Here is a 111542-nt window from a genome sequence, read left to right as displayed (position 1 = left end):
GATCTTCACCGCCCGCCTCGACTGCCGGACGTGATCGGGGGCACGTCTGCCCCCTGCCGCCTGTGCCATCATGAGGCAAACGGGTACAAGGGAGAGCGAGATGGAGTTCAGCGATACCCCCCTCTACGGCGCCCTGGTGTCACTGGCCATCGGCCTCATCATAGGGCTGGAACGTGGCTGGCAGACCCGCCGGCTGGAGGATAACCAGCGCATCGCCGGCATGCGTACCTATGGCCTCATCGGCCTGCTCGGCGGCGCCTGCGGCCTGCTGCTCCCCTCACTGGGCAGCAGCCTCCCCCTGCTCGGTCTGCTGGCCATACTGGGCGGCGTGGCCCTCTCGGTGTGGCTCTCCCTGCGCTGGCAGGGGGAGTTCGGCCTCACCAGCTCGGTGGCCATGGTGCTCACCTACCTGCTCGGCCTGATGGCGGTGTTGCTCGGCCCCACCGAGGCGGTCGCCTGCGCCGTGCTGGCAGCCCTGCTGATGGGGCTCAAGGGAGAGATACATCAGGGGATGCTGTTCCTGAGCGAGACCGAGTTTCACGCCACCCTGCGCTTCCTGCTCATCTCGCTGGTGTTGCTGCCTGTGCTGCCCAACGAGGAGATAGGCCCCTTGCAGGCCTTCAACCCCTTCAAGATCTGGCTGATGGTGGTGATGATCGCCGCCATCTCGTTTTGCGGCCACTTCGCGGTGCGCCTGGTGGGCACCCGCAAGGGGCTGGTGCTCACCAGCATATTGGCGGGGTTTGCCTCCTCGACCGCCCTCACCCTGCAGTTCTCCCGCCTCAATCGGGAGCAAAATGGCCTGGAACGGCTGCTGGCCAACGGCATCCTGCTCGCCAGCGCCACCATGTGGCTGCGGGTCTGGGCCCTCACCCTGGTGGTCTACCCGCCGCTGGCCCGCCAGCTCACCTGGCCCCTGATTACCCTGGCCCTGGTCATCTACGGCTGCGCCTTCTGGTTCTGGTATCGCCGGGAGGAGGCCCCCGAGCCGGTCCAACCCGAGACCCGCAACCCCCTCGAGCTGGCCACGGCCCTCAAGTTTGGCCTCCTGCTCGCCATCATCGGCTTTCTCGCCACCCTGTTGCAGCAGACGGTGGGGAGCTCGGGGGTCTATTTGCTGGCCGCGGCATCTGGGCTGGCCGACGTGGACGCCATCACCCTCTCTCTGGCCCACCTGGCCAGCCGGGAGCTGAACCTGGAGGTGGCGACGCGCGCCATCCTGCTGGCCGGTTTTATCAACTCTCTCATCAAGGGAGGGCTGGCGCTGGTCATTGGTGGGCGTGGGCTCGGCTGGCGGGTATTGCTCCCCTATCTGCTCTCTGCCCTCGTCTGCATACCTCTGCTGGGGTGGTGACGCCGCACCGCTTTGGTCATAATGCGGAGCCATCACCAAGCAGCAGGAGAATGTGATGGCAAGCGACTGGGACAAGATATTGGCCGGGGGACTGCTCGACAGCAGCAGCGAGGAAGTGGCAAACGACCGGATCCGCGGCCAGGCGCTGCTGAGCCGACTCAACGCCACCCCTGCCGGCGAGGAGACCGAACGCCAGGCACTGTGCCGCGAGCTGTTCGGCCACTGCCCCGACTCATGCTGGATAAGCACCCCCTTCACCTGCGAATTCGGTCGTAACATCCACATCGGCGAGAAGACCTTCTTCAACTTCAACGTCACCATTCTCGACGTCTGCGAGGTGCACATCGGCAGCCATGTGTTGCTCGCCCCCAACGTGCAGATCTACACCGCCACCCACTCCATGGACTACCGGGATCGGCGCCGCTGGGAGGCGTTTGGCAAGCCGGTGCACATAGGCGACGACTGCTGGATCGGCGGTGGGGCCATCCTCTGCCCCGGCGTCACCATAGGGCCACGCTCCGTCATTGGCGCCGGCGCCGTGGTCACCCGGGACATTCCCGCCGACAGCGTGGCGGTGGGCAACCCGGCCCGAGTGATCCGAACCCTCACCCAGGGGGAACCGAGGGACGAGCGGGCTCTGGACGCCGGCCAGGGCGCTTGACCCCAACGACACCCACTCCAAACGGAGTGGTGACTCGGCCTCGCACCTGTGTCACAACAGGGGAGTAACCTTAGCTTCGTCAGGAGACGTTATGACCATGTGGACAGGGATTGTGCTGATCGTGCTGATCAGCCTGGGTTTTGACTATCTGCGCACCCGCGCCAAGCAGCAGGGGCTCAATGGCCGTCAGCGGGTCGAGGTGGACGCCTTGCGAGAGGAGTTGCTCAAGCTGCAGGAGCGGGTCATCAATCTGGAGGCGATCGTCATCGAAGAGGAGAAGAAGCGCCCCTTCCGCTCCCTGTGATCAGAGTGAGGGCTTTTAGCCCTCATTATTTTGCCAGCAATACAAACGTTTCACACAAGCTGTTGATTGTGTTGATAAAACCTCCAAAACTGCCACTTTACCAACATTCAATCCCCGACCAACTCGCCTAAAAACAGCCACTTATGAGAACTATGGTTTAAAATTCAAACCGTTAGCGAAAACGTTTTTCCTGTACTATTCCCTTGACCCTGCAAACAGCTCACTTAGAGTAAACCGCGCAAGCAGGTATGCCTGCCCAGGCAGGTAGCGGACCCCATAACAATCAAGGATAAGATCGTGACTAAAGTACTCAAGCTGGCCACCGTAGCCGCCCTCACCCTCTCTGCTCTCTCCGCCCAGGCCGCCTCCGAGCCGGCCGTCATCTACGACACCGCAGGCAAGTTCGACAAGTCGTTCAACGAAGCCGTGTTCCGTAACGGCGTCGAGGTCTACAACAAGGACAAGGGAGTCAAGGTCAAAGAGTTCGAACCCCAGAACGAAGCTCAGCGCGAGCAGGGTCTGCGCCGTCTGGCCAGCCGTGGCAACGGCCCCATCGTCGCGGTCGGGTTCAACATGGGTTCCGCCGTTGAGAAGGCCGCTACCGAATTCCCCAACACCCAGTTCACCATCATCGACATGGTGGTCGACAAGCCCAACGTGCAGTCCATCGTCTTCAAGGAGCACGAAGGCTCCTTCCTGGTTGGCGCCCTGGCGGCCATGGCCTCCAAGACCGGCAAGGTCGGCTTCGTCGGCGGCATGGATATCCCGCTGATCCGCAAATTCCAGTGCGGCTACGAGCAGGGTGCCAAGTACGTCAATCCCAAGATGGAAGTGTTCCAGAACATGACCGGCTCCACCCCGGCCGCATTTGCTGACCCGGCCAAGGGTGCCGAACTGGCCAAGTCTCAGTTCGCCAAGGGTGCTGACGTCGTCTATGCCGCCGCTGGCGGTACCGGCATCGGTGTCTATCAGGCCGCCAAGGACGAAGGCAAGCTGGCCATCGGCGTCGACTCCAACCAGAACCACCTGCAACCGGGCACCATGCTGACCTCCATGGTCAAGTCCGTGGGCCTGGCCGCCTACAAGACTTGGGATGACGCCGCCAAGGGTACCTGGAAACCCGGTATCCAGGCCCTGGGCCTGGCCGAGGGCGGTGTAGACTGGGCTCTGGACCAGTACAACGAGAAGCTGATCACCCCGGAGATGAAGGCCAAAGCTGACGCCATCAAGGCTGACATCATCGCCGGCAAGATCCAGGTCCACGACTACATGTCCGACAACTCCTGCAAGTACTAATCTCACCTGAACAGGCCGGCCAATTGGCCGGCCTCTCCAACTCTTTTTCATGACTCGCAAGGATTGCATCATGGACCAGACAGATCGCTATGCCATCGAATTGAGCGGTATCGATAAGCGGTTCGGCGATGTTCACGCCAACAAGCATATCGACCTGCAGGTTCGCCGTGGCTCGATCCACGGCATAGTAGGTGAAAACGGGGCCGGTAAATCGACCCTGATGAGCATCATCTACGGCTTCTACCACGCCGACAACGGCGAAATGCGTATCTTCGGCCAACCCTTCAAGCCGCACGGCTCGCAGGAGGCCATCCAGGCCGGTATCGGCATGGTGCACCAGCACTTCATGCTGGTGAATAACTTCACCGTATTGGAAAACGTCATCCTGGGCGCAGAGCAGGGGTGGCATCTGGGGCAGAGCCAGGCCACCGCCGAGAAGCTGCTCGGCGAGCTGGCCCGGGACTATGGTCTCGAAGTGCCGCTGCACGAGAAGATTGAGAACCTGCCGGTAGGGCTGCAACAACGGGTTGAGATCCTCAAGGCGCTCTATCGCGGTGCCCGCATCCTGATCCTCGACGAGCCGACCGGCGTGCTCACCCCGCAAGAGGCCGATCACCTCTTCGAAGTACTGAAAAAACTGCGCGACCAGGGTACCACCGTCATCCTCATCACCCACAAGCTGCGCGAAATCATGGCCATCACAGACCAGGTCTCCATCATGCGCCGCGGCGAAATGGTGCATCACGTGGCGACCTGCGATACCGACAAGGAGCAGCTGGCCGAGCTGATGGTGGGGCGCAAGGTACGCCTCAAGGTCGACAAGCAGCCCGCCAACCCGGGCGAGCCCCTGCTGCTGGTCGACAACCTCAGCTATGTGGATGGCAGCGGGGTGGAGCGGGTCAAGTCGGTCAACTTCCAGGTTCGTGCCGGGGAAGTAGTCGGCATCGCCGGCGTCTCCGGCAATGGCCAGTCCGAACTGCTCAGCCTGCTCGGTGGCATCCTCAAGCCCAGCAAGGGCGGCTTTACCATAGCCCAGCACAGGGTCGATCAGGCCCATCCGGCCAGTGCCCGCGCCGTGCGTGCCATGGGGCTCGGCCACGTGCCGGAGGATCGCCACAAGATGGGGCTGATCAACCGCTTCGAGGCCCAGGAGGCCTACATCCTCGGCTACCATCACCTGCCCGACTACAACAAGGGTCTGCTGCAGGATAAGGACGCCATCCTGCGAGAGTGTCAGGAGAAGATGGAGAAGTGGGACGTGCGCCCCCCCATCCCGACCCTCAAGACCGCCAACTTCTCCGGTGGTAACCAGCAGAAGCTGGTGATCGCCCGCGAAGTGGAGCAGGACCCGCAAGTACTGCTGGTGGGCCAGCCCACCCGCGGGGTCGATATCGGGGCCATCGAGTATATCCACCAGCAGGTCATCGCCATGCGCGACAAGGGCAAGGCCGTGCTGCTGGTCTCGGTGGAGCTCGACGAGATCATGAGCCTCTCCGACCGCATCCTGGTCATCGCCGATGGCCGCATCGTGGGCGAGCTCGATGCCGCCCGGGCCGATGAGAAGACCCTGGGCCTGATGATGGCCAACATAGTCCCCGACGAGATCGCCCAGGAGGCACAATCATGAGCAAAGCACGCATTCCGGGGTGGGTCTCGGTTGGCCTGCTTCCGGCCCTCAACGTCCTGTTGGCCTTCCTGGTGTCGGCCATCCTCTTCAGCTATCTGGAGATTAACCCCCTCGACGCGGCCAAGATCATGTGGACCGGCGCCTTTGGCAGCGAAGAGGGGATAGGTTTTACCCTCTACTACGCCACCGGCTTCATCTTCACCGGTCTGGCGGTGGCGGTGGCCTTCCACGCCGGTCTGTTCAACATCGGCGGTGAGGGACAGGCTTACATGGGTGGCCTCGGGGTTGGCCTGGTCTGTCTGCTGCTTGGCGACGTGCTGCCGTTTGCCCTGCTGCTGCCGCTCGCCATCATAGCCGGCGGCCTGTTTGGTGCGGCCTGGGCCTTCATCCCGGCCTGGCTGCAGGCCAAGCGCGGTAGCCATATCGTCATCACCACCATCATGTTCAACTTCATCGCCTCGGCCATCATGGCCTACCTGCTGGTGGAGGTGTTCAAGCCGGCGGGCTCCATGGCGACCGAGAGCCGGGTCTTCGCCGAGGCGAGCTGGCTGCCCAAGATGAACGATCTGGCCGCCATGGTGGGCATAGAGATGGTGCGCAGCCCTCTCAACATCAGCTTCTTCTGGGCGCTGATCTGTGCCCTGCTGGTCTGGCTCTTCATCTGGCACACCCGCTGGGGCTACGAGATCCGCTCGGTCGGGGCCAGCCAGAGCGCGTCGGCCTACGCCGGCATCCCCTACCCGCGCGTGGTGATCATCACCATGCTCATCTCCGGCATGCTGGCGGGCTTCTTCGCCCTCAACGTGCTGCAAGGGGAGCTGCACCAGATCAAGCTCAACTTCGTAGAGGGGTTCGGCTTCACCGGTATCGCAGTGGCCCTGATGGGACGTAACCACCCGGTCGGGGTGATCCTGGCGAGCCTGTTGTTTGGCTTCCTCTATCAGGGGGGCGCCGAACTCAGCTTCGAGTTTGGGGTCGACCGTAACATAGTGGTGGTGCTGCAGGGTCTGGTGATCCTGTTCTGTGGCGCGCTGGAGCACATGCTGCGTCCGCGGGTCGAGCAGATCTATCTGGCGCTGGCCGCGCGCAAGGAGGCATAAATCATGTTCGAGATTCTGATCCTGATGCTGGATGCCACCGTCCGCACCGCACCGCCCCTCATACTGGCGGCCATGGCCGGCATGTTCTGCGAGCGATCCGGCGTGGTCAACATCGCCCTCGAGGGCAAACTGCTGGCGTCCGCCTTTGCCGGCGCCGCAGCGGCGGCCGTCAGCGGCTCGGCCTGGGTTGGCCTGCTGGCGGGGGTGGGCATCTCCATCCTGCTCGCCCTGCTGCACGGCTTCGCCACCATCACCCACAGGGGTGACCAGGTAGTGAGCGGCATGGCCATCAACATTCTGGCAGCCGGCCTGACCGTCACCCTGGGGCGCTTCTGGTTCGATCAGGGCGGGCAGACCCCGGCGCTCTCCGGCGATGCCCGCTTCGCCCCGATCGATCTGCCCTACGCCAAGGAGCTCTACGACGTGCCTGTCGTTGGTCAGCTCTACAGCGAGTTGCTCAGTGGCCACTCCCTGCTCGAGTACGCCGCCTTCGCCGTGGTACCGCTCGCCTGGTGGGTGCTGTTTCGCACCCGCTTCGGCCTGCGTCTGCGGGCGGTGGGCGAGGCGCCGGCAGCGGTCGACACCGCCGGCATCTCAGTGGTGCGTCTGCGCTACAGCGCTCTGTTTATCGGCGGCCTGCTGGCGGGGCTTGGCGGCGTCTACCTCTCGGTAGCCCAGACCGCCCAGTTCATCCCCAACATGAGCGCGGGCAAGGGCTTTATGGCTCTGGCGGCCCTGGTGTTCGGCAAGTGGCGCCCGTGGAATGCCATGGCGGCCTGTCTGCTGTTCGGCTTCCTCGACGCCGTGGCCATCCGGCTACAGGGTGTCTCTATCGGTGACTTTGCCATCCCGGTGCAGTTCATCGAGTCACTGCCCTATGTGCTGACCGTGTTCCTGCTGGCCGGCTTTATCGGCAAGGCGGTGGCACCCAAGGCGCTCGGTACGCCTTATGTGAAAGAACGGGAATAGACGTCGTAGCGGATAATAAAAAAGGCGGTGGAGTGTTCCACCGCCTTTTTTTATGAGGTCCGATTAGGGCTGTGCAACCCCTTCCAGACTGACTTCAACGCGGCGATCCGCCGCTAGGCAAGCGATCAGCGACGGCTTGGCGCTCTGCTGGCAGGTGCCTGCGGTGACAGGCTCCTGCGCGCCATGCCCTTCGACAATCACCTTGCTGGCCACCAGCCCCTTGCCAATCAGGTAATTGGCAACAGCCTGAGCCCGTTGCTCGGAGAGGCGCTGGTTATACTTATCGCTGCCCAAGCGATCCGTAAATCCCATGATTCGCGCTGCCCCATCCTGCGGATTGGCCGCCACCAGTTGCTCGAAGAGACGGTTCAACTCACCGCTGGCTGCGGGCTTGAGGCGAGCACTGTCAAACTCAAACAGTACATCCGAGCTGAGGGTGAAACGCTTGGGGATAACGACAGTAGCCGGTGCCGGTGCAACCGGCGGTGCCACTTCAACCGGCACCGCCTGGCTCCTGTCCTGGGGACCAAAGCGATAAAGCATGCCGAATGCGAGCAGGCCATTATCCATCTCGATGCCACTCTTGTTCAGATCAGTATTACCAAGCGGGGTTGTGTATTGATATTCGAGTCGAGCGGCCCAATTGGCATCAATGGTGTATTCAACCCCCAGTGCGCCGACAAATGCGGGGCTGTGTTCGCTGGCTTGAGCGTTGGCGCTGCCAAGAGACGATACTGCCGAGATGTCGCTATCGGTCCAGGCATAGGCGCCGCCCAGGCGACCATAGATATCGAGTCGATCGCTGGCCGCACCGGAAATTCGCATGGTGGCTTGCAGCATCTGAGCCTGACCCTCGCCATGCAGCGAATAGCCGACCCCCTCGTTATGACGCTGATACGTGCCCAACCAGTCATAACCCAGTTCAAACCCCAGATTGGCATTGAGCTGATAGCCGATAAATCCACCAACGCCGAGATCATCTGAGTTGGTATTGCTCTTGCCGGACCGCTCAAACAACTGCTCAATACCCGGATCCAGCTCCACCCCGTAGTAGTTGGACCAACCCATCTTGCCACCCGCATACCAGGTGTTTTCTACCGCGGCCTGGGCCATACCGTGAACCAGCAAGGCGGGCACCACCACAGCCAGAAATCGCTTCTGCATGTTTCTCTTCCATGTAATAGACAAGGCCCCTCACTAAGCCGGAGCCTGAAAGCGCGGCCAGCTTACCAGAACCCAACAAAGCCTCAAATGAGGCAGCTCAACATGGTGTGGCCCACGCCACAAAAACGACAAGGGGGCCATAGGCCCCCTTGGTTTATCTCGATGGATCCCCTTACTCGGCGATCACCTCGGTCGGCAGATCCTCGGCCTGCTCGCCCAGGTACCAGTCGGTCAGCACCTCGGCCAAAGTCTCGACGCCGATGTTGTTGAGCGACGAGAAGGCCTCGACCCGGATGTGATCCCCCAGCGCCGCCACGTCCTTGCGCACCTTGAGCAGCTGGGTCTTGCGCGGGCCCGGGTTGAGCTTGTCCGCCTTGGTCAGCAATAACAACACGGGGAGTTTGCGGTGGGCACTCCACTCCAGCATGTTCTGGTCTGTCTCCTTGAGGGGGTGGCGGATATCCATCAGGATCACCAACCCCTTGAGGGACTCACGGCGCTGCAGGTACTCGGCCAGGTTCTTCTGCCACTTGATCTTCATCTCGAGCGGCACTTGGGCATAGCCATAACCCGGCAGGTCCACCAGCCGCTTGCCCGGCTCCAGCTCGAACAGGTTGATGAGCTGGGTACGTCCCGGCGTCTTACTGGTGCGGGCCAGGTTCTTCTGCTGGGTAAGCGTGTTGAGCGCCGAGGATTTACCCGCATTGGAGCGCCCCGCGAACGCGATCTCGACACCACCATCATTCGGCAGATGGCGGATGTCAGGAGCACTGGTCACGAAGTGCACCTTGCGAAAATTCAAAACTTGTTTATCCAAGGTAAATTCCCCATTGAAAGAGCGGGTTATGGAGTTACTTTTTTGTGAAATGGTGTAAAATAGCGTCGCTTAAACACACATTTTAACATGCCTTCAGCGGCATGGGATCTGGAAGCCTTATAACGAGAAGTTGGAACGCCATGAAGAACCTAGCCATTACCCTTGCCTTGCTGGCAGGCGTGACCGGCGCGGCACAGGCTGCGGGAGATGCCGCTGCAGGCCAGACCAAGTCCGCCATCTGTGTTGCCTGCCACGGTGCTGACGGAAACAGCCCCGCCGACATCTATCCCAAGATCGCCGGTCAACACCCCTCCTACATCAAGAAACAGCTGGTGGAGCTGAAGGCGGCTGCCTCCGGTGCAGCCGGTCGTGCCTCTCCCATCATGGGCCCCATGGCCATGCCGCTCTCCGAGCAGGACATGGACGACTTGGCCGCCTACTTCGGCAGCCAGGAGCGCACGCCGGTTCCTGTGCCCGACGAGGTGGTGGTTAAGGGTCGCGCCCTCTACATGGGCGGTGACATGTCTCGCGGCCTGGCCGCCTGTATCGCCTGCCACGGTCCCCGTGGTGAGGGTCTCGAGCAGGCCAAGTACCCGAACCTGACCGGCCAGCACCCGGCCTACATCAAGGCCCAGCTGGAAGCCTTCCGCGCCGGCACCCGCGACAATGACCCTAACGGCATGATGCGCGACGTGGCCAAGAAGCTGACCGACGACGACATCAAGGTGCTCTCCCAATACGTGGCGGGTCTGCACTGATCCCCACCGCAGGGAACAAAACGGGAGGCTCATGCCTCCCGCTTTTTTATGACTTTGCGCCTTTTTTATGCCACCCGCGTCGACTGACGGATAATGGTCTGATAGTCGCCAAAGGGAGACTCACCGGCCAGATGGCGACGCAACATGTCGAGGGCGCAGAAGGCGATGAGGCGCTCCCGGCTCGCCCGATCCGGATGCTGGATCCTCAGCACCTGCTCGAAACGGCGTTCCCCCTCTTGCAGACAGAGGGCCACCCCCTGCTCATTCTCACCACCGACCAGCAGCGACAGAGCATCGGACAGAGTGGGCAACCCGGCCGGATCGGCCGATAGCCCCGCCTCAAAGCGGGCATGCAGCTGCGGGTAGTCGCGACAGAGCCGTTGCAGAGCCCCCCCACTGGCCCCCTCCAGCAGATGCAGGCGCCTTCCCGTCAGTGCCGCCAGGATCTGCTCCCAGGGTTGCTCGTCTCCCTCTCCCACCAGCCAGGGAGAGATCACCGCCAGCAGCTGGGCTTCGGCCTGAGCCATCGCCACCTCATCGACCCCGCGTCCGATGAGCTTGAGCTCTATGATGGGCATGCTGGAGCGATACCCCAGCGTCACCCCTTGGGGCCAGACCAGCGTATCGAGCCGATCCCCCAGGGCCGACTCGGCCACCCCGAAGGTATAGAAGCGGCGCAGTGTCATCTCCCGTGCCGCCGCCAGCTCGGGCAGGATCTGGGTCTGCACCATCTGCTTGAATTCGAACGGCACACCCGGCGTGAAATAGAGACGACAGCGCCCCATCTGCAGCATAAAGCCACAAGCCGTTCCCACCGGATTGGGTATGAGGTGGCTCCCCCCCGGCAGCCAGGCCTGCTTGGCATTGCTCTCGGGCATGGCCCTGCCCCGGCTGGCATAACGCTCGCGAATCGTCTCGAGCCAGGCATCGCTCAGCGCCAGAGGGGCGTTGAAGGCCATGGCCGCCGCTTCGGCGGTGAGGTCATCCGATGTCGGTCCCAGTCCACCACAGACGATCACCAGATCGCTGCGCGCCGCCGCCTCGGCCAATACACAACCTATCTCGGCCAGATCGTCCCCCACCGTATGACGGCGACGCACCTGCCACCCCTGCTCCAGCAAGAGGGCCGACAGCCAGGACGCATTGGTGTCGACCACCAGGCCGGTGACGATCTCATCACCGGTACTCACCAGTTCAATGTGCATAGGGACCTCAGTTCGAGCTGTGCTCGAAGTAATAGCTGATGCGGGTGCGCGGGTTGAGGTATTCGAAGATGGCCGGTGGCAGCCGCCGGGGCGAGATCACCTTGGCGATGGAGAGCCCGACGTGCTCCAGATCGATGATGGCCGCCTCGTGACGGGGCACGGCCGCATCATAGATGAGCACGGAAGGATAGAGCAGGCGCGAGGCATTGATAGACATCACCAGCCCCACCCGACCGTCGGAGAGCTGCACCACGCTGCCGGGTGGATAGAGGCCGAGCAGGCGCACCATGCGGGTCAGATAATGCTCGTTATACTGAACCGCCTTCTGCTTGTAGAGCCCGCTCAGCGCCGAATAGGGGACCTTGCCCCTGTGGTGGCAGAGGTCGTCGTACTCATTGACCAGCCCCACCAGTTGAGAGAGCGGGTCGATCTGATCCCCCTTGAGCCCCTCCGGGTAACCGGAGCCATCGAGCCGCTCGTGGTGACGCAGCACTATCCCCTTGGCCGCATCGGGGAAATCCTTGGCCAGGGAGAGCAGATCCAGCCCATAGCGCGGATGCTGGGCCATCAGATTGATCTCCGGCTGGGTCAGGGGCTCGGTCTTGCGCAGTATGTGGCTCGGGATCTTCAGCTTGCCGATGTCGTGGAACAGGGCGCCGAGGCCGACGAGATTGATCTCGTTCGCCTCCATGCCGCACTCCTTGGCCAGCAACATGCTAAGCACACAGACGTTGAGCGAGTGGAAGTAGAGGTTGTTCTCGTCCTCCCCGCCCGAGACCAGGTGCAGCACCATCTCGTCCACCGACATCAGCTGCTTGGTCATGGCCCCCACCAGCTCGTGGGCGTCGGCGATGGCGTTGAGGGGGCGACTCTGGATCTTGTTCATCACCCCGCGCACCTGCGCCAGGGATTGCTGAAAATGCTTCTCGCACTGCTGCAGCTCGCGGCGATACTTCTGCAACTGGGCAATGCGCCGCTCTTTCTCTTCCTGCATCGCCTTCTGCTGGGCCTCGAGCACAGAGGCATCACACGGCGGGGCGCTCTGAGACTCTTGCAAGGGCTTGGGGGGCGCCTCGCTCTTGTCGGGCATGATCACGACCTGCTTGAGACCAAGCCGACGGATAAGCTCTATCTGCTCCGGCTCCTTGATAAGGAAGCTGGAGAAAAGAAAAGGGTGCTCGCGCCACCCTAGGGGCAGCGAGACGTAGTTACCCACTTGCAACCTGTCCACCGAGATCTTGATTCCTGCCATGGTCAGAAACGCCCTCCCTTATGGCGGTTATGCTAGACAAACCCGATCCCGAACTCAAAGGATTGATGACAGCTCAGGCACTTTATTATAGATTTCTAGCCATCTAGACACTTTTACCGATGCTGTACAGGGAGTGAGCATGCCCATCAAGATTCCGGACCAGTTGCCCGCCGCCGCCGTCCTTGGGGAAGAGAACATCTTTGTGATGACAGAGTCGCGGGCCGTCACCCAGAACATCCGGCCGCTGAAAGTCCTGATCCTCAATCTGATGCCCAAGAAGATAGAGACCGAGATCCAGCTGCTGCGCATGCTCTCCAATACCCCGCTCCAGGTGGATGTGGATCTGCTGCGCATCGATGACCGGGAGTCCCGCAACACACCGAGCACCCATCTGGAGAACTTCTATCACGACTTCGAGCAGGTGCGTGGCCATAACTACGACGGCATGATCATCACAGGAGCCCCCCTTGGCCTGGTGGAGTTTGAGGATGTGGCCTACTGGGAGCGTATCGGCGAGATCATTCGCTGGTCCCATGAGCACGTCACCTCGACCCTGTTCCTGTGCTGGGCGGTGCAGGCCGCCCTCAAGGTGCTCTACGGCATGGATAAACAGACCCGTGGTGAGAAACTCTCCGGGGTTTACCGCCACCAGCGCCTGGTGGATCACGAGCCCTTGCTGCGCGGCTTCGACGACGAGTTCCTCGCGCCTCACTCCCGCTACGCCGCCTTCGACGGGGATCTCATCCGCACCCAGACCGACCTGCAGATCCTCGCCGAGTCCGACGAGGCCGGCGTCTATCTCGCTGCCACCCAGGATTGTCGTCAGGTGTTTGTCACCGGTCACCCCGAGTATGACGCCCTGACCCTGGATCAGGAGTACCACCGCGACCTCGACGCTGGCCTCCAGCCCACCATCCCGGTCAACTACTACCCGGACAACGATCCCGCACAGACCCCGCGCGCCACCTGGCGCAGCCACGGCCATCTGCTGTTCACCAACTGGCTCAACTACTACGTCTATCAGTTGACCAGCTACCGCCTCGAGGACATCGGCAAGGTCTTCACCTACGACCACAAGAACTGACCACACTGCGCCGGGCTGGTATGCTCGGCACTTTGCACCGTCAGGAGAGAAGTCGTGATCGCATTGATTCAGCGGGTGAGCGAAGCCAGCGTCACCGTCGATGGAGAGGTGGTGGGCGCCATTGGAAGAGGGCTACTGGTGCTGCTCGGGGTCGAGCAGGGCGATACCCAGGCCCATGCCGACCGTCTGCTGCACAAGGTGTGCGGCTATCGCATCTTCTCCGATGCCGAGGGGAAGATGAACCTCAATGTCACACAGGCGGACGGCAGCCTGCTGCTGGTCTCCCAGTTCACCCTGGCCGCCGACACCAAGAAGGGGATGCGCCCCAGCTTCTCGGGAGGCGCTCATCCCACCGAGGCGGAACGTCTCTATGACTACTTCGTCGAGCAGGCGCGCGCCACCGGCCTCACCACGCAAACCGGGCGCTTCGCCGCCGACATGCAGGTGGCCCTTAACAACGACGGCCCGGTCACCTTCTGGCTGCAGGTCTAGTCGCGCGTCAGGCTGAGGATGATGTTGCGATAACCCGGGACCGGCCACACATTGGCCTGCCCCAGATGCTCGGCGCACAGGACCAACACCCGCTCCAGCTCGAGGCGGGTGCGCGGCAGCAAGTTGATGAGGATACGCCCAGCGAGTCGACGGGCCAGCGTTTGGTAGAGGGGGGGCTGAAACATCAGGGGAGGATTGCCATCCTGCCCGAACAGATCGAGCAGGATCAGGTCAAACGTCCCCGCCTCTCGCTCCAGATAGGCCAGCGCATCGGCGTGATGAAGGGTCGGCTGTTCGACTCCCTGAAAGAAGCTCCGATAGAGGCGCAGCACCTCCCGATCGAGCTCGACACAGTGGTGTTCGGCCCCGGGCCAGCGCGCCGCCAGGTGGCGGGTCATGTCGCCCCCCCCCAGCCCCAGCTCCAATATCCGCTGTGCCCGCTCGGGCAGGCAAGATTGCAGCGCCTGCTGGTGGGGCAGGCAGAGTGCCCCGGGAGTCGTCCGGCAGAGGACTGACTGCACCACATCATCGATCTCCAACCAGCGGAAGGCCTCATTCTCCAACACGGCAAGACGCCGTCCACCATGGTGGTCGAGATGCAGCAGGGTGTCGGCGTGACGCGCTTCCAGATTGAAGTTCATGGGGCTTATGGGCAAGATGGTTTGACACCATTTTAACCCAAGGAGGGGTTCATGTACCGGGTGATTACCCCCCACACCGACACCGAACTCGACGCTTACTACCGCCTGCGCTGGGAACTGCTGCGCAAACCCTTCAATCTGCCCCTCGGCTCGGAGCGCGACGAATACGACAGCGTCGCCATTCATCGCATGATGCTCGACGAGGCGGACAACCCCATCGCCGTCGGCCGCCTCTTCGTGGGAGGGGACGAGGCGCAGATCCGCTTCATGGGCATGTTGCCCGAATTCCGAGGCCGGGGCCTGGGCGCCCGCATGGTGGAAGACCTCGAGCAGCGGGCCCGCGAGGAGAAGGTGAAACGCCTGGTGATGAACGCCCGCCAGGAGGCGGTGGAGTTCTACCGCAAATGTGGCTTCATCGAGGTGGGGGAAGGGCCGGTCACCTTTGGCCGCATCCCCCATCGTCAGATGATCAAGTCCCTCGCCCCCTTGCAGACCATCGCCTATCGTCCCGAGTGGTGCCAGGATCTGGCCACCCGCTGGTCGCGCGGCATCCCCATCAGCGAGAAGATGGGGGTACAGATCCATCACTATGACGGGCAAACCCTGCATCTGGGCGCCAACCTGGCGGCCAACCTCAACGTCCACGACACCATGTTTGCCGGCAGCATCTATAGCCTCTGTGTGTTGGCCGGATGGGGCCTCATATGGTTACAGCTCAAGGAGCTGGGAGTGGTTGGGGATACGGTGCTCGCCGAGGGCAACATCCGTTACTACCGGCCGGTGAAGGCGAGCCCCGAGGCCAGGGTCGCCCGCGAGGGGATGCCAGCCGCCCTGCTGCCCCTGCGTCACGGCGAGGCCGCCCGCTTTCAGCTCTCGGTACAGCTCTACAGCGGCGGCAAGCTAGCTGCCGAGTTTGTCGGTCAGTACGTGGTGCAGCCCGCCAAGAAGGGCTGAGATTCACCCAGATGCAACGAGGCGCCCGAAGGCGCCTCGCATGTTTCTGGGCTTACTGGGGGGCCGGCTCGGCGACCTGGCGCAACCGGTTGGTACGCCCCTGCGCCGGATAGGCCACCCCCGCCGCCGGCCAGCCACATTCGCTCTCGAGCGCCGGAAAGCGCCAGGCGAGGGTCGGCGCCGTCAGGGGGCCGCGCCACTCGGTCAGCAGCTCGGCACACCCCTGGCTGTTGAGGGCGCCGAGATCGAGCGCCCACTCGCCCTTGGCCAAGTCGAGATCGCCGCGCAGCGCCAGCAGGTGCGTGATGGTGCTGGCCCCTCCATTCAGGTTCACCCGCCCCTCTTTAACTTCTCCCTTGAGGGCGATGCGATAGAAGGGAGTGTCGCCCCCCTGCATCGCCTGCCACAGGGCGGTGGGCTCGAGGGCGGGGGCCTCGGCACCGCCAAACCACTCATCGAGCAGGGGATCGAGCCTAACCCCCTCCCAGAAGGGGTCACGCAAGGTGAGGCTCAAGCTCCCCGCCAGGGTCTCACGCCAGCGCCGGCTGTCGCTCATCATCACGTTGACCTCGACATCCGCCTTGCCGGAGAGGCTCAATGGATGACCCGCCAGCTTGGCCCACTGTTCGAGATCGACGCCGCTGCCGGCAAGGTTAAGCGCCCCGGGCTGACCCGCCTCCAACCCCCAGCTGCCGGCCAGCTTGAGGTGGCCGTCGTCCGGCAAGCGGCTCTCCAGGTTGCGCAGCTGCCACTGCTCCGGGGTGAGCTCGAGCAACAGCTCTCCCTTGCGGCTGGAGAGCCCCTTCCAGACCAGCTCTTCCCAGTGACTCTCGAGGCGCGCGCGACCGATGAGGGGCATCACCTCCTCTCCCTTGAGCCGCATGTCGTTGAGAAACAGCTGCCAGTTGATCAGCGACAGCGGGATGGCGTCGTCAAACGAGAGCACCCGCATCTTGTCGAGCGCCACCCGCCGCACGTCGAGCTGGGCAGGGCGCCAGGGCAGCCACTGCTGCCACCAGCCGGCCGGCAGGGAGAGCTCCATGCCGCTCAGGGTGAGATCCTTGATGGTCCACTCGGAGCGGGCCGGGGCGCCACTCAACTCCAGATTGAAGCTACCCTCATAGGCCTTGCCCCTCAACTCGGCATCGATACGCCCCGGGTACATGGCCAGATCCGCGTCGATCCCCTCGAGCTGAAACAGGCCGCGACCAATCTCGCCGAGGCGACCGTTGATGAATCCGGTCGTCCCCAGCCCCTCACGCCACTCAATGCCGCCCAGGCTGACATTGATGTCGTTGATCGCCAGCTCCTGGGTCAGGGCATTGAGGCTGACGCGCTCGAGCTGGCCGTGGCTGATGCTGACCTGGGTCAGGGGAAACTCTAGGCGTTCCAGATCGCCGAGCTCTATGTTCATGCCAGTGCCCTTGAAGCGATCGAGCTGCAGGCTGCGCGCCCCCCAATCCAGCACCATGTCGGTCTCGATGAGGCCATCGAAGGCATTGGCCACCAGCCGGTCCACCGACAGCTTCTGTCCCTCCAGCTTGCCGCTCAAGGTCAGGCGCGACAGGGCCAGCCAGGGGGTCTCGAGGGCGTTGATGTTGAGGGTCAGGTTGGCCTGCAGCGGACGCACCGGGTCGATGAGCTGCCAGTCGCGGATCCCCGCCGACAGGCCGGTCACCTTGCCAAGCGGTCCACTCAGCGAGAGGCGGTCGATGCGCCCGTCGGCCACGCTGAGGCGATTGATGGGCAGGCTCGGCAGCCCTTCTGGCAACGGCAACATGATGCGCGGGCGGATCAGATCGAGGTGGGCCAGGCGCACGTCACGCTCCAGCCAATCCACCGACTCCACCTCGACGTAGAGCTTGTCCAGGGTGAGTGCCTCCCCCATCTTCACCTGCTCGGCGAGCAGGGTGTAGGGGTGCAGGGGGTTGAAGACCAGCTTGCCGATCGAGACCGGCACTCCGCTCTGGGCCGACAACCAACGGGCCAGCGGCTCCTTGGCCCGCTCGGCATCGAACAGGCCGAGGACGACCCAGACCAGCAGCAGCAGGAAGGCGAGGGTATACAAGAGGGCGCGGAGCCATGTGTTCATCGATGCCTTCCTCCTCGAGTCAGACGGTGGAGTAGTGTTCCCGCAGCCCCAGCCAGCGGCGGATCAGCGGGTCGACGTGGGACGGATACTGGTCCATCAGGTAGCGCGCCAGCTTCTGCACCTGGGGGATGAGCGGCTGGTCACGCACCAGATCGGCGATCTTGAGATCGGCCAGCCCGGTCTGGCGGGTACCGAGCAGTTCGCCGGGGCCGCGCAGTTCGAGATCGCGCTGGGCGATGACGAAGCCATCGTTGGTCTCGCGCAGCACCCCGAGCCGGCTCTGGGCGGTCTTGGACAAGGGGGCATGGTAGAGCAGCACGCAGTGGGAGGCCACCGCCCCCCGGCCCACCCGGCCCCGCAGCTGATGCAGCTGCGCCAGACCCAGTCGCTCGGGGTTTTCGATGATCATCAGGCTGGCGTTGGGCACGTCCACCCCCACCTCGATGACGGTGGTGGCCACCAGCAGTTGCAGTATGCCGGCCTTGAACTCCTCCATCACCCTCTGCTTCTCGACCGGGCGCATCCGCCCGTGCACCAGGCCGATGTGCAGCCCGGGCAGCAGACGCTGCAGCTCGGCGGCCGTCTCTTCGGCGGCCTGGCACTCGAGCACCTCGGACTCCTCGATCAGGGTGCAGACCCAGTAGGCCTGCTTGCCTTCGGTGCAGGCCAGCCGCACCCGCTCGATCACGTCCTGACGGCGAGTGTCGGGCACTGCCACCGTGGTGATGGGGGTGCGCCCGGGGGGCAGCTCGTCGATGACCGACGTATCGAGATCGGCATAGGCGGTCATGGCCAGGGTGCGCGGGATCGGGGTGGCGGTCATGATGAGCTGGTGCGGGTGCACCCCGTCACGCTCCCCCTTCTCGCGCAGGGCCAGGCGCTGGTGCACCCCGAAGCGGTGCTGCTCGTCGATGATGACCAGCCCGAGGCGATGGAAGTTAACCTGCTCCTGAAAGATGGCGTGGGTGCCCACCACCATGGCGGCAGAGCCGTCGGCGATGGCATTGAGCGCCTCTTCCCGCGCCTTGCCCTTCTGCTTGCCGGCGAGCCAGCCCACCTTGATGCCAAGCGGCTCGAGCCAACGGCCGAAGTTGATGGCGTGCTGCTCGGCCAGCAACTCGGTGGGCGCCATCAACCCCACCTGATAGCCGTTGCCGATGGCCTGCAGGGCCGCCATGGCGGCCACCAGCGTCTTGCCCGAGCCCACGTCCCCCTGTACCAGTCGCATCATGGGGTGGCCGCGCTGCAGGTCGTGGCTTATCTCCTCCACCACCCGGCACTGGGCGCCGGTCGGCGCAAAGGGGAGCGAGGCGAGCAGCCGCCCCACCAGCTCGGGAGCCGGTGGCAGGGGCACCGAGGCCTGGGCCTGGGCCTGCTCGCGCACCTTGAGCACCGAGAGATTGTGGGCCAGCAGCTCCTCCATCACTAGCCGGGCCTGGGCCGGGTGGCGGCCGCTCTCGAGCTGGTCGAGGGCCACGTCCGGTGGCGGCCGGTGCAGCAGGCGCAGGGCCTCGGCCAGGGAGACCTGAGTCGGATAGAGGCCGGCGGGGAGCAACTCCTCCACCCCGTATTCGGCCAGCAGCAGCAGGGCCTGATCGGTGAGGCCGCGCAGGGTCAGCTGACGCAGCCCTTCGGTGGTGGGGTAGACGGGGGTGAGGGCCTCTTCGGTCTGGCCGGCCTGCTCCTCCCCGAGCAGCTTGTATTCGGGGTGGATGATCTCGAGACCATACTTGCCGGGGCGGATCTCGCCGAAGCAGCGGATCAGGCGCCCGGTGGAGAAGCTGTTCTTCTGGGCGGCGGTGAAGTTGAAAAAGCGCAGTGTGATGCTGCCGCTGCCGTCACTGATACGGCACACCAGCATGCGCTTGCGCCCCATCAACAGCTGGCTGTCCTGGATCTCCCCCTCGACCGCGCAGGTGGTGCCGGGCAGGAGATCGCCGATGGGCCACACCTTGGTGCGGTCCTCATAGCGATGCGGCAAGTGGAACAGCAGATCCTGGACCGTGACCAGCCCCAGCCGCTCCAGTTTTTCCTGCATCTTGCCGCCTACGCCCTTGAGGCTGTCCAGCGGGATTTTATCCAATTTCATCAACCAGATGCCCGACAGTACTGTAAATACGTCCAGATAATAACAAAGGCCTCCCGAAAACGGGAGGCCTTTGGAACGCTCACAAATGCAGCGACGGGATCAGATGATGCGCTTGAGCAGCAGGTGGGCCTTGACCCGATGGATACGGGCCAGCAGGCGGCGTACCTGCTCGGGGTAGTCGGCGATCTGCTCCACCTCATCGAAGCGGGTAACCCTCTGGGTATGCTGCAGAATGTTCTCACGCTCCCGGGCAAACTGCTCGGCCAGCAGGTGCTGGGCATCCTTCACCAGCAGGCCGTTCTCCAGATCCAGGGACCAGGCTCGCGGGTTGAGGTTGTTGCCGGTGAGCAGTGCCCACTCACCGCCGTCCACGAAGATCCCCTTAAGATGGTAGGAGTGACGGTCGTGACGCCACAACATCATGTTGAGGAGACCCCTGTCGATGTGGTGCTGGTTGCGCTGGGCAAACTTGCGCAGGTTAGCCTCGTAAAGGTATGGCAGGCCACCTATGGTGGAGAACTTCTCTTCGGGCGGGATATAGAAGTCGTTGGCGGTCTTGTCGCCGACCACGATAGTTACCTTGCGCCCGTGGCGCAGCAGCCCCTCGATGTCCTTGGCCAACTCCTTGGGCAAGTTGAAGTAGGGGGTGCAGATGAAGATCTCGCGCTCGCAGCTGCGCACCAGGTTACGGATCATCCGGTTGAGCTGGTTATTGCGCTTGCCGAGCCCTGCCAACGGCGTCACCGCCACCTCGCCTTCTACCGGCAGGCTGGAGTTGAAGCGGTAGTGGCTGCGTGTCAGCTGTCCCTTGAAGCGGCGAATGGCGCCCTTGAGCTGTTTGGCTGTCGGGATGGCCGGTTTATCGAGCCGCTGCACCGCATCGCTCGCGACGAAGTAGTCATCCACGTAGCGCACCATGGCATTGGCCAACTCGTGGCTCTCTATCTGGTGGTAGCGGTCGAAACGGTAGCGATCGTTCTGATGCAGGTAGACATCGTTGAGACTGGCCCCCGAGTAGAGCAGGGTGTCGTCGAACACGAAGCCCTTGAGGTGCAACACACCGAGCAACTCGCGCCCCTTGACCGGCACGCCGTAGATCTCGACGCGCTCCTTGTGCTCGGCCGCCATGGCCTGGTAGCGCAGGTGATTGCCCCCTTGGGCCCCCTTGCCGATCAGACCGCGCTGGGCCCGGTGAAAGTCGACGAAGATCTTGATGTCGAGGTCAGGGTTGCGCCCCTTGGCCGCATAGAGGGCATCCAGGATCTCGCGGCCGGCCTCGTCATCTTGCAGGTAGAGGGCCACCAGATAGATGCGCTGACGCGCGCTGGCGATGAGATCGAGGATGCGCTGCTTGAAATCCTTGGCGCTGTAGAGCACGTCAAACCGGTCGGCGCCCACGGCAATCTTGGGCAAACGCTCCAACAGCTGTCGATAATGTGCCGATAAATTCATAGAGAAACCTGAAATCACTGCGTTACGCGTTCCACTCGAAGCGGGGAATGGGCAATTCTAGCAACGCTCGGCGGTGTGCCCAAGCAAGAATCAGTAAAAAGTCGATACGGATGTCATAACCACGGCGCAGGAGTTAACCCGGTGGCCTTCGATGCAGTGGCAAATAGGCCGCTATGGGTGCACGCCGCCAGCCCGATGAGGCGCGCAACACCCCATATTGTGGCCACCCTCTCACCGAGGGCGGCCGGCCAGATTGAGGCGCGGTATCGGTTGCACCGAGGAAGAGATCAAGGCAGCCTGCATGCAGCCGCGCTTATCACGCGCCGCACTGTGCCATGCGCAGTGAAGGGCCCCTGGCACCAGCCCATTACAAGGAAATTCCCATGCACAATTGGAACATCTCTCCCACCGAGGTCTTCGCCGCCTCCCCCCTGATCCCGGTCATGGTCATCAGCGAGCTGACGCAGGCCGTGCCGATGGCCGAGGCCCTGTTGGCCGGCGGCATCTCGGTGTTCGAGATCACCCTGCGCACCCCGGTGGCCCTGGCCGCCATCGAGCGCATCGCCAAGGTGATGCCCGAGGCCATGGTTGGCGCCGGCACCGTCATCAACACAGCCCAGTATGACGCCGCCGTCGCCGCCGGAGCCCGCTTCGTCATCTCCCCGGGCATGACCCCGTCCCTGCTGGCCCATGCCGCCAAGGGCAGTGCGCCGCTGATCCCGGGTGTCGCCACCCCCTCCGAGGTGATGCAGGCGTTGGAGGCCGGCTACGATCACCTGAAGTTCTTCCCGGCCGAGGCCAACGGCGGCACCAAGGCGTTGGCCGCCATCGCAGCTCCCCTGCCCCAGGTGCGCTTCTGCCCGACCGGTGGCGTGGGCCCGAAGAACGTGGCCGATTACTTGGCGCTCAAGTGTGTCGCCACCGTCGGCGGCTCCTGGATGCTGCCGACCGACGTCATCCAGGCTGGCGACTGGGACGAGGTGACCCGCCTCTCCCGCGAGGCGGTGGCTCTGGTTCGGCGCTAGTCGCCCACGCCCGTGCGTCAGATGGGCGCCTTGTCCCGGTTGGTGGCGGCGATGTGATGGATGGCGAGATCGGCGCCGATGAACTCCTCCTCTTCGCTCAGGCGCAGGCCCACCAGACGCTTCATCAGCCCATAAATCAGGCCGCCACCGAGCAGAGCCACCAAAATGCCGAGGCCGGTCCCGATCAGCTGGCTGGTGAGGCTCACCCCGCCCATGCCACCGAAGTCGGCAGCACCGAACAGACCCGCCGCCACGCCGCCCCAGGCGCCGCACAGGCCGTGCAGGGGCCATACCCCGAGCACATCATCGAGCTGGGGGCGCTTGCGCTGTAGCCAGGTAAACATGCCAATGAAGATGGCACCGGCTACCCCCCCCACCAGCAGGGCGCTCAAGGGATGCATCAGATCCGATCCGGCGCACACCGCCACCAGACCGGCCAAGGGCCCGTTGTGGATGAAGCCAGGGTCGTTGCGCCCAAGCAGCATGGCCACCAGAGTGCCGCCCACCATGGCCATCAGGGAGTTGAGTGCCACCAGGCCGCTGATCCCCCCCAGCTTCTGGGCCGACATGACGTTGAAGCCAAACCAACCGACCGTGAGGATCCAGGCGCCGAGCGCCAGCATGGGAATGTTGGAAGGCGCAAACCCCACCGCCTGGCCGCCCCGGATGCGTCCCTTGCGCATGCCGAGCAGCGCCACGGCCACCAGACCAATCCAGCCCCCCACGGCGTGCACCACGACCGAGCCGGCAAAGTCGTGGAAGGGAGCGCCAAAGTGCTGCTCGAGCCAACCCTGCAGGCCAAAGTTGCCGTTCCAGGCGATCCCCTCGAACAGGGGATAGACCAGCCCCACCGTCAGCCCCGAGCAGATCAGCATGGGGTAGAAGCGGGCCCGCTCGGCGATGCCGCCGCTGATGATGGCCGGGATGGCGGCGGCGAAGGTGAGCAAAAAGAAGAATTTCACCAGCTCGTAGCCCTGACCGGTTGCCAGGGTCGGCGCGTCGGCGAAGAAGGTCTTGCCATAGGCGAGCCAGTAGCCGACGAAGAAGTAGGCCAGGGTCGAGATACCGAAGTCGGTGATGATCTTCACCAGGGCGTTGACCTGGTTCTTGCTGCGTACCGTGCCCAGTTCGAGAAAGGCAAAGCCGGAATGCATGGCGAGCACCATGATGGCGCCGCCGAGCACGAACAGGGTGTCCGCACTCTGGGTAAGGGTCGCAATTGCGTTGGAATCCTGCACTGTGTGTCTCCATCATCCTGATTTGTTGTCCTGCACCGCCCCGTCGAGGGGGCGGGCGAATCAAGAGCTCAGCAGGAGTCGTGCCAGCAAAACGGGCCCAAAAGAGGGCCCGCTGGAGATGCATTGACTCAGGATGGGGCACCAGTTGTGTGCCTGGCACCAAAATGGGGCGCTAACCGCGCCGGGAGAGCCACTTGGTGGGGTTGATCGCCTCCCCCTGATAACGAATTTCGAAGTAGAGTCCGGCCTGATCCTGGCCACCGCTATTGCCGACCAGGGCCACCGGCTCTCCCTGCTCCACCTTCTGCCCCACGTGGCGCAGCAGCGACTGATTGTGGCCATAGAGGCTCATGTACCCCTTGCCGTGATCGACCACCAGCAGCATGCCGTAACCATCGAGCCAGTCGGCATAGACCACCTGGCCGGGGGCGACCGCCTTGACCTGGGTGCCTTCCGGAGCCCCGATCAGGGTGCCTTTCCACTTGAGCTCCGCGGTACGCCGCGAGCCGTAGGAGATGATGATCGGCCCCTGCACCGGCCAACGCATGGCGCTGCTGGTACTCAAGCCCGAGCTGTAGCGGCGACTTTGAGCCTCGGCCTGCTCCAGCTCTTTCTGCTGGCGACGGGCGATCTGGCGATCCTCCTCCCGCTGGGCCTGTTCGGCCTGCTTGCGTAGCCGCTCCTGCTCCGCCTTCATCTTGGCGATGCGTTCGCGCTCGCGGCGCTCGGCCTCCTCCTGCTGGCGACGCAGCTCCTCGAGGCGCGCCTTGAGGCGTTTCTCCGCCTGAACCATCTTGGCCAGCTTGGCCTCGTCGCTCTGCACATCCTGCTGCAGCTGGCTGCGGGTCTGCTCCCGACTCTGCTGGCTGGCGAGCAGGCTCTGGTGCTGCTGTTTCCGATCGTCCAGCAGGGCTTGCTGGCGGGCCAGCGTCTGCTGGCTGGCCTGTTGATTGGCAGTCAGCCGGCGTTGGGTGGCACGCAAGGCATCGATTGCGTCGACACGGGCCTTGTTGAGGTAGTCATAGAAGTCGAGGGTGCGGCTGAGGCGGTTGGGATCCTGCTGGTTGAGCAGAAGTTTTAGGTAGTCGTGCTCACCGGCACGAAAGGCACTCTCGGCCTGTTTGGCCAGCAGCGCCTTCTGCTGGTTGGCCTGGCGCTCCAGGTCGGCCTTCTCGCGGGCGAGCTCCTGGATGCGGGCCTCGCTCTGCTTGAGCTGGGAGCGGGTATCGGCCAGCTTGGCCGCCGCCGCCGACACGGCGCGTTCGTCCTGTTCGAGCTGCTTGGCCAGCTTGGCCAGCTCCTGCTTGCCGAGTTTGACCGCCTTCTGCTGAACCTTGATATCGTTCTGAACCTTGCCCAGATCGTTGTTGAGCCCAGCTAGGGCGCCGAGACAATAAAACAGCGCGCCGGCCAGAAGGCCGACGCGTTGTAAGTGCTTTGAAATCAAGTCACGTCCCCGCATGGGGCGGAATTATTTCAAAATCATCAGGGGCTTGCCAGTCATTTCCGGTGGCACCGGCAGACCCATCAGAGTCAGCATGGTCGGCGCCAGATCGGACAGCTTGCCGCCTTCGACCACCTCAGCCTTGCGACCGAAGTAGATGAGAGGAACCGGCAGGTTGGTGTGCGCGGTGTGCGCCTGACCGGTCTCTTCGTCCATCATCTTCTCGGCGTTGCCGTGGTCGGCGGTGATGAGGCACTCGCCACCCACCTCGGCCAGGGCCTCGGTGACGCGGCCGATGCAGTGGTCGACGGCCTCACAGGCCTTGACCGCGGCGTCGAACACACCGGTGTGGCCGACCATGTCGCCGTTCGGGTAGTTACAGATGATGACGTCGTACTTGCCGCTCTTGATGGCCGCAACCAGCTTGTCGGTCAGCTCGCCGGAACTCATCTCGGGCTGCAGGTCATAGGTGGCCACTTTCGGGCTGGCGACGATCTCGCGATCTTCGCCAGTGAAGCAGGCCTCTTCACCACCGTTGAAGAAGAAGGTGACGTGGGCGTACTTCTCGGTCTCGGAGATACGCAGCTGGGTCTTGCCCTGCTTGGCCAGCCACTCACCCAGGGTGTTGACCAGCGCAGTCGGCGGGTAGGCGCAAGCGGTCTTGATGTCGGCGGCGTACTCGGTGAGCATCACGAAGTTCAGTTTCGGCAGGGCCTCGCGGGCAAAACCGGTGAAGTCACTGTCGACGAAGGCGCGGGTGATCTCACGAGCGCGGTCGGCACGGAAGTTCATGAAGATCAGGGCGTCGCCGTCCTGCATCGGAGCGGCTTCGCCGATGCGGGTGGCCTTGACGAACTCGTCGTTCTCGTCGCGGGCGTAGGCAGCAGCCAGGGCCTCGGTGGCGGAGGCGGCGGTGAATTCGCCCTTGCCCTGGGTCATCAGGTCATAGGCTTGCTGTACGCGATCCCAGCGGTTGTCGCGGTCCATGGCGTAGTAACGACCAATCATGGAGGCGAAGCGGCCCTTGCCGAGGGCGGCAAACTTGGCGTCAAACAGCTCGATGGAGGACTGGGCGGAGCGCGGCGGCACGTCGCGGCCATCCAGGAAGGCGTGGAAGTAGATCTGCTCGGCGCCACGCTTGGCGGCCATCTCGATCATCCCCAGGATGTGCTCTTCGTGGCTGTGAACGCCACCCGGAGACATCAGGCCCATGATGTGGACTGCCTTGCCGGCCTGAACGGCGGCATCGACGGCCTTGCCAATCTCGACGTTGTCGAAGAAGGGACCGTCCTGGATGTCTTTGGAGATGCGAGTCAGCTCCTGGTAGACGATGCGGCCGGCGCCAATGTTGACGTGACCCACCTCGGAGTTGCCCATCTGACCGTCGGGCAGGCCGACGTCGAGACCGGAGCCGGAGATGAGGGTGCTGGTGTAGTCACGAGCGAGGCGGTCCAGATTGGGGGTTTTGGCGGCGGCGACGGCGTTGTGCTCTGCCTTATCGCTATAGCCCCAACCGTCCATGATGACCAGAACCAGGGGTTTCTTGGCTGTTGACATAAGACTATGTCCTCTCGGATTGGAATGAATTGCAGAAAGCGAAACTAGCGTAATATTACTACATCCGCCGAAATAGTCACCTGATCCGCCAGGGCCCGCCAGCCCTGGCTGAGAGCCTGCTCCCGCTTTGCCCCTTTGATGGCTGATATTCTCACCTCCCCCATGTATACTCGGGCCCTTGTCCCGGATTTGGATTGTAGGAAAGATGCAAGAGTATCTGGATTTCGCGGCCCGTAACCCCCTGCTCACCGCAGCCTGGTTCGGCCTGGCCGGCACCCTGATCTATACCACGGTGCGTGCCCGATTTTCCCCCGTCAAGGCGGTCAATAACCACGCCGCCACCATGCTGATCAACCGCGAGAATGCCGTGGTGGTCGATATCCGTACTCTCGACGAGTTTGGTCGCGGCCATCTGGCCGGCGCACACCACCTTATCATGAGCGAGATCCAGGCCAACAACCTGGGCCAGCTTGAAAAGCACAAGGATGACCCCATTATCGTGGTGTGCGAAACCGGAATGAGTGCAGGCGCTGCTGCCGGAGCCCTCTACAAGCACGGTTTTAAGCGGGTGCATACCCTGGCAGGCGGCATGTCCCAGTGGCGTGCAGAGAACCTGCCGGTCACCAAGAAGCGCTGATTACCCCGGGGCCCACAAGCCCCGTTTTTGCTAAATAAAGGAATCAAACAACATGGCTGAAGCGATCAACAACCAGGAAGTACAGCAACCGGAATTCCACATCCAGCGCGTCTACGTGAAAGACGTCTCCTTCGAGGCGCCGAACACCCCGCACATCTTCCAGAAAGAGTGGCAGCCGGAAGTCAGCCTGGACATGGATACCAAGACCAACCTGCTGGCCGACAGTATCTATGAAGTGGTGCTGACCCTGACCGTCACCTGCAAGCTGGGCGAAGAGACCGCCTTCCTGTGCGAAGTGCATCAGGCCGGTATCTTCACCATCGGCAACCTGCCGGAGCAGCAGCTGGCTCACTGCCTGGCCGCCTTCTGCCCGAACATCCTGTTCCCGTACGCTCGCGAAGCCGTCGCCGCCATGGTTAACCGCGGCTCCTTCCCGCAGCTGAACCTGGCTCCGGTCAACTTCGATGCCCTGTTCGCCCAGCACGTGGCTCAACTGCAGGCAGAGCAGGCCACTGCGGAAGCTTGAGATGAGTGACAAGGCTGCCATTTCGGTCTTGGGGGCGGGGTCTTACGGCACCGCCCTTGCCATTTCTCTGGCTCGCAACGGTCATCCGACCCTGCTCTGGGGTCACGATCCGGCCCACGTCGCCGATCTGGCCAGAGAGCATTGCAACAAGGCATTCCTGCCTGATGTGCCGTTCCCCGACTCCCTGCTGCTGACCTCGGATCTCGAGGCTGCGGTGCAGGCGTCGCCAGTGCTGCTGCTGGTAGTACCGAGCCATGTCTTCGGCGACGTACTGGCCCGCGTCAAACCCTTCCTGCGCCCCGACAGCCGCATCGCCTGGGCCACCAAGGGGCTGGAGCCGGACAGCGGCCGCCTGCTGCAAGAGGTCGCCCGCGAGGTGCTGGGCGATGAGATGCCGCTCGCCGTCATCTCCGGCCCCACCTTCGCCAAGGAGCTGGCCGCCGGCATGCCGACCGCCATCTCGGTCGCCTCGACTCACGACGACTTCGCCGAGGACCTCTCCCATCTGCTGCACTGCGGCCGCTCGTTCCGGGTCTATACCAACCCGGACTTTATCGGCCTGCAGCTGGGCGGCGCGGTGAAGAACGTCATCGCCATCGGCGCCGGTCTCTCGGATGGTCTGGGCTTTGGCGCCAACGCACGCACCGCCCTCATTACCCGTGGTCTGGTCGAGATGCAGCGTCTCGGGCTCGCCCTCGGCGCCGACGCCAAGACCTTCATGGGGATGGCAGGACTCGGCGATCTGGTGCTCACCTGTACCGATAATCAGTCGCGTAACCGTCGCTTCGGTCTGGCACTCGGAGCCGGCAAGTCGGTCGAGAACGCCATGGCCGAGATAGGCCAGGTGGTCGAGGGTCACCGCAACACCAAGGAGGTGCACCTGCTGGCGGCGCGCTGTGGTGTCGAGATGCCCATCTGCGAGCAGATCTACAAGGTGCTCTACGAAGGAAAGAACCCGAAAGAGGCGGCCATCGCGCTGCTCTCCCGGGACAAGAAAGACGAGTAGTCCACCGGATGCAAGAAGGCCCCGTCAGTTGGCGGGGCCTTCTTTTATCTATAAGCAGTCGGAGATCAATAGTAGGAGTGATCGCCGCGCTGATGTTCGGTGGCGTCTTTCACGCCCTTGAGCTCGTTCGGGAACTTCTCCAGCAGTTGCTTCTCGATCCCCTCTTTGAGGGTGTAGTCGACCATGGAGCAGCCGTTGCAGCCGCCGCCAAATTGCAGGATGGCGAAACCGTCTTCGGTCAGCTCGGTCAGGGTCACCTTACCGCCGTGACCGGCCAGCATGGGGTTCACCTCGGAGAGCAGCACGTACTCGATCCGCTCGACCAGAGGAGCATCCTCACCCACCTTGCGCATCTTGGCGTTGGGGGCTTTGAGAGTCAGCTGAGAGCCCATCTGATCGGTGACAAAGTCGATGCTGGCCTCTTCCAGGAAGGGGGCACTCAGCGGATCGATCAGGGTCTCAAAACCGTCGAAAGGCAGATGTTGATCATCCGGATCCACGGCATCGGGCGGGCAGTAAGAGACACCGCATTCAGCATTCGGCGTACCGGGATTAACGACAAACACCCGGATGTTGGTGCCTTCCGGCTGTTTTTCCAGCAGCTTGCGAAAATGAGCCTGGGCGGCCTCGGAAATGGTGATCATCACTGTCCTCGTAAACCTGAGCAAATGGCTAGGGTATTGATGATACTCCTGTTGCCAGACGATGGGTAGCACACCCGTCACGCTTCAACCGAGATGCCGCTGGGTACGGCACAGTGCCCACACCTCGACCCGCTCCACTCCACTCTCTTGCAACAGGCGAACCAAACGCCCCGCCGTCGCCCCCGTGGTAACGACATCGTCGATGAGCGCGACATGGCGATAGGCGTGCCGACCCACCCGAAAGGCATGACGCAGGTTGCGCCGCCGAGCACCGGCCCCCAGCCGACTCTGCTGAGGGGTGGCACGAGCCCGTTTCAGCAGCCCGGTATCGACTGCAATCCCGGTATGGCGAGCCACCTCGATAGCCAGCAGTTCGGCCTGGTTAAATCCCCTGGTGATGCGTCTCCACCAATGCAGGGGCACGGGCAACAGCGCCTCGGGGGGATCGCTCAAGTCCAGATGATCGACCAGTAGCCGGCCCAGTACATCGGCCAGCATCACTTGCCTGGCATACTTGAAGCGGGGAATTAATACAGGCCAGGGCGCCAGATAGTCGCCGATCACTTGCAACCGTGCCCAAGGGGGCGGACGACGCTGACAACGACCACACCAGAGTTGATCGAGCGGCAGGGTTTCTGGCAAGGGGGCGGCGCAGCCGTGACAACGCCGGGTTTGCTGACGCAAGGCATCACGGCATATGTCACAGAGCAGCGGGTTCTCACTCTCCTGCAGGCAAAGCAGACAATGACCATTCCAGTCGGCCCGACCACCCAGCACTCCCCTTGCTTTCGTCATCCAGCCCTTTACCATGCCTGACCATCACCACGACAACAGGACCTGAGTGTAGATGAGCATCACGGTAGAGCGGATAGGGGCGGGACCTGACCTGGTACTGCTCCACGGCTGGGGCATGAATGGGGCTGTATGGCACGGAGTGACCCCTGAACTCTCTCGCCATTTTCGGCTACACATTGTCGATCTTCCCGGTTTCGGCGGCTCCCCTCTCCCTGACGATACCAAGTACAGTCTGGAGTGGCTGGCAGAAGAGGTGGTAAAGGTCATTCCCGAACACGCCAGCCTACTGGGCTGGTCTCTCGGTGGCCTGGTCGCCAGCCAGATTGCCTTGACTCACCCGCAGCGAGTACGGCAGCTCATAACGGTCGCCAGCTCGCCCTGCTTCCTGGCACAAGACGAGTGGCCCGGAATAGCCCCCAAGGTACTGGATAATTTCCAGCTGATGCTGAAGGGGGATTTCGGCCAGACCATAGAGCGATTCCTCGCGATCCAGGCTATGGGCAGTGAGCACGCCCGGGATGACATTCGTCAACTGCGCCACTGGTTGAGCGAGCGGCCACAACCTTCCCCCGTCGCCCTGGCCGAGGGGCTTCGCCTGCTGGCCGAGGTGGATCTTCGCGATGCCATGCACGGCTGGCAGGGTCCCTGGTTACGACTCTATGGGCGTCTCGACTCTCTGGTGCCCCGCTCGGTGGCCCCTCTGCTCAATGCGCGCTTCCCGCACAGCATCAGCTTCATCTTCGAGAAAGCCTCCCACGCCCCTTTCATTTCCCATCCACAAGAGTTTGTTTACCATCTACAAAAACTGACTGTCTAAAAAATCACCGCATCACTTCAAATTTTCCCCACCCTGATGGATAATTAAGCTAGCAACCGGTGGAGTGTCCATGATGCGTATCGATTCAGCCATGACGAGCGGCACGCTCGGCTTTCAGCGGGCCGAGCAGAAGGTGGCCGATGCCTCTGCCTCTCTCGCCAGCCTCAATACCCCTTCCGGTGACAAGGTCAACGTGACCGAAGAGCTGGTGAATCTAAAGGTGGGCGAGTTACAGGCCGGGGCTAATGCCAAGGTGATCCAGAGTGCCAGCGATATGATGGGGACGCTGATCGACATTCGAGTATGACATGAACGTCAATGTCAGCCTTCCCAACCTCATCCCCAATCATCTGTATCCACAGACTGAATCTGCTCGCGCCGACAATCGTAAGACCGAGTTTATCCCCCAACCCAAGGCATCCGTTGCATACCCTCAAGGGGACGAGGTGGGCAGCCGCCAGCAGAGAGAAAACTCCAGGCCGTCGGCTCAAAATCAGGAAGCGACGGCGCGGGATGTTCGCACCGCAGCTCAGCTACAACCGGGTCTTCAACAAGTCGACCCGGATGGACGCCAGGGAAACCAGCAGGGGGGGCAAGGCCAACAAGGCGAGCAGTCCCAACAGAAATTTACCCCGGATCAGCAGAGAGAAATAGAAAAGCTCCAAGAACGCGACCAAGAAGTCCGCGACCATGAGCAAGCTCATCAGCGAGTCGGGGGGCAATATGCTGGCGCCCCCAGTTACGAATACACCACTGGGCCGGATGCCCAGCGCTATGCGAAAGCGGGAGAGGTCTCTATCGATACGGCAGAGATCCCACGCGATCCTGCCGCCACCATTCGGAAGATGCAAACCGTCCAGAGTGCCGCATTGGCACCCGAGGAGCCTTCTGCACAAGACTTTTCCGTTGCACGCGCCGCGTCCCGCAAAGAAATGAAGGCGAGTCAGCAGCTCTATCAACGCACTATCTCCGGACGAGGAGGTCCCCTTGATGACTTCATGACCCATCGCAGCAATGTGATTGCCCAGCGTTACCAGAGTGCCGTCACACCTGCGCGCCTGGGCGGACTCGATCTCTCGGTCTGAACGGCAACGCTGGCTCTCCTGATCTATCTTTCTAGTTACGGATTGAATACAGAGCGAGATCATCATGACCTTCGATGAAGTTACCCCCGAACATTTCACCACATTCTCACGCGTCCCCCCTCCCCACCTTCAGATGGAACAGCTGCTGATGCAACTGGGTGGTGGTGGGACAGAAGGCACCGCATTCAAGAAGAAGGTCATGTTGGCCGCCGGATGGAGCCATACGGGCGTAGTGTCATTTGGTAAATACCCCCAAGAGGCCTGCAATGCTTTCAACCGCTTAAGGCAGGTACTTGCTGAGACTCAGCGACCGGATGAGATTCTTGAAAAACTTAGAATTTAGTTTTAGATCAGTAAGTTGCCATCTGGATAGGGTCTCAGCCTAAACGGAATCACACTTTTTTTTCGATGCAATTGAACTTATTCCAAAACCGGCGGACTAATCATATAGTTGAGGAAGTGCTAGTAAGTCACCTTTTGATACCGCCCCGATTTCAGTCGGGGCTTTTTTTATCTCAATGATCTACAAGGAATTTATTTCACCTGACCGAGCATGAAAGTAACTTACATAAATTACTTTCATTTTCTGCCCAGTTGTTGTACAGTTAGCGGCGTAGGGTACAGAGGTAAGATGTTCTATCTTTCAGACCTTTTATTTCACGTAATTGAATGTGGCTGAATAGCGGCCCCGCAGAGTCTCTGTGGGGCGTTTTTTTATCCATAATCTAGAGTAAATACTTTAAATACTGGTTTGACCTGTTATACTTCTCCTGCTTCTTGAAGAACATCCATCGTCTCGTTCTCAAGATTTAGCTTCTTCCTATTTTTTACGCTGATTCAGGCGGCCGGGGCGCGATATAGCGATTCCGGCCTTATTTTTATCCAGAGCAAAACGTAATAAAATTACAGAAATGTAGTAAATCACAGATGAAACTGAAAGTTCTCGACCACCGCGTGAAAACGTTATCTCATCGGAAGCAGTTAATTATCTCTAATAAATAAGATGCGCGCAGAGTGTTATTCTAAATCTCTCCCAAAATCCATCGCCTCTACCTGGGGAGCAATCCAGGCATTCCGAAAGTCAAACCAGCCCAGCGCCGTCATTCGAACCCCATTCACTCCGTACTGATTCTCCAGCTCAAGCCAGTGATGGAACAGAGGCATGAAGAGCGCTTCACGCTGTAGTTGTGCCATCTCCTCTCGAAGAGCCACACCTTGTTGCCCGCTGCGCCAGAGCGGCAATCCCTGCCAGAATGACAACGCCTCATGCCACACGGCTCGCAACAGGGGTAATTCCTGCAGCCAGGCATAGACGGCATAGTCACTCGCCTGCTCCAGATTGACCGCTCCCAACCAGAGATCGACACCTTCCAGATCACCACAGGCCCAAGAGTGGTAATCCACCTCTCTCACCTCCAGTTCAACTCCTTCCTCACGCAGGATGGAGCCCATGACGGCGGCCAGCGCCGCAAACTCCAGATGTTGCTTGAAGCAAGCCAGCACCAGGCGATGAGGAAGAGAAACCCCTTCTGGGGGCAGCGAGGCAGGAAGCTCGCGCCAATGGGGCAACAAACCCCGCGCCGGCGCCAGAACCTTCTGCAGCTCAGGATCCAGCGCCGCCAGCAGCCTTACCGGATCAAGGCGGTTGACCAGCCAGCTTCTCAGTGCAGCATTGCCCAAGCAAGCCGAACGCTGATCCGCCAGCATGAAGTAACAGCCCGCCTCCAGCTCGCAAACATCCCGTCCCCGCTCGGGGTGTCGGTGCTCAGCAGCCAGCTTGAGCTGACAAGTCAGTCGCTCGGCAAGCGGCGGCAACATCCAGATATCGATTTCATCGATCAAGGCGCGCAATCCAAAGTAGTCGTCAAAGGCAGCCAGACGCAGGCGCTGGCTGTCATTAGCGACGACCCGATAGGGACCACTCCCGACCGGATAGAGCGCCATATCGGGCAGCTCTTGCCAATCGGCAGGCAGAATTAATGCCGCAGGCTCGCACAGCAGATGAGGCAACCAGGGATCTGACGTCGAGAGGAGAATATCAACCACTCTGGGAGAGACCGCCTCTACTCGCTCAATATGGGCAAAGAGAGGGCGCGTTGTCAGACGAGCAAGCGAGAGGGCAACATCATCGGCTTGCAACACTTTGCCATGATGAAAGCGCACCATGGGCCGCAAATAGAAACGCCAATGCCGTGGGGAGAGCGCGACCCAGTGGTGGGCAAGATCAGGCTCAATTTCCCCATTTTCCTCATTTCTTCGCAGCAGCCCGTTGAATATCTGCCGCACCAAGTGGATTTCGGATCGACGCAGAGGAAGATGTGGTAACAAATTGGGCAGGGGCCGGTAGTAAGGAACCCTGAGGATCTGTTGACCCAAGGGGGTCAGGGTGCCAGAGCCACCGCCCAGATAGGGAAGCAGTCGCTCGACCTGCCCATCCACCAACAGCAGTGCCTGCTCCAGCCTTCCCTGTTTGACCAGGGCTTCGAGGCGCTGACTCTGGAGCATGGCCGGGGAGTCCAGTAGCGTCAGCCTAGCCCGCCGGCCACGTCCTGCCGACGATTGCCAACTCAGCCACCCCTGCTCCTGCATCCGTTGCAGTAGCAGGCGGGCATTGCGCGGAGTGCAGCAGAGCAACTCGGCGACCTCCCTCAGAGTCAGCTCGCTGCCGGTGGTGGGGAGCTGGCGAACCAGACGTTCAAACTGCTGATAGAGGCGTTCGCTGGGCATAAATAAGGAAACCTATCTCTTTAGATTTTCAGTTTTAGCTTCCTCATTTTACGCCAATACTGGGCTCAACCAAGAGGAGGCATCTGATGAACCTGACGAATCCCCTGCCATTCTGGCGTCGCTACTTCTCCCGTATCACCAAAAACCGCAAGGCCTGGACTCAGGAGCCGCTGCCCACACTGATCCAGTTGATGCAGTGGGATCTCTCCTATGTGGAGGACCGCGAGTACCGGCGCCGCCTATAGCTCGTATGACGCTCATCGGTGATTTACAGGGCGCGCCTGTTAGGCATAAAGTGGACGTCTATCCGTCTAATGAACATGGAGTGTACTATGCAAGACGCTACCCTGGCCCTGCATCATGGTTTTTCCAGCGATCCGGCGACCAAGGCGGTCGCCGTCCCTATCTACCAGACCGTTGCCTACGAATTTGAGAGTGCTCAACACGGGGCCGATCTCTTCAATCTGGCCGTCCCCGGCAATATCTATACCCGCATCATGAACCCGACCAACGATGTGCTGGAGCAGCGGATGGCCGCGCTGGAGGGGGGCGTGGCAGCCCTGGCCGTATCGGCAGGCTCGGCGGCCATCACCTATGCCATCCAGGCCTTGGCAAGGGTTGGGGAAAACATTGTCTCGACACCCCAGCTCTACGGCGGTACCTACACCCTGTTTGCCCACATGCTGCCCAGCCAGGGAATTGAGGTCCGCTTCGCCAGGGATGACAGTGCCGAGGCGATAGCCGAGCTCATCGATGCGCGAACCAAGGCGGTTTACTGCGAAAGCATCGGCAATCCGGCCGGGAATATTGTCGACATTGCCGCCCTGGCACGGGTTGCCCATGCCGCTGGCGTACCCCTGATCGTCGATAACACGGTCGCTTCGCCCGTCTTGTGCAAACCCATCGCTCACGGAGCAGACATAGTGGTGCACAGTCTGACCAAGTATGTGGGCGGGCATGGCAACTCGCTGGGAGGTATCATAGTGGACGGTGGCACCTTCCCCTGGCACCAGCATGCCACGCGCTTCCCGCAGCTGACCCAGCCTGAGCCCTCCTACCACGGGGTGGTCTATACCGACGCCTTTGGCGCCGCCGCCTTTATCGGCCGGGTGCGTACCGTCCCCCTGCGTAACACGGGGGCCGCCCTCTCCCCCTTCAATGCCTTCCTGCTCCTGCAGGGGCTCGAGACCCTGACGCTACGCATGGATCGCCACGTAGACAATGCCATGGCGGTCGCTCGCCACCTGCAACAACACCCGGCCGTGGAGTGGGTTAGTTATGCCGGTCTGCCGGAACACCCCCACCACGATCTGGCCCTGCGTTACATGGGGGGACGCCCCTCTGCACTGCTCTCGTTCGGGCTCAAAGAGGGGTATGAGGCGGGGGTGCGCTTCTATGATGCCCTGCGTATCTTCAAGCGACTGGTGAACATTGGCGATGCCAAGTCACTGGCCTGCCATCCCGCCTCGACGACACACCGTCAGTTGGGTGAGGCAGAGCAGATCAAGGCAGGAGTGAGACCCGAGATGATCCGCCTCTCGGTCGGCATAGAAGATATCGGTGACCTGCTGGCAGATCTGGATCAGGCGCTGCAGGCTTGAGCTACTTGAGCCACTGTTGACGCAGGCGCTCGAGCGAGCCATCGAGACGCATGGCATCGAGCGCCTGCTGCAATGCCGCCACCTTGGCCGGGTCAGTGCTCCGGCTGACCGCAAAGTAGTAGTCGTACTGGGCATCCTGCACAAACAGGCGAGTCAGCTCCGACAGAGTGCTGCCGAGTTGCCGCATATGAAAGGCGGCCCCCAACTCGAGCGCCGTCACCAGCTCGACCCGACCCCGCCGCAGCATGCGAAACTTGTCGGTCTCATCGGTCACGTTGACCAAAGATTCAAATCCGTCCAATGAGAGCTGCTGGGCAGACGCAGAGTTACGCACTGCGGCGATCCTCCAACGGGTCGCCTCAGCCAAATTTTGGGGGGATACATCGCTGCGACGAGCCAGCCGCCAGAACCAGATGGCCCGTGGGCCTATGGGCCCTACCCACTGGAACAACTTGTCGCGCTCAGAGGTACGCGCTGCGGTAAAGAGGACGGTGTCTGGTTGGTAGAGGGCCATCTGATAGGCTCGCGCCCAGGGTAAGAGCTGTATCCCCTTCTCATCGAGTCGCAGCCCACTGCGCACCAACAGGGCACGCAGCAACTGGACCGAGAAGCCGGTCATCTCCCCCTGCTCATCACGCCAGTTATAGGGGGGCATGTCTTCGGTAACCGCCTGCATGGCCTGCGCCAGATGCCACCAGCTGCACAAGAGCACAATAACCAGCATCCTTGCCATCACACACCTCCGCACATCATCAGGGATGAGTGTGGTCGAAAAGCCGGGGCCTTGCCCGAGCACACCAAGACAAACAAGTGAATGAGCCACGCGTGCCGGACCTGCTCGCCAATTCTGGCCAGCGTGTCACCACCCAGGCGACGCAGGGGCGAGATGGGGTGATGCTCCAGTTGTGACTCATGTTAGCCGGCGACTCAGTACCCCGCAGGGATGCTAGGTCTGTTCTGAGCCTCGACCAATCAGGCGCTCCAGGGCGCTCTTGAGCATGTCATCTCGCTTGCTCTGCAAGGGGGCAAGCTGCGTCTCTCGCTCCTGCTCGCTTAGCCCGCTCTGCTTTTGCAGCGTCTGGATCTGTGCCTCCAGTTCGTTGAACTGCTTGCGATCGAACCCCAGGGCATGGTCGACCAGCCGTTGAAGCGGATCCTGCCCCTGCGCACCGGCAGCCGGTCGGCTCTTCCCCAGATGCTCATAGGTCAATATATTCTGGGCCTTCCCGGTCAATACTTGGGTCGAGAGACTGATTTGCTCTTCCCATCCCCCTTGCCCGCGCTCAGACAATATGGCCGCCGCACGCTCATGGCTGGCGGCCTGGGCCAACTGCCGGTTGTATGCCTTTATCTCCATTCAGAACTCCGCCATTAAATCGACATGAGCCCATCCAGAGCAAGGTTCGGGCCAATCACCACGAGCCCGGCGCGATGGCCCTCACCCCTGCCCCAATTCGCGGCCGGTGAGGCGACGCCAGAGAAAAACCAGCAAATGGAGCAGCAAGATCCCCCATCCGGCTAAGGCAAAGAGTGCACCGGTCAAGGCATTGACCGAGGTGTCGGCGCCAAACCAGTACCATGCCAGAGTGCCCGCCCCTCCCACCAGTGCACACTGAATGGCACAGATCCGGCAGCGCCCCAGCTTGGCCTTGATGGCATCGCTCAGGCAAGCATCGCAACTCATAGGCTCAGCACCCTCCGCTGCCCGTGATGACGGGGCCCATAGTAGTCGCGTAGCAGGGACTCCTGACGAAAACCCAGGCCGTCGTACAGTGCGAGCCCCTCTTCGTTGCGCTCACTCACCTCGAGACGGATGCCACGCCACCCTCGGGTGCGAGCCCATTCGATAAGCTGCATCATCAGCCAGCGCCCCCATCCCTCCCGACGCTGGCGCCAATGCACCGCCAGGGTCTGCACTACCAATCGTCGCCATCCCCTGTGCTCAAGCACGCAAAGGTAGGCCATCAACTCCCCCTTGGCATCGTGCAACAGCCAAACGGTTCCCTTCGCGCGATTCAGCAGGTAGCGCCAACGCTCACGACCGAAGGCTATCTCGGGTGGGAACATGTAACGCTCGAGACGCACAATCGCCGCCAGATCGGAGCTCGTTGCCTCACGCAAGCAGAGACAGCCCGCTTCCCTCTCTCTCATTCTCTCCCCCCATGCTTCGCTGTCACTCTACCCCCTTTCCCTGCCACTGTCCCATCGACAAGCTGCGGGAGAACGGGGATAGTGGAGGCAGGCTCATGACAACAACCCCGGGAGAGCCCCCATGCCCGAACTACTGAACATCACCCCCTTCTCCTGGCTCCATATTCTGGCCTGTCTCGCCTGCGGCACTCTGGTCGGGCTGGAGCGACAACTGCGCGGCAAGCCGGTCGGCATCCGCACCTCTTCTCTCATCATCCTCGGCAGCTACTGCTTTCTGGCGCTGGCGACTCACCTCAGCCCCCACCCAGCCGATCAGGCTCGCGTCCTCGGACAACTCGTCACCGGCATCGGTTTTCTCGGAGCCGGTGTCATGATGACCCAAAATGGTCAGGTGATGGGGGTCACCTCAGCAGCCACCGTCTGGATGCTGGCGGCGCTGGGCGCCATGATAGGGCTCGATATGCTGACCCAGTCCATCGCCCTCACGCTGGTAACGCTGTCGATTCTGGTCGGGGTGGACTGGCTCGAGAGTAGTTTCAAACAGCTACAACGGGGCGTACATCGACGGCTGGAGAGTTGGCGCAATGGTGATCATCACACCATGGAGAAGTGAGCCAATAAAAAAGGAGCCTGGTCAGGCTCCTCTCGTTAGGCCGGCTTTAGATCACCCGTGAGAATTGCTGCTGACGGGCCCGATTGCGCAGATAAACATCGAAGCACATGCAGATGTTACGGATTAGCAGGTGGCCGGTCGGCGCCACCCGGATACCTTTCTCATCGATGAGGACCAGGCCATCGTCGACGAAGGTCTTGAGCAACTTGAGATCCTCGGCAAAGTAGTCGGCAAAGACCAGTTGGTGCGCCTTCTCAATGTCGGCGAAATCGAGGCGGAAGTTGCAGATCAGCCCCTTGATGACGTCGCGACGAATCAAATCATCCCGATTCAGGGCGCACCCCTTCCATTGGGCGTGGCCGAGTGCCTCTACCTGGGCATAGTACTCCTTGAGCTCCTTCTGATTCTGGGAATAGGCATCCCCCAGCATGCTGATGGAAGAGACCCCAAGCCCCAGCAGATCACACTCTCCCTGAGTGGTGTAGCCCTGGAAGTTGCGATGAAGCTTGCCCTCGCGCTGGGCCACCGCCAACTCGTCGTCCGGCTTGGCGAAGTGATCCATGCCGATAAACTGGTAACCCTGACCCGTCAGGAACTCGATCGTCTCCTGCAGCATGGCCAGCTTCTCGCGCGGCGCCGGCATCTCTTCCTCTTTCAGCTTGCGCTGGGCGGCGAAGCGGCTCGGCAGATGTGCATAGTTGAAGATGGAGAGGCGAGCCGGATCGGTCTTGAGTACCTCTTCCAGCGTGTGTCGGAAGCTCTCTCGGGTTTGCAGCGGCAGACCATAGATGAGATCCAGATTGGTAGAGCGAAAACCCAGCTCACGGGCACGCTCGAGCATGGCACGGATGAAGTCGTTGTCTTGCTCCCGATTGACCGCAACCTGCACCGCCTTGTTGAAGTCCTGCACCCCCAGGCTGATGCGGTTGAACCCCACCTCCCGCAACACGTCGAGCATCGAGAGTTCAATCTCGCGCGGGTCAACCTCGATGCTGATCTCTGCCTGCCCGGCAAAGGAGAAGTGATTTCGCAGCATGGCCATCAGGCGGCGAGTCTGGGCCTCGGTCAGATAGGTGGGCGTGCCGCCACCCCAGTGCAGCTGGGTCACGCTGCGCCCCTGGAAGCGGGGAGCCAGGAAACGGATCTCCCGCTCCAGATAGTCGAGATACTGATCGGCCTTGTGCTGGTGACGGGTGATCACCTTGTTACAGCCACAGTAGTAACAGAGCTTGTGGCAGAAGGGGATGTGCACATAGAGAGAGAGGGGGCGCTGCGGATACTCGGCGGCGGCCACCAGAAAATGCTCGAACCCGAACGCCTCGTCGAACTCGAGGGCCGTGGGATAAGAGGTATAACGGGGACCACTGTAGTTGTACTTCTCGATCAGGGCCTGATCCCAGATTATCTTCTCCGTTTGCACATCACGCTCCTCGTTGGGTGGCCATCACTGCGGCAGGGTGAGTATGGCCAGTCTTGCCACATCCTCTTGGATCTGGTCGTTATAGTCGGCCTCGTGCTTGACCCGCTCGAGATCCTGGCGCATCCGCTCACGCTTCTCGAGGGCGCTACGCTCCTCATGAGTCGCGAGATGGCGGATCTTTTCATAGAGGCCATAGAGACCCGGATACTGCTCGGGCAGCGGTTGGCTATGCTCCATCTGCAGCACATCGAGCAGGTTCGTCAGGCGGATGGCGCCCTCTGAGGGGACGCACTGCCCTTCTTGTACCGCCTTGGCAATGATCTGAACGCTCTCCAGAATACGCAGGTTACGCGCCCGGATCGCCTGTTGGCGAGCACGCTGCTGAGCCCTCAACTTGAGCAGGAGGCTGGCGGCATAAGCCGCCACCCCGGCCAGGATAAGGGCCCCGGCCACGGCCAGCCAAATCAGGTTCACGGCTTGGACTCAGGCTTGAAATCGGCGTCGAGGAAACGATCCCACAGCTCGTCATCGCTGGCAGGCTCTTCATCTTCATCGTCTTCTTCTACCAATCCCAACTCTTCCATCAGTTGCTGGTGGCGGGCGACCATCTGCTCTACCCACGCCAGATCCGCCGGGCTCAGCTTCTCGCCTTCGTCGAGACGATCGAGCAGATCGTTGAGGCGATCGTCATTCTCGATGGCGGCCAGCTCCTGCTCGGGGGTCGGCATCAGTTGCTTCTCTTCCTTCACCGGTGCTGCCTTGGGAGCCTGCGGCTTGGCCGCTTCGACCACCAATGCAACCGGCTTGCGGGATCCGATACGAGGATCCTTCAGATCCTTCTTGCCGGACTTGCCACCACTCTGGGTACCCGAATGGCGCGATCCCGCCTTCAAGCCCTTGCGTTTGGCCGCGCGCTTGCGCTCACGCCCCGCCAGGGCGCTATCTTGAGACTCTTTTTTACCGCCGCTCTTGGGCTTGCGAACAGGTTTGTTGACCGACATTACTCTACTCCGGAATACAGTGGTGGAACCCGCCTTAAGATGTCCCGGCAGGGCATCTTAAAGGGACGTGGAGAGGGGGTACAGGAGAGGAGCGCGGGAATGGGATCCGGCACCGATTCTGTCTCGCTTTTCACGACAGGGCGCAGCAGAAGCGCCTCTCGGGCATATTGCCGCTATTTTGACACAAAACCCGCATGCGGGTTAATCACGACAAAAGAAAAAAGGCAGCCAAAGGCTGCCTTTCGATGTTCTGATGCCCGATGCACCATCTCCGTGCCTCAACAAACTGCGTGAGGGCTATGGTCATCCTGACCTTATCGTGTCGTCATCCTGAATTGTTGTTTGCGTGTGCTTGCTTTCTTTTAGACTCCTGCCGACTCGCCTCCTGCGAATGGCACGAGAGATGGCCTCCTGCACACTCCCCTCATCCTGAGGGTCACCGCTCCCTGATACTTCATTCCCTTGCTACGCCCCGGTATGCCGGAGGCGATTCCATGACGCCTAATTTAACTCACTCAATCCAGGGCTCAACAGATAATTAGTGCCATTTAACAACTTAAACACCACAAAGACTGTTTAACTAAATGAAAAAAAAGAGATTATTTCAAATTTCAATGCAAAATTTCAGCCGTTAGCCAACCTGCTTGTAGGCGATCTCTTACAAAAAGACGGAACAATCCCCCTCATCAGTCACACCCCGCTGTGATGGCCATGGGCCCATTGACCTATGGTAATCGACCCATCCGGAGCGAAGGCCTGTTCCTCGATCGCCTGGGTGGCCAACTCCTCGATATCAAACCGTAAGGAGGAGAAGGCACGTAATACATCGTCTTCCGAACGCAGCACCAACCCCGCCATCCGCTCCAGCTGCCCCTTGCCGATATAACACTGGATCAGAGCGCCCATCATCTGGGCAGGAAAACTGACCCGTTGCAACGATGCCTGCCACTCTTGCAGTTCGGGAAACAAAATATCCTGGTTCATCGCGCTCTCCTTATCCCAGTTGGCGGCGCAGTTCGCGCAGTACCTGACGGGAACCGGGACGGATGCCACGCCATAGGCTGAAGGCTTCCGCCGCCTGCTCTACCAGCATCCCCAGACCGTCTATCACACGTCCAGCCCCCTCTGCCCTGGCCCAGGCGTTGAAGGGGGTATCCCCGGGACCATACATCATATCGTAGACCGTGAGCTGCCCATGGATGAGCAGGGGGGCCAGAGGTGGCACCTCTCCGGCCAGGCTGGCCGAGGTGGAGTTGATGATGAGATCGAAGGGCCCCTCAAGCGCCTCAAAAGAACTGGCCGATACGGCACCCAGCTCGCCAAACTCGGTGGCCAGCAGCTCGGCTTTACTCTGGGTACGATTGGCTATCACCAGGCTCCGGGGCCGCTCGGCCAGCAAGGGGGCCAGAGCACCACGCGCGGCCCCTCCGGCGCCCAGTAACAAGATACGGGCATCGGCGAGCTCAACTTGCTGCTGCTTGAGATCGGCCACCAGACCGGCGCCATCGGTATTGTCCCCCAGTACTTCCCCTCGCTCAGTCATGACCAGAGTGTTGACCGCACCGGCACGGCGCGCGCGCTCGGTGAGTTCGGTCGCCATGGCAAAGGCCTGCTCCTTGAAGGGCACTGTCACGTTACACCCCTTACCACCTCTGGCGAAGAAGAGGCGCAGGGCATCTGCAAAGCCGTCAAGGGGCGGTTCGCAGAGGCTGTATTCCATCTCCTGCTGGGTCTGGCGGGCAAAGAGGGTGTGAATGAAGGGGGATTTGCTGTGGCGAACCGGGTTGCCAACGACGAGATAGCGATCCATCGGAGAGTTCCTGTAACGGCGAATCATCCGATTTAACGGCTTTTTTCCGGCTGCCACAAGAAAAACGGCCCCGTTCAGGGGCCGTCTTGATCACCACTCGCGCGGAGCCAGAAACGCCTGCAGGCGTGCCTCGGCGCTGCCTGGCTCGGGGTGCCAGTCGTATTCCCAGCGTGCCAGCGGCGGCATCGACATGAGGATCGACTCGGTACGACCACCGGTCTGCAACCCAAACAGGGTGCCGCGGTCGTAGACCAGATTGAATTCCACATAGCGCCCACGCCGGTAAAGCTGGAACTGCCGCTCCGGCTCACCATAAGGCGTAGCCTTGCGTCGCGCCACTATGGGCAGGTAGGCCGCCAGATAGCCCTCTCCCACGGTACGCATAAAGGCAAAGCACTGCTCGAACGGCCAGCGATTGAGGTCGTCGAAGAAGAGCCCGCCGACACCGCGAGTCTCGCCCCTGTGCTTGAGGAAGAAGTAACGATCACACCAGGCCTTGTACTCGGGGTAGACCTCCTCCCCGAACGGCGCACAGAGATCCCGCGCCACTTGGTGCCAGTGGCGACAATCCTCCTCCTCCGGGTAGAAGGGGGTGAGGTCGAAGCCGCCACCAAACCACCAGATGGGGGCCTCCCCTTCCTTCTCGGCGATGAAAAAGCGCACGTTGGCGTGGCTGGTCGGCACATGGGGGTTATGTGGGTGGATAACCAGAGAGACCCCCATGGCCTCGAAGCGGCGCCCCGCCAGTTCGGGCCTGTGGGCCGTCGCCGAGGCGGGCATGGCATCCCCATAGACATGGGAGAAATTCACCCCCCCCTGCTCGATGACACTTCCACCGCGCAGCACCCGGGTGCGACCACCGCCACCGCCCTCGCGCTGCCAGGCATCCTCCACGAAATGTCCATGACCATCCGCCAGCTCTAGCGCAGCGCAGATTCGGTCCTGCAACTCGAGCAGGAAGCCCTTCACCGCCTCAACATCGGGTCTGTTCATCATCTTCTCCTAAGCGGGGCGCAGCAGTGCACCGGTACGGGCATCGCGGATCTCGGAGGGGTTATCACGCCCACCGACCTCACCGGGCAACACATAGTCGAGCCGCCCCCCCAGCGCCGCGCACACCTCGGCGGTGGTGCGGCCCGGCGCCTCGCCAGTCAGGTTAGCGCTGGTGGAGACCAGGGGCTTGCCGAAGGCACGGCACAGGGCCTTGACCTGGGGATGGTCTGTCACCCGGACCGCCAGGGTGTCGAACCGACCGGTCAACCACGTGGGCGTGGTGGTGCGTGCCGGCATCACCCAGGTGAAGGGGCCTGGCCAACTGGCTGTCACCACGGCGCGCTGCTCGGCCGTCAACGCCTCGATGTCGATATAGGGGAGCAGTTGCTCCAGGCTGTCGGCGATCAGGATCAATCCCTTCTCGACCGGGCGCTGCTTGATGGCAAGCAGCTTGCTCACCGCGGCCTCGGAGACGGGGTCGCAGCCGACCCCAAACACAGCTTCGGTGGCATAGGCGATCACGCCGCCACGCTCGAGGGCAGCGACCGCGCATTCCAGTTCGTTCATGTTCACTCTGCTATCCGTCTTGGGTCGGCGTTCACCGCCGCTTTCTTGTCTGGGTCTGCGACGCAATGTCGTCAGCCCCGCTCAACCTGTTTACCGCACTCCTTGCGCGGGCAGACCCAGCGCAGGCTGCCACGAACCCGCTTCTCAACCATGATCCCCCAACCGCAGTCGGGACAGGGCATGGCCACCGGCTTGTCATTGACCACGTACTTGCATTCGGGGTAGCGATTGCAGGAGTAAAACTGCTTGCCGTAGCGCGAAGTGCGGCTCACCAGATGCCCCTCACCACAAGCAGGACAGGGGATCTGAGTTTCATCACTCTCCTGCAAAGAGGCCATGTGATGACAGACGGGGAACTGGGTGCAGCCGACGAACAGGCCATAACGCCCCTTCTTGATGGCCAGAAGGTGTCCGCAGTCAGGACATTCCGATCCCTCGAGCACCTTTTCAATATCACGCCCGTTGGGGGTCAGGGAACGGATGTAATCGCAACCGGGATAGGCGCTACAGCCGAGGAAGGGGCCGTGCTTGCCCTGGCGAATCACCAGCTCGGCACCACACTGTGGGCATGGCTCACGCTCGAGCGCATGCTCGTGCGCCGAGAAGAGGTTAGGATCGATCTTGGACATGAATCACCGCGCAGCCAGAGTCCGGATGGGGCGGATTCTAGCAGCGCGGTCTGCTTCTGTCAGTGGAGGACGCCGTCCGACTCGTCGAACACCAGTTCTTCCATCTGCTGATAGGCGTTTTCGCTGCCGGGCACGTTGAACAGCACCATCATGACCACCCACTTAAGGTCGTCGAGCTCGATCTCGGGAGTGTCCAGTTCGAGCAGGCGCTCGATCACTATCTCCCGAGTCTCGGCATTGAGTACCTTGGCCTGCTCGAGGAACAGCAGGAAGCCACGGCACTCGGCACTGAGGCGATCCAACTCCTGAGGCGCATAGATACGCATGGAGCTAGGAGCACTACAGGTGATGTAGGTTTCACGTTCACTGTCGTGAAGGTTGGCCAGCCGCTCGAGCCAGCCCAGGGCCTTGTAAATTTCGTCCTGATGAAAACCGGCACGGCTCAACTCGGCGGTGAGTTCATCCTGGTCGATCATGACCTCTGCATCGCTGTGGATGTAGGTCTCGAAAAGGTACATCAATACGTCAAACATGATTCACCCTCCTCTTCTGACATATCCACCTGCCACCGCCATCACCTTACCCTCCAATTCCAACTCGATCAGCTGTCCAAGGACGGCCTCGACAGGAAGACGGGCTCTGGCTGCAACAACATCCACGCTGGTGACCTCGTAATCTACGTTATCCAACAAGCCGGCTTCTGGCAATCGACTCTTTGGCTCCACCCTCAAGACCGTAGACAGCGGGGTGCCCTCGCTCATCCATCCAAGCTCCTCCACTATATCGGCCGCGCTCGTCACAAGTTTTGCCCCTTGTTGGATGAGGCGATTGCAGCCGGCAGCTTGCGGATTCATCGGAGTTCCGGGAACAGCGAAAACCTCTCTTCCCTGCTCCAGTGCAAAGCGCGCCGTGATGAGTGAACCGCTCTGCTCGGCCGCCTCGACCACCAGCGTTCCCAGAGAGAGCCCGCTGATGATGCGATTGCGGCGAGGAAAATGCTCGGCCAGGGGCCCCTGTGTAGGCTCGAATTCCGACACCAGCGCGCCGCCCTCGGCCAGGATCTGTTCGAAGAGGGCCTGATGGCGCCGAGGATAAACACGCTCCAGCCCCGACCCCAGCACGGCGACGGTCGAGCCACCGGCAGCCAGGGCGGCCTGATGGCTGGCACCATCGATTCCCAGTGCCAGGCCCGAGGTAATGGTCATGCCGGCAGCGACCAACTCACCGGACAACCGGCGCGCCATCTCCAGCCCAACATGGGTAGGATGACGTGACCCTACCATGGCCAGCTGGGGCTGCATCAGACGCTCCGGCTCCCCGATGCACCAGAGCAGCAACGGGGCGGCGGGGATCGCTCTGAGGCGAAGGGGGTAACAGGGATGATCGGGGGTTAGCAGGTGGTGGTGTGGCGCTTCACACCAGGCGAGCAACGCGGAGGGATCGGTTGAAGGGTGATGCAGAGCCTGAATCTGGGTTCGAGTCAGGCCCCATCGGCTTAAGGTCTCTGCTGGAGAGGCCCTCAAGGTCGCTACATTGCCACCAACCTCTTCCAGCAACTTCCATGCGGTAACCGGGCCAATCCCGGGCAGCGCCCACAGGGTCAGCCAGTGGGTCAGCCGATCGTCATGGGGCATCAACCGAATAGCCTACCCGAACCATGTCCCGGCTCTGCAAGATCAGACCATAGCTCATACGGTCATACACCCTGAACAGCATCACACGGGCAACCGACTCCGGGGGTAATTGCAAGGTCGGGTCCGAATGGAAGGCCCTGTCGAAGCCTGTCGTCGTATCACGATAAACAGGTTGCTCGCCATAGGTCTTCACCATGGCCAAGCCCGGTCTCTTCACATCCAGCACGCTTCCTGGCGCCATGTGGTCCAACGCCCCCTTGTTGATGAGCACGACATCCAGTTTGCCAGCCACACTCATCCGATTGGGCATGTCGACGATGATCCCATCGAGGATTGGAGCGGCCCCCCGCGGAATAAAGAGAGCCTGCTCTATTTCCGGTCCTGGCAGCGGCATCAGCCTGTCGCCCTGACGTACCTCCTGACGGTTGGCAATCAGGGTGGCCTGGGTCTGCCCGTTAGACCACTGCATGTCGGCGCGCACTATGCCAGTAAGCGTCGCTTCCTGCCCCAGCCAGTCACCGCTCTTGGGATCTCGGTACTCGCGGCCGGGTCGATACGCTCCGTACTGCCTGCCTGGCTCCAACAGCCCCTGCACGAAGAGGGGATGATGGTCGAGGATCGCCTGCTGTCCTTCGTTATTTCCCAGCACATACGGGAGGGTTTCCCCTTGCTTGGGGCTCGAGAAGAGCAACTCCTGACTCAGGAAGGGGGCCAAAGATGAGAGGGGTAACGCAGGCACTGGGTTGAGTTTGCTGTCGCTGCGAACATGCGGGGATAAGGTCACCACTCGCTTCGCCCCCGCCATGCCACGGCTCAACTGAGGCTGACCATCGACCCACGTCAGGTGCAACACATCGCCGGGATAGATCCAGTGAGGATCGGCTATCTGGGGATTTCCCTTCCACAGCGTTGGCCATTGCCAGGGTTTCTGTAGATAATGTCCGGCTATATCCCACAGGGTGTCCCCACGCTGGACCGTATAGGTCTGCGGATACCCCTTGCGCAGGGCGAGCGTCTCAGCCGCAACCCCGAGCGTGGAACCAAACAACAGGAAAATCAGGGTAATTCGCGTCAGGTTCATAACACTCCTTGTGTCCTCTGCGGCGGCCTATGACTGTTTTTTGCCAGCGTAAATGACTAGAATTACGCCAGCACCAATCTTTTATATATAAGGCTCAAGAACCCATTTATGGCCATTCTAGATGTACTGCGCTTCCCCGATGAGCGTCTGCGCACCGTCGCGGCACCCGTCGAGGCCTTCACTCCGGAACTGCAAGTAATTGTAGATGATATGTTTGAGACCATGTATGCCGAAGAGGGCATTGGTCTGGCTGCGACCCAGGTCGACATCCATCAACGCATCATCGTCATCGATGTCTCCGAAGAGCGAGACGAGCGCCTGGTGCTGATCAACCCGGAAGTACTCGAGCAATCCGGCAGCACCGGGATCGAAGAGGGTTGCCTCTCGGTGCCTGGCAGCCGTGCCCTGGTGCCGCGCGCCGAGTGGATCAAGATCCGCGCTCAGGACGCCAAGGGCGAGCACTTCGAGCTGGAAGCCGACGATCTGCTGGCCATCTGCATCCAGCACGAGATGGATCACCTGATCGGCAAGCTGTTTGTCGACTACCTCTCTCCGCTGAAGCGTCAGCGCATTCGTCAGAAGCTGGAAAAAATGGCCCGTGAAGACCGTAAGAGCGCCTGAGGATGACCGTTTGAGCAAGCTGAAACTGATTTTTGCCGGTACTCCCGACTTCGCCGCCCGTCATCTGGCGGCGTTGTTGTCTTCCGAGCACGAGGTGGTGGCCGTCTACACCCAGCCGGACAAGCCGGCCGGTCGCGGTCAGAAGCTGACAGCCAGCCCGGTCAAGGAGCTGGCGCTGGCCCACGATCTACCGGTCTATCAGCCCGCTACCCTGCGCAATGAAGCCGCTCAGGCCGAGTTGGCCGCTCTGGGGGCCGATCTTATGGTGGTAGTGGCCTACGGCCTGATCCTGCCCAAGGTGGTACTCGACACTCCGCGTCTGGGCTGCATCAACGTGCACGGATCCCTGCTACCACGTTGGCGCGGCGCCGCCCCGATCCAGCGTGCCATCTGGGCCGGCGATGCCGAGACCGGCGTCACCATCATGCAGATGGACGTGGGGCTCGACACCGGGGCCATGATCCGCAAGGTCACCTGCCCTATCGCCGCCGACGAAACCTCAGCCAGCCTCTATGACAAGCTGGCCGAACTGGGCCCACAGGCTCTGGTGCAAACCGTCGATGCCATGGCCGCCGGCGATACCCATGCCGAACCCCAGGACGATACTCTGGCCAACTACGCCGAGAAGCTCTCCAAGGAGGAGGCGCGTATTGACTGGGATCAGGAGGCCGTCGCCATCGAGCGTTGCACCCGGGCCTTCAATCCTTGGCCCATCAGCTGGTTCGAGGTGGCAGAGCAAACCGTCAAGGTGTGGTCCGCCTGCGCGCTGGAGCACGATCACGGCCAGACGCCGGGGACCCTGCTCAAGGCTGATCGGGAAGGCATCGACATCGCCACCGGCCGGGGTGTGCTGCGTCTGCTGACCCTGCAACCGCCGGGCAAAAAGCCGATGACGGTACAAGATTTGCTCAATTCCCGTCGTGACTGGTTCACCGTCGGGACCACGCTAGCTTGACGAGGCGGGGTTCGGCCCCGCCCTCCTCTCTTCCGCGAGCGCTCAATCAAGGTAATCCGATGAAAACACGTGCTCAGGCCGCTCTGGTCATGCAACAGGTGCTGGACCACGGCAACTCCCTCTCCGCCGTGCTCCCCGCCGCCCAGGAGCAGGTCGCCCCGCGCGATCGCGCCCTGCTGCAGGAACTCTGCTATGGCACCCTGCGCTGGCTACCCCGTCTCGACGCCGCCGTCGGCGAGATGATGGACAAGCCTCTCAAGAACAAGAGCCGCATCTTCCACTATCTGTTGTTGGTGGGCCTCTATCAGCTCATCTACACCCGCATTCCGCCCCACGCCGCGGTGGCCGAGACGGTCAACGCAACCAAACTGCTCAAGGGCCAGGCCCTGCGCGGCCTGATCAACGGTGTGCTGCGCAACTTCCAGCGCAGTGCCGAGGTGATCCTGATGCGGGTCGACCGTATCCCGAGCGTACGCCTCGGCCATCCTGAATGGCTGGTCAAGCGCCTTCGCCACGCCTATCCCGACGACTGGGAGGCGATCCTCGAGGCCAACAACCAGCGCCCCCCCATGTGGATTCGCAATAACGCCAGCCGCCAGAGCCGCGACACCCTGCTGGCACGCCTCGCCGAGGCCGGCATCGCCGCCAGTGCCGGTGCGGAAGGCGCCGATACCATACTGCTCGAGCGCCCCTGCGACGTGACCAAACTGCCCGGCTTCGAGGTCGGCGACTGTTCGGTACAAGATGGCGCCGCCCAGCAAGCGGCAGCCCTGCTCGACCCGCAGCCGGGTGAGTGGGTTCTCGATGCCTGCGCCGCCCCCGGTGGCAAGACCGCCCACCTGCTGGAGCGTCAACCGGCCCTTGCGGGTGTCGTTGCCGTCGATGCCGACGCAGACCGCCTCAAGCGGGTACAGCAGAATCTGGATCGCATTGGCCTCCAGGCCCAACTCATCCACGGTGATGCCAGCGCGCCGGAACAGTGGTGGCAGGGCCCCCAATTCGATCGCATCCTGCTCGATGCCCCCTGCTCGGCCACCGGCGTCATACGACGCCACCCTGACATCAAGTGGCTACGGCGGGATCAGGACATCCGCGATCTCTCCCAGCTGCAGCGCCAAATCCTGGATGCCCTCTGGTTGAAACTCAAAAGCGGCGGTACCCTGCTCTATGCGACCTGTTCGGTGCTACCCGAGGAGAACCGGGATCAGATCCGCGCCTTCCTCGCTGCTACACCGGAGGCCGTGCTGATCCCCCTGACCCCGGACGATACTCCGGAGCAGCCGGGGCGCCAGTTCCTCCCCGGAGAGCAGGGGATGGACGGCTTCTACTACGCCAAGCTGATGAAGCGGTGAGCAGACGATGAAGATCATCATACTGGGGGCCGGCCAGGTGGGCGGCACCCTGGCCGAGAACCTGGCCGGCGAGAACAACGACATCACGCTGGTGGACACCGATGTCGAGCGTCTGCGCGAGTTGCAGGACAAGTTCGATCTGCGGGTGGTCAACGGCCATGGCGCCCATCCCAGAGTGCTGCGTGAAGCAGGCGCCCAGGATGCCGACATGCTGGTGGCGGTCACCAACAGTGACGAGACCAACATGATCGCCTGTCAGGTGGCCTACTCCCTGTTCAACACCCCGAACAAGGTGGCGCGGATCCGCTCACCGGCCTATCTGGCCGAGCGGGATCGCCTGTTCCTGCCCGAGTCGGTGCCGGTTGATCACCTGATCGCCCCGGAGCAGCTGGTGACCGACTACATTCGTCGGCTGATCGAGTATCCGGGCGCCCTGCAAGTGGTGGACTTCGCCGGTGGCCGGGTCGGCCTGGTGGCGGTCAAGGCTTACTACGGTGGTCCCCTGGTGGGCAATGCCCTCTCCACCCTGCGCGAGCACATGCCCAACATCGAAACCCGGGTGGCGGCCATCTTCCGCCAGGGTCGGCCGATCCGCCCTCAGGGCACCACCATCATAGAGGCCGATGACGAGGTCTTCTTCGTGGCGGCCGCAGGCCACATCCGCGCCGTCATGTCCGAGCTACAGCGCCTTGAGAGCCCCTACCGACGCATCATGATCGTCGGCGGCGGCAATATCGGCGCAGGCCTCGCCCGACAGCTCGAGAAGCGCTACAGCGTCAAGTTGATCGAACGCAGCCCCAAGCGTGCCGAACTGCTCTCCGAGCAGCTCGAGAACACCATCGTCTTCTGCGGTGATGCAGCGGATCAGGAGCTGCTGGCGGAAGAGCACATCGACCAGATCGATGTCTTCATCTCGGTCACCAATGAAGACGAGGCCAACATCATGTCGGCCCTGCTTGCCAAGAAGATGGGTGCCAAGAAGACGCTGGTGTTGATCCAGCGCGGCGCCTATGTGGACCTGGTACAGGGTGGCCCCATCGACATCGCCATCTCTCCTCAACAGGCCACCATCTCGGCCCTGCTGACCCATGTGCGCCGGGCCGACATCGCCAACGTCTACAGCCTGCGCCGCGGCGCCGCCGAGGCCATCGAGGCGATCGCCCACGGGGACGAGCAGACCTCCAAGGTGGTGGGCCGCACCGTCGGTGAGCTCAAGCTGCCACCAGGTACCACCATTGGCGCTATAGTTCGTGGAGAAGAGGTATTGATTGCCCACGATCGCACCAAGATCCAGCAAAATGACCATGTGGTGATGTTCCTGGTGGACAAGAAATACATCCCGGAAGTGGAGCGGATGTTCCAACCTAGCCCCTTCTTCCTCTAGGGACCCCATGGCGAGCCTCTGCATCCACTCGGCCCAGCTCAACCTCCCGCGGGAATGGACTGGGCCTTTTGTTAATCAACGACCAGACATGCTCTCATGATCAAACTGCGTCCCATCCTCTTCACCCTCGGCCTGGTGCTATCCAAACTGGCGCTGTTTATGTGGCTGCCCACCCTGTTGGCGCTGGTTACCGGCACCGAGGGGTTCGTCGAGTTTCTCAAATCGGTGTTGATCACCCATGGCGCAGCCTTCCTCTGCCTGCACTATGGTCGCAAGGCGGAGTTTCGCCTCGGGGTGCGCGAGATGTTTCTGCTCACTACCTCGGTGTGGGCCGTGGTCTGCATCTTTGGCGCCCTGCCGTTCGTCTTCATCACCCATATCGCCTTCACCGACGCCTATTTCGAGACCATGTCCGGGGTGACCACCACAGGCTCTACCGTGCTCTCGGGCCTCGACAACATGGCCCACAGCATCCTGCTGTGGCGCTCCATCTTGCAATGGCTCGGCGGGGTTGGCTTTATCGTGATGGCGGTGGCGGTGCTGCCCTACCTCAACGTCGGCGGCATGAAGCTGTTCCAGACCGAAAGCTCGGATTGGTCGGACAAGAGCGCCCCGCGCGCCAAGACGGTGGCCAACCACATAGTGCAGGTCTATCTGGTGCTCTCCATGCTCTGCTTCCTCGCCTACTGGGCGAGCGGCATGAGCACCTTCGAGGCGGTCAACCATGCCATGACGACGCTCAGCACGGGGGGATACTCCACCTCGGATCAATCCATGTCCCACTTCTCCAACGCGGCGCACTGGATCGGTTCCCTCTTCATGTTTCTGGGAGGGCTGCCCTTCCTGCTCTACGTGCAGAGCCTCTCACGACGCGATAGCAGCCTGCTGCGCGACGCCCAGGTCCGTGGCTTCTTCTGGCTGGTAGTCTGGGTCACTCTGATCATGACCCTCTACCTGTGGCATCGTGATACCTTCGGGTTCTGGGATGCCCTGCGCATCAGCTGCTTCAACATCGTCTCTGTGCTGACCACCACAGGCTACGGCCTCGGCGACTTCGGCACCTGGGGACCGCTCACCAGCATCCTCTTCATCTTCCTGCTGATGCTGGGGGCCTGCTCCGGCTCTACCGCCGGCGGCCTCAAGATCTTCCGGGTGCAACTCTCGTTCGCCCTGTTCCGCAAACAGATGCTGCAGTTGATGCACCCCTCAGGGGTCTTCCCCCAGAAGTACAACGGCCGGCCGGTGAACGAGGCGATCGTGCGATCCATGATCGCCTTCGTGCTCGCCTACTTTGCCATCATCCTGCTGATCGCCGCCCTGCTCGGGGTCATTGGTCTGGACCCCCTGACCGCCATCTCGGGCTCCATCACGGCGGTGGCCAACGTGGGTCCGGGCATGGGCCCGGTGATCGGCCCGAGTGCCAACTTCGCCAGCCTGCCCGACTCGGCCAAGTGGATCCTGTCGTTTGGCATGATGCTGGGGCGCCTCGAGATCCTCACAGTGGCGGTGCTCTTCTTCCCCGCCTTCTGGCGCCAGTAATGGAAAGAGGCAGCCTCCCGGCTGCCTCTTCGCTATCTGTCACCCCTCTTTGGCGAGTCGGGCCCCCCCCTCCTCATCCCCGTGCTCGCGCGCCTGCTCGACCAACGCCTCCGGCAGGGGTTTGGGTACCTCGACCCCCAGCTCGCGTAGTCGCTCGGCCTGCACCAACAGGTTGCCACGGCCGGTGGCGAGGCGCCCCATCGCCTTGTCGTAACTCTCGCTGGCCCGCTGCAGGCTGCCGCCCAGGCTCTGCATCTCCTCTACAAACAGGCGCAGCTTCTCATAGAGGCGGCCGGCCCGCTCGGCGATGAGGCGGGCATTCTGGTTCTGCCGATCGACCCGCCACAGGTTTTCGATGGTACGCAGCGCCACCATCAGGTTGGTCGGGCTCACCAGCAGTATGTTGTGCTCGAGGCCGTAACGCACCAGGCCGGGATCGGCCTCCAGCGCCACCAGGAAGGCCGGCTCCACCGCCACGAACATCAGCACATAGTCGAGGGTGCGCACCCCGGGCAACTGCTGGTAATCCTTGCGCCCCAGTTCGCGAATATGACCGCGCACCGACGCCACATGCTCCTTGAGGTCGACCGCCTTCTCCAACTCGTCGTCCGAGTTATACCAGCGTTCGTAGGCGGTCAGCGACACCTTGGCGTCGATGATGATCTCCTTGCCCTGGGGCAGGTGAACGATCACATCCGGCTGGTAGCGCTGGCCCTTGTCTGAGGTGAGGCTGACCTGGGTCTCGTACTCGTGCCCCTCACGCAGGCCACATTCACTGAGGATGCGCGCCAGCACCACCTCCCCCCAGTTCCCCTGCTGCTTGCTGTCCCCCTTGAGGGCACGGGTCAGGGCCGCCGCCTCCTCGGTCATGCGGGCGTTGAGCTCGGCCAGACGCTCCAGTTCGAAGCGCAGGTTGTGACGCTGCTCGCTCTCCTGAGCGTGAGTCTCCCCCACCTGACGACGAAAGCTCTCGATCTGCTCGCGCAAAGGAGTGAGCACCCGATCCAGGCTGTGCTGATTGAGGTCGCGAAACTGGGTCGAGTTCTGCTCGACGATGCGGTTGGAGAGGTTCTCGAACTGCTGCACCAGCCGCGCCTCGTTCTCCTGCAGCAGCTGCAGTTTCTCGGCCGACGCCTGACGCTCGGCGCGCAGCATGGCCTCGAGCTCCTTGATACGGGCCGTCAGCCGAACGATCAACTGCTGGCGCTCCTCCTGGCGAGCCTCCTGATGAAGCCGCTCATCGTTAAGCTCATCCAGGCGCTGTAGCTGAGCGTCATTGCGGGCCTGCGACTCGGTCAGCATATCCTTCAGGCGGCGACGCTCGCGCAGCCCCACCAGCCCACCAGCGAGACCACTGAGCAGGAGAGCAATCCCCAGCAGCAGCCACTCCTGCGGATTCATCTCAGCCCCCTGCGCCGCAGCAGTTGCTCCAGATAACGGTTAGCCAGCACCCAAAACAACACATAGGCGCCATAGAAACCGATAATGAGCCACTTGTGACTGTTTACCCCCAGATCGAGCTCGGCAAACGTGGTGTGAGTCAGGCGCATGTAAATGAAGATGACGCCGGGAAACATATAGAGCAGCGACGCGCGCCAGAAAAATAGCAACATAGAGGATGCGATCTGCGGGTGGAAAGTGGGCCTAGCTTACACAAGCACGCCCGCGCTGGCGATCCCGTGGTGCTGGCTTGAGGGGGGAAATTGCCGTAAAATTAACCCTAAATGGGTAACAGGAGCCACCATGGATCACTCTCTGTGCCAGTGGCTACGACGAACGCTGGCCCCCTTGAGCACACCGCTTGTCAGCTGCCAGGAGGCCCGTCCGCCCTGGGCCATCGATGAGAAACAGTTCCTCTCTCTGTGCAATCGTTGCGGCGACTGCTTTCGGGCCTGCCCTCAGGGGCTGCTGCACCCGGCCAATCGCCCCGAATACCGGGGAACGGCCATCCTGGGTACCCCGATCCTGGATCTCTCCTGCGGTCAGTGCAGCTACTGTGGCAGTTGTGCCCGGGCCTGCCCGACCGGCGCCCTGGATCTTGCCCTGGGCCGTCAGATACAGACCCGGGTTCGCGTCTCGGAACAGTGCCAGGCCCGCCAGGGTTACTACTGCCTGCTGTGTGAAGATGCCTGCCCCCGGCTCGCCATCAAGGTGACCCAACAGGGGGTACAGCTCAACCACATGGTCTGCGATGGGTGCGGCGCATGTGGCCTGGCCTGCCTGCACGGCGCCATCACCCTGGAGCGCCACCCCAAAACCAAAACGGAGCCCTGAGGCTCCGTTTCTTCACCGACCTTAGCCCACCGCCAGCAACTCGTCAGGCTCCAGCCCCAACAGGTGGCAGAGGCGTGCCGGATCGCGCACCGCGTCGGCCAGGGTGTATTCCCCCAGCACATCGAGGAAGGCGTTCATCGCCTTGCGCAGTATCCCCTGCACCCGGCAACCGCCGGCCAGGCGGCAGTTATCGCTCTTGCAGTAGGCGGGACAGAGGATGTTCTCCATATCCACCACCACGTCGCGCAGGTTGATGGAGACCGCCGAGCGGCCGAGGCGAATACCGCCGTGCTTGCCCCGCACCGTCTCTATGTACCCCTTGAGGCCGAGCTGATGCACGATCTTGACCACATGATTGCGCGAGATGGCGAAGGTATCGGCCACCTCCGTGATGGTCGACAGGCGATCTTCCGGTTGTACCGCCAGGAAGGTCAGGGTACGCAGGGCGTAGTCGGTAAATCGTGTCAGTTGCATGAAATGCTTGCCTCGTTGATACAGCCAACGGACACCGGCGAATGCGGGTCACCTCGGATAGTCAGGCAAGGGTAAGAGCTGGGAAACAGGGTGTCGATAAAGATGGAAATAAATCGGCACTTTCTTTGATTAATCGCAAAAATGCCGACTAGTTGCCACTAGTGAGGGGTTTTGAGCCACTTTTGCAGCGCCACGGAGGGGATCGAACTCTCCGATGCCACCGCGAATGCACCCCAATCGACGGCGCTCTGCAGCGCCTGCTCCATGGCCATGCCCGAGGCGAGCCCGTGGATCAGGCCACCGGCAAAGGCGTCGCCCGCCCCCGTGGTATCGACCACAGATACCGGCCGCGCCGGCACCCGGATCCGCTCCTCCCCATGAATGGCGACGGCCCCCTCCTTTCCCTCGGTCAGCACCAGCCACTGCAGGCTCTCCCCCCCAATCTGACGCGCGTGCAACCAGAGGTCATCCTGGCTGGCCAGATCGCTGCGCGAGGCGATCAGCACGTGGCAGGGGCGGCGCACTTGCCCTCCCTTGGGATATTGGGCCACCACGAAACTCTGGCTCAGCATCTGGCGCATATAAGGGACGACCACAGAGCCGGGATAATTCACATAGAGGCAGTCGATCCCGACCGTCGGCAAGTCGCCGGGCAGGTCGGGGCGACGGGGCCGACGCAGTATGGTGCGCTCACCGGTCGAGTCCACCAGCACCAGCAACTCGCCGGTCTCACCGCCGAAGCGCTCCACGTGTCGGCAATCGAGCCCATAACCCGCGGCCTGCTCCAGCAGCCAGTCGCCGGTCTCGTCGAGGCCGATACGGGAGGCGATGAGCACCTCATGGCCTGCCCACACCAGGCCCACCCCGGTATTGGCGGCGCCGCCGCCCAGCCGCCGTCCCTGATCCAGATATTGCAGCCGGGCCCCGGCCACCAGCGGCTCGGAAAGGGAGAGGACGTGATCGCAGTTAAGATTGGCAAGCAGCAGCAGACGGGACATGGAGGATCTCTCGCAGGGTGGAGACTCAGTAGAGCGCAGGGTGCGCCGCCCCACAAGCAGCAAGAGGAGACGGCGCGATCGGGATCAATAGACGGGCAGTACCACCTCCTGGAATAGCTCGTCGATGCGGGCCTGGGTGGGCTGCTGCATCACGTTCTGGATCACCTCCTTGGTGAGGTGGGGCGAGAAGGTGGTGATGAAGTCGTACATGTAGTTTTGCAGCAGTATGCTCTTGCTAAAGCAGAGATAGGCCGGACAGGGAGTGAAGAGGTGCTCCAGGTTGATGGCCACCAGATCCGGGGCGTCGGTGTCGTTGGCCACCAGGGAAGAGATGATGCCGATACCGAACCCCAGTTCGACGTAACGCTTGATGACACCGGCATCCATCACCGTCATGTAGTAGTTGGGGGTAAGACCGGCGGCCTCGAATGCCTCGTCCTGCACCTTGCGCCCGGTCGCCCCGCTCTCGTAGCTGAGGATGGGGTACTGGCAGAGCTGCTCCAGGCTCGGTCGCTTCACCCGGGCCAAGGGGTGCTCCTTGGGCACCACCAGGGAGAGGGTCCACAGATAGGCCGGCAGCACGATGAGATCCTTATCGAAGCCGATCTCGTGGGCGACGATGGAGAAGTCTGAATAACCCTTGCTGATCTGATCCTTGCTGGCCGACATCACGGGGTGCAGGTGGAACGAGATCTTGGGGTACTTCTTGGTGAAGTAGGTGACCGATTTCGGCAGCAGGTGGCGGGCTATGGTGTGGGTGGTGTGGATGTTGAGGGTCCCCACCGTCGGGTCGAGATACTCGCGGGAGATCGCCTTGATCTTGCTCTCTATGTTGAGCATCGCCTCGGCACACTTGATGATCTCCTCTCCCACCGGCGTGATGCGGTGCAGGTGCTTGCCACGCCGCTCGAAGATACGCACGCCCAGCTCTCCCTCGAGCAGACCGATCTGTTTGCTGACGCCAGGCTGGCTGGTATAGAGCGCCTCGGAGGCGGCCGAGACGTTGAGATTGTGGTCCCGGATCGCGATCAAGTACTTCAACTGCTGCAATTTCAAGGCTCTTCCCTCGCTGGCTGGGGTCTCGTCGGGCGACCCACCCGAAGGAAATGGCCGCCCCGAAGGGCGGCCAGTTTACCATCAGGGGCCGGGCCAATCGCCGCTTGTTCCTTCATTTTCCTAAAGAATCTAGCATTCGGCCCGGTTTAGTGACAAACCGCTTCACAAGAGCCCCACTCCGACCGGGGTCAGCAGGCCGAGAAACTGCAGGATCCAGCGCAGCACCAGGGTCGAGTCGACCCCCTGCTCCAGGGTCGCGAGGCAGGCCTGATAACGTGCCTCGCCGAGGCTCTCGCGACGCTTCTCGATGAGGGCGCGGTCGTACTCCACCGAGAACTCGGGATGCCCCTGGATGGCCACCACGTGCTCCCCGTGCTGGAACATGAAGTTGGGGCAAAAATCGTTGCCCGCCAGGCGCAGCGCACCCGGCGGCAGAGACTCCACCTGATCCTGATGACTCGCCAGGACCCGGATCTGCGGCACGTTCGGCACCATCCAGTCGCGCTCGGCCAGCACCGGATTGACGGCGACCCCGAGCCCCCACCCCTTGGCCGACTTGTTCACCGCCCCGCCGAGCGCCTGGGCGATGGCCTGGTGGCCAAAGCAGACACCGGCCAGGGGCACCCCGGCGGCGTCGGCCCGCACTATCCACTCGCGCAGGACCACCACCCAGGGCAGATCACTGTAGGCATCGTGACGCGACCCTGTGATGAGCCAGGCATCGCATTCGTGGAGATCCCCGGGCAGCTCGCCATCGCAGGCGGCCCAGACCGAGAAAGTCAGATCAGGCTGCAGGGCCCGGAATCCGGCGATGAACATCTCCGAATAGACGCGGCCGAAACGTTCGGCATAGTCGGCATCGAGCCGGTCACAGTCGAGGATCCCCAATTTCATCCGATACGCTCCTTGTTTCACTTCATGGTAGGCATGACGAAGCTGGCCCCCTGGCGCTCCCCCTCGGGCCAACGCGCGGTCACCGTCTTCATGCGGGTGTAGAAGCGTACCCCGTCCGGCCCGTGCATGTGAAGCGGCCCAAACAGGGAGCGCTTCCAGCCGCCGAAGCTGTGGAAGGCCATGGGCACCGGGATTGGCACATTGACCCCCACCATGCCGACCTGCACCCGCTGGATGAAGTCGCGCGCCGACTGGCCATCGGCGGTGAAGATGGCGGTACCGTTGCCGTACTCGTGGTCGTTGATGAGGTCCAGCGCCGTCTCGTAGTCGGGCACCCGCACCACGCAGAGTACGGGGCCGAAGATCTCCTCCCGGTAAACCCGCATGGCCGGGGTTACGCGATCAAACAGGCAGCCGCCGATGAAGTAACCCTCGCCGTGACCGACCGGGCGGCCATCGACCACCAGCTCGGCCCCCTCGGCCACCCCCTGATCCACGTAACCGCGCACCCGCGCCAGGTGCTCCCGACTGATGAGGGGCCCCATCTCGTTCTCCGGGGTGACGCCGAGCCCGGGCCCGACCCGCAGATTCGCCACCAGCGGGGTGAGCCGGGCCACCAGGGCATCGGCCACGGCGTCACCGACCGCCACCGCCACCGAGATGGCCATGCAACGCTCGCCAGCCGCCCCGTAGGCCGCACCCATCAGGGCGCTTACCGCTCCGTCGAGGTCGGCGTCCGGCATCACCACCATGTGGTTCTTGGCACCGCCCAGCGCCTGCACCCGCTTGCCGTGGGCCGAGGCGGTGGCATAGATGTATTCGGCAATCGGGGTCGAGCCGACAAACGACACTGCCTGTACCCGCGGGTCGGTCAGCAGCACATCGACCGCCTCCTTGTCACCGTTGATGACGTTGAACACCCCGTCCGGCAGGCCGGCCTCCTTGAGCAGCTCGGCCAGGCGCAGTGAGAGGCCGGGATCTTTCTCCGACGGCTTGAGCACGAAGCTGTTGCCGCAAGCCAGCGCCACCGGGAACATCCACATGGGCACCATGGCCGGGAAGTTGAACGGCGTGATGCCGGCACATACCCCGAGCGGCTGCATCAGGGACCAGCTGTCGACCCCGCGCCCCACGTTCTGGGAGTGCTCCCCCTTCTGCAGGTGGGGAATACCGCAGGCGAACTCCACCACCTCCAGCCCACGGGTCAGCTCTCCCTGGGCGTCGCTCAGCACCTTGCCGTGCTCGCGGGTGATGAGGGCCGCCAGTTCGTCGCGCTGCGCCTCCACCAGGGCCTTGAAGCGGAACATCACCCGCGCCCGCACCAGCGGCGGGGTCTGGGCCCAGGCGGGGAAGGCCCGTTCGGCCACGGCAATCGCCTCGGCACACTCGGCCGCCGAGGCCAGGGCCACCCTCCCTGTCTCATCACCGCTGGCCGGATTGTGGATGGGGGCCACGCGCCCGCTGTGGCTCGCGCAGTGACGGCCGTCGATAAAGTTACCCAAGATGGTCATGCATCCTCCGTGATGTCAGGCCTGGGCCTGCAGGGTGTCCTGTAGCAGGTTGAACAGCTGATCGATGTGCTCGCGCTCTATGATGAGGGGCGGCGAGAGGGCGATGATGTCGCCGGTGACCCGGATCAGTGCCCCCTTCTCAAAGCAGCGTACAAACACCTCATAGGCGCGCTTGCCAGGCGCTCCGACCATGGGCTCGAGCTCGATCCCCGCCACCAGACCGTAGTTGCGAATGTCTTTGACGTGCTTGCAGCCGCGCAGGGCGTGTACCGCCTCCTCCCAGTAGCCCGCCATGTCGCGCGCCCGGGTCAGCAGTTGCTCCTGCCGGTAGATCTCCAGGGTCGCCAACCCCGCCGCCGCCGCCACCGGGTGGCCCGAGTAGGTGTAACCGTGGAACAGCTCGATGGCCCCCTTGCCGGCCGCCATCATGTCGTCGTAGATGTGCCCCTGCACCAGCACAGCCCCCATGGGGATGGCTCCGTTGGTGAGCCCCTTGGCGCAGGTGATCATGTCCGGCTGCACGTCGAACTCCTGGGCGGCAAACGGCGAGCCGAGGCGGCCGAAGCCGGTGATCACCTCGTCGAAGATGAGCAGAATACCGTGCTTGGTGCAGATCTCGCGCAGCCGCTTGAGGTAACCCTTGGGCGGCATGATGACGCCTGTGCTGCCTGCGATAGGCTCAACGATGACGGCGGCAATGTTGCTGGCATCGTGCAGAAACACCAGCTTCTCCAGCTCATCGGCAAGCACCGGGCACTCGTTTGGCAGGCCACGGGTGAAGGCGTTGCGGGCGATGTCGAGGGTGTGCGGCAGGTGATCGACCCCCGGCAGCAGTGAGCCGAACCACTTGCGGTTGCCCGGAATGCCGCCGACCGAGATGCCGCCAAAGCCCACCCCGTGGTAGCCGCGCTCGCGGCCGATGAGGCGGGTGCGGGTCCCCTCACCGCGAGCCCGCTGCCAGGCCAGGGCGATCTTGAGGGCCGTATCGACCGACTCGGATCCCGAGTTGGTATAGAAGACGTGCTTGAAGCCGGGCGGCGCTATCTCCACCAGCCGATCGGCCAGCTCGAACGGCAGCGGATGCCCCATCTGGAACGTCGGTGCGAAGTCGAGATGGCCGATCTGGGCCGATACGGCCTCAGCGATCTCCCGACGACCGTGGCCGGCATTGCAGCACCAGAGGCCGGCGGTGCCATCCAGTATCTTGCGACCGTCCTCTGAGTAATAATGCACTCCCTTCGCCGACGAGAGGATGCGTGGCGCCGCCTTGAACTGCTGGTTGGCGGTGAAAGGCATCCAGAAGGCGGAGAGATCCTGGGGCGTCTGTATCTCGTTAACAGGTTTCATGATCACCTCGTCCTAAGGTGTTTAGTTATCTGCAACTAGCGGGTATTAAATTAAACACCTGAAGCCTGAAAAAGGGGAGAAGATTCGCCCCCGACTTATTGGTTCCTACCCATGCGGGTGGTATAAGATAATTAACACAAATACAACAATAGTAAACAGCAAAGCAACAGAGGGAGTCTCAATCGATGGATATCGGCAATCGCCTCAAGGCGGTACGCACCAGGGCTGGGCTCTCCCAGCGCGAGTTGGCCAAGCGCTCGGGAGTAACCAACGGCTTCATCTCCCAGATAGAGAAGAATCAGGTCAGCCCCTCGGTCGCCTCCCTGCGCAAGGTGCTGGAGGGGATCCCCATGTCGCTGGCCAACTTCTTCACCGACGAGACAGAGATGGATACCGAGGTGATCTTTCGCGCCGACGAGATGCCCGATCTCGGCTCCCACCCCATCAGCTACCGCCTGGTAGGCCATAGCCGTGCCAACCGCACCATCGGTATGCTCAAGGAGATATTGCCCCCCGGAGCCGATACCGGCGCCGAGATGCTGAGCCATGAGGGTGAAGAGTGCGGCATCGTCATCGCCGGCAACGCCGAGGTCACGGTGGGAGAGCAGGTCTATCTGCTGCAACCCGGGGATGGCTACTACTTCGATAGCCGCACTCCGCACCGTTTTCGCAACGCCGGGGATCAGGAGTGCGTGCTGATCTCGGCCAACAGCCCGGCCAGCTTCTAATAGTGTTTAAGAAATTGTTACAACCACGATTTACTTCGCCATGGATGTTTAGCATAGTGATGCAATCGTGAGCCACCCGTTCAAGGAGCGAACATGACCACCCTCACCCTGGCCGACTGGGAACAACGCGCCGCCACCCTGAAGATCGAGGCCCGCGCCTTCATTGACGGCGCTTATGTTGACGCCAGCTCGGGCGCCACTCTCGACTGCATCAATCCGGCCAACGGTCGCCTGCTGGCCAAGGTGGCCGCCTGTGACGCCATGGATGCCGAGCGGGCAGTGCAGGCCGCCCGCCGCGCCTTCGACGATCGCCGCTGGGCAGGTCAGTCGCCCAAGCAGCGCAAGCTGGTGCTGCAGCGCTTCGCCGCCCTGATGCGTGAGCACGTGGAAGAGCTCGCCCTGCTCGAATCCCTCGACATGGGTAAACCCATAGGTGACGCCATCAGCTACGACGCCCCGGCCGCCGCCAACTGTATCGCCTGGAACGGCGAGGCGATCGACAAGATCTACGACGAGGTGGCGCCGGTCGAAGAGGGGGCCCTGGCCCTGGTGACCCGCGAGCCGCTGGGCATAGTCGCCGCCATAGTGCCGTGGAACTTCCCCCTGGTGATGGCCTGCTGGAAGCTCGGGCCGGCACTGGCCACCGGCAACTCGGTGATCCTCAAGCCCTCGGAGAAATCCCCCCTCACCGCCATCCGCATCGCCGGGCTGGCCAAGGAGGCAGGGATCCCCGACGGCGTCTTCAACGTGCTGCCGGGCTTTGGCCACACTGTGGGTGAGGCGCTGGCCATGCACATGGATGTCGACTGCATCACCTTCACCGGCTCGACCCGGATCGGCAAACACCTGGTGGAATGCTCGGGCAAGTCCAACCTCAAGCGCGCCTTTATGGAGTGCGGTGGCAAGAGCCCCAATATAGTGCTGGCCGACGCACCGGACCTCGAGCTGGCCGCCCGCACCGCCGCCGCCGCCATCTTCTATAACCAGGGCGAGGTGTGCACCGCCGCCTCGCGTCTGCTGGTGCAAAACAGCATCAAGGCCGAATTTGTGGCCAGGGTGGTGGAGTATGCCCGCGAGTGGGTGAGCCAGAACCCGCTGGATCCGGAGACCCGCATCGGCGCCATGGTCGACGGCCTGCAGATGGAGCAGGTGCTCTGCTACATCGCCTCGGGTAAGGAGGAGGGCGCCACCCTGCTGCTGGGGGGCGAACGTTGCCATCAGCACAGCGGCGGCTTCTATATCACACCCACCATCTTCGATGACGTGACTCCCCGGATGCGCATCTTCCGCGAGGAGATCTTCGGCCCCGTGCTCGCCATCACCGGTTTCGACACCCTGGAAGAGGCGATCCAACTCGGCAACGACACCTGTTATGGCCTCGCCGCGGCGGTATGGACCTCGGACGTCAACAAGGCGATCAAGAGCTCACGCGCCCTGCGCGCCGGTACCGTCTTCGTCAATAACTGGGACGGCGGCGACATGACCATGCCGTTTGGCGGCTACAAGCAGTCGGGCAATGGTCGCGACAAGTCCCTCCACGCCCTCGAGAAGTATACCGAGCTGAAAAGCACCTGGATTCAACTCGACTAGCACCACAGAAGAGGACGCCAGGGCCATAAAAGGGGGGATATCCCCCTTTTTTCATTTTTCCCTTCCCAGAGGGGGCTCAATCGATATAATCATCAGTGTGGCAACTCTTTATATTTAATAGAAAAATGCTGTTTTTCATGGGAAGTGTGCTGTTTCTGGTCATCGGTCTGCCCCTGCTCTTCTACGCATTCGGGCAGGGTGAGGCCTATGTCACCTGGGGCCCCTGGATCTCCGCCATCGCCCTGATGCTCTGGCTGCTCAAGGATGTCACCAATATCCGTCGCGGCGGCTGACCCCCTTCTTTCCGGTTAACACTCCCGCTACACTGACGTTTTGTGATCTTCATCACCGATAACAACAAGGCGTCACTCACACATGCAATCTCCTACCCAGCGCCAGGGCGTGATCTTTGCCCTCTCGGCCTACACCCTGTGGGGTCTGGCCCCCATCTACTTCAAGCTGATTAGCCAGGTTCCCGCCGGCGAGATCCTGACCCACCGCGTCATCTGGTCCTTCGTGTTGCTGCTGGTGTTGGTGCTGCTCAAGCGCCAGTGGCCCCGGGTACAGGCGGTGCTCAAGCGACCGCGCCAGCTCGCGCTGCTCACCCTCACCTCGACCCTGGTCGGGGGCAACTGGCTGCTCTTCATCTGGGCCATCAACAACGGCCACATGCTCGATGCCAGCCTGGGTTACTACATCAACCCCCTGTTCAACGTGGTGCTGGGGCTATGGTTCCTCGGCGAGCGGCTGCGCCGTCTGCAGTGGGCCGCGGTGGCCCTGGCCGCCCTCGGGGTCGTGGTACAGCTGGTGGCCTTCGGCTCATTGCCCTGGATCGCCCTAGTGCTGGCTTCGACCTTCGCCTTCTACGGTCTCATCCGCAAGAAACTGGCCCTCGACGCCCTCACCGGCCTGCTGCTGGAGACCCTGATCATGTTGCCGGCCGCCGCCATCTACCTGTGGGGCATCGCCGACAGCCCGACCAGCCACCTGGGCGCCAACCCCGCCAGCCTCAACCTGCTGCTGATCGCCGCCGGCCTGGTGACGACGGTGCCGCTGCTCTGCTTCACCGCCGCCGCCACCCGCCTCAAGCTCTCGACCCTGGGCTTCTTCCAGTACATAGGGCCGAGCCTGATGTTTATTCTGGCGGTGACCCAGTACGGCGAGCCCCTGCTCATCGACAAGACCGTCACCTTCGCCTGCATCTGGAGCGCCCTGGTGCTGTTTAGCCTCGACGGGCTGCGTAGCGGCCGCAAGTCGACAGCCCCCGTCACCCGCTAAGGCGCGACACCCAACTAAAAAGGCCCTGACGGGCCTTTTTGCTGCGCGCAGCTCAGGGGTGGCTGGCCACCGCCACATGCTCGCGGCGGTTTTCCATGCGCAGCGCCAGGTAGCACATGGCGAGCAGGGACAGACCGGCCAGCGCAATCATGGTCACCCCGTAGGCGCCGAGGAACATGTGCTGCACCTGGAGATGGGCTTGGTCCAGGCTGATCCCATGGCTGCGGCTCAGGGACGCGGGCAACTGGCCGATGCCGTCCAGCCCCTGGGTGGCCTCCCCGCTCAGGGTAGCGGCGAAACGGGTGTTGAACAGGTAGATGCCCAGGGTCAGGCCCAGCGATCCCCCTATGTTCTGCACGCTGCCCAGGGTGCCGACCGCCGCCCCCGTGTATTCGCGGGGCAACGACATGACGGCCGCCGTGGTGGACGGACTCAGGATGCAGCCCCAGCCCAGGCCCATGGCCAGGAAAGCCAGCAGCACGAAGGCCGGCTCGGAGCGCACGGCGAAGGCCGACTGCATCAGGGCCGACACAACGAACAGGCCCAGCCCCAGCAGAATAAGGGGACGGGTGCCCCAGCGTTCGCACCAGCGGCCGACGAAGGGGGAGATGAGGGCGACACCGGCCGTGGTCGGCAGCAGCATGACCCCCAGCATCAGCCCCTTGAGATCCAGCACCAGATCCAGATACAGGGGCATCAAGAAGAAGGCCAGGCAATAGAAGGCACCCAGGGTGAAACTGGCGACGGCGGAGCAGAAAAAGGGGCGGCGCGACAGTATGCCGAGATCCAGTATGGGATGCTCGACCCGGCGCTCGACCCAGTAGAAGGTCAGGGCCAGCCCCACCGCCAGGGCGATCAGAGCCAGGGTGGGCGCGGACGCCCAACCCCATTGGCCGCCCTGCACGAACACCAGGGCCACGCAGGCCAGCAGCAGGGTGAGCAGCACAGAGCCGATCACGTCGATGCGGGTCTTGACCGGGGTGTGCAGGCCCGAGCCCAGGGCCCGCAGGCAGACCAGGATCGAGAGGGCGACGATGGGGATGTTGATCAGAAACACCCAGCGCCAGCCGGCCCAGGCGACGATCACCCCTCCCAGGAAGGGGCCGATGGCCAGGCCGAAGCCGTTGATGCCGAACAGCATGCCGAGGGCCCGCCCCTGCTGCGAGGCGGGGAAGGCGTGGGCCACCAAGGCGCCGGAGTTGGTGAACAAGACGGCGCAGGCCAGCCCCTGGAACAATCGGCCGGCGATCAGCAGCGGCAGGCTATCGGCCATGCCGGCCAGCAGGGAGGCCAGGGCGAACACCAACAGCCCGGAGTAGAAGATCCGACGGTGGCCCAATATGTCCCCCATGCGTCCCATGGTGATCATCACGGCGGAGAGGGCGATGACGAAGATATTCATCACCCATTGCAGCTGGGTGAAGCTCCCTCCCAGCTGCTGCTGGATGTCGGGCAGGGCCGTGTTGACTATGGTGAAGTCGACGCAGCCCAGGAAGCTGGCGAGGCCGACCCCGAATAGGGCCAGCCAGTTATTCTTTTCCTGCATTGCTCTTTCCTTAATTGATCGGATGATTGGTCGCAGACGAACCGCCCGTGCGTTTGAACCGCAGCGAGAGCCAATTCGCCTTGTCCATCTTCTTCTTGGCCACGAAGCGGTGATGGGTGGCCGCCATGGCCGCCGTCATGGGCTGCGGGTAGACGATGAAGTCATATCCCTGTTCGGCCCACAGGGGCATGATGGCCGGGCATTCTTCCAGCAGATAATTGCGGCATTTATGGAAGTGGGTGATGAGGCAGGATTCGGGATCGACCTTCACCCTGCGCTGGAGAAACGTCAATATGGTCCTGTCTATTTCATCCCGGTAATCATGGTTGGATTGATATTCCCGCTCGACCATTTCCCGTAATTCCGGATAGCGGGCGTCCCCTATCACCTCGTCCCTGGGCCGGATCACCAGGTCCGGCGGTGGCAGACTGGGCATATCCAAACAGAGCCGGCATGTTATAGAATCGATTCACTCAATAACATTCGTGCTAATCGCACTCGGACTGTGCAGTTTTGCAGATGCGACACCTGGATGACCTGCTCTATTTCCTGGCGGTGGCCAGGTCCGGCTCCATCAGCGGCGCCGCCGATCAGCTGGGCGTGAACCATTCCACCGTCTCGCGCCGCCTGGCGGCGCTGGAGGCCAGCGGCGACACCCGCTTGCTGGATCGCACCGCCACCGGCTACAACCTGACACGCCAGGGCCAGCGGTTGCTCAGCCACGCCATCGCGGTCGAACAGCACTGGCAGGCGATCAACGCCCTGCTGGACGAGGAGGGAGAGCGCCTGTCCGGCACCCTGACCCTGACCCTGCCCCCCGCCCTGGCGGGCCGCACCATGATGTCGGTGCTCAAGCGCTTCCAGGACACCAATCCGGACCTGCGGCTGAATCTGGTGGTCTCCAACGACCTGCTCAGCGTCACGCGCCAGGAGGTGGACATCGCCATCCGCGCCACCGTCAAGCCGGCCCACCACCTGGTCGGGCGCAAGCTGTGCGACTACCACGCCGCCTGCTACGTGCGGCGCGATCTACTGCCGGGCCCGGACCGCCGCCTCGACTGGCTGGGCGACGGCGGCGAGCCGCCGGCCCCCATGGCCGACTACGCGCTGCGCCAGGCCGCCATCATCCCCTCGACCACAGGCCGGCTGGCGGCGGTGCAAAGCGGCATGGGGGCTGCCGAGCTGCCCTGTTTCCTGGCCGCGCCCCTGGGCGAGCTGGTCCGCCTGCCGGGGCACGAGCCCAGGCGCCAGGGGGAGATCTGGCTGCTCTACCATCCCGGCTACAAGCAGAGCCGCAAGATCCGCGCCTTCGCCTCCTTCTTTCCCGACGCCTTCGCCGCCATCCGCCACACCTTCGAGGGGCTCTAGCCGCAATTTTTTACAAGCACCGCCGCCCGCTTTGCGCTATCAATGGCATCATGAGCACCGCCTCCACTATCCACTACTGGCAATCGCCCCTGCTTCCCGGGGTCGAGCTGTGCCGCGCCCATCATCGGGAGTTCAGCTACGGCCGCCACGTCCATCTCGACTACCACGTCGGGCTGGTGCAGCAGGGTGGGCAGAAGTTCATTCACAAGGGAAGTAGCCACCTGCTGGTCGAGGGATGCCTCTCCACCGTCAATCCGGATGAGATGCACGATGGCATCAGCCTGCTACCGGAGGGCTACGAGGTGCGGGTCTTCTCACTGCCACCCGATCTCATCCGGCGTCTGCTGCCCGGTGGCGAACGCTTCTTCGCCGCCCCCCTGATGCAGCGCCCCGACCTCTATCAGGGCTTTGCAAGGTTGCACGCCAGCCTGGAACACGGGAAGGCTGACCCCCTGTTTGCCGAAGGGCTCTTGCTCGAGCTGCTGGCAGGGCTGTTCGCCCTGCCGGCTCAGGTGCATGCCCTGGCAGATCCCCAGCTGCGCTTCCTGCGCGAGCAGCTGCTCGCCACCCTGGACCAACGCCACACCCTGGACGAGCTCGCCGCCCGGGTAGGGCTCGATCGCTTCGCCTTTCTGCGCCAATTTAAGAAACGCACCGGCATGACGCCCTACGCCTGGCTCAAACGGCTGCGACTCGAGCAGGGCAAGCGACTGTTGACGGAAGGGATGGCGCCGAGCGAGACGGCGCTGGCGGTCGGCTTCTTCGATCAGAGCCATTTTCACCGTGGCTTCGCCCAAGCCTACGGCGTGACCCCGGCCCGCTATCGCGATCAGATGCGGGGCTCACGCCTGCGCCCCCCCTGAAGAAAGTGCAATAGATTACAAGCCGGGCAGCCCGTCCCAAGAGAGACTGGGGACACGATAGATCGATGGAGATGCCCATGTACGGCTCACTGTTTCTCACTCTGGGCGCCCTGCATCTGGTCGCCCTCGCCAGCCCCGGCCCGGATGTGGCCCTGATCCTGCGCAGCTGCCAGCATCGCCCTCTGGCCGTCGGCGCCGCGCTCGGCATCTCGCTGGCCATACTGCTGCACGCCATCTTGAGTCTGACCGGTATCAGTCTGCTGATCGCGAGCGCCCCGCTACTGTTTGTGGTGGTGAAACTGGCCGGCGCCCTCTATCTGGGCAAGATGGCTTGGGGTGCGCTCAAGTCAGTCCGCCAGAATGCCCCGGCTGAGATAACGGCCTCAGCGGCGGCGGAAGGAGATCTGTTGCGAGGAATGCGTCAGGGGATAGCCACCAATCTGCTAAACCCCAAGGCGCTGCTCTTCTTCATGGGGATGCTGGCGGCCATGGTGACCCCGGAAGTCGAGATGGGCACACGACTGCTACTGGCGCTGGAGCTGTTTGCCCTGTCGCTTGTCTGGTTTCTGCTGCTGGCCTGGGGCCTCACCACCGGGCGGGCCAGACGCCTCATCACAGGGGCACAGCGCACCGTCAACCTGATCACCGGCCTGCTGTTTGGCGCCGTCAGCCTCTCGATACTCTGGAGTCTGCTGCCTCTGGCCCCATGATGACCTGACTCAGGGGGTCACGCGCAGATAGACATAGCCCTCGCCCGGACTGCCCCAGCGCAGGGTTCCCTGTTGGTCATAGGCGCGATCGAGCAGGCGGATATGCCCGGGGCCGACCCAGATGTACTGCACCAGAGTATCGGCCCCGGCGAAGTTGGTGGGACACTGGCCGATCGCGTTGCGCCCCTCGTAGTCACCTGAGGGGAGTCGACGCAGGCGCAGTTCACAGCCGACGCGTCGCGAGAGCTGATCCTGAGTCAGGGTGTGCAACTTGGCCGGTTCGCGCCAGGCTCCGGCGAAGTCGGTTGCCTTGGGCATGGTGTACTCGACCATCAGCAACTCGCCGTGGCCGGCGTCGGTAAGATGGAAGATTCGCTGACGAAAGGGATGGGCGGGACGAGAGGCGAGACTCTGCTCCAGATAAAACCAATAACCAGGCCCACTGCGGGGCCAGATGGTGCGACCATGCAAGTCGGCGGCTTCAAAGCGGCGATCTTCGGCCGCCTGGATCTTGCTGCTGAAGTCGCCGCTCAGCCAATCTGCCAAAGGAAGCAAGGGATCGCCCCACACCTGACCACACCACGCCAGCCACACCGCCAACAACCAGCGGCATCCTCTCCTTGCCATGACTCCCTCTCCCTCAGGACTGGCGTCATTATAAGCAGACTCCCTGTCGCCTCCCCAGCGGCGACGCCAGCTTTGTGATCCTGGTCTGTTACTATCCACATCCGCAGACCCTGTCCGGGGGAAAGTGTCGCCCCGGCCTCAAGACCATCACTCGGGCCAATCACCAGGGGTCGCCAGGCGAGGCCGTCTTCCGGCGCGCTCTTCGCAAGAGTCACCAGAGCGCCGGGCATCACTCCCGGTAGCGAGCGGCCGTGATGAACTGACCGAAACTCTCGCACCAGATGATGACGCTGGTGTAGCGAGCCGGATCGATCGCCGGCGGGAGAGGAACGATAAAGTTGTCAAAGGTCTTCACCGGCCCAACCCGCACCATCTGCGCCTTGAGGCGGGCAAAGTCGGCCTCGGTCTCGACAAATGCCGGGGAGAGATAGAGCTGGTAGTCGGGGCCGGGGGCGAGCCGCCCCATCAGGGTGATGGCATCGCGCCCTAGGGTCACCTCTCCCTCACCCCAGTGAAGGCGATCGCTGTCTTGCAGATCCCGGCGAAAGACGCCACGAAAGCGCCCCTCTGCCTGCGCCGAGGTCACCTGCTCGACGCTCGGTGCCGGCGGCGCCGTCAGTATGGGCAACATATAAATACCGCCGGCAAAACCGGCCACCCCCACCAACAGGTGGCTGGCCAGCAAGGCACCGGTTCGAAGCAGACGCATAGAGACTCACTCCTTGATCAGTTTGGGCTCACCCTAGCAGGGGCAAGCTGCCTTGCCCAGCCTCATGGGGCTAATAACCTGGCGCGTCACAGCAATCGCCTCTGACGTTTGACCACGTCACCCGGACCCCGTTGGCCCACCGCGGTCACGCCCAATAGTGTTAAAAACTGCCCCCTTGGCTGACAGCCAGCCCTACCGGGTGACCGCTATCATCACCCCCCTGACAACAGGCAGCCAATCACGGGTATCGATGATGAAAATCACCCCTAACAGCCAGCCGCTACACAGCGCGGCCACCACGACAGCAGCCCCCGCCACCAAGGCGGAGACCCCACAACACGACGGCCCCTTGGCCAAACGGGATCTGCAAGGAGCCACCCCTCGCCCTGGGCTGCTGGCCCGCTTCTCCGCCGCCGTGCAGCGTAACCTGCCGGGGCGCTCCCTGCTGGATCGCCAGCTGACCAGCGACGGCAAGCCCAACCCGACCAGCGCCTTCCGCTTTGGCATGATCAAGGATCGCTTGATCCACCTCGGCGTACGCATGTTCCTCGGTACCGTCCGCGACTCGGTCCCCCAGCATGGCGGCAGCGTCACCTTCAAGTTTGCCCAGACCAAGGGCGCCTTCCTCGGCGAGATCATGAAACACGGTGATACGTCGGGCGGTGTGTGTGAGTCCATCTCGGCCCACTGGATCAGCAGCCACGCCAAGGGCGAGAGCCTGTTCAACCAGCTCTATACCGGCGGCCAGAAGGGACAGTTCCAGATCGACACCCTGGTCTCCATCAAGCAGTTGCAGATGGACGGCATGCAGGAGGACGTCGACCAAGCGCGGGTCACCAGCAACTGGCTTAAAGATCACAACCTCGCACCGCGGATGAACAAGTCGGGTTATCCGATGCCCCCCGTCTCTGGCCAGACCGGGGCACAAGGCACAGACCGACTGGTTGCCGCCATCTTGGATACCTCGGGCGAGGGCTCCGAGTACAAGAAGATCAGTTTCTCAGGCAAGATGGCCGCCCACACAGTGGCAGCCCACGTGGACGAGCAACAGGGGGTCACCTTCTTCGATCCCAACTTCGGCGAGTTCCACTTCCCTGACAAGGAACAGTTTAAAAACTGGTTTACTGACGCCTTCTGGCCGGGTTCCAAATACAAGCTGGAGATCGGACTGGGGCAAGAGTTCGAGGTCTACAACTTCAAGAGGGCTGACGCATGAGCCACCCAACCTATCGCGAACTGGTCGAGGGACTGTTTGATCGCCTGGGGATCGCCGCCCATCCCAGCGAAGAGGGTGTCTACACCCTGCTGGTCGACGGACGCCTGCAGGTGATGATCGGCTGCTATCAGGAGCAGTGGCTGCAACTCTACTGTGAGCTGGGCGTCCACCTGCCCCCCAGCGACAACCTGTTCGGGGCCCAGTGGCCGGCCCACGTGCAGGGTTCCCTGGATGGCCAGGCCGTGCTGTGGTCGCAGCACGCGCTGGCGCTGCTCGACCAGGGGGAGCTCGAAGCCTGGCTGGAGCGTTTCATCGACGATGCCGAGTCCCGTCTCGCCCCGCCCGAGGCGCACGCGCCACTCCAGAGCGCGCCACACCTGCTACGGATCTGACAGAGCCCATCCCCCCGCCAACGCCTCCCTCGAGAGGCGTTTTTTCTATCCCGCCCCGCTTCGCGCAAGGGCCGCCGGGTCTGGTATCCTATGGCCCATAGAGCTGCCCTCAGGAATCCCTCCATGTCTCTCCCCATGAACAGCGCCCGCCAGCGCGAGCAGGATCGCGGCCGCATCTTCTCCCTGCTGCTGGACGACGATGCCCTCACCGACAGCCTGCTCGACCCGAGCCAGCCGCCGAGCGCCCTCCTGCAAGACCAGACCAGCGAGCTAATCGAGCTGGTCGACCGCCTACCGGCACCGGATCTCGCCGATGCGCTGGAATCCCTGCCCCCGGACGAGCGCCACGCCCTGTGGGCCCTGGTGGCGGTGGACAAGCGTGGCCAGGTGTTGGTGGAAGCCTCGGAGACGGTGTGGGACAGCCTCATCAGCGACATGAGCGACAAGGCGCTGCTACGAGCCCTGCGCACCCTCGACATCGACGATCAGATCTACCTGGGCCAGTACCTGCCGCGCAACCTGATGGGCCGGCTGCTCACCACCATGGCCCCGGCCGACCGGGAGCGGGTGCGCGAGGTCATCAGCTACGGCAAGCACACGGTCGGTGCCATGATGGACTTCGAGCTGGTGACGGTGCGCCCCGATGTCACCCTGGCCACGGTGCAGCGCTACCTGCGCCTGCGTGGCAAGGTGCCGGCCAACACCGACAAGCTGTTCGTCATCGACCGGCGCAACCACCTGCTCGGCGAGCTGCCCCTCACCACAGTGCTACTCCACAAACCGGGTACCAGGGTAAGCGCCGTGATGGCGCAGGATCCTGTGACCTTCGATCCGGAGGAGAACGACGAGGCGGCCGCACGCACCTTCGAGCGGGACAACCTCATCTCGGCGGCCGTGGTGGACGCCAAAGGCAAGCTGATGGGTCGCCTCACGGTCGAGGAGGTGGTGGATCTGGTGTTTGAAGAGAGCGACACCGATCTGCGCCGCATGGGGGGTCTGAGCGAAGAGGAAGACCTCTATGCCCCGGTCGGCCAGGCGGTGAAGAACCGCTGGGCCTGGCTCGCCATCAACCTCTGCACGGCGTTTATCGCCTCCCGGGTGATCGGCCTGTTCGAGCACACCATCTCCCAGCTGGTGGCGCTGGCGGCCCTGATGCCTATCGTCGCCGGCATCGGCGGCAACACGGGCAACCAGACCATCACCATGATAGTGCGAGCCCTGGCCCTGGCGCAGCTCCAGAGCGGCAACCTCTCCTTCCTGCTGCTGCGCGAGCTGGGGGTAGCGCTGATCAACGGCTTGATCTGGGGGGGCATCATGGGCGGGGTCACCTTCCTGCTCTATCAGGATCCCGCCCTCGGCGCCGTGATGACGCTCGCCATGGTGCTCAACCTGCTGGTGGCGGCCCTGATGGGAGTGCTGATCCCCCTGACCATGCATCGCCTCGGCCGCGACCCGGCCCTCGGCTCCAGCGTCATGATCACCGCCCTCACCGACACCGGCGGCTTCTTCATCTTCCTCGGCCTCGCCACCCTCTTCCTGCTATAAGAGCCTTGCCCCGCTGCGGCGGGGCTCCCTTTTCCGCACTGTCGATATTTCATGCAACAGCGTGACCCTGCTCGCATCTTGAGCAAGGCACCCTTTGAATCCCGACCATCCCCTGTAAACTTCATTTGCTCCGAAAAATAACAATCGACCACAACCCAACCGATTGAAGAGAGATGGCGATGCATGGCCACCTCGGAGCAGGTGCAGATCTCTGCTTTGGGCCCTTGGGCCTCACTGGACAAGGAGTCCGTATGGCAGTCAAACAACTCCCGCTTCTGGGGCCGCTGCGCGGCTTTGCCGCCTGCATGGTGGTGCTGTTCCACGGCCGGCTACTGCTCTTTCCTCAATGGAAAGAGCCCATCGCCGGCGTCACCCAACTCATCGAGAACGGTTACCTCTGGGTGGATCTCTTCTTCATCCTGAGCGGCCTGGTCATGGCCCATGTCTATGCCCGCACCATGGCGACCAAGCAGGTGCGCATCCCGCGCTTCCTCTGGCTGCGCCTGACCCGGGTCTATCCCCTCTTCATCACCACCATGGTGGTGCTGATCGGCTGGGAGCTGTTCAAACAGGCCCATCAGGTCGGCTTCTACGCCGGCCCACTGTTCAGGGAATGGGGGTTCGAAGGGGCTCCGGCCTTCGAGTCTCTCTTCACGCCGGCGGCGGCGCTGCCGAGCAGCCTGCTCCTGATGCAGGCTCCGGCCGGTTTCGGCCTGACCTGGAACTTCGCCGCCTGGTCCCTCAGCGTGGAGTGGGTTAGCTACCTGCTCTTCCCGTTGCTGCTGCCGCTGGCCCTGACCCACAACCGCTGGTCGGTACTGGCGCCGCTGGCTGCCTTGGGCCTGCTCGCCGCCCTGGTGTTCCAGCACGGCACCATAGATCTCACCAGCGGAGCCCCCGCCGTGGGCCGCGGGGTGGCCGGTTTTGTCATCGGCGTCTGGCTGTTGCGCCCCGTGCAGGCCACCCAGCTGCGGCCCATTGCCCGCTCCGATCTGCTGCTCGGAATCCTGTTCCTGGTGCCGCTGCTGCTGATGCACTTCACCCTGACGCCCTTGTTGACGATGGCAGTGCTGTTCTCTTTCGTGGCGCTGGTCTGGTTCGCGGCCAGCCAGACGGAACGTGAAACCACAGGTTTTCTGCTGCTGGAGAACCGTTTCACCCGCCTGATGGGGGATCTCTCCTACTCCATCTACCTGTGGCACGCCGTACTGCTGCTGGCCGGGCTTGAGCTACTGCACTACCTGGCCCCCGAGACGGTTGAAGCCTGGTATCGGGTGACCGACCCCCTCACCACCCTGGCGGTGGTCACCCTCGTCATGCTGCTGCTGTGGGGCCTCTCCTGGTGTAGCTATCGCTATATCGAGCGCCCGGCGCAGCGCTCTCTGCGCCGTCTCTTCAAGCGCCCCAGCCCTGAGCCTGCGGCCGAGAGCAGGGTGACCGCGGAATAACCGCGCCCCTCGCTCGCCTAAGTGAGAAAGCCGGCAAGTTGCCGGCTTTTTTTGCATGGTAAAACATCCCTCACGGCGCCATGAGAAAAGGGAGCCAACGGCTCCCTTTCCATTACGGCTGTTTGCCCTGCACCACCTCGAGGATGGTGTAGGCGGTATCGACCCGCGCCGGGATCGGGTAGTTGCGGTTGGCCAGCAGCACTATGCCGATGCCTCGCTCCGGCACCGCCAGCAGGTAGGCGCCAAAGCCCCCGGTGGAGCCGGTCTTGTTGATGAGGCGCGGCCCCTCGATGGGGGTCATCGGACCGGCCGGCTGCACTCCGAAGCTCACCTCGCGGGCATTGCCGGCCAGCAGATCCTGGCGGCTCACCGGGTAGGAGTAGACCTCCCAACCCAGCCCCTGTTGCATGGGGCCAACCCGATAGCGCGGCTGCTGCACGTCGACCATCGCCTTGCCCAGGGCCGGGTCGGCGGGGGCGCGGCCGAACGCCTCCAGATAGCGCAGCAGATCGGCGCTGCTGCTCTTGATGCCATAGGCCTCGGCGTCGAACATACCGGGGCTGACCCGCACCGTCTGGTCTTCGGCGGAGTGGCCGAAGGCGTAGCGCCCCATGGCGGCAGCCGGCACCGTCAGATAGGTGTCGCTCAGGCCAAGGCGCGGCAACAGGGTCTGCTCCATCAGAGTGGCAAACGGCGCGCCGGCGCTGCGGGCAGCGACGTTGCCGAACAGGCCTATGCTGGGGTTGGAGTACTGGCGCACCGAGCCGGCCGGGTGGCCCGGCTTCCAATCGCGAAAGTACGCCAGCATGCCGGCCTCATCCTGCACCGCATCGGGGAACTGCAGGGGTAGGCCACCGGCGCTGTAGGTGGCCGCCTGGACCATAGTAATGCGATCGAAGGCGCTGCCGGCCAGTGCCGGCATGTGGCGGCTGACCGGATCGTCATAGGCGAAACGCCCCTCGGCGACCAGGTAGGCACCGAGCAGGCCGGTGAAGGTCTTGCTCACCGAGCCCAGCTCAAACAGGGTGCCCTTGGTCACCGGCCTGGGATCGGCCAGGGAGGTCACCCCGTAGTTGAAGAAGTTCATGCGGCCATCCGCCAGCACCGCCACCGCCATGCCGGGGATGCGATGTTCCTTCATCAGGGGGCGCACAGCGCCATCCACCGCGCGCTTGAGGGCATCGCCTTCGGCCGCCAAGGCACCGCCACACAGGCTGGTCAGCAGCACCAGCCCGGTGTGGCGCAGTGTCATCTGTTTCATCTTGGATTCCTCGTGATGGAGATGCCCCTATTATCCCCACCCCCATGAAGATCCGATGTGGTTTTGTGTGGTCGGTGTGAAGTCTTGAGTCACGTCGCCTGGCGGTCACTCACCGAGGGCATCGCCAGTGCTCCAACCCGGCTTTGTGCTATGCGGCTCTCCCAAGCGGGCGTCGTTGCGATAGGCTTGTCGGTAATAGCCGCAAACCAGCCAGGTGACTGATGCCCCTTCTCCATTTCGATATCCGTCCCGCTCGCCTGCGCCACCTTGACCCCACCCGGCGCCGCAGCCTGGCCCTCCTGCTGGGAGCCATGCTGCTGCTCCCCTTCCTGCATCTGACCCTGCTGCCGCACTTGAACGCTGAGCGCATGAATCTGACCAGTTTTGCCTTCGAACTACTCACCTGGCTGATCCTGCTCTTCATGTTCTGGGTGGTGCAGTGTGCCCAGCTGCAACGCCAGGCCTATCACCTGCTCAACGCCGGTATCGGGATCTGGCTGCTCGGCTCCACCTTCGATCTGCTCGATGAGGTGGTGGCGCAGCCTCTCGGGATCGCCACCTTTGCCGAGGATATGCTGAGCAACATCGGCATGCTGGTAAGTACCCTCGGTCTCTTGCGCACCATGAGTTATGTGGCCGAGATCCATGCTCGGCTCAATGCCCTTGCCCATTGTGACGAGCTCACCGGTCTCCCCAATCGCCGCAGCCTCGGCGAGCGCCAGGAAGAGCACGGCCAGGCCCTGCTGCTGCTCGATCTGGATCACTTCAAGGCCATCAATGATCGCTTCGGCCACGCCTGCGGCGATCGGGTATTGCGCAGCTTCGGCGCACTGCTGCGCGAGCATTGCCCGTCCGGCGCACTGGCGGCCCGCATCGGGGGAGAAGAGTTCGCACTGCTGCTGCCGGCAGGTGAACGGGCGGCGTTACTGGCGCTGGCCGAGCGCCTTCGTCTGGCAACCCGGGACATACTGCTGGACGATGGCAGCCCTCTTCGCGTCAGCCTGGGGGTAGGGTTGCAGGGCGAGGGCGAGACGCTGGATCAACTCTTCCGGCGCACCGATGCCGCCCTCTATCGGGCCAAGACGACGGGGCGGGATCGCACCGAATGGGCAGACTAGCGCAATGAGAGAGGGGGCCAGGCCCCCTCTCGTTATCCTTTCGCGTTGCCAGCCGGCTCAGGCAGGCGGTAGAGCCCCTGCTGATAGGCCAGCGCGCTCCACAGGGACCAACCGAGCGCCCGCTCCTTGAAGGCGGCGCTCTGCTCTGTGGTGGTGAGGCGTTCCCCCACGGGATCATAGGCGAAGCCCTGGGCGGCCTGCTCGGGTTGCAGGATCACCACCTGGTTCCCCTCCATCAGGGCGAAGTTCTTGTCGTATTGCATCAGGGCTCGGCCCGGCCAGTCATCCGGCATGCGGGTCAGATCCCGTCCCAGCATGGGGTAGTCGGCGCTGATGCCCATCAGGGAGAGCAGGGTCGGTCCCATGTCGATCTGGCTCACCACCCGCTTGTCGCGACGCGGAGCCACCCCTTCCCCGAGAATGATGCCGGGGACGCGGAAGCGGGGGATGGGCACCAGATCGGCACCGCCGACCCGGCTGTCGTGATCGGCGATGACCAGGAACAGGGTGTCCTTCCAGTAGGGGGCCTGTTTGGCCGCCTTGAAGAACTCGCCCACCGCGTAGTCGGCATACTTGGCGGCGTTGTTGCGGGTCGCCTTGGGCTGCTCGTAGAGCTCGATACGCCCATCCGGGAACTCGAAGGGATCATGGTTGCTCGAGCTGAACACCAGGCTGAAGAAGGGCTTGCCCTCCTGATGCAGCCGGGTGAACTCGCTGTTGGCCTTGCGCATCAGATCTTCATCGCTGGCACCCCAGGAGCCGATGAATGCGGCATCCTTGAAATCCTTCTGCTCGACGATGTGCGAGAAGCCGTTACCGAGGAAGAAGCTGCGCATGTTGTCGAAGTGGCTCTCGCCCCCATACATGAAGCTGGTGTCATAACCCCGCTCGCGCAGCAGCTCGGCCAGGGTGAAGAAGCCGGTCTGGCTCTTGTCGAGCTTGACCACGGCCTGGGCCGGGGTCGGGGTAAAGCCGGCCACCACAGCTTCAATGCCACGCACCGAGCGGGTGCCGGTGGCATAGAGTTGCTCAAACGCCCAGCCCTGTTGGCTCAGGGCGTCGATGTTGGGGGTCAGCGGCAGACCACCGAGGGAGCCGACGAAGCGCGCACCCAGGCTCTCTTGCAAGATGATCACCAGGTTCTTCGGCTTGCCCTGATAGCTGGCCAGGTTGCGCGAGAGGGAGGGAATCTCGCCCGAGACGAAGTCGCGAGCACCGCGACCGCTCTGCTCGCGCATCAGGGCAATCACTCGCTCGGCAGGCAGCTTGCCATAGTACCGGCTCGGGTCCTCCTCATTGCCAAGCTGCTTGAGGGCGAACACCACCGAATAACCGGAGTTAAGGGGCAGGGTGTTGATCAGCGGATCGGTGGAGAAGGCCACCAGAGCCGGGTTGAGGGCGCGGTGACCCAGGGTGGAACGCCCCCCCAGAATGGCCAGCCCCAACACCAGCACCGCCAGCAGCGGACGCCAGTACCAGCGCGGCATGGGCATGTCGCGGGTCAGACGACCCGAGGCCCACCAGCCAGCAGCCAGCAACAGCAGGGTCGCCAGCACGCTCGCGATCAGCTCGAGGGGGCGCCCACTCCACAGCATGGCGAGCACTTCCTTCGGATAGATGAGGTACTCGACGAACAGGCGGTTCGGGCGAAAACCGTACTCCTCGATGAAGGCCGGGGTGGCCAGCTCGAGAAACAGCAGCAGCCACAACCCCAGGGTCAACCACAGACGCAGCAGGACGCGCCAGAGGCGACCCACAAGATGGTTACCGCCGAGCAGCACGGTGAAGAGCAGGGGCACGCCCCACAGCCAGCAGAGGGTGGCCACATCGACCCGGCTTCCCTGCAGCATGACGGGCCACCAGCCATCGACGGCCGAGACGCGCTCCGATTGCCAGAGCGCCAGACCAAACCGGCTGGCCGCCAGTGCCAAGAGTGAGAAGAGCGCAAAGCCGCCAACGGGCCAGAAGGGCCCCATCCAGTTTTTCATCCGAGACATAGAATTCCTGAGTTGCCTGACATGCCCCGTCCTGGGGCTCTGGTCGTTATCGTTACGGCACTATGACAGCGGACAGCGCGATTCGTTTCACTCTTTCGTCAGTTTCGGTTCAGCATTGTGATTGACAGCCCAACCCGCGAGGCGGGTAGGCTAGTGAAGCATCTTCATTTGGAGTCCATATGACAGCTCTCGTTCTCGCCGGCATCGCCCTGGTGTCGGTGCTGGCTCAGTGGCTGGCCTGGGCCTTGCGCCTGCCGGCCATCCTGTTTCTGCTGCTCACCGGCCTGCTGCTGGGGCCGGTCGGTGGCCTGCTCGACCCCGACGCCCTGCTCGGGGATCTGCTGTTCCCCCTGGTCTCCCTCTCGGTGGCAGTGATCCTGTTCGAAGGGGCGCTGACCCTGCATCTGGCCGAACTCAAGGGGATCGGCAAGGTGGTGCGTAACCTCTGCTCCACCGGCATGCTGGCGAGCTTCGCCGTCATCGCCGGTGCCGGCTATGGCCTGCTCGGGCTGGATCTGCGGGTAGCCCTGCTGCTCGGGGCCGTGCTGGTGGTGACCGGGCCGACCGTGATCGCCCCCATGCTCAACGTGATCCGCCCGGTCAAGGAGGTGGATCGCATCCTGCGCTGGGAGGGGATCGTCATCGATCCCATCGGCGCCCTGTTCGCAGTGCTGGTGTTCGAGGCCATCATGCTCGGCAGCCAGGGGAATCTGGTTGGCCACACCCTGCTGGCCCTGGTCAAGACGGTCGCCATCGGCAGCATCATAGGGGTGGCGGCAGGCTGGCTCACCACCCTGCTGATCCGAAAGGACTGGCTGCCGGTCAGCCTGCACAAGTTCGGGGTGCTGGCCCTGGTGCTCGCCAGCTTCACCCTCTCCAACTGGCTCGGTCACGAGTCGGGGCTACTGGCGGTGACCGTGTTCGGCATCTGGCTGGCCAATCAGGAGGGGCTGGATCTGGAGGAGGTGCTCACCTTCAAGGAGGATCTGGCCGTCATCCTCATCTCGTCGCTCTTCATCCTGCTGGCGGCACGACTCGATCTGGCCCAGCTGTGGGCCATGGGTCCCATGGTGCTGGCGTTGCTGCTGGTGGTGCAGCTGGTGGCCCGCCCCCTCTGCATCCTGGTCTCGACCCTGGGCTCCGATCTCTCCTGGCGCGCGCGTGCCCTGCTCGGCTGGATCGCCCCGCGCGGCATAGTCGCGGCGGCGGTGGGCTCCACCTTCGCCCTGAGCCTGGAGCAGGCCGGCGTCCCCGACGCCGACAAGCTGGTCCCCCTGGTGTTCGCCGTCATCATCGCCACCGTGGTGCTGCAAAGCCTCACCGCCACCCCGCTGGCGGCCCTGCTCGGTCAGCGCCAGAAAGAGCCGGACACCTGGCTCATCATAGGGGCCAACTCGGTGGCGCGTGCCATCGCCCGCGCCCTGGCCGATCAGGGGGTGAGCGTGCACCTGACCGATCCGGCCTGGGAACACTGCAAGCTGGCACGCATGAGCAACCTGCCCTGCTACTTCGGCGCCCCCCAGTCGGAGCACGCCGAGCGCCACCTGCCGCTCACCAGCCTCAGCACAGTGCTGGCCCTGTCGCCGGATCGCCACAACAACGCCCTCGGGGTGCTGCACTTCGCCCACCAGCTGGGGGAGGAGAAGGTCTTCTCCCTGCGCTCGAGCGAGCAGCACGGCAAGGCCAACCGGGAGAGCACCACCTTTCGCGCTCGCCAGAACCTGTTCGGATCCGACATCACCTTCGCCCGTCTCGGTGGCATGCTGGGGCGCGGTGGCCAGGTCAAGGGGACCCGCCTCTCCGACACCTTCGACTGGGCCGCCTACCAGGCGGCCAATCCGGGCGCCCTGCCCCTGTTCGTGCTCACGCCGGGCAAGGGGCCACGCATCGTCACCAGTGATGAGCCTGTCACGCCCCAAGCCGGGGATCTGGTCATCGCACTGCAACCGGCACGGGAGGAGACATGACAGGCAACCGACTCAAGCTGGCGGTGCTGGCGCGCCTGCGCCGCCCCGAGGTGCGCTGGAAGATCCACGAGCTCTATGCAGACCTCAAGAACGCCGGTGAACTGCCGGCCCTGGAGGCAGAGGGCGATCTGTTCCTGTTCCGTTGCAACTTCGCCCTGATGAACGCCCTCTACACCCTGCAGGGGGAGCTGGCCGCCGCGGGGTGGTACCTGCAACTCGACAGCCTCGACATCCGGCTACTGCCCCTGACGGCCCATCTTCCCGTGACCGACTCGGCCCTGCGCGATTACTACCTCGACTGGCGCCACTGCTGGCAGACCGGCGCAGCCGAGGTCGAGGCCCTGCTCAGCGATTTCTGGCGCCGGGTCGCCACCGAGCCGAGCGAAACGGAGCGCCGCGAGGCGCTGGCCCTGCTGGGATTGGGCGAGGATGCCGACCGCCTGCAGATCCGACGCCGCTGGCGTGAGCTGGCCCTGGCCCACCATCCGGACCGGGGTGGCGACGCCGAGATCTTCATTCGGCTGCACTGGGCCAGGGAGCGATTGATTGGCAATATTTGAGGACAGTGCGGCCCCCTCCCTGTTGACCACCGTCAGACGGCGCTCGCTACACTCAAAGGGTGTCGCCAAGGGAAGGAGAACAAGATGACTGCAAGTGAACTGCGTGCACTCTACCAGCAGGGACGGCTGCATGAGGCCGAGATCATCCATGAGACGGCACTGCCCGGTTGGCAGGTGGAGTTTCGTGACGAGGAGGGGACCCTGTTCGAACTGACCGATACGCTGGGTTGCCCCCTCTGCTTTGGTTCGGCAGACGAGGCCCGCGCCCACATTCACAAGGTGGCCGACTGCCCGGTCCAGGAGGATCACCTCTACCGCTTCTTCGAGCGCTGAGGCACCAAGGCTCCCGTCGGGAGCCTTGTCTTATTCGGGCTGAGTGGCGGACTCACGCCCCTCGAGCTTGCGTACCGGCTTTTGCAGGATCAGGTTGGCCGGGTAGGTGACGCTGTCACCGTTGTCGTCGCGCAGGCGCACATAGAAGAGGCCGATCTCACTGATGACGCCGGTCACCGAGTCGTCCTTGTCGAGGATGCGAATGCGATCGCCGATGCGATAGGGAAAGGCGAAGAAGATGGTGATGCTGGCGGTGATGTTGGAGAGGATCGACCACTGGGCCACCATGGCCACCCCCAGCACCGCAAAGAAGGAGGAGGCAAGCACCACCAGCCGGGCAAAATCGAGCCCCCACACCCCGGCCAGTACCAGCAGGGTGGCGCAACCGAGCAGGAAGTGGAACACGTGCTCCACGTAGAGCACCCGGTTTTCACTCACCTGGCGCGCCTGGCCGATGGCCATCAGGCTGCGGTGAATGAGGCGGCGCAGCAGCAGGTGGGCGGCCACCAGGGCCAGCGTCAGGCCAAAGGCACTCCAGATACTCATCGCATTCTCCTACCACCAACGCCGTAACTTGAGCCAGACCGCGAGCATCCCACCCATCACCAGCAAGGCAGAACAGAAGACCCAGAAGGCGGTCGGGCTCTCGGCTCCGGGCATGCCCCCCAGATTGATGCCAAACAGACCGGTGAGGAAGGAGGCGGGCAGGAACAAGAGCGCCATCACCGACATCTGATAGGCGCGGCGGTTGGTCGCCTCCGCCATCAGGTTATTGACCTCGTCCGCCAGCACGGCGGTACGGGCAATCCCGGCATCCAGGTCATCGAGCCAGCGGCGCAACCGGTCGGCGATGTCGAGCAGGCGGCGCCTGTCATCCTCATCGAGCCAACCGATCTTCTCGTTCGCCAGGCGCGCCACCAGATCCCGTTGTGGCGAGAGGTAGCGGCGGATCAGGATGAGCTGTTTGCGGATGCGGCCGAGGTGCCCATTGCCGGGCATCTCCCGCGAGAGTACCAACTCCTCGAGCGTCAGTATCTCGTCGTGCAGGTCCTCGACAAATTCACCGGCCCGATCGGTCAGGGCGTCACACACCTCCACCAGCCAGTCGGCCGGGTTGGCAGGCCCCGCCGCCAGTTGCAGCGAATCGAACACGTCCTTCTCCGACAGCAGAGGACGACGGCGGCTGCTGATGATGAGGTCGGGAGTGATGAAGATGCGAAGAGCCACCATCTCCTCCGGGCGCTGTCCCTGGTTGTGGTTCACCCCGCGCAGGATCAGCAATATGGTCTCCCCCAGCTTAACCAGCTTGGGGCGGCTGCTCTGGCCGAGCAGAGCCTCGCGCGCCGCCTCCCCCAGTAAGGGGGTGTGCATCAACCAGCGGGCAGACTCAGGGTTGCCGTAGTCGAGGTGCACCCAGGCCGGCGCACCGGCAGGCAGGTCGGCTCCCACCGGCAGCGGCTGCTGCCCCCCCCGGCCGTCCAGGGTCAGGCTATAGATGGTATCACTGGGGACTCGGTCCATGGGGCGCTCCTCTGATGATGCGACGACAGCTTACACTAAAGGGCCTGTGCGCTCAGCCGTGTTATCATCCCGCTCTCATCTGCCGAGGAGCACACCATGACCATCTGGGTCGATGCCGATGCCTGTCCCGTGGTGATCAAAGAGATCATCTATCGTGCCGCCCACCGCACGTCGATGGCCGCGGTCTTTGTCGCCAATGCCCCCCTGCGCCTGCCCCCCTCCCCCTGGCTCACCAGCCGCCAGGTGCCCAAGGGGTTCGACGTGGCCGACCACCTGATCGCCACCTCTGTGGTGCCGGGGGATCTGGTGATCACCGCCGACATCCCGCTGGCCGACCTGGTGATCGATGCCAGCGGCGAGGCACTCAACCCGCGCGGCGAGATCTACACCAAAGAGACCATCAAGGCCCGCCTCGGCATGCGTAACTTCATGGAAGAGCTGCGTTCGGCCGGGGTGCAGACCGGTGGCCCGGCGCCTCTCAATCAGGCCGACCGACAACGCTTTGCCAATGCCCTCGACCGTTGGCTGCAGCGGGGCAAGCTCTCCTGAGACTGGCAAATTGCCTCTGGAAAGAGAGTGACAGGGTGCGGGCGGCTGCTATCATACGCCGCCCTGTTTCAAGCCTGTTTCATCCGCCTTATGACTGCCCGTGGGCACCTGCTGTTTGCCGTCGGCTGTACCCTGTTGGTCCGCCAAACTGAACTCCTCCCCTCCCTGAATCACGCCCCCCTCTGGCAACTGCTACCCGCGGCCCTGCTCGGCGGCCTGCTGCCAGATCTCGATCACCCCAAGTCTGTGCTGGGCCAGTGGCTCCCCTTTATCTCGCGTCCACTGGCTCGCCTGTTTGGCCATCGGGGCTTCACCCATAGCCTGCTCGCCACCGGTTTGGTCCTCTGGGGGGTGCAGTCCAGCCTGCCCGGGGGGCCGGAGGGAGTCAAAAAAGCCCTGCTGCTCGGCTACCTCAGCCACCTGCTCGGGGATCTGCTCACCCCAGCCGGCATCCCCCTGCTATGGCCGCTGCGTCGTCGCTTCGCCCTGCCCCTGCTGCAACCCCGCCACGGCCCTCTGCCCGAGACCCTGGTCGGCCTGACCCTGCTCGCCGTCAATGGCTGGTGGAGCGGTTGGCTGCAATAAAAAGGCCCCGGACCTAGGTCCGGGGCCAAGGGTGCAGGTGCACCTAGAGGATCAGAGCATCACGCCGGCGATGATGGCGGAAAGCAGGCTCACCAGGGTGGAGCCATACACCAGCTTGAGGCCGAAGCGGGAAACCATGTTGCCCTTCTCCTCGTTCAGCGCCTTCACCGCACCGGCGATGATGCCGATGGAGCTGAAGTTGGCGAACGAGACCATGAAGACGGAGAGCATGCCGACGGTGCGCGGGGAGAGATCGGCGGCGATCTTGCCGAGATCCATCATGGCCACGAACTCGTTGGTCACCAGCTTGGTGGCCATCACGCTACCCGCTTGCAAAGCCTCACCAGCCGGGACGCCGATGATCCAGGCGATCGGGTAGAAGAGGTAGCCCATGACGTGTTGGAAGTTCACGCCGAACACCAGCTCGAACAGGTAGTTGATCATGGCGATCAGGGCGATGAAACCGACCAGCATGGCGCCCACGATCACCGCCACGGTGAAACCGGCCATGATGTACTCACCCAGCATCTCGAAGAAGTTCTCCTTCTTCGGGGTATGGTGTTCGTCACCCTCGGACAGCGCTTCGGCGTCGGTGACCGAGTTATCCGGCTCGTAGGGGTTGATAAGGGAGAGCACGATGAAGGTGCTGAACATGTTGAGGATCAGCGCAGCCACCACGTAGCGCGGCTCGATCATCTGCATGTAGGCACCGACGATGGACATGGAAACGGTGGACATGGCGGTCGCGGCCAGGGTGTACATCTGCTTCTCGTTCATGTGCGGCAGTATGTTCTTGAGCGCGATGAAGTTCTCGGACTGGCCGACGATCATGGAGCTGATGGCGTTGAAAGACTCCAGCTTGCCCATGCCGTTGATCTTGGCCAGCACTGTGCCGATGCCACGAATGATGAGGGGCAGCAGGCGAATGTACTGGAGGATGCCGATCAGCACAGAGATGAAGACGATGGGCATCAGCACCATGAGGAAGAAGCTGAAGGCCCCCTCGTTCATCAGGCCGCCGAATACGAAGTCGGTCCCCTGTTTGGCAAACTCCAGCAGCTTGCTGAAGCCGGCGGCGAATCCGCCTATGATGGCCAACCCCACCGAGGAGTTCAGCATAAACCAGGCCAGCGCCAGCTCGACCACCAGCAACTGGATGATGTAACGCGCCTTGATCTTGCGCCAACCATGGCGGTTCATCGCCAACGAGAGAGCCAGCACGAGAGCCAGCCCCAATACGAAGTGAAGGTATTGCATATCCTGAATTGCCTGTGAGTTGTAGTTTTGACCGCCGGAATGATATCTGTGGAATAAATAAAAAATCTGACAGCCGTCACAAACAAATATAAAGTCACCGTACAAAAATAATAAAAACGTTTTTAGCTTCGCTTGAATACAAAACAAAAAATCATTTAATTTCATCAATTTAATCACAAGCCACATTTATTTAAACTTGCACAAACATTCATAAAACTCGATAGTAAAAAACCTGACCACTTCGCATTAAAACTTATTAACTATATACATGATGACGGCTAATTAACGGCAATCGTTTTCTGGATTAATTAAATCGACGTAGCGGTGATAAAAATAAACCCGGCATGGCCGGGCTTATTTCATAAGGAGAGTTGAAACGCCTGTCGCAGACGGTGGATAAAATCGGCATCTCGACAGAGGGTCTTGCCGGCGCTGTCGGAGATCTTGGCCACAGGGCCACCGTTGCACTCCACCAGCTTGAAGACGATGTTCATGGGGGAGACCCCGGGCAGATCGCAGGTCAGCTGGGTACCGATACCGAAGCTGGTGTTGATACGGCCACGGAAGTGGCGGAAGAGGGCCACTGCCCGCGGCAGATCGAGCCCGTCGGAGAAGACCAGGGTCTTGCCACCAGGATCGATGCCGAGACGCTGATAGTGAGCGATCGCCTTCTCTCCCCAGACGATGGGATCTCCCGAGTCGTGGCGCAACCCCTGATAACGGCTGGCCAGCTCGAAGTCGAAGTCGCGCAGGAAGGCATCCATGGTGATGCAGTCGGTCAGGGCGATGCCGAGGTGGTCGTCAAACTCGTCGAGCCAGGTGAGCAGTGCCGCCCGCTGGCTCTGCGCCAGGGGAAAGCCGAGCTGCTGGTGCGCCTGGAACCACTCGTGTGCCTGGGTACCGACGGCCGGCAAGCCGAGACGGTGGGCCAGCCGATAGTTGCTGGTGCCGCGAAACGCCGGTAGCCGCTCCCGCAGGCGGGTGACGACGGCCTCCTGCACGGCACGAGAGAAGCGGCGCCGGGTGCCGAAGTCCACCAGACTGAACTCGGCCATCTCCTCGGTGCTGAGCTCGCTACTGAGCCAATCGAGCTTCTGATCGAGTCGCGTGATGGCCTCCCCCACCCCGAGCTGGGGATAGCGGAAGCGGTTACGCATCTCGCTGATGATGGCGAGGATCGGGATCTCCCACAGGATCACATCCTGCCAGAGGCCGCTGACCCGTACCGCCAGCTGCCCCTCCCGCTCGTGCACCTCGAGCAGGGAGGCGTCCAGCGGCTTGTGGCTCAGGTGCTCGATGTAGTCCTGACTGAGGAAGGGGCGCTGGGCCAGATAGCGCGCCTCTTCAGCAGAGAGGCGCAACCGGCCGGCCTGGCGCAGCTGCTCCTCGATCTGGCCCATCAGGGGCAGCAGATCCTCGTCGTTGCGGCTGTGGAACTCGGCCACCACCTCCGCATCCGGGTAGTGGTGAAACACCGCCTGCTGCATGTGCAGCTTGTAGGCATCGGTGTCGAGCAAACTCTCCAGGATCGGCATATCAACACCCCAGAAGACGACGAACTTCGTGCAGATCGGCGGCCAGCTCGATCCCCGCCTCGGCCATGGCGACCAGGGCCGTTGAGACTGTATCAGGAGCGATGCCACGACAGGCCGCCAGATGGAGGATGACGCGAAGGCCGGCACGGCGCAGTTGCAGTGCACTGGTCTTGACACAGTAGTCGGTGGCCAGCCCGCCGACGATCACCGTATCCACCCCGCGCACCTGCAAGAACTCCAGCAACCCGGTGCTGCGCCGCTCCGCCAGATCGTGGTAACAGGCGCCATAGGGATGCAGATCCGGCTCGACCCCCTTCCAGACGAAGAAGTCGTAATCGATGGGGGCCGGCAAGCCGTCGAGCAGTTCGAAGCCATGGGTGCCGGGCACGCAGTGGGCCGGCCAGGTGAGGTCCGCATTGGGCAGACTGAGGGGCAGCAACATCTCGCTCGGGCTCTTCACCACCCAGCTGGCGTTGACCGGATGGGCGTCCTTACTGCCGATGCGCAGGGCCGCCAGGGTGGCCTGGGCATTGAGTGCCGCCGCTATCTCGTCACCTCCCGGTACCGGCAGCTCCTGCGGACAGAGCGGGGTAAACCCCTTCTGCGCATCGATGTCCAGACTGGCGATGATTCCCATGTTCGCTCCTGCAATACATATTATCCGTGTGATATTATCTACCAAACACTTATGGAAGGCGAGCGGAGCGAGCGAGATGCCGAGGATGAGTCTGGATGTGGTGGTACTGCGGCTGCGGGAGGAGCAGATCGAGTTGCTCCTCGAGCGGCGCGAGCGCCCGCCGTTCGAGGGCTCACTGCAACTGCCGGCCCTGCGGATCGACGAAGAGCGCGATCGGGATCTCGAAACCGCCCTCGACCGCCTGCTGGCCGAGTGGAGCCTGGGTGACAGCTACCGTGAGCAGGTGTGCAGCCTGGGTAGCCGCGAGCGAGACCCGCGCGGTTGGTCCACCACCCTGGTCTATCTCTGCCTGGTGCCTCCCACCACTGACCTTGCTCGAGGCCAGTGGTACCCCCTCCAGAGTCTGCCGGCCCTGCGGCTGGCCTTCGATCACATACAACTGGTCGCCCGCGCCCTCGAGCGGCTGCGGGTCAAGAGCCGCTACAGCACGCTGCCGGTGCATCTGCTGGGTGAGGAGTTCACCCTCTCCGAGCTACAGCGGGCCTATGAGATCATCTTGCAGACCCCCATGAACACGGCAGCCTTTCGCAAGCGCATTCACCGCGCCGAGATCCTGTGCGACACCGGCCGCAAGCGCACTGGCAAACAGAGGCCGGCGATCCTCTACCGCATCGAAGCCCCCTCCTGCGTCCTGTTCGATCAGGTGATGAATGGAGCAGAGGGATGAAGATTCTGGTCAGTGCCTGCCTGCTCGGCATGCCGGTGCGCTACGACGGACGCAGCAAGGGGCTGGTGAGCGACTGGCTGAGCCGGCTCGGGGCAGAGAGGGTCTTGCTGCCTTTCTGTCCCGAGGTGGCCGGCGGCTTACCGACCCCGCGTCCGCCGGCCGAACGCCGCGGCGAGCGGGTGGTGACCGAGGCGGGCCTCGACGTCACCGCCGAGTTTGACCGCGGGGCCGAGCTGGCGCTGGCCCTGTGCCAGCGTGAAGGAATCCGGGTTGCCCTGCTCAAGGAGGGGAGCCCCTCCTGTGGCAGCGGCCGCATCTATAGCGGCCGCTTCGACGGTATCTCACTGCCGGGCGAGGGCAAGACGGCGTCCCTGCTGCGCCGCCATGGCATCGCGGTCTTTTCCGAAGATCAGCTCGGCGAGCTGGCTTCCCTGTTGACCGCCTCCTGAGCAGGCTGCGCCTCCCAGCTGGCGAGGCGCGCCTCTTTCTCTGCCCACAGGGCGTTGAGCCACTGCTGGAAACCACGCTTGAACTGCTTGTCGTTGAAATAGTCCCCGACCATGGCGCCCTCGATGGGTAGCTCCTCGATATGCACCCGGATCCGGGTCATACGCCCCATCATAAAGTCCTTGAACGGTGTCTCGCGGTTGTCCGGGTAGCTCAGGGTCACGTTGATCATCTTGTCGAACTGCTCCCCCATGGCCGCCAGGGTGAAGGCTAGCCCGGCCGCCTTGGGCGCCATCAGGCGGCGATAAGGGGATCGGCTCCGTTCACGCTTGGCCTCGGTGAAACGGGTCCCCTCGACGAAGTTGATGACGGTGGTAGGAATATGGCGAAACTTCTCGCAGGCGCTGCGGGTGGTCTCGATATCCTTGCCACGCAGGTGGGGGTTACGCAACAGGAACTCTCGCGAATAGCGACGCATAAAGGGCATGTCGAGCCCCCAGCAAGCGAGCCCCAGCAGCGGAATATAGATGAGTTCGTGCTTCATGAAGAACTTGGGCACCGGGATGAGCCCGCGAAACAGATGGCCGAGCACGACGATGTCGGTCCAGCTCAGGTGGTTGCACACCACCAGATACCATCCCTCCTGACGTAGCCGTGTGTTGTCCTCGATTTCCCACTCGATGCGGTTGGTGAGACCCATGATGAGGGTGTTGCACTCCAGCCAGCCCCGCATCAGCAGGTTATTGATGCGGCTGCACAGCGCCGACAGGAGCGGGATCGGCAGCAACTTGAACAGGGAAAAACAGAGGATAAGGGTCGCCCAGAACGCGGTCTGGGTGATGGTCAGCAAGGCGCTGAGCAGAAACATAAGCGGGCCGGGCAAAAAAGTGAGCATGATTCTCTTACTGTCCAGGTGCGCTCAGGCGGGCCAGGGTTTGATCCTTCTCCGACCACAGGCCATTGAGCCACTGCTGAAACGTCTGTTGAAACTCGGGGTTGTTGAAATAATCGCCTATCAACCTCCTGTCGATAGGCAGCACTCGCACCGTGACCCGCACCTCTCTCAGACGGCCGCACATGTAGTCCCAGAAACTGGGTATGCCGCCCGGGTAGCAGATGGTGACATCCACCAGCTTGTGCAGCTGATCCCCCATGGCAGCCAGCGTGAAGGCAATGCCGCCGGCCCTGGGTGTCAGCAGGTGTCGATAGGGAGAGACCTGTCTCTGATGCTTGGCCAGGGTGAAGCGGGTTCCTTCGACAAAGTTCATCACACTCACTGGTTTATCGCGAAACCGGGCACACGCCTTGCGGGTCGTGTCTATGTCTTTTCCCCTCAGATGCGGGTGTTTTTCCAGGAATTTACGCGAATATCGCCGCATGAAGGGGAAATCCAGCGCCCACCATGCCAATCCGAGAAAAGGGACCCAAATCAGCTCTTTCTTCAGAAAAAACTTCAGAAAGGGGATTTTACGATTAAACACCTTCTGGAGTACCAGAATATCGACCCAAGACTGGTGATTGGCAATCACCATATACCACTCGTTCGGGGTCACTTTGTCCACTCCGACCACGTCCATATGGGTGCCACACAGGTATTTTTGCACCAGATTGTTAAAGCCTATCCAGCAGGTGGCACAACCATCGGTAATGCGGTTACAGGCTGCTCTAAACCTCCGCAGTGGCAGCAACAGCTTGACCAGACCGAGGACGAAGATAGGCACAAACCAGAACAGGGTGTTAATGAAGATGAGCAGGGTCGAGAAGGCGCCACGCAGGCGCTCAAGCGGTTTGGATGGCATCACGGACTCCCGGTTCATGGCTGGTCAGACCTGGCCATGATACCAGCCGAATCCCTCCCCGCCTATGTGTTACGAAGACGTAACAAGAAGCGGTCCATGGCGCGATAGCCGAGCGCCTCCACCAGATGACGGCGCGTGATGGCCTCGTCACCGGCCAGATCGGCAATGGTGCGCGCCACCCGCAGGATCCGATGCCAGGCCCGAATGCTGAGTCCAAGCTTCTGGATCGCGCCCTCAAGAAAGTCGGCATCGTGCTGTGATAAGCGGCAAAACTCGTCGATCTCTCGGCTATCTAGCCGTTGATTTAGCTTACCGGCCCGAGCCTGCATGCGCGCCCTTGCCGCCCACACCCGCTCACGAACTGCGGCACTGCTCTCCCCCCGCTCCGGGGTGCCGCTGAGGCTCCCCTTGGGCAGCAGGGGGACCTCCACCGTCAGGTCGAAACGATCGAGAAACGGGCCGGAGAGGCGCCCCAGATAGCGCAGGATCTGATCCGGAGTGGAGCGGGTCTGGCCATCCCCGTAGTGGCCGCAGGGACTCGGATTCATGGCAGCCACCAGCTGGAAACGGGCGGGAAAATCCACCTGGCGGGCGGCACGGCTGATGGTGATGTGGCCAGTTTCGAGGGGCTCGCGCAGGTTGTCGAGCACCTTGCGCTCGAACTCGGGCAACTCATCCAGAAACAGCACCCCGTTATGGGCCAGCGAGATCTCGCCAGGTCTGGGATCGCTGCCACCCCCAACCAGCGCCACCGCCGAGGCGCTGTGATGGGGCGTCCGAAAGGGCCGCCGGTGCCAGCTGGGCCTACGCTGACCGCCGATGGAGTGGATGGCCGCGCTCTCTTGCGCCTCGGCTTCGCTCAAGGGGGGCAGAATGCCGGGCAACCGGCTCGCCAGCATGCTCTTGCCGGTACCGGGCGGCCCGATAAACAGCAGGTGGTGGCTACCGGCGGCGGCGATCTCCAGCGCCCGCTTGGCCTGGGCCTGGCCGATCACATCCAGCAGGTCTGGCCCCTCCCCGGCAACAGGCTCCTCACAGGGCTGCGGGAAAGGGAGCTCGAGCTGGCCCGACAGCCAGGCAGTGACCGCCAGCAGCTGATGGGCGCAGCGCACCTTGGCATCGCGGATCAGAGCGGCTTCCTCTCCGTTGCCACACGCCACCACCAGGGTGCGGCCGGCGGCGCGGCAGGCCAGTACGGCCGGCAGCACCCCGAGCACGGGACGCAGCTCACCGGTCAGGGCGAGCTCCCCTAAAAATTCGTGATCGAGCAGGTTTTTTGCGGGAATTTGCTGTGAAGCAGCCAAGATTCCGAGGGCGATAGCCAGATCGAAGCGGCCCCCTTCCTTGGGCAGATCCGCCGGAGCCAGATTGACCGTGATGCGCCTGGCGGGAAACTCGAAGTTACCGTTGAGCAGGGCGCTGCGCACCCGATCCCGCGACTCCTTCACCGACGTTTCGGGCAACCCGACGATGTTGAAAGCCGGCAAGCCGTTCGAGAGGTGGACCTCAACCGTAACCAGCGGTGCCTCGACACCCAGGCTGGCCCGGCTGTAAACCACAGCTAATGACATGTTTTTTATCCCGCATATTATTTTCAACTAGTAAGACCGCCTGTCGCAGCCACATCAACTGGATATGACGGGCGGCGACTGGCGAAGTCAGAAACTTGTCACGAAAAAAAGTCTTGCCCACAAAATCTCGCCATGCTAGTTCTAATAGCCATTCGCGGTTAAACCGCACGTTTTAACGAATTTAACTGGATTTTGTCATGAGCTTGGTCTCCCGTTTCGTCAGCATTATCGTGGTCCTAGTGGTGGTGATTATTACACCGCTCGGGGCTCGTTTGGCTGCACGGAACAAGGGATAGACCCACACCGGCAGAACCGACAAGACGACCCCCGAGCCCAAAAAGCTCGGGGGTTTTTCTTTGGCCGGTTACCGGCGACAGCGAAAGGGATTGGATGTATGCAAATGAATGGCGCGCAGTACGTGGTTTCGGCCCTCAAGCAACAAGGGGTCACCCAGGTGTTCGGTTACCCGGGCGGCGCCATCATGCCGGTCTATGACGCCCTCTACGACGGCGGCCTAGCCCACCAGCTGTGCCGTCACGAGCAGGGCGCCGCCATGGCCGCCATCGGCTATGCGCGGGCCAGCGGCCGAGTGGGCGTCTGCATCGCCACCTCAGGTCCCGGCGCAACCAACCTGGTGACCGGCCTCGCCGAGGCACTGCTTGACTCCATCCCCCTGGTCGCCATCTCTGGCCAGGTGCCATGCGCCGCCATCGGCACCGACGCCTTCCAGGAGGTCGACGTGCTCGGCATGTCCCTCTCCTGCACCAAGCACTCCTTCATGGTGACCGACGTGGAAGAGCTGCCCCAAGTAATTGCCGAGGCCTTCGCCATCGCCACCGAAGGACGCCCCGGACCTGTGCTCATCGATCTCCCCAAGGACGTGCAGCTCGCCGCTTTCACCCCGCGGGCGCCCCTCACTACCGTGGCCCGCAGCGAACCGCTGCCGAGCGCCGAGCTGGAACAGGCCCGCGCCCTGCTGGCCGCGGCCGAGCGTCCCCTGCTCTACGTCGGCGGTGGGGTCGGCATGGCAAATGCCGAGACGGCCCTGCGCGAGTTCGCCGCCATCACCGGCATGCCGAGTGTCACCACCCTCAAGGGGATCGGCACCCTCGACGCCGACTCGCCGGTCTTCCTCGGCATGCTGGGTATGCACGGCACCAAGGCCGCCAACTTCGCAGTGCAGCTGTGTGACCTCTTGGTTGTGGTCGGCGCCCGCTTCGACGATCGGGTGACCGGCAAACTCGACGAGTTCGCCACCAAGGCCCGTGTCATTCACCTCGATGTCGATGCAGCCGAACTCGGCAAGCGCCGCGCCGCCGACGTCGGCATCACCGCCGATCTCAAGGACGTACTGCCGGCGCTGACCATGCCGCTGGCCCTCGGCCCCTGGCGTGCCCACTGCGCCGCCATGGCCCGTGACTACGCCTTCCGCTACGACCACCCGGGCCAGGCCATCTATGCGCCGGCCCTGTTGAATCGCCTGAGCGAGCGGCTGACCGGCGACGCCGTGGTCGCCTGCGACGTGGGCCAGCACCAGATGTGGGTGGCCCAGCACATGCGCTTTGCCAGCCCGCGCAACCACCTCTCCAGCGCCGGCCTCGGCACCATGGGCTTCGGTCTGCCTGCGGCCATCGGCGCCAAGATGGCCCGCCCCGACGACGAAGTCGTGCTGGTGAGCGGCGACGGCTCCTTTATGATGAACGTGCAAGAGCTCGGCACCATCCGCCGCGCCGGCCTCAAGGTGAAGATGGTGCTGCTGGACAACCAGCGCCTCGGCATGGTGCGCCAGTGGCAGGAGCTGTTCTTCGACGGCCGCTTTAGCGAGACCAACCTCTCAGACAACCCCGACTTCGTCGCCCTGGCCGCCGCCTTCGGCATCCGGGGTGAGACCATCACATGCAAGGAAGAGATAGAGCCGGCGCTGGATCGCCTGCTGGCAAGCGAGAGCGCCTACCTGCTGCATGTGGCCATTTCAGAGGAAGAAAACGTGTGGCCCCTGGTTCCGCCGGGAGTCGCCAACCACAAGATGATGGAGCAACGCCCATGAACCAGCACACCCTGCATATCCATGCCCAATCCAAACCCGAAGTGATGGAACGCGTCCTGCGGGTGGTGCGCCACCGCGGCTTCAACCTCTGCGCCCTCAACATGGAGCAGGATTGCCAACAGCTGCGGATCACGGTTACTGTCGAGTCGGGACGTCCCATCCAGCAGCTGTGGAGCCAGCTGGCAAAACTGGTGGATGTCTCGCGCGTCGACGACTGCCATGCGGGCAGCGAGGAACACCTGTCGAGCCTTCGAGCATAAGGAACACGCCATGTCACATCCCCAATTCATCTGGTTCAACGGCCAACTGGTCCCCTGGAAGAGCGCCCAGGTTCACGTGATGAGCCACGCCCTGCACTACGGCTCGTCCGTCTTCGAAGGGGTGCGCGCCTATGACACTCCCAAGGGCACCTGCATCTTCCGCCTGCAGGAGCACACCCGCCGCCTGTTCGACTCCGCCAAGATTTACTGGATGGAGATCCCCTTCAGCGAGGCCGAGGTGAACGAAGCCTGCCGCAGCGTGGTGCGCGACAACGGGCTCAAGAGCGGCTACCTGCGGCCGCTGGCCTTCATCGGTGACGTGGGCCTTGGCCTGCATCCTCCAAAGGATGCCAAGGCCGACGTGATCGTCGCGGCCATCCCCTGGGGTGCCTACCTCGGCGAAGAGGGGCTCAAGAACGGGGTGGATGTGTGCGTCACCTCCTGGAACCGGCTCGCCCCCAACACCATCCCGACCGGCGCCAAGGCGGGCGGTAACTACCTCTCCTCCCAGCTCATCAGCCGTGAGGCCAAACGTAACGGCTTCGCCGAGGGGCTGGCGCTGGACGTCAACGGCTACCTGAGCGAAGGGGCCGGCGAGAACCTGTTCCTGGTCAAGAACGGCGTGCTGTTCACCCCGCCCGCCACCGCCGCCATCCTGCCCGGCATCACCCGCGACACCATCATGACGCTGGCGCGGGATCTGGGGTATGAGGTGCGCGAACAGGCCCTGCCGCGCGAGGCGCTCTACGTGGCGGACGAGATCTTCATGACCGGCACGGCCGCCGAGGTGACCCCGGTACGCTCGGTGGACCGGATGCAGGTAGGCGCCGGCTGCCGCGGCCCGGTGACCGAGCAGCTGCAGGCAGCCTTCTTCGGCCTGTTCAACGGCCAGACCGACGACAAGTGGGGCTGGCTGACACCGGTCGCCGACTGACGAACACGGGGAGGTGGCGACACCTCCCCGAGTCGCTCCGGGTGAGGGGTCACCCTGACCCGGACCGATTCCACCATCTAGATAGCAAGCCCTAGCAGGGTATTCAGGGAGTAGAGACAATGCCGAAGCTGAGATCCGCCACCACCACCCACGGCCGCAACATGGCCGGTGCCCGCGCCCTGTGGCGTGCCACCGGCATGAAGGAGGACGACTTCGGCAAACCCATCATCGCCGTGGTCAACTCCTTCACCCAGTTCGTGCCGGGCCACGTTCATCTCAAGGATCTGGGCCAGCTGGTGGCTCGCGAGATCGAGGCCGCCGGCGGGGTAGCCAAGGAGTTCAACACCATCGCCGTGGACGACGGCATCGCCATGGGCCACGGCGGCATGCTCTATTCCCTGCCGTCGCGTGAGCTTATCGCCGACTCGGTGGAGTACATGGTCAACGCCCACTGCGCCGACGCCATGGTCTGCATCTCCAACTGCGACAAGATCACCCCGGGCATGCTGATGGCCGCCCTGCGCCTCAACATCCCGGTTATCTTCGTCTCCGGTGGCCCCATGGAGGCCGGCAAGACCAAGCTCTCCGATCAGATCATCAAGCTGGACCTGGTGGATGCCATGATCCAGGGAGCCGACCCCAAGGTCTCCGATGCCCAGAGCGAACAGGTCGAGCGCAGCGCCTGCCCCACCTGTGGCTCCTGCTCCGGCATGTTCACCGCCAACTCCATGAACTGCCTGACCGAGGCCCTGGGTCTCTCCCAACCCGGCAACGGGTCGCTGCTGGCCACCCACGCCGACCGCGAACAGCTGTTCAAGCTGGCCGGTCAGCGCATCGTGGCCCTGACCAAGCGCTGGTACGAACAGGAAGACCCCACCGCCCTGCCGCGCAACATCGCCAACAAGGCGGCGTTCGAGAACGCCATGGCACTCGATATCGCCATGGGCGGCTCCACCAATACAGTGCTGCACCTGCTGGCCGCGGCTCAGGAGGCGGGTGTCGACTTCACCATGGATGACATCGACCGCCTGTCGCGCAAGGTTCCCCAGCTGTGCAAGGTGGCCCCCTCGACCCAGAAGTACCACATGGAAGACGTGCACCGCGCCGGCGGCGTGGTCGCCATCCTGGGCCAGCTGGAAAAAGCCGGCCTGGTGCACAGCGACACCCGCAACGTGCTCGGTCTCTCCCTCGGCGAGTTGCTGGAGGAGTACGACGTCAGCCGCCACCCGACCGACGAGGTGGCCAGCTTCTACCGCGCCGGTCCGGCCGGCATCCGCACCACCCGCGCCTTCAGCCAGGATTGCCGCTGGGACGAGCTGGATCTGGACCGCGCAGAAGGCTGCATCCGATCGCTCGACAACGCCTACAGCCTGGAGGGGGGCCTTGCGGTGCTGACCGGCAACATCGCCCTCAAGGGGGCCATCGTCAAGACCGCCGGGGTGGATGAGGAGAACCTCACTTTCCGCGGCCCGGCCCGGGTGTTCGAGAGCCAGGAGGACGCCGTCGCAGCCATCCTCGACGGTACCGTACAGGCCGGCGAAGTGGTGGTGATCCGCTACGAAGGGCCCAAGGGGGGTCCCGGCATGCAGGAGATGCTCTACCCCACCTCCTACCTAAAATCCATGGGGCTCGGCAAGGCGTGTGCCCTCATCACCGACGGCCGCTTCTCCGGCGGCACATCGGGCCTCTCTATCGGCCACGTCTCACCGGAGGCGGCCTCCGGCGGCACCATAGGCCTGGTGGAGAACGGCGACATCATCCGCATCAACATCCCGACCCGTGAGCTGGTGCTGGAAGTCGCCGACGAGGTGCTGGCGAGCCGCCGCACCGCCATGGAGGCACGCGGGACCAGGGCCTGGAAACCGGTGAGCCGCGAGCGCGCCGTGTCGTTCGCCCTGCGCGCCTACGCCATGCTGGCCACCAGTGCCGACCAGGGCGCGGTGCGCGATCGCAGCAAGCTGGAGGAGTAACCACCATGGTCTCGGCGGCGGAATACCTACGCAAGATCCTGCTCTCGCCCGTCTACGAGGCGGCGCGGGTCACCCCCTTGCAACCCCTGAAGAAGCTCTCCGAGCGGCTCGGCAACCACATCAGCCTGAAGCGGGAGGATCTGCAACCGGTCCACTCCTTCAAGCTGCGCGGCGCCTACCACAAGATCGCCACCCTGAGCGCGGAGCAGAAGGCGCGCGGCGTCATCGCGGCCTCCGCCGGCAACCACGCCCAGGGGGTCGCCCTGTCGGCGGCCAAGCTCGGCATCAGGGCGCTGATCGTGATGCCGACCACCACCCCGGACATCAAGGTCGACGCGGTGCGCCGCCACGGCGGTAACGTGTTGCTGCACGGCAACAACTTCGACGAGGCCTACGCCGAGAGCCGCCGTCTCGCCGAGCTTGAGAGGTACACCCTGATCCCGCCGTTCGACGACGTCGAGGTGATCGCGGGCCAGGGCACCATCGGCAAGGAGCTGCTGGAGCAGGACACCCACCTCACCCACGTGTTCGTGCCGGTGGGCGGCGGCGGTCTGGCCGCCGGGGTGGCGGTCTACCTCAAGCAGCTACTGCCCGACATCCAGGTGATCGGCGTCGAGGCCGACGGCTCGGCCTGCCTCAAGGCCGCCATGACCGCCGGCAAGCCGGTGTCGCTGGACCGGGTCTCCCTGTTCGCGGACGGGGTGGCGGTGCGCCGCATCGGCGAGGAGACCTTCCGCCTGTGCGATCAATACCTCGATGAGGTGGTCACCGTCTCCAACGATCAGATCTGCGCGGCGCTTAAGGACATCTTCGACGACTGTCGCGCCATCGCAGAACCCTCCGGCGCCCTGTCGCTGGCCGGTCTCAAGGCCTACTGCGAGCGCGAGCAGGTACAAGGCGGGCGGATGGCGGCCATCTTGTCAGGGGCCAACGTCAACTTCCACAGCCTGCGTTACGTCTCTGAGCGCTGCGAGATCGGCGAGAAGCGCGAGGGCATGCTGGCGGTCACTATCCCGGAGCGCAAGGGGGCCTTCCTCGATTTCTGCCGCAACCTGGGGCCGCGCATGGTCACCGAGTTCAACTACCGTTACTCGGATGCCGAGCAGGCAGCCCTGTTCGTCTCGGTGCGCCTGACCGGTGGTGAGGTGGAGCTCGGTCAGATTGAGCGCCAGCTGGAGGAGAGTGGCTACCCTGTGGTCAACATGACCGAGAGCGAGCTGGCCAAGAACCATGTGCGCTACATGATTGGCGGCCGCCCGGCGCGGGCCCTGCATGAGCGGCTCTACAGCTTCAAGTTCCCGGAGCAGCCCGGTGCCCTGATGCGCTTCCTCGAAACCCTGGGCTGCCGCTGGAACATCAGCCTGTTCCACTATCGCAACCACGGCGCCGACTACGGCCGGGTGCTGTGTGCCTTCGAGCTGCCAGACGAAGACGTGGCCGCCTTCCACGACTACCTGCGGGAGATTGGCTACGCCTGGAAGGAGGTGAGCGAGGATCCCGCCTACCGCCTGTTCCTGGCAAGCGGTCGTTAATAACGAGGGAGGCAGATGCCTCCCTCGCCTTTACATCATCCCGCAAGTGTCACCTCTATCAAAAACACTAGGCGTCATGGAATGACGTTCGGCTGAAGATAATGTCTTTAGCAAGAAGCACGTCTCCTACACATATCGCTTAGAGGTTTCCATGCTGCCGTTGTTGAAAAATCACCTTGTATACCCTTCTTCATCTGTCCTGCAGTCAACTTAATCTAACGGTTCGGCACAGCATCCACAGCCTGTCATAGAAATGATGAGAGCCTGAAACCAGCCCTGTTCGTTTACATAAGGCCAGAGAGACTCACATAAGGCCACCGCTTTTTGCGCTAGGTAATACTCATGAAAACAAGCTATTACTTCAATCAGTTCTACATAAAACAAGAAGATGGGAAAAAATTTATTGTATTCATCGACTCAATCTCAGAGAGAGAGCACACCATAGAGCACCCCATCTTTCACATTAAGAAAGAGAATCGCTCTTTCTTTGTATACACATACCTAAGTGACAGAAACACAAAAATAATATATGGCAAGTTGTTTTATAATGAAGAGTCCGCCGATGAATTTCATAGCCACATCAGCAACCTGGCATTGTGAAATGCACATCCCCACCTTTTTAATTATGGGTTAATTGACCATGCCAGTTAGCGCGGAAGAGTTGATAAAAAACAAGCTAGTTGAGAACAACATCCCATTTGACAATGTTGGAGAACATACTTGGACCGCATTGAGAACAATCAATCACGACATTATTGTTCTAATAGAGAAGGCATTTTCACCATATTTCTCATTCATCGCCTCAAAAGGTCTTATTGCTTACTCCTATAGTGATAAACCAACCCTGTATTTCGCTGAAAAGTTTAATGTAAAAGCTATCAACAGCTATGGAGGGTTTAGAGTAGTAGGATCACACCTCGAAGCTGCGTATTCAACACGCCTCAGAATATCTGATGGACAGAAGGTTTTCATGCATGCGGCAGATGCATCAGGCTTCTGCAGACCTCACAATGAAAAAAAAGATTGGTATTATGCCAATCTGGCTATCGCATCAGCACCAGAGATATCAAAGCTCAATGATGCGTGGTTATCTTCATTTTCTGAAGCTGGTGACAGCGTGGTTGTAGTTACTGGCAAAGTGACTATGCCGCACCCTAACTCAATGGAAATCGCCATCAAGGCACTTGATAATGAAAAACTTGGTTTCACATTGAATAACAAAAATGAAATCAACCTATCTATTAATGACATCTGCTATCAAGCTGTATTAAGGCACACAGACAAAAACAAGTTTTGGATTAGTCCATTTTGTTTTCTAAATGGTAACGAACTAAGACTTATTGACGTGTTGAACGATGCCGGTTTCAACAAGGGTGATTCGGTAGAAATTTGGTTCACAGGACATAACGGCCATATCCATTCTGCGAAAGGCCGTTCATCTACGCATGCGATCCCAAGGGATGATCTTATGAATAAAACGGCACTTAACCAGATACTGTTCGGCCCTCCCGGCACAGGTAAAACCTATAACACAGTCACAGAAGCTCTTGATATTATTAAGCTTGGCACTGTTGAATACAGCAGTGATGGCCGGGGTCACTTGCAGTACCAGTTCAGCGAACTGGTAAAAGAGCAGCGCATCCAATTTGTTACCTTCCACCAGAGCTTCAGTTACGAAGATTTTATCGAGGGTATCAAGGCGGAGAGCCAGGATGGCGTATTGCACTATCGGGTGGTCGACGGTCTCTTCAAACAGATCTGCCAGCGGGCCGAAGCGGACCCCGAAAATCCCTATGTGCTGATTATCGACGAGATCAACCGGGGCAATATCTCCCGTATTTTTGGCGAGCTGATTACCCTGCTGGAGGATTCCAAGCGCCTCGGTGCCGAGGAGGAGCTCAAAGTGGTGCTCCCCTATTCGAAACAGCCCTTCGGTGTACCCGGCAACCTCTACTTGATTGGCACCATGAATACGGCAGATCGCTCGCTGGCCGGGTTGGATCTGGCGCTGCGTCGCCGCTTCTTTTTTAAAGAGATGCCGCCCCGTCCTGAATTACTAGACAGTTTGTATGTGGAGGGGATCCAGATCGGCGAATTGCTGCGCACCATCAACCGTCGTATCACAGCCCTACTCGGCCGTGACTACTGCCTGGGGCACGCCCTCTTTATGCCGCTGCAAAAGGAGCCCAACCTGCCACATCTGGGGCGGATCTTCCAGAAACAGGTGCTGCCCTTGCTGCAGGAGTACTTCTTCGAGGATTGGCAGAAGATAGCCCTGGTGCTGAACGACCATCGCCAGGGTAAGAGCCATTATTTCGTAACCCGGGATGAAGGTCTCGATTTGCAGAAACTATTCGGTGAAGAGGCTGAATTGAGCAACTTGCCCGCCGGCTGGCAAATTAAACCGGAAGGGAATGGTGTCTGGACTCAAGCCAGTGCCTATATGGGCATCATTGACCACAACGGGCGCAAGGTCGAACAACGGGTAGAGGAGGAGACTGTGCAGTGAAAGGGCACGTCATCGTTCGCGAGTACGCTCGCCTGACCTTCGAGCCCCTTGATAGCCCTTCGCTGGATCGAGCCCGTATCAGCCGTTCGGCGTTTATGTGGCTGTGCGAGCTGGCGGGACAATTTAGCAAACAGGGCGCCCCCATGCTGCAGCAGGATGGGCGCCAGTGGCTTCGTCTCGACAGCTATGTGGGCGTGTTGGAGTCGCCCTGTGGCCAGATCATCGAGATCCTGCCCAAGACTCATGATGCGGCGCCGGGTGAAAATACGGTGAGCGAGGTAAGTCGCAGTCGGCGCATGCTGAAGAAGATGCTGGCCAGCACCCTGGATCTGCCACTGCGTGAAACCGAAGAGGCGGGACTCGAACTCGGAGAGGGGTCCCTGAGCGAGTGGGTGATGGGGCGATTCCTCGCAGAGCTGGAGCATTTGGTCAGACACGGGCTGCGCTTTGACTATGTGCAGGTCGAAGAAGAGGCCCCGTTTCTGCGTGGACAGCTGGACATGGCCAGGCAAGTGCGGCAACCCGCAGGCCGGCAACATAAATTCAGGATCCGCCACGACCTGTTTCAACCCGAGAGTGCAGAGCACAGATTGATCCGCCGTGCACTCGACCTGGTCTGCACGTCGACCCGCACGGCCCACAACTGGCGTCTCTCTCACGAGTTACAGGGCATGCTCAATGAGCTGACTCCGTCCCGCGAGATTGAGCGAGACCTGCGAGCCTGGCGCACCGACCGATTGATGGCTCGCTATCGGGCCATTAAACCTTGGTGCGAACTGATCCTGCAGCGACATATGCCGATGGCCCTCCATGGCCAGTGGCGCGGGCTCAGCCTGCTCTACCCCATGGAGCGGTTATTTGAGGCTTACGTCGCTCGCCAGCTGAGACGCCGGCTGCCCGGAGGTCTGGGCCTGAAAACCCAGTCTCGCGCCGAGTATCTCTGCCACTACACCCAACCGGGTCAGCCCGAAGGCGCCATGTTTCAGCTAAAACCGGATCTGCTGTTGGAGGGACACGCCAGCCTGCGAGTCATGGATACCAAGTGGAAGCGACTCGATCAGGAAAACCGCCAAGACAAGTTTGGGCTTAGCCAGCAAGATTTTTATCAGATGTTGGCCTACGGGCAGACCTATCAGGGAGGTGCAGGGGACATGTGTCTGATCTACCCCAAATGGCGAGGGCTGGATCGAGTGATAGGCCCTTTTCTGCTGCCCAATGCGACCAGAGAGGCACTGCGACTCTGGGTCGTGCCGTTTGATCTTGAGTCAGGGCAGATACAGTTGCCCGATGAGCTGGCGTGGCTGCCATGACCATAAGCAGCTAGCTGGTGGCATAGTTGGCCAGCCCCTGACGGAGGCTGGCCATCATAAGATCGCGCAGATGGAGTGGTGTTAACACTTCACTGATATCGGCAATGGACATCAACCACCATCTCAGCTCTTCGGTATCGTTGACGGTGGCATGCAGGATGAAGTGATGGACACCATCGGGTTCTGTCCACTGATTCTCGCTGAGTCGGCTCTCCTGCAAGTGATAGCCCTCGCTGAAATTGACCCTTAGTACCAGCTCGATCTGCTGATGCCGAGAAAAACCGAGATTGCCTTTCGCAAGATAGTCGTGAAGGTCAAAAGTGGCAGGGATAGTGGCCGCCTTATCCTGTAATACGGCGCGCTGTGCCCGATGCAAGGCGAAGTGGCGCAGCTCCCCATCCGCCACCAAGGTAGCCACCAGATAGAGGGTCGAGCCCTTGGTAACCAGTGCAAGTGGATTGACCAGATAGTGCTTGGCCGCTCTGGGAGGGCGCCCCGTATATTCGAGAGCCAATACCCGCTGCTCGAATAACGCCCGCTCCACCTCTTCCACCACGCAGCTATCTACGCCGGGAGCTATCAGTTGGAAACCGGCAGGGTAAGAGGCGATCTTCTGTGGCCAATTCGCCAACTTTTCATGAGAGTGGGCAAGCCTCTGCTCAGCCTGGGTGAAAAAATCCGCCAGGTTACCTTGCAGGTGACGTGGCAGCAGCACCTGGAGATGCGGTTTGGCCATGCACAACGCCAACGCAGTGCTGGGTGTCATATCCAACCATCCCTTACTCCCCTCTTTACGAGACCAGCGGTAGGGTCGCACCGTCTCATCGCTGACGATGCTATAGCGGCTGCTGAGCTTTTCCATATCCCGCTGCACCATACGCTTGTTAACCTCAAAGCCATCGCGCTCCAGCCTGTTCATGATCTCAATGGAGCTGACAGAACGAGGCTCACAGGGTAGGTAATTGAGGATTGCAATGTGACGCTCGGTCTGGATATCGGACATGATAGTGAGTTGTCAGCGGATGAAGGGCGCATGCTAGCGCCCCTCTTTTTTCTACTCAAGCGAAGCCAATAGATTTTCTGATCCCGAACAAAGTCCGGGTAAGCTACGGCTATTAATGCCTCGACAGTTACTTCACCCGCACTATGTCACCCCGGTTGTCGACCTGGATCCGGACCAACTTTCGGCAGTGTCGACACTGACCAATCCCTGTGCCGTTGCGGCCGACTTGAGTCACAACCGTGGTCGTGGTTGCACAATTTGGACAAAGAACCGTGAAATAAAAGCTCATAGAAGCCTCCTCTGTTTTCCCGCAACAGAATGGCGAAGCCATGCGTCATGCCATGTCCCGGAAGCAAACGTCACCCTATGACGCCTGGGCGAAGTCTAATTTCCCCTCTCTTATCCGGGTAAACACCTCATGCTGATGCTAATAAGCAAACAGGCCACCACTCGGGATGACCGCGATGGAGTCCTCTATCGCACTCCCGAGCAGCTGGCTCACACCCCCTCACAGACGCCGCTCATTCTGGTGATTGACCTGCAGACTCCGACGGTAGCCTTGATGCAGTGGTTAAATGGGCGCACCCGGCCAATTCTGTGGCTATCGCCAGGCTTCCCCACCCCAGACACACACCTGCGACTTCAAGCCCCCGGCATCGATGGCCTCACCTTCGTCGACTGGCTATGCGAGTGGGGAGGCTGGGAGCAACCCCTACATGCCAGCCACGCTGAGGAGGTATACTCCCTTCTCTCGCAGCATCGCTTCGGTTGGCTCTTACGCGACAGCGAGCTGGCAGCCTGCAGAGGCTCACTTCAGGGGATCGACTATGCCCTCACCATCCCGAGCGAACAGGAAACCAACTGTATGACACTCGACGATGTTGACCTGCGCCAGCGTCAACTCGGAGAGCAGCTAGCACCGCGTGTACAGCACAACACTCTGGCAACGCTGGGCGAGTCTAGTTGCCTCCTGTTATCGAGCCATATGCGTCATGTCTTCCTCTAAGCAAACCAGACGCCAATTAGCCCGTAAGCTCTACATAGCCGTCACGCAGCTCTACTGCACTCCGGGGCCGGAGAGAGAAGCGGCCAGAGAGACGGCGGTGCAGACCCTGAGAGAGGGAGCCAAGGCTGGCCACCCAGAGTTCATGATGTATCTGGGGGATTGGTGTGATGAGCCGGCGCAGGCCAAATTCTGGTGGCATGAGGCCGCATGCAAGGGTAACTCCTATGCCATGCACAGACTGGCCGATCTCGCCATCGCCCAAGATCCCCCCGACTGGTCCGACGCACAGCGCTGGCTTAAAGCAGCTTCGGAGCATGGCAATACTTCTGCCATCCATGAATATGCCTTCAATCTGCATTACGGACGCGGTAGTACACGCGACCTCATGCAGGCCGAGTACTGGTACCGACAGGCGGCGCAGCATCGGCACTCTTGGGCGGCCTACCAACTTTCGGTGTTACTGACTGAGCGAGCGTTGCACGGTGCGGCGCGAGAGTGGCTCAAAGTCGGTTTAAGCAATCAGCATCCCGAGAGCATGGTCCGTTTCGCTTATCTCTATTACCTTGGCCACCCGAAAGGGCTACACCTGCTGCAACGCGCCTGCACAATGCGTTGCGAAGTCGCATTAGGCTGGTTGTTACATGAGTGTGAGGCTGGCCGGCTCGAGCTCAGCGGGGACTTTTCCATCCCTCAGCTACGTGATGTATGGCATACATCCAGGAAACACATGGCCGACTTAGGGCCAGAAATCACGCTCTACCTTCCACTCGACAAAACCCGAGCTAGCCCCGAACTTGTACTACCACCATGGCCTGCGCCCCCTTCACCAAGGCGCGTTCATCTGACCCTTGATGACTTCACTGCCTAGCCTTACCGGTAAGCATCACCATCCCACGGTGATAAAGCCGATGCACCATGAACAGTAATAGCGCCCCCGGCAGCACCGTTTGCCACAAGAAGGGCCAGGACTGGCCGGTCATCAGCACCAGCAGCGGGTTGGCCCCGGCCGGCGGGTGGATAAGGCCAAGCCCCTGCATCAGGCCAATGCCGAGCCCCACCGCCAACGCCATCTGCACCTCGGGAGGCAGGGGCAAGGCCTGCACCACCAGGCCCACACAGGCCGTCAGCAGGTGCCCGCCCACCAGGTTACGCGGCTGTGCCAACGGGCTCTGGGGCAGGGAGAAGAGCAGCACGCAGCTAGCACCAAACGGAGCCATTAAGATTGCCTGCCGTAACCCCAGATCGAGCCCGCCCAGCACCCCGATGGCCAACGCCGCCCCTATCCCAGCCACACCCGCCTCTTTCCACGCCATGATCATCTCCTCGTTGCGTTCTTTGGCTCGAGAAGGGATGCTAGGTAGACAGATCGGTGTACTTCAAGAGGGATCATCATGAGCGACAAACGCCAACAGCTGCTCGACACCGCCTACCGACTCTTCAACCACCACGGCTTTCATGCCACCGGCATCGATCGTATCTGGCGCGAGGCAGGCAGCACCAAGCGCACCCTCTATCGCCACTTTCCCACCAAGGACGCCTTGATCGAAGCGGTGCTGACCGCCCGCGATCGGGAATTCTTCGCCTTGCTCGAGGCCAGGGTCAGCCCCTGCACGACCCGGAACGCGCGGTTGCAGGCCCTGCTCGATGGCTTTGCCGAGTGGTTTGGTCGGGACGATTTCTACGGCTGCAACTTCATCAACGCCAGCGCCGAATTTGGCGATCCTCGCCACCCGGTACGCCGCCTGGTGGCCGCCCACAAGCGGGACCTGCAGCAGCGGGTCGGCGAGTGGCTCGGCATCGATGAGCCCCTCGCGACCCGGCTCTGCCTGCTGCTTGAAGGGGCGATCGTGATGGCCCATAGCTACCAGCAACCTGGCGCGCTGGAAGAGGTTGGCCGGCTCGCCCATGAGTGGCTGTCGACAGTGGATCCGAAGAGGAGCCACGTCAGGGAAACAAAAAGTGTTGCCACTATCACATCCAAACCCAGACAGCCGTTTGAGCCCTGATCGCTTTGGGTTAGGCTAGGGGTTCGGGGCGTGGAACCCGCCCTCTTCTCTCAAGGATGACACCATGAATCGCCACCCCCTCCCTCTGCTGCTCGGCCTCTTGCTGACCGGCGCCTCACAGGCAGCGCCTGATGACCACAGCTGGTACCTTGGCGCCAAGGCAGGCTGGTCAAACTATTTTGATGCCGATACCCAGCGGCTGGTTGAAGAAATTCAGGGCAGACTGCAATCCCGGCACGAAAGCAGCGATGGGCTTGGGTTAGGCCTGTTTGCCGGCTATCAACTCAACCGCAATGTCGGGTTCGAGCTCGGCTACGACTGGTTGGGACGCTATAAGACCCGTGGAGAACTTGACGGCCTCACCCTCAGTGGCGAGGCCAAGAGCCAGATGGTGCAGGCCACCATGAAGATCGGGGGGGAGGTCAACGAGGGACTCGATTTCTATACCCGTATGGGCGGTGCCTATGCGTGGAGCGATGCCACTGCCGAAGCCCACTATGGAGCTCGCTCGGTCAGCGATACGGGCAAGGAGCATAGCGCGGCCTTTGTTGCCGCGCTGGGCGCTGAATACGCGCTGAGCCCGAACTGGGCCCTGCGACTGGAATACCAGTACACGACGCCCATCGGTGATGCATCTTGGGAGCGGACCGCCATCGAGTTCGATAACGGGCTGCTGGCCCTGGGGCTCATCTATCGCATCGGCCAATGGCAAGATGCGGCTCCCGTTGTGAGTAGTCCGGCCGAGATCCCACCCGCCAGAGTGGTGATAAACCAGCGCTTCACCCTGAGCTCGGATGTCCTGTTCGAATTCAACAAGTCCAACCTGAGGCCTGAATCCCATCAGGGGCTGGCTAAGCTTTTCGCACAGATTGAGGAGAATCGACCCAAGGATGGCATGGTGACCATCATAGGCCACACTGACCGACTGGGGGACGAGGGCTACAATCAGCATCTTTCTCAAGAGCGGGCTCGCGCCGTCGCCGACTATCTGATAGCCATGGGCATCCCGGCCAGCAAGGTCTTCATCGAGGGACGCGGTAAGCGTGAACCGGTCACCGGTGGGCAGTGCCGTGGCCACGACCGGAGCCACCTCATCCCCTGCCTGGCCCCAGATCGCCGGGTAGAGATATTGGTTGAGGGAATAAAACCTGCTTCCTGATTCTTATATCTTTGCTCACCATCAGGGCCCCTGGATATAGCCAATCACTGTTAATTCATTCCCTCCCTGTGGTCGATAACGAGTCGATCAACAGGGAGGTGAATCATGCGCATTGATAGCGCCCAAAACGCAGCCCGCATCGACCATCAACACGCCTTGGAACAGCGCCGCATCGTGCGTCCCGCAGCGTTCGCACCTGTGGCTGAACCTCAGGCCCCTCCTGCGCAAGAGAAACCTGAGCAGGAGGATCACGACTGGGAAAACGATGGCCTGGATAACCGGTCACGCCTCATCAAGTTGATGATCGAGGCCATGATAGGCCATGAAATAGACATCCCCACCCCCATAGAGCAGTCAGATACATCGCCACAGGATGTGCCTCAAGGCCAAGGAGAGGGGGAACAAGCGGTTGATGTGACCGATGTGAGGCTAGAGCAGGAACGCCTGCAGGTCGTCACTCAAGCCAGCATCCAGACTCTGGAGGGGGAACAGTTCGACCTCAGCCTGGCTTTCTCTCTCGACTGGAGTCAACTCACGTTGGATCAGCGACGAACCACCCTGGGCAAGCTCAAGGATCCACTGGTACTCAGCCTGGAGGGGAAGATCGCCGACTTCAGCTCGGTGAAGTTTGAGTTCGACCTTGATAGTGACGGGAAAAAGGAGGCGTTGCCAGGGTTGGCTGATACGAGTGGATTTCTGGCACTGGATCGCAACGGGAATGGCCAGATAGACGATGGTAACGAGTTGTTTGGTGCCCGTAGTGGTAACGGTTTTGGTGAGCTTGCCGCCCTCGATCAGGACGGTAACCAGTGGCTCGATGAGGGGGACCAGGGGTTCTCACAGCTACTCTGGTGGCAGCCAGAGCGCACGCCGATTGCGCTAGTTACGCTAGGGGTCGGCGCTATACAACTCACGCCCCTCGATACACCGTTCCAGCATCTGGGAGGGGACAAGGGGGTGCTGCGCCAGAGCGGGCTCTACCTGACCGAATCGGGTCAAGGTGGCTGGGTGCAACAAGTAGATCTACGCGTATAACCGAGCAAATGCGAGAAGGCCTTCCCAAATGGGAAGGCCTTCACTTATATGGTGCTGATACCCAGAATCGAACTGGGGACCTCATCCTTACCAAGGATGCGCTCTACCGACTGAGCCATATCAGCACAAAACCGGTCGAAACAACGCGTCGCGTCATCTCTGAATTGGGT

The 111542-nt window shown here is 62.2% G+C and carries 112 protein-coding genes, 1 tRNA gene and 1 pseudogene; 60 read left to right on the top strand and 54 right to left on the bottom strand.

From position 1 onward, the window contains the following. The first annotated feature begins 100 nt into the window (after positions 1-100). From BN1121_RS04765 to BN1121_RS04735, 7 genes are all read left to right on the top strand, one after another. Positions 101-1354, top strand: a complete 1254-nt coding sequence (locus tag BN1121_RS04765; protein WP_005354284.1) for an MgtC/SapB family protein — start codon at positions 101-103, stop codon at positions 1352-1354. 55 nt (positions 1355-1409) lie between these two features. Then, positions 1410-2015: a sugar O-acetyltransferase gene (locus tag BN1121_RS04760; protein ID WP_005354279.1), complete on the top strand. Its 606-nt coding sequence runs from the start codon at positions 1410-1412 to the stop codon at positions 2013-2015. Positions 2016-2106: 91 nt separating this feature from the next. Then, entirely contained in the window at positions 2107-2319 is a 213-nt protein-coding gene (locus tag BN1121_RS04755; RefSeq protein WP_005354277.1) for a hypothetical protein, read from the top strand. 297 nt (positions 2320-2616) lie between these two features. Next, positions 2617-3615, top strand: a complete 999-nt coding sequence (locus tag BN1121_RS04750) for a BMP family lipoprotein (protein WP_005354276.1) — start codon at positions 2617-2619, stop codon at positions 3613-3615. 70 nt (positions 3616-3685) lie between these two features. Continuing rightward, the gene (locus BN1121_RS04745; RefSeq protein WP_005354274.1) at positions 3686-5242 is read left to right on the top strand and encodes an ABC transporter ATP-binding protein; all 1557 of its coding nucleotides are present in this window, start codon (positions 3686-3688) and stop codon (positions 5240-5242) included. Continuing rightward, positions 5239-6342: an ABC transporter permease gene (locus tag BN1121_RS04740; RefSeq protein WP_005354272.1), complete on the top strand. Its 1104-nt coding sequence runs from the start codon at positions 5239-5241 to the stop codon at positions 6340-6342. Before BN1121_RS04745 ends, BN1121_RS04740 begins: the two co-directional genes overlap by 4 nt. A 3-nt stretch (positions 6343-6345) precedes the next feature. Further along, positions 6346-7311 (top strand): ABC transporter permease, encoded by a 966-nt coding sequence (locus BN1121_RS04735; RefSeq protein ID WP_005354270.1) that lies wholly within the window; start codon positions 6346-6348, stop codon positions 7309-7311. Positions 7312-7374: 63 nt separating this feature from the next. Here the strand turns inward: BN1121_RS04735 and ompA (BN1121_RS04730) are convergent, their stop codons facing one another. Continuing rightward, positions 7375-8475 carry a porin OmpA gene (ompA, locus tag BN1121_RS04730; RefSeq protein WP_005354267.1) on the bottom strand — a complete coding sequence of 367 codons (1101 nt, stop codon included), beginning with the start codon at positions 8473-8475 and terminating at the stop codon, positions 7375-7377. A 172-nt stretch (positions 8476-8647) separates the two neighbouring features. After that, positions 8648-9292, bottom strand: a complete 645-nt coding sequence (gene yihA / locus BN1121_RS04725) for a ribosome biogenesis GTP-binding protein YihA/YsxC (protein ID WP_043157656.1) — start codon at positions 9290-9292, stop codon at positions 8648-8650. A 140-nt stretch (positions 9293-9432) separates the two neighbouring features. Between yihA and BN1121_RS04720 the strand changes: the two genes are divergently transcribed. Beyond that, positions 9433-10050: a c-type cytochrome gene (locus BN1121_RS04720; RefSeq protein WP_005354263.1), complete on the top strand. Its 618-nt coding sequence runs from the start codon at positions 9433-9435 to the stop codon at positions 10048-10050. A 65-nt stretch (positions 10051-10115) separates the two neighbouring features. On the opposite strand, the gene BN1121_RS04715 is transcribed toward BN1121_RS04720, so the two are convergent. Both BN1121_RS04715 and BN1121_RS04710 read right to left on the bottom strand, forming a co-directional pair. Further along, a complete protein-coding gene (locus BN1121_RS04715) occupies positions 10116-11255 on the bottom strand; it encodes a molybdopterin-binding protein (protein ID WP_005354261.1) in 1140 nt (379 codons plus the stop codon). Positions 11256-11262: 7 nt separating this feature from the next. Continuing rightward, complete coding sequence (locus BN1121_RS04710) at positions 11263-12507, bottom strand: HD-GYP domain-containing protein (protein WP_005354258.1); 1245 nt, start codon at positions 12505-12507, stop codon at positions 11263-11265. A 139-nt stretch (positions 12508-12646) separates the two neighbouring features. On the opposite strand from BN1121_RS04710, the gene metA reads away from it, so the two are divergent. Continuing rightward, positions 12647-13591, top strand: a complete 945-nt coding sequence (gene metA / locus BN1121_RS04705; protein ID WP_005354255.1) for a homoserine O-acetyltransferase MetA — start codon at positions 12647-12649, stop codon at positions 13589-13591. 54 nt (positions 13592-13645) lie between these two features. Continuing rightward, positions 13646-14083: a D-aminoacyl-tRNA deacylase gene (dtd, locus tag BN1121_RS04700; RefSeq protein ID WP_005354252.1), complete on the top strand. Its 438-nt coding sequence runs from the start codon at positions 13646-13648 to the stop codon at positions 14081-14083. Here the strand turns inward: dtd and BN1121_RS04695 are convergent. Then, the gene (locus BN1121_RS04695) at positions 14080-14724 is read right to left on the bottom strand and encodes a spermidine synthase (protein ID WP_043597367.1); all 645 of its coding nucleotides are present in this window, start codon (positions 14722-14724) and stop codon (positions 14080-14082) included. The genes dtd and BN1121_RS04695 overlap by 4 nt on opposite strands. A gap of 51 nt (positions 14725-14775) precedes the next feature. Between BN1121_RS04695 and BN1121_RS04690 the strand changes: the two genes are divergently transcribed. Continuing rightward, entirely contained in the window at positions 14776-15678 is a 903-nt protein-coding gene (locus BN1121_RS04690; RefSeq protein WP_005354248.1) for a bifunctional GNAT family N-acetyltransferase/hotdog fold thioesterase, read from the top strand. A 52-nt stretch (positions 15679-15730) separates the two neighbouring features. Here BN1121_RS04690 and BN1121_RS04685 read toward each other — a convergent pair whose 3' ends face one another. From BN1121_RS04685 to pssA, 3 genes are all read right to left on the bottom strand, one after another. Next, entirely contained in the window at positions 15731-17770 is a 2040-nt protein-coding gene (locus tag BN1121_RS04685; protein WP_005354247.1) for an AsmA family protein, read from the bottom strand. A 19-nt stretch (positions 17771-17789) separates the two neighbouring features. Further along, positions 17790-19859, bottom strand: coding sequence for an ATP-dependent DNA helicase RecG (gene recG, locus BN1121_RS04680; protein WP_043597364.1), 2070 nt, complete (start codon positions 19857-19859; stop codon positions 17790-17792). A 99-nt stretch (positions 19860-19958) separates the two neighbouring features. Beyond that, the gene (gene pssA / locus BN1121_RS04675) at positions 19959-21311 is read right to left on the bottom strand and encodes a CDP-diacylglycerol--serine O-phosphatidyltransferase (protein ID WP_043157653.1); all 1353 of its coding nucleotides are present in this window, start codon (positions 21309-21311) and stop codon (positions 19959-19961) included. A gap of 383 nt (positions 21312-21694) precedes the next feature. On the opposite strand from pssA, the gene BN1121_RS04670 reads away from it, so the two are divergent. Further along, entirely contained in the window at positions 21695-22336 is a 642-nt protein-coding gene (locus BN1121_RS04670) for a bifunctional 4-hydroxy-2-oxoglutarate aldolase/2-dehydro-3-deoxy-phosphogluconate aldolase (protein ID WP_005354240.1), read from the top strand. A 17-nt stretch (positions 22337-22353) separates the two neighbouring features. Here the strand turns inward: BN1121_RS04670 and BN1121_RS04665 are convergent, their stop codons facing one another. From BN1121_RS04665 to gpmM, 3 genes are all read right to left on the bottom strand, one after another. Then, positions 22354-23574: an ammonium transporter gene (locus BN1121_RS04665; RefSeq protein ID WP_005354239.1), complete on the bottom strand. Its 1221-nt coding sequence runs from the start codon at positions 23572-23574 to the stop codon at positions 22354-22356. Between the two features lie 172 nt (positions 23575-23746). Beyond that, positions 23747-25036, bottom strand: coding sequence for a murein hydrolase activator EnvC (gene envC, locus BN1121_RS04660; RefSeq protein WP_005354237.1), 1290 nt, complete (start codon positions 25034-25036; stop codon positions 23747-23749). A gap of 9 nt (positions 25037-25045) precedes the next feature. Continuing rightward, entirely contained in the window at positions 25046-26575 is a 1530-nt protein-coding gene (gpmM, locus tag BN1121_RS04655; protein ID WP_005354235.1) for a 2,3-bisphosphoglycerate-independent phosphoglycerate mutase, read from the bottom strand. 205 nt (positions 26576-26780) lie between these two features. On the opposite strand from gpmM, the gene BN1121_RS04650 reads away from it, so the two are divergent. The 3 genes from BN1121_RS04650 to gpsA are packed head-to-tail and all read left to right on the top strand — an operon-like array spanning position 26781 to position 28744. Next, positions 26781-27212 carry a rhodanese-like domain-containing protein gene (locus BN1121_RS04650; protein WP_005354234.1) on the top strand — a complete coding sequence of 144 codons (432 nt, stop codon included), beginning with the start codon at positions 26781-26783 and terminating at the stop codon, positions 27210-27212. Positions 27213-27264: 52 nt separating this feature from the next. Further along, positions 27265-27738, top strand: a complete 474-nt coding sequence (gene secB, locus BN1121_RS04645; protein WP_005354232.1) for a protein-export chaperone SecB — start codon at positions 27265-27267, stop codon at positions 27736-27738. A 1-nt stretch (position 27739) separates the two neighbouring features. Beyond that, positions 27740-28744, top strand: coding sequence for an NAD(P)H-dependent glycerol-3-phosphate dehydrogenase (gene gpsA / locus BN1121_RS04640; protein WP_005354230.1), 1005 nt, complete (start codon positions 27740-27742; stop codon positions 28742-28744). Positions 28745-28809: 65 nt separating this feature from the next. Here the strand turns inward: gpsA and nfuA are convergent, their stop codons facing one another. Next, positions 28810-29388, bottom strand: coding sequence for a Fe-S biogenesis protein NfuA (gene nfuA / locus BN1121_RS04635; protein WP_005354228.1), 579 nt, complete (start codon positions 29386-29388; stop codon positions 28810-28812). 84 nt (positions 29389-29472) lie between these two features. Continuing rightward, entirely contained in the window at positions 29473-30198 is a 726-nt protein-coding gene (locus BN1121_RS04630) for a ComF family protein (protein ID WP_043157650.1), read from the bottom strand. A gap of 37 nt (positions 30199-30235) precedes the next feature. On the opposite strand from BN1121_RS04630, the gene bioH reads away from it, so the two are divergent. The 5 genes from bioH (at position 30236) to spfP (ending at position 32764) form a co-directional block, all read left to right on the top strand. After that, positions 30236-31000 (top strand): pimeloyl-ACP methyl ester esterase BioH, encoded by a 765-nt coding sequence (gene bioH, locus BN1121_RS04625; RefSeq protein ID WP_005354226.1) that lies wholly within the window; start codon positions 30236-30238, stop codon positions 30998-31000. Positions 31001-31073: 73 nt separating this feature from the next. After that, positions 31074-31307, top strand: a complete 234-nt coding sequence (locus BN1121_RS04620) for a flagellar basal body rod C-terminal domain-containing protein (protein ID WP_043157660.1) — start codon at positions 31074-31076, stop codon at positions 31305-31307. Between the two features lies 1 nt (position 31308). Beyond that, the gene (locus BN1121_RS19205; RefSeq protein WP_081606446.1) at positions 31309-32085 is read left to right on the top strand and encodes a putative metalloprotease CJM1_0395 family protein; all 777 of its coding nucleotides are present in this window, start codon (positions 31309-31311) and stop codon (positions 32083-32085) included. 64 nt (positions 32086-32149) lie between these two features. Next, positions 32150-32428 carry a hypothetical protein gene (locus tag BN1121_RS04610; RefSeq protein ID WP_005354223.1) on the top strand — a complete coding sequence of 93 codons (279 nt, stop codon included), beginning with the start codon at positions 32150-32152 and terminating at the stop codon, positions 32426-32428. A gap of 210 nt (positions 32429-32638) precedes the next feature. Continuing rightward, the gene (gene spfP, locus BN1121_RS20370) at positions 32639-32764 is read left to right on the top strand and encodes a small protein SpfP (protein WP_503487617.1); all 126 of its coding nucleotides are present in this window, start codon (positions 32639-32641) and stop codon (positions 32762-32764) included. A gap of 338 nt (positions 32765-33102) precedes the next feature. Here spfP and sgrR read toward each other — a convergent pair whose 3' ends face one another. Then, complete coding sequence (gene sgrR, locus BN1121_RS04605; protein ID WP_005354221.1) at positions 33103-34812, bottom strand: HTH-type transcriptional regulator SgrR; 1710 nt, start codon at positions 34810-34812, stop codon at positions 33103-33105. An 86-nt stretch (positions 34813-34898) separates the two neighbouring features. On the opposite strand from sgrR, the gene sgrT reads away from it, so the two are divergent. Together sgrT and BN1121_RS04600 are read left to right on the top strand one after the other, a co-directional pair. Then, positions 34899-35057: a glucose uptake inhibitor SgrT gene (gene sgrT / locus BN1121_RS19685; RefSeq protein WP_152424687.1), complete on the top strand. Its 159-nt coding sequence runs from the start codon at positions 34899-34901 to the stop codon at positions 35055-35057. An 87-nt stretch (positions 35058-35144) separates the two neighbouring features. Further along, on the top strand, positions 35145-36413 hold the full coding sequence (locus tag BN1121_RS04600) for an O-acetylhomoserine aminocarboxypropyltransferase/cysteine synthase family protein (RefSeq protein WP_043597360.1): 1269 nt from the start codon (positions 35145-35147) through the stop codon (positions 36411-36413). Position 36414: 1 nt separating this feature from the next. On the opposite strand, the gene BN1121_RS04595 is transcribed toward BN1121_RS04600, so the two are convergent. From BN1121_RS04595 to BN1121_RS04580, 4 genes are all read right to left on the bottom strand, one after another. After that, positions 36415-37146, bottom strand: coding sequence for a substrate-binding periplasmic protein (locus BN1121_RS04595; RefSeq protein ID WP_043157369.1), 732 nt, complete (start codon positions 37144-37146; stop codon positions 36415-36417). 213 nt (positions 37147-37359) lie between these two features. Then, positions 37360-37770: a hypothetical protein gene (locus tag BN1121_RS04590; protein ID WP_005351355.1), complete on the bottom strand. Its 411-nt coding sequence runs from the start codon at positions 37768-37770 to the stop codon at positions 37360-37362. Between the two features lie 81 nt (positions 37771-37851). Further along, entirely contained in the window at positions 37852-38097 is a 246-nt protein-coding gene (locus BN1121_RS04585) for a DUF3624 family protein (RefSeq protein ID WP_005351354.1), read from the bottom strand. Next, a complete protein-coding gene (locus BN1121_RS04580; RefSeq protein ID WP_005351353.1) occupies positions 38094-38564 on the bottom strand; it encodes a GNAT family N-acetyltransferase in 471 nt (156 codons plus the stop codon). Before BN1121_RS04580 ends, BN1121_RS04585 begins: the two co-directional genes overlap by 4 nt. A 121-nt stretch (positions 38565-38685) precedes the next feature. On the opposite strand from BN1121_RS04580, the gene BN1121_RS04575 reads away from it, so the two are divergent. Further along, positions 38686-39177, top strand: a complete 492-nt coding sequence (locus BN1121_RS04575; protein WP_005351352.1) for an MgtC/SapB family protein — start codon at positions 38686-38688, stop codon at positions 39175-39177. A 46-nt stretch (positions 39178-39223) separates the two neighbouring features. On the opposite strand, the gene hemN is transcribed toward BN1121_RS04575, so the two are convergent. The 11 genes and pseudogenes from hemN to BN1121_RS04520 form a co-directional block, all read right to left on the bottom strand. Then, positions 39224-40597, bottom strand: a complete 1374-nt coding sequence (gene hemN / locus BN1121_RS04570; RefSeq protein WP_005351351.1) for an oxygen-independent coproporphyrinogen III oxidase — start codon at positions 40595-40597, stop codon at positions 39224-39226. A 24-nt stretch (positions 40598-40621) separates the two neighbouring features. Then, complete coding sequence (locus BN1121_RS04565) at positions 40622-41062, bottom strand: DUF2489 domain-containing protein (RefSeq protein WP_152424662.1); 441 nt, start codon at positions 41060-41062, stop codon at positions 40622-40624. A gap of 5 nt (positions 41063-41067) precedes the next feature. After that, on the bottom strand, positions 41068-41598 hold the full coding sequence (gene yihI / locus BN1121_RS04560) for a Der GTPase-activating protein YihI (protein WP_005351349.1): 531 nt from the start codon (positions 41596-41598) through the stop codon (positions 41068-41070). 690 nt (positions 41599-42288) lie between these two features. Beyond that, positions 42289-42582, bottom strand: coding sequence for a DUF1488 family protein (locus BN1121_RS04555; RefSeq protein ID WP_005351346.1), 294 nt, complete (start codon positions 42580-42582; stop codon positions 42289-42291). Between the two features lie 10 nt (positions 42583-42592). Further along, the gene (gene aroE / locus BN1121_RS04550) at positions 42593-43408 is read right to left on the bottom strand and encodes a shikimate dehydrogenase (protein ID WP_005351344.1); all 816 of its coding nucleotides are present in this window, start codon (positions 43406-43408) and stop codon (positions 42593-42595) included. A 90-nt stretch (positions 43409-43498) separates the two neighbouring features. Further along, a complete protein-coding gene (gene hemF / locus BN1121_RS04545) occupies positions 43499-44401 on the bottom strand; it encodes an oxygen-dependent coproporphyrinogen oxidase (protein WP_005351342.1) in 903 nt (300 codons plus the stop codon). Between the two features lie 9 nt (positions 44402-44410). Beyond that, positions 44411-44968 (bottom strand): L-threonylcarbamoyladenylate synthase type 1 TsaC, encoded by a 558-nt coding sequence (gene tsaC, locus BN1121_RS04540; RefSeq protein ID WP_005351339.1) that lies wholly within the window; start codon positions 44966-44968, stop codon positions 44411-44413. 71 nt (positions 44969-45039) lie between these two features. Further along, positions 45040-45597, bottom strand: coding sequence for a DNA topoisomerase family protein (locus BN1121_RS04535; RefSeq protein ID WP_005351337.1), 558 nt, complete (start codon positions 45595-45597; stop codon positions 45040-45042). Between the two features lie 59 nt (positions 45598-45656). Then, positions 45657-46130, bottom strand: coding sequence for a DUF494 family protein (locus BN1121_RS04530; RefSeq protein WP_005351335.1), 474 nt, complete (start codon positions 46128-46130; stop codon positions 45657-45659). Continuing rightward, positions 46123-47231, bottom strand: a pseudogene (gene dprA / locus BN1121_RS04525) (DNA-processing protein DprA). Before dprA ends, BN1121_RS04530 begins: the two are co-directional and overlap by 8 nt. Next, complete coding sequence (locus BN1121_RS04520; RefSeq protein ID WP_005351333.1) at positions 47221-48312, bottom strand: LysM peptidoglycan-binding domain-containing protein; 1092 nt, start codon at positions 48310-48312, stop codon at positions 47221-47223. Before BN1121_RS04520 ends, dprA begins: the two are co-directional and overlap by 11 nt. A 108-nt stretch (positions 48313-48420) precedes the next feature. Here BN1121_RS04520 and def point away from each other — a divergent pair, with 108 nt between their 5' ends. The 5 genes from def (at position 48421) to BN1121_RS04495 (ending at position 54163) form a co-directional block, all read left to right on the top strand. Next, positions 48421-48933: a peptide deformylase gene (def, locus tag BN1121_RS04515; protein WP_005351332.1), complete on the top strand. Its 513-nt coding sequence runs from the start codon at positions 48421-48423 to the stop codon at positions 48931-48933. Between the two features lie 10 nt (positions 48934-48943). After that, positions 48944-49888 (top strand): methionyl-tRNA formyltransferase, encoded by a 945-nt coding sequence (gene fmt, locus BN1121_RS04510; protein ID WP_005351331.1) that lies wholly within the window; start codon positions 48944-48946, stop codon positions 49886-49888. A gap of 59 nt (positions 49889-49947) precedes the next feature. Then, on the top strand, positions 49948-51240 hold the full coding sequence (rsmB, locus tag BN1121_RS04505) for a 16S rRNA (cytosine(967)-C(5))-methyltransferase RsmB (protein WP_005351329.1): 1293 nt from the start codon (positions 49948-49950) through the stop codon (positions 51238-51240). Positions 51241-51247: 7 nt separating this feature from the next. After that, entirely contained in the window at positions 51248-52624 is a 1377-nt protein-coding gene (gene trkA / locus BN1121_RS04500) for a Trk system potassium transporter TrkA (RefSeq protein ID WP_005351328.1), read from the top strand. Between the two features lie 96 nt (positions 52625-52720). Beyond that, complete coding sequence (locus tag BN1121_RS04495) at positions 52721-54163, top strand: TrkH family potassium uptake protein (RefSeq protein WP_005351326.1); 1443 nt, start codon at positions 52721-52723, stop codon at positions 54161-54163. A 39-nt stretch (positions 54164-54202) separates the two neighbouring features. On the opposite strand, the gene rmuC is transcribed toward BN1121_RS04495, so the two are convergent. Then, complete coding sequence (gene rmuC / locus BN1121_RS04490; protein ID WP_005351321.1) at positions 54203-55564, bottom strand: DNA recombination protein RmuC; 1362 nt, start codon at positions 55562-55564, stop codon at positions 54203-54205. Beyond that, positions 55561-55776, bottom strand: coding sequence for a hypothetical protein (locus tag BN1121_RS04485; RefSeq protein ID WP_005351320.1), 216 nt, complete (start codon positions 55774-55776; stop codon positions 55561-55563). Before BN1121_RS04485 ends, rmuC begins: the two co-directional genes overlap by 4 nt. Positions 55777-55906: 130 nt before the next feature. Here BN1121_RS04485 and BN1121_RS04480 point away from each other — a divergent pair, with 130 nt between their 5' ends. After that, a complete protein-coding gene (locus BN1121_RS04480) occupies positions 55907-56437 on the top strand; it encodes a ferredoxin-type protein NapF (protein WP_005351318.1) in 531 nt (176 codons plus the stop codon). A 21-nt stretch (positions 56438-56458) separates the two neighbouring features. Here BN1121_RS04480 and BN1121_RS04475 read toward each other — a convergent pair whose 3' ends face one another. The 6 genes from BN1121_RS04475 to aptA form a co-directional block, all read right to left on the bottom strand. Then, complete coding sequence (locus BN1121_RS04475; RefSeq protein WP_005351316.1) at positions 56459-56911, bottom strand: Rrf2 family transcriptional regulator; 453 nt, start codon at positions 56909-56911, stop codon at positions 56459-56461. Between the two features lie 158 nt (positions 56912-57069). Then, on the bottom strand, positions 57070-57909 hold the full coding sequence (locus BN1121_RS04470) for a PfkB family carbohydrate kinase (protein WP_005351314.1): 840 nt from the start codon (positions 57907-57909) through the stop codon (positions 57070-57072). Between the two features lie 84 nt (positions 57910-57993). After that, positions 57994-58965 (bottom strand): LysR substrate-binding domain-containing protein, encoded by a 972-nt coding sequence (locus tag BN1121_RS04465; protein WP_043157367.1) that lies wholly within the window; start codon positions 58963-58965, stop codon positions 57994-57996. A 162-nt stretch (positions 58966-59127) separates the two neighbouring features. Then, complete coding sequence (locus tag BN1121_RS04460) at positions 59128-59859, bottom strand: glutamine amidotransferase-related protein (RefSeq protein ID WP_005351309.1); 732 nt, start codon at positions 59857-59859, stop codon at positions 59128-59130. Between the two features lie 17 nt (positions 59860-59876). After that, positions 59877-61370 (bottom strand): CoA-acylating methylmalonate-semialdehyde dehydrogenase, encoded by a 1494-nt coding sequence (locus tag BN1121_RS04455; RefSeq protein ID WP_005351303.1) that lies wholly within the window; start codon positions 61368-61370, stop codon positions 59877-59879. A gap of 15 nt (positions 61371-61385) precedes the next feature. Further along, a complete protein-coding gene (gene aptA, locus BN1121_RS04450; RefSeq protein ID WP_005351302.1) occupies positions 61386-62717 on the bottom strand; it encodes an omega-aminotransferase AptA in 1332 nt (443 codons plus the stop codon). 185 nt (positions 62718-62902) lie between these two features. Here aptA and BN1121_RS04445 point away from each other — a divergent pair, with 185 nt between their 5' ends. From BN1121_RS04445 to rarD, 4 genes are all read left to right on the top strand, one after another. After that, on the top strand, positions 62903-63445 hold the full coding sequence (locus tag BN1121_RS04445) for a cupin domain-containing protein (RefSeq protein ID WP_005351300.1): 543 nt from the start codon (positions 62903-62905) through the stop codon (positions 63443-63445). 93 nt (positions 63446-63538) lie between these two features. Next, entirely contained in the window at positions 63539-65035 is a 1497-nt protein-coding gene (locus tag BN1121_RS04440) for an aldehyde dehydrogenase (RefSeq protein ID WP_005351299.1), read from the top strand. Positions 65036-65172: 137 nt separating this feature from the next. Beyond that, entirely contained in the window at positions 65173-65328 is a 156-nt protein-coding gene (locus BN1121_RS19905) for a hypothetical protein (RefSeq protein ID WP_162531374.1), read from the top strand. An 82-nt stretch (positions 65329-65410) separates the two neighbouring features. After that, positions 65411-66313: an EamA family transporter RarD gene (rarD, locus tag BN1121_RS04435; RefSeq protein ID WP_005351293.1), complete on the top strand. Its 903-nt coding sequence runs from the start codon at positions 65411-65413 to the stop codon at positions 66311-66313. Between the two features lie 52 nt (positions 66314-66365). Here the strand turns inward: rarD and BN1121_RS04430 are convergent, their stop codons facing one another. Further along, the gene (locus tag BN1121_RS04430) at positions 66366-67859 is read right to left on the bottom strand and encodes an MFS transporter (RefSeq protein ID WP_005351291.1); all 1494 of its coding nucleotides are present in this window, start codon (positions 67857-67859) and stop codon (positions 66366-66368) included. 10 nt (positions 67860-67869) lie between these two features. Further along, positions 67870-68211, bottom strand: a complete 342-nt coding sequence (locus tag BN1121_RS04425; protein WP_005351289.1) for a hypothetical protein — start codon at positions 68209-68211, stop codon at positions 67870-67872. 167 nt (positions 68212-68378) lie between these two features. On the opposite strand from BN1121_RS04425, the gene BN1121_RS04420 reads away from it, so the two are divergent. The 3 genes from BN1121_RS04420 to BN1121_RS04410 all read left to right on the top strand — a co-directional run bounded on the left by BN1121_RS04420 (position 68379) and on the right by BN1121_RS04410 (position 70800). Then, positions 68379-69227, top strand: coding sequence for a LysR family transcriptional regulator (locus BN1121_RS04420; RefSeq protein WP_005351288.1), 849 nt, complete (start codon positions 68379-68381; stop codon positions 69225-69227). Between the two features lie 50 nt (positions 69228-69277). After that, on the top strand, positions 69278-70090 hold the full coding sequence (locus BN1121_RS04415) for an AraC family transcriptional regulator (protein ID WP_005351285.1): 813 nt from the start codon (positions 69278-69280) through the stop codon (positions 70088-70090). A gap of 77 nt (positions 70091-70167) precedes the next feature. Further along, on the top strand, positions 70168-70800 hold the full coding sequence (locus BN1121_RS04410) for a LysE family translocator (protein WP_005351283.1): 633 nt from the start codon (positions 70168-70170) through the stop codon (positions 70798-70800). Positions 70801-70809: 9 nt separating this feature from the next. Here BN1121_RS04410 and BN1121_RS04405 read toward each other — a convergent pair whose 3' ends face one another. Beyond that, the gene (locus BN1121_RS04405) at positions 70810-71427 is read right to left on the bottom strand and encodes a chromophore lyase CpcT/CpeT (protein ID WP_152424659.1); all 618 of its coding nucleotides are present in this window, start codon (positions 71425-71427) and stop codon (positions 70810-70812) included. Between the two features lie 229 nt (positions 71428-71656). After that, positions 71657-72136, bottom strand: coding sequence for a DM13 domain-containing protein (locus BN1121_RS04400; protein WP_005351266.1), 480 nt, complete (start codon positions 72134-72136; stop codon positions 71657-71659). A 253-nt stretch (positions 72137-72389) separates the two neighbouring features. Here BN1121_RS04400 and BN1121_RS04395 point away from each other — a divergent pair, with 253 nt between their 5' ends. The 4 genes from BN1121_RS04395 (at position 72390) to BN1121_RS04380 (ending at position 76737) form a co-directional block, all read left to right on the top strand. Continuing rightward, a complete protein-coding gene (locus BN1121_RS04395) occupies positions 72390-73352 on the top strand; it encodes a YopT-type cysteine protease domain-containing protein (RefSeq protein ID WP_005351265.1) in 963 nt (320 codons plus the stop codon). Further along, on the top strand, positions 73349-73744 hold the full coding sequence (locus BN1121_RS04390; protein WP_005351263.1) for a CesT family type III secretion system chaperone: 396 nt from the start codon (positions 73349-73351) through the stop codon (positions 73742-73744). The genes BN1121_RS04395 and BN1121_RS04390 overlap by 4 nt, the downstream gene beginning before the upstream one ends. A gap of 123 nt (positions 73745-73867) precedes the next feature. Beyond that, complete coding sequence (gene mgtE, locus BN1121_RS04385; RefSeq protein ID WP_005351261.1) at positions 73868-75289, top strand: magnesium transporter; 1422 nt, start codon at positions 73868-73870, stop codon at positions 75287-75289. 251 nt (positions 75290-75540) lie between these two features. Then, a complete protein-coding gene (locus BN1121_RS04380; RefSeq protein ID WP_005351258.1) occupies positions 75541-76737 on the top strand; it encodes an acyltransferase family protein in 1197 nt (398 codons plus the stop codon). A 112-nt stretch (positions 76738-76849) separates the two neighbouring features. Here BN1121_RS04380 and ampC read toward each other — a convergent pair whose 3' ends face one another. Next, entirely contained in the window at positions 76850-77998 is a 1149-nt protein-coding gene (gene ampC / locus BN1121_RS04375) for a class C beta-lactamase (protein WP_005351255.1), read from the bottom strand. A 221-nt stretch (positions 77999-78219) separates the two neighbouring features. Between ampC and BN1121_RS04370 the strand changes: the two genes are divergently transcribed. Beyond that, positions 78220-79116 carry a GGDEF domain-containing protein gene (locus tag BN1121_RS04370; protein WP_043157364.1) on the top strand — a complete coding sequence of 299 codons (897 nt, stop codon included), beginning with the start codon at positions 78220-78222 and terminating at the stop codon, positions 79114-79116. A gap of 32 nt (positions 79117-79148) precedes the next feature. Here BN1121_RS04370 and BN1121_RS04365 read toward each other — a convergent pair whose 3' ends face one another. Further along, positions 79149-81113: an LTA synthase family protein gene (locus BN1121_RS04365; protein WP_043157363.1), complete on the bottom strand. Its 1965-nt coding sequence runs from the start codon at positions 81111-81113 to the stop codon at positions 79149-79151. A gap of 179 nt (positions 81114-81292) precedes the next feature. On the opposite strand from BN1121_RS04365, the gene BN1121_RS04360 reads away from it, so the two are divergent. The 3 genes from BN1121_RS04360 to BN1121_RS04350 all read left to right on the top strand — a co-directional run bounded on the left by BN1121_RS04360 (position 81293) and on the right by BN1121_RS04350 (position 83973). Further along, entirely contained in the window at positions 81293-83080 is a 1788-nt protein-coding gene (locus BN1121_RS04360) for a cation:proton antiporter (RefSeq protein ID WP_005351246.1), read from the top strand. Next, complete coding sequence (locus BN1121_RS04355) at positions 83077-83640, top strand: DNA-J related domain-containing protein (protein ID WP_005351244.1); 564 nt, start codon at positions 83077-83079, stop codon at positions 83638-83640. Before BN1121_RS04360 ends, BN1121_RS04355 begins: the two co-directional genes overlap by 4 nt. A gap of 84 nt (positions 83641-83724) precedes the next feature. After that, entirely contained in the window at positions 83725-83973 is a 249-nt protein-coding gene (locus BN1121_RS04350) for a hypothetical protein (RefSeq protein ID WP_005351242.1), read from the top strand. Between the two features lie 30 nt (positions 83974-84003). On the opposite strand, the gene BN1121_RS04345 is transcribed toward BN1121_RS04350, so the two are convergent. Further along, the gene (locus BN1121_RS04345) at positions 84004-84519 is read right to left on the bottom strand and encodes a mechanosensitive ion channel domain-containing protein (protein WP_005351239.1); all 516 of its coding nucleotides are present in this window, start codon (positions 84517-84519) and stop codon (positions 84004-84006) included. 9 nt (positions 84520-84528) lie between these two features. After that, positions 84529-85494, bottom strand: a complete 966-nt coding sequence (zntB, locus tag BN1121_RS04340) for a zinc transporter ZntB (RefSeq protein ID WP_005351235.1) — start codon at positions 85492-85494, stop codon at positions 84529-84531. A gap of 96 nt (positions 85495-85590) precedes the next feature. Between zntB and BN1121_RS04335 the strand changes: the two genes are divergently transcribed. Together BN1121_RS04335 and BN1121_RS04330 are read left to right on the top strand one after the other, a co-directional pair. Further along, a complete protein-coding gene (locus BN1121_RS04335; protein ID WP_005351227.1) occupies positions 85591-86043 on the top strand; it encodes a YaiI/YqxD family protein in 453 nt (150 codons plus the stop codon). A 90-nt stretch (positions 86044-86133) separates the two neighbouring features. Further along, entirely contained in the window at positions 86134-86628 is a 495-nt protein-coding gene (locus BN1121_RS04330; protein ID WP_043157375.1) for a metal-dependent hydrolase, read from the top strand. Positions 86629-86679: 51 nt separating this feature from the next. Here BN1121_RS04330 and BN1121_RS04325 read toward each other — a convergent pair whose 3' ends face one another. From BN1121_RS04325 to BN1121_RS04315, 3 genes are all read right to left on the bottom strand, one after another. Then, positions 86680-87885 (bottom strand): NupC/NupG family nucleoside CNT transporter, encoded by a 1206-nt coding sequence (locus tag BN1121_RS04325; RefSeq protein ID WP_005351221.1) that lies wholly within the window; start codon positions 87883-87885, stop codon positions 86680-86682. Between the two features lie 359 nt (positions 87886-88244). Continuing rightward, positions 88245-89420: a nicotinate phosphoribosyltransferase gene (gene pncB, locus BN1121_RS04320; RefSeq protein ID WP_005351218.1), complete on the bottom strand. Its 1176-nt coding sequence runs from the start codon at positions 89418-89420 to the stop codon at positions 88245-88247. A 1-nt stretch (position 89421) separates the two neighbouring features. Next, positions 89422-90057 (bottom strand): nicotinamidase, encoded by a 636-nt coding sequence (locus BN1121_RS04315; RefSeq protein WP_005351215.1) that lies wholly within the window; start codon positions 90055-90057, stop codon positions 89422-89424. A gap of 76 nt (positions 90058-90133) precedes the next feature. On the opposite strand from BN1121_RS04315, the gene BN1121_RS04310 reads away from it, so the two are divergent. Both BN1121_RS04310 and BN1121_RS04305 read left to right on the top strand, forming a co-directional pair. Beyond that, positions 90134-90784: an NUDIX hydrolase gene (locus tag BN1121_RS04310; protein ID WP_043157362.1), complete on the top strand. Its 651-nt coding sequence runs from the start codon at positions 90134-90136 to the stop codon at positions 90782-90784. Then, complete coding sequence (locus tag BN1121_RS04305) at positions 90781-91233, top strand: 2-thiouracil desulfurase family protein (protein ID WP_005351211.1); 453 nt, start codon at positions 90781-90783, stop codon at positions 91231-91233. Before BN1121_RS04310 ends, BN1121_RS04305 begins: the two co-directional genes overlap by 4 nt. On the opposite strand, the gene yihG (BN1121_RS04300) is transcribed toward BN1121_RS04305, so the two are convergent. The 3 genes from yihG (BN1121_RS04300) to BN1121_RS04290 form a co-directional block, all read right to left on the bottom strand. Continuing rightward, positions 91194-92126 carry a 1-acylglycerol-3-phosphate O-acyltransferase, YihG family gene (yihG, locus tag BN1121_RS04300; RefSeq protein WP_005351208.1) on the bottom strand — a complete coding sequence of 311 codons (933 nt, stop codon included), beginning with the start codon at positions 92124-92126 and terminating at the stop codon, positions 91194-91196. The genes BN1121_RS04305 and yihG (BN1121_RS04300) overlap by 40 nt on opposite strands. 7 nt (positions 92127-92133) lie before the next feature. Continuing rightward, positions 92134-93030: a 1-acylglycerol-3-phosphate O-acyltransferase, YihG family gene (yihG, locus tag BN1121_RS04295; RefSeq protein WP_005351206.1), complete on the bottom strand. Its 897-nt coding sequence runs from the start codon at positions 93028-93030 to the stop codon at positions 92134-92136. Between the two features lie 62 nt (positions 93031-93092). Beyond that, positions 93093-94601 (bottom strand): YifB family Mg chelatase-like AAA ATPase, encoded by a 1509-nt coding sequence (locus BN1121_RS04290; RefSeq protein ID WP_005351204.1) that lies wholly within the window; start codon positions 94599-94601, stop codon positions 93093-93095. A 400-nt stretch (positions 94602-95001) separates the two neighbouring features. Here BN1121_RS04290 and ilvG point away from each other — a divergent pair, with 400 nt between their 5' ends. From ilvG to BN1121_RS04250, 7 genes are all read left to right on the top strand, one after another. Further along, positions 95002-96648: an acetolactate synthase 2 catalytic subunit gene (gene ilvG / locus BN1121_RS04285; protein WP_005351202.1), complete on the top strand. Its 1647-nt coding sequence runs from the start codon at positions 95002-95004 to the stop codon at positions 96646-96648. Continuing rightward, positions 96645-96908 carry an acetolactate synthase 2 small subunit gene (gene ilvM / locus BN1121_RS04280; protein ID WP_005351200.1) on the top strand — a complete coding sequence of 88 codons (264 nt, stop codon included), beginning with the start codon at positions 96645-96647 and terminating at the stop codon, positions 96906-96908. Before ilvG ends, ilvM begins: the two co-directional genes overlap by 4 nt. 10 nt (positions 96909-96918) lie before the next feature. Continuing rightward, positions 96919-97842: a branched-chain amino acid transaminase gene (locus tag BN1121_RS04275; protein WP_005351198.1), complete on the top strand. Its 924-nt coding sequence runs from the start codon at positions 96919-96921 to the stop codon at positions 97840-97842. Positions 97843-97961: 119 nt separating this feature from the next. Then, positions 97962-99812, top strand: coding sequence for a dihydroxy-acid dehydratase (gene ilvD, locus BN1121_RS04270; RefSeq protein WP_005351196.1), 1851 nt, complete (start codon positions 97962-97964; stop codon positions 99810-99812). 5 nt (positions 99813-99817) lie between these two features. Then, positions 99818-101344, top strand: a complete 1527-nt coding sequence (gene ilvA, locus BN1121_RS04265; RefSeq protein ID WP_005351189.1) for a threonine ammonia-lyase, biosynthetic — start codon at positions 99818-99820, stop codon at positions 101342-101344. A 640-nt stretch (positions 101345-101984) separates the two neighbouring features. Then, the gene (locus BN1121_RS19200; protein WP_081606417.1) at positions 101985-103853 is read left to right on the top strand and encodes an McrB family protein; all 1869 of its coding nucleotides are present in this window, start codon (positions 101985-101987) and stop codon (positions 103851-103853) included. Next, positions 103850-105163, top strand: coding sequence for an McrC family protein (locus tag BN1121_RS04250; protein ID WP_005351182.1), 1314 nt, complete (start codon positions 103850-103852; stop codon positions 105161-105163). Before BN1121_RS19200 ends, BN1121_RS04250 begins: the two co-directional genes overlap by 4 nt. A 10-nt stretch (positions 105164-105173) precedes the next feature. On the opposite strand, the gene BN1121_RS04245 is transcribed toward BN1121_RS04250, so the two are convergent. Continuing rightward, positions 105174-106166, bottom strand: a complete 993-nt coding sequence (locus BN1121_RS04245; protein WP_043157360.1) for a helix-turn-helix transcriptional regulator — start codon at positions 106164-106166, stop codon at positions 105174-105176. Between the two features lie 418 nt (positions 106167-106584). Between BN1121_RS04245 and BN1121_RS04240 the strand changes: the two genes are divergently transcribed. Together BN1121_RS04240 and BN1121_RS04235 are read left to right on the top strand one after the other, a co-directional pair. Further along, positions 106585-107172 carry a hypothetical protein gene (locus tag BN1121_RS04240; protein ID WP_005351176.1) on the top strand — a complete coding sequence of 196 codons (588 nt, stop codon included), beginning with the start codon at positions 106585-106587 and terminating at the stop codon, positions 107170-107172. A 97-nt stretch (positions 107173-107269) separates the two neighbouring features. Continuing rightward, positions 107270-108040: a tetratricopeptide repeat protein gene (locus BN1121_RS04235; protein ID WP_152424656.1), complete on the top strand. Its 771-nt coding sequence runs from the start codon at positions 107270-107272 to the stop codon at positions 108038-108040. Here the strand turns inward: BN1121_RS04235 and BN1121_RS04230 are convergent. Continuing rightward, the gene (locus BN1121_RS04230) at positions 108030-108491 is read right to left on the bottom strand and encodes an HPP family protein (protein WP_005351172.1); all 462 of its coding nucleotides are present in this window, start codon (positions 108489-108491) and stop codon (positions 108030-108032) included. The two genes, BN1121_RS04235 and BN1121_RS04230, sit on opposite strands and share 11 nt — an antisense overlap. A 72-nt stretch (positions 108492-108563) precedes the next feature. On the opposite strand from BN1121_RS04230, the gene BN1121_RS04225 reads away from it, so the two are divergent. The 3 genes from BN1121_RS04225 to BN1121_RS04215 all read left to right on the top strand — a co-directional run bounded on the left by BN1121_RS04225 (position 108564) and on the right by BN1121_RS04215 (position 111372). Next, positions 108564-109178 (top strand): TetR/AcrR family transcriptional regulator, encoded by a 615-nt coding sequence (locus BN1121_RS04225; RefSeq protein WP_005351170.1) that lies wholly within the window; start codon positions 108564-108566, stop codon positions 109176-109178. Between the two features lie 64 nt (positions 109179-109242). Further along, the gene (gene ompA / locus BN1121_RS04220) at positions 109243-110337 is read left to right on the top strand and encodes a porin OmpA (RefSeq protein WP_005351168.1); all 1095 of its coding nucleotides are present in this window, start codon (positions 109243-109245) and stop codon (positions 110335-110337) included. 105 nt (positions 110338-110442) lie between these two features. After that, positions 110443-111372 carry an SPM autocatalytic domain-containing protein gene (locus BN1121_RS04215; protein ID WP_005351166.1) on the top strand — a complete coding sequence of 310 codons (930 nt, stop codon included), beginning with the start codon at positions 110443-110445 and terminating at the stop codon, positions 111370-111372. Between the two features lie 49 nt (positions 111373-111421). Here the strand turns inward: BN1121_RS04215 and BN1121_RS04210 are convergent. Then, positions 111422-111497 (bottom strand) — tRNA-Thr (locus tag BN1121_RS04210). Positions 111498-111542: the final 45 nt, after the last annotated feature.

Source organism: Aeromonas diversa CDC 2478-85, assembly GCF_000819805.1.
GTDB lineage: Bacteria > Pseudomonadota > Gammaproteobacteria > Enterobacterales > Aeromonadaceae > Aeromonas > Aeromonas diversa.
The sequence above is the reverse complement of the archived record's forward strand: the minus strand, read 5'-3'. Positions and strand labels throughout refer to the sequence as shown.

Bases quoted from the DNA above. Each gene is read 5' to 3' on its own strand.
- BN1121_RS04335 (WP_005351227.1), top strand. From the start codon at position 85,591: ATGACCATCTGGGTCGATGCCGATGCCTGTCCCGTGGTGATCAAAGAG.
- BN1121_RS04410 (WP_005351283.1), top strand. From the start codon at position 70,168: ATGTACGGCTCACTGTTTCTCACTCTGGGCGCCCTGCATCTGGTCGCC.
- zntB (WP_005351235.1), bottom strand. From the start codon at position 85,494: ATGGACCGAGTCCCCAGTGATACCATCTATAGCCTGACCCTGGACGGC.
- BN1121_RS04420 (WP_005351288.1), top strand. From the start codon at position 68,379: ATGCGACACCTGGATGACCTGCTCTATTTCCTGGCGGTGGCCAGGTCC.
- BN1121_RS04445 (WP_005351300.1), top strand. From the start codon at position 62,903: ATGGATATCGGCAATCGCCTCAAGGCGGTACGCACCAGGGCTGGGCTC.
- ilvM (WP_005351200.1), top strand. From the start codon at position 96,645: ATGAACCAGCACACCCTGCATATCCATGCCCAATCCAAACCCGAAGTG.
- sgrT (WP_152424687.1), top strand. From the start codon at position 34,899: ATGAACCTGACGAATCCCCTGCCATTCTGGCGTCGCTACTTCTCCCGT.
- ompA (WP_005351168.1), top strand. From the start codon at position 109,243: ATGAATCGCCACCCCCTCCCTCTGCTGCTCGGCCTCTTGCTGACCGGC.
- BN1121_RS04470 (WP_005351314.1), bottom strand. From the start codon at position 57,909: ATGTCCCGTCTGCTGCTGCTTGCCAATCTTAACTGCGATCACGTCCTC.
- BN1121_RS04630 (WP_043157650.1), bottom strand. From the start codon at position 30,198: ATGGTAAAGGGCTGGATGACGAAAGCAAGGGGAGTGCTGGGTGGTCGG.
- BN1121_RS04530 (WP_005351335.1), bottom strand. From the start codon at position 46,130: ATGTTTGACGTATTGATGTACCTTTTCGAGACCTACATCCACAGCGAT.
- BN1121_RS04310 (WP_043157362.1), top strand. From the start codon at position 90,134: ATGCCGAGGATGAGTCTGGATGTGGTGGTACTGCGGCTGCGGGAGGAG.
- BN1121_RS04460 (WP_005351309.1), bottom strand. From the start codon at position 59,859: ATGAAATTGGGGATCCTCGACTGTGACCGGCTCGATGCCGACTATGCC.
- envC (WP_005354237.1), bottom strand. From the start codon at position 25,036: ATGCGGGGACGTGACTTGATTTCAAAGCACTTACAACGCGTCGGCCTT.
- BN1121_RS04620 (WP_043157660.1), top strand. From the start codon at position 31,074: ATGCGTATCGATTCAGCCATGACGAGCGGCACGCTCGGCTTTCAGCGG.
- BN1121_RS04430 (WP_005351291.1), bottom strand. From the start codon at position 67,859: ATGCAGGAAAAGAATAACTGGCTGGCCCTATTCGGGGTCGGCCTCGCC.
- BN1121_RS04440 (WP_005351299.1), top strand. From the start codon at position 63,539: ATGACCACCCTCACCCTGGCCGACTGGGAACAACGCGCCGCCACCCTG.
- trkA (WP_005351328.1), top strand. From the start codon at position 51,248: ATGAAGATCATCATACTGGGGGCCGGCCAGGTGGGCGGCACCCTGGCC.
- BN1121_RS04580 (WP_005351353.1), bottom strand. From the start codon at position 38,564: ATGAGAGAGAGGGAAGCGGGCTGTCTCTGCTTGCGTGAGGCAACGAGC.
- BN1121_RS04685 (WP_005354247.1), bottom strand. From the start codon at position 17,770: ATGAACACATGGCTCCGCGCCCTCTTGTATACCCTCGCCTTCCTGCTG.
- BN1121_RS04520 (WP_005351333.1), bottom strand. From the start codon at position 48,312: ATGAACCTGACGCGAATTACCCTGATTTTCCTGTTGTTTGGTTCCACG.
- BN1121_RS04230 (WP_005351172.1), bottom strand. From the start codon at position 108,491: ATGATCATGGCGTGGAAAGAGGCGGGTGTGGCTGGGATAGGGGCGGCG.
- BN1121_RS04225 (WP_005351170.1), top strand. From the start codon at position 108,564: ATGAGCGACAAACGCCAACAGCTGCTCGACACCGCCTACCGACTCTTC.
- BN1121_RS19905 (WP_162531374.1), top strand. From the start codon at position 65,173: ATGGGAAGTGTGCTGTTTCTGGTCATCGGTCTGCCCCTGCTCTTCTAC.
- BN1121_RS04600 (WP_043597360.1), top strand. From the start codon at position 35,145: ATGCAAGACGCTACCCTGGCCCTGCATCATGGTTTTTCCAGCGATCCG.
- recG (WP_043597364.1), bottom strand. From the start codon at position 19,859: ATGAAATTGGATAAAATCCCGCTGGACAGCCTCAAGGGCGTAGGCGGC.
- nfuA (WP_005354228.1), bottom strand. From the start codon at position 29,388: ATGATCACCATTTCCGAGGCCGCCCAGGCTCATTTTCGCAAGCTGCTG.
- gpsA (WP_005354230.1), top strand. From the start codon at position 27,740: ATGAGTGACAAGGCTGCCATTTCGGTCTTGGGGGCGGGGTCTTACGGC.
- sgrR (WP_005354221.1), bottom strand. From the start codon at position 34,812: ATGCCCAGCGAACGCCTCTATCAGCAGTTTGAACGTCTGGTTCGCCAG.
- BN1121_RS04315 (WP_005351215.1), bottom strand. From the start codon at position 90,057: ATGGGAATCATCGCCAGTCTGGACATCGATGCGCAGAAGGGGTTTACC.
- BN1121_RS04275 (WP_005351198.1), top strand. From the start codon at position 96,919: ATGTCACATCCCCAATTCATCTGGTTCAACGGCCAACTGGTCCCCTGG.
- BN1121_RS04595 (WP_043157369.1), bottom strand. From the start codon at position 37,146: ATGGCAAGGATGCTGGTTATTGTGCTCTTGTGCAGCTGGTGGCATCTG.
- BN1121_RS04575 (WP_005351352.1), top strand. From the start codon at position 38,686: ATGCCCGAACTACTGAACATCACCCCCTTCTCCTGGCTCCATATTCTG.
- aptA (WP_005351302.1), bottom strand. From the start codon at position 62,717: ATGAAACCTGTTAACGAGATACAGACGCCCCAGGATCTCTCCGCCTTC.
- ilvG (WP_005351202.1), top strand. From the start codon at position 95,002: ATGAATGGCGCGCAGTACGTGGTTTCGGCCCTCAAGCAACAAGGGGTC.
- BN1121_RS04715 (WP_005354261.1), bottom strand. From the start codon at position 11,255: ATGCACATTGAACTGGTGAGTACCGGTGATGAGATCGTCACCGGCCTG.
- BN1121_RS04330 (WP_043157375.1), top strand. From the start codon at position 86,134: ATGACTGCCCGTGGGCACCTGCTGTTTGCCGTCGGCTGTACCCTGTTG.
- ilvA (WP_005351189.1), top strand. From the start codon at position 99,818: ATGGTCTCGGCGGCGGAATACCTACGCAAGATCCTGCTCTCGCCCGTC.
- yihG (WP_005351208.1), bottom strand. From the start codon at position 92,126: ATGCTCACTTTTTTGCCCGGCCCGCTTATGTTTCTGCTCAGCGCCTTG.
- BN1121_RS04590 (WP_005351355.1), bottom strand. From the start codon at position 37,770: ATGGAGATAAAGGCATACAACCGGCAGTTGGCCCAGGCCGCCAGCCAT.
- hemF (WP_005351342.1), bottom strand. From the start codon at position 44,401: ATGAACAGACCCGATGTTGAGGCGGTGAAGGGCTTCCTGCTCGAGTTG.
- rsmB (WP_005351329.1), top strand. From the start codon at position 49,948: ATGAAAACACGTGCTCAGGCCGCTCTGGTCATGCAACAGGTGCTGGAC.
- BN1121_RS04585 (WP_005351354.1), bottom strand. From the start codon at position 38,097: ATGAGTTGCGATGCTTGCCTGAGCGATGCCATCAAGGCCAAGCTGGGG.
- BN1121_RS04755 (WP_005354277.1), top strand. From the start codon at position 2,107: ATGACCATGTGGACAGGGATTGTGCTGATCGTGCTGATCAGCCTGGGT.
- BN1121_RS04610 (WP_005354223.1), top strand. From the start codon at position 32,150: ATGACCTTCGATGAAGTTACCCCCGAACATTTCACCACATTCTCACGC.
- BN1121_RS04290 (WP_005351204.1), bottom strand. From the start codon at position 94,601: ATGTCATTAGCTGTGGTTTACAGCCGGGCCAGCCTGGGTGTCGAGGCA.
- bioH (WP_005354226.1), top strand. From the start codon at position 30,236: ATGAGCATCACGGTAGAGCGGATAGGGGCGGGACCTGACCTGGTACTG.
- pncB (WP_005351218.1), bottom strand. From the start codon at position 89,420: ATGCCGATCCTGGAGAGTTTGCTCGACACCGATGCCTACAAGCTGCAC.
- yihI (WP_005351349.1), bottom strand. From the start codon at position 41,598: ATGTCGGTCAACAAACCTGTTCGCAAGCCCAAGAGCGGCGGTAAAAAA.
- BN1121_RS04390 (WP_005351263.1), top strand. From the start codon at position 73,349: ATGAGCCACCCAACCTATCGCGAACTGGTCGAGGGACTGTTTGATCGC.
- metA (WP_005354255.1), top strand. From the start codon at position 12,647: ATGCCCATCAAGATTCCGGACCAGTTGCCCGCCGCCGCCGTCCTTGGG.
- BN1121_RS04670 (WP_005354240.1), top strand. From the start codon at position 21,695: ATGCACAATTGGAACATCTCTCCCACCGAGGTCTTCGCCGCCTCCCCC.
- BN1121_RS04485 (WP_005351320.1), bottom strand. From the start codon at position 55,776: ATGTTGCTATTTTTCTGGCGCGCGTCGCTGCTCTATATGTTTCCCGGC.
- BN1121_RS04350 (WP_005351242.1), top strand. From the start codon at position 83,725: ATGACTGCAAGTGAACTGCGTGCACTCTACCAGCAGGGACGGCTGCAT.
- BN1121_RS04345 (WP_005351239.1), bottom strand. From the start codon at position 84,519: ATGAGTATCTGGAGTGCCTTTGGCCTGACGCTGGCCCTGGTGGCCGCC.
- ompA (WP_005354267.1), bottom strand. From the start codon at position 8,475: ATGCAGAAGCGATTTCTGGCTGTGGTGGTGCCCGCCTTGCTGGTTCAC.
- BN1121_RS04395 (WP_005351265.1), top strand. From the start codon at position 72,390: ATGAAAATCACCCCTAACAGCCAGCCGCTACACAGCGCGGCCACCACG.
- BN1121_RS04760 (WP_005354279.1), top strand. From the start codon at position 1,410: ATGGCAAGCGACTGGGACAAGATATTGGCCGGGGGACTGCTCGACAGC.
- BN1121_RS04325 (WP_005351221.1), bottom strand. From the start codon at position 87,885: ATGCAATACCTTCACTTCGTATTGGGGCTGGCTCTCGTGCTGGCTCTC.
- BN1121_RS04415 (WP_005351285.1), top strand. From the start codon at position 69,278: ATGAGCACCGCCTCCACTATCCACTACTGGCAATCGCCCCTGCTTCCC.
- BN1121_RS19205 (WP_081606446.1), top strand. From the start codon at position 31,309: ATGAACGTCAATGTCAGCCTTCCCAACCTCATCCCCAATCATCTGTAT.
- BN1121_RS04495 (WP_005351326.1), top strand. From the start codon at position 52,721: ATGATCAAACTGCGTCCCATCCTCTTCACCCTCGGCCTGGTGCTATCC.
- BN1121_RS04555 (WP_005351346.1), bottom strand. From the start codon at position 42,582: ATGAACCAGGATATTTTGTTTCCCGAACTGCAAGAGTGGCAGGCATCG.
- BN1121_RS04215 (WP_005351166.1), top strand. From the start codon at position 110,443: ATGCGCATTGATAGCGCCCAAAACGCAGCCCGCATCGACCATCAACAC.
- BN1121_RS04765 (WP_005354284.1), top strand. From the start codon at position 101: ATGGAGTTCAGCGATACCCCCCTCTACGGCGCCCTGGTGTCACTGGCC.
- rmuC (WP_005351321.1), bottom strand. From the start codon at position 55,564: ATGAATCCGCAGGAGTGGCTGCTGCTGGGGATTGCTCTCCTGCTCAGT.
- BN1121_RS04305 (WP_005351211.1), top strand. From the start codon at position 90,781: ATGAAGATTCTGGTCAGTGCCTGCCTGCTCGGCATGCCGGTGCGCTAC.
- BN1121_RS04455 (WP_005351303.1), bottom strand. From the start codon at position 61,370: ATGACCATCTTGGGTAACTTTATCGACGGCCGTCACTGCGCGAGCCAC.
- BN1121_RS19200 (WP_081606417.1), top strand. From the start codon at position 101,985: ATGCCAGTTAGCGCGGAAGAGTTGATAAAAAACAAGCTAGTTGAGAAC.
- BN1121_RS04360 (WP_005351246.1), top strand. From the start codon at position 81,293: ATGACAGCTCTCGTTCTCGCCGGCATCGCCCTGGTGTCGGTGCTGGCT.
- BN1121_RS04695 (WP_043597367.1), bottom strand. From the start codon at position 14,724: ATGAACTTCAATCTGGAAGCGCGTCACGCCGACACCCTGCTGCATCTC.
- mgtE (WP_005351261.1), top strand. From the start codon at position 73,868: ATGTCTCTCCCCATGAACAGCGCCCGCCAGCGCGAGCAGGATCGCGGC.
- BN1121_RS04650 (WP_005354234.1), top strand. From the start codon at position 26,781: ATGCAAGAGTATCTGGATTTCGCGGCCCGTAACCCCCTGCTCACCGCA.
- spfP (WP_503487617.1), top strand. From the start codon at position 32,639: ATGAAAGTAACTTACATAAATTACTTTCATTTTCTGCCCAGTTGTTGT.
- secB (WP_005354232.1), top strand. From the start codon at position 27,265: ATGGCTGAAGCGATCAACAACCAGGAAGTACAGCAACCGGAATTCCAC.
- BN1121_RS04240 (WP_005351176.1), top strand. From the start codon at position 106,585: ATGCTGATGCTAATAAGCAAACAGGCCACCACTCGGGATGACCGCGAT.
- BN1121_RS04735 (WP_005354270.1), top strand. From the start codon at position 6,346: ATGTTCGAGATTCTGATCCTGATGCTGGATGCCACCGTCCGCACCGCA.
- BN1121_RS04720 (WP_005354263.1), top strand. From the start codon at position 9,433: ATGAAGAACCTAGCCATTACCCTTGCCTTGCTGGCAGGCGTGACCGGC.
- BN1121_RS04380 (WP_005351258.1), top strand. From the start codon at position 75,541: ATGGCAGTCAAACAACTCCCGCTTCTGGGGCCGCTGCGCGGCTTTGCC.
- BN1121_RS04535 (WP_005351337.1), bottom strand. From the start codon at position 45,597: ATGTCCAAGATCGATCCTAACCTCTTCTCGGCGCACGAGCATGCGCTC.
- BN1121_RS04355 (WP_005351244.1), top strand. From the start codon at position 83,077: ATGACAGGCAACCGACTCAAGCTGGCGGTGCTGGCGCGCCTGCGCCGC.
- pssA (WP_043157653.1), bottom strand. From the start codon at position 21,311: ATGAATTTATCGGCACATTATCGACAGCTGTTGGAGCGTTTGCCCAAG.
- def (WP_005351332.1), top strand. From the start codon at position 48,421: ATGGCCATTCTAGATGTACTGCGCTTCCCCGATGAGCGTCTGCGCACC.
- BN1121_RS04425 (WP_005351289.1), bottom strand. From the start codon at position 68,211: ATGGTCGAGCGGGAATATCAATCCAACCATGATTACCGGGATGAAATA.
- BN1121_RS04245 (WP_043157360.1), bottom strand. From the start codon at position 106,166: ATGTCCGATATCCAGACCGAGCGTCACATTGCAATCCTCAATTACCTA.
- BN1121_RS04365 (WP_043157363.1), bottom strand. From the start codon at position 81,113: ATGTCTCGGATGAAAAACTGGATGGGGCCCTTCTGGCCCGTTGGCGGC.
- gpmM (WP_005354235.1), bottom strand. From the start codon at position 26,575: ATGTCAACAGCCAAGAAACCCCTGGTTCTGGTCATCATGGACGGTTGG.
- ilvD (WP_005351196.1), top strand. From the start codon at position 97,962: ATGCCGAAGCTGAGATCCGCCACCACCACCCACGGCCGCAACATGGCC.
- BN1121_RS04405 (WP_152424659.1), bottom strand. From the start codon at position 71,427: ATGGCAAGGAGAGGATGCCGCTGGTTGTTGGCGGTGTGGCTGGCGTGG.
- BN1121_RS04740 (WP_005354272.1), top strand. From the start codon at position 5,239: ATGAGCAAAGCACGCATTCCGGGGTGGGTCTCGGTTGGCCTGCTTCCG.
- BN1121_RS04745 (WP_005354274.1), top strand. From the start codon at position 3,686: ATGGACCAGACAGATCGCTATGCCATCGAATTGAGCGGTATCGATAAG.
- aroE (WP_005351344.1), bottom strand. From the start codon at position 43,408: ATGGATCGCTATCTCGTCGTTGGCAACCCGGTTCGCCACAGCAAATCC.
- BN1121_RS04480 (WP_005351318.1), top strand. From the start codon at position 55,907: ATGGATCACTCTCTGTGCCAGTGGCTACGACGAACGCTGGCCCCCTTG.
- BN1121_RS04690 (WP_005354248.1), top strand. From the start codon at position 14,776: ATGTACCGGGTGATTACCCCCCACACCGACACCGAACTCGACGCTTAC.
- BN1121_RS04400 (WP_005351266.1), bottom strand. From the start codon at position 72,136: ATGCGTCTGCTTCGAACCGGTGCCTTGCTGGCCAGCCACCTGTTGGTG.
- BN1121_RS04370 (WP_043157364.1), top strand. From the start codon at position 78,220: ATGCCCCTTCTCCATTTCGATATCCGTCCCGCTCGCCTGCGCCACCTT.
- BN1121_RS04710 (WP_005354258.1), bottom strand. From the start codon at position 12,507: ATGGCAGGAATCAAGATCTCGGTGGACAGGTTGCAAGTGGGTAACTAC.
- ampC (WP_005351255.1), bottom strand. From the start codon at position 77,998: ATGAAACAGATGACACTGCGCCACACCGGGCTGGTGCTGCTGACCAGC.
- BN1121_RS04475 (WP_005351316.1), bottom strand. From the start codon at position 56,911: ATGCAACTGACACGATTTACCGACTACGCCCTGCGTACCCTGACCTTC.
- yihG (WP_005351206.1), bottom strand. From the start codon at position 93,030: ATGCCATCCAAACCGCTTGAGCGCCTGCGTGGCGCCTTCTCGACCCTG.
- tsaC (WP_005351339.1), bottom strand. From the start codon at position 44,968: ATGAACGAACTGGAATGCGCGGTCGCTGCCCTCGAGCGTGGCGGCGTG.
- rarD (WP_005351293.1), top strand. From the start codon at position 65,411: ATGCAATCTCCTACCCAGCGCCAGGGCGTGATCTTTGCCCTCTCGGCC.